Origin of the sequence: Jiangella mangrovi (genome assembly GCF_014204975.1) — a bacterium.
In the GTDB taxonomy this organism is placed as follows: Bacteria; Actinomycetota; Actinomycetes; order Jiangellales; family Jiangellaceae; genus Jiangella; species Jiangella mangrovi.
In genome coordinates this window covers 1,885,795-1,999,678 of sequence record NZ_JACHMM010000001.1, presented here as the reverse complement: position 1 = coordinate 1,999,678, position 113,884 = coordinate 1,885,795, and the positions used below count along the sequence as shown (strand labels likewise).

The following is a 113,884-nucleotide window of genomic DNA, read 5'->3' as shown; positions in this document are numbered from 1 at the left end:
CACTCCAGCGCCTCGACCACCTTCGGGTCGTCCAGCTGCGCCGTCCGGCCGTCCTCGGAGAGCAGGTCGGCGCCGTTGGCCTTCGCCCACAGCGGCAGGAACTCCGGCAGCTTGCTGTCGTAGCCGATGACGGAGACGCTGTTGCCGCTGCCCTGGAAGAGTGCCTGGTTGGCGGCGCTGACGGCGTCCCAGTCCGAGCCGTTGACGTCGTCGAGCGTGAGCCCGGCGGCCGCCAGCAGGTCGGCGTTGGCCTGGGTGATCTGCACCTGGTTGAACTCGGGGATGCCGTAGACGCTGCCGTCGAACGTCACCTGGTTCAGCGCCGGCTCGTTGTAGATCGAGGTGTCGATGCCCTCGCCGTCGATGCACGAGTCGAGCGAGATGATCGCGCCGCGCGAGGCGAACGTGCCGATCTGGTCGCGGTTGGCGTAGACCAGCTCCGGCGGCTCGCCGGTGGCGACCGCGGACAGGAACTGCTGGATGTCGAGGTCACCCTCGATGAGGCTGATCTCGGCGGGGGCGACGGCCTCGGTGGCCAGGTCGAGTCGGGTCTGCCCGATCTCGTCGGTCGCGCCGAAGCCCATGACGTCGAGCTCGCCGCTCAGCTCCGCCTCGGGGTCGAACACGGTGCCGCCGCCGGTCTCGTCGTCGGACGAGTCGTCACTGGTGCCCTGCGCACAACCGGCGAGCACCAGACCGGCCGTCAACGCCACCGCGCTCCACCTGACGGCTGCTGTCTTCATGGACCGTCCTCCACTTCAGAGGAGGGCGCCGGGGATCGCGGCGCCCGAACGTCAGGAGCGACGTCCAGGACGGAGCGCCGCGTCTGTCCATACGAGTACGGAACCGCCCATACCCCTTGCGGAGGTCGGGCAGTCCGGCTCCGACGCCGGGAACCAGGCGAGGTCACCCGATGTGGCATCGTTGCCATGTGAGAACGTACCCACACTCGGAGGAGGCGTCAACAAGTCCGGGTTAACGAAACGGATACGTGCTGTTCCGACGCTGGTCAGGAAGTCTGGGTGACCTGGACCAGCCGCCGCGCCGCGAGCTCGAGCGACGTGAGCAGGGGGGTGCCCTCGGCCGGTTCCCGGGTGTTCCGGGAGACCGCGCCCGCCATGGACGCCTGGGCCAGGACGACGACGTTCACCCGGCCGGTCCAGCGGCCGATCGCATCGGCCACGAGGGCGTCGTGGCGGGCGGTGTCGCCGGCCTCGCGGGCGCGGCCGGCCTCCTCGAGCAGCTCGACCTCGACGGTGACGGCGACGCCCGCCGCCGCGGCGCTGCGGTGCACCAGCCGCTCGGTCGGGCCGACGGTGGACGCGACGGTCGCCAGCACGCCGACCGTGCCGCCGTCGCCGGCCAGCTCGACCGCGCGGTCGGCCATGCCCTGGTCGACCCGCACGACGGGGAGGGTGCCGTCGAGCCGCGCCGCGACCTGCTCGGTGGCCTCGCCCAGCGTCGAGCACGTGACCAGGACGCCGTCGGCCCCACGGTCGCGCAGGTGAGCGACGTGCGCGGCCAGCCGGTCGACGATCTCCGGCGTGACGCCGCCCGCGGTGATCGAGGCGTGCAGCAGCCAGGGGTCGATGACGTGGAGCTGCTCGGTGTCGGGCCGGGCGGCCTGCGCGGCCTGTGCGGCCTGTGCGGCCACGAGGTCGTGGAACGTCGCCGGCAGCGCGGGGACGGTGTGGATCAGGCCGTACCGGGTCATGACGTCTCCTGCCAGGGTGTCGCGTGCTCGTCGACGATGCGGGTCAGCCGCTCGAGCCGGGGCGCCGACCGCACGGCGAGCTCGGTCAGCGGCCGTCCGACGACGTCGCTCCAGAGTGCCCGCCCGGCCAGGAACCCCGACGCACCGGCCCGGCAGGCGGCCTCGACGGCGGCCGGGAAGCGGTCCAGCGCCACGCCCTGCGAGAGCACCACCCAGGGGCCCGTGACCGCGTCGTCCAGCTCGCGGCAGGCGTCCAGCAGCGCGGCCGGCTCGCCCTCGCCGGCACTCGGGACCTGCGCCTTGTACAGGCTCTGGCCCAGGACGGACAGCTCGCGGGCGGCCTCGGTGATCGCCGTATTCAGGTCCCAGCTGCCGTCGGCCAGCTCGGCGGGCGTGGCGCGGACCACCGGCTCGAGCACCGACAGCACGCCCCTCTCGGCGGAGCGGCGCACGAACTCGCGGGCCAGCTCGACCCGTTGCTCGCGCCGCTCGTCGCGACGCCAGACGATCAGCAGCTTCACGCCGTCGACGCCGTCGAGGTCGGTGCCCTCGGCCAGGAAGTCGGGGTCGAGCGCGGTCTCCTCGACCGGCCCGCCGTCCTCCTGGGTGAGCGCGTCGACGGCGAGGATCAGCCCGCAGCCGGCGGGCAGCAGCCGCCCGTCGCGCAGTTCGTCGAAGCCGTAGCGGCGGTCGATGAGGAAGCCGGACGCGAGGTCGCCGAGGCTGCGGGCGACCTCGAGCTTGAACGCGGTGAGGACGTCGTCCGCCGGCCGGCCGGCACCGGCGTCGTCGAACATCGTGCGCAGGCTCTCGCGCTGGTCCATGGCGACCATGGCGAGGCCGCCGCCGGGCCGGGCCAGGGCGTCGAGGGTGGGGTGGCTCATGCGGACCAGTCTGTTCGAAGTCGAACAAACCGAGCAAGAAGTGTCCGATCCTTGACATTGTCGTGCGGGTCGCGGTTGGCTGGCCCCGTGCGCTACACCGACGCGTCGCGCCGGCGCGACGAGCTGCTGGGGCGGCTGCGGGCGGCCGGCTACCTGTCGGCTGCCCATGCGGCGGCCGACCTCGAGGTCTCCGAGATGACCATCCGGCGCGACCTGCGCCAACTGGCGATCGACGGGCTGGCGGTCCGCGTCACCGGCGGCGCCCGGCTCCCCGACGGCGACGGCGTCCCGTTCGAGCTGCGGTCGGACCGGTACGCGGCGCAGAAGACGGCGGTGGCGACGGCGGCCGCCCGGTTGCTGCCGCCGGGTGCGACTGTCGCGCTGGACTCCGGGACCACGCTCGCCCGGCTGGCCGAGCTGCTGCCCGCCGGCCTCACCGTCGTCACCCACTCGGTGCCCGTGGTGACGGCGTGCGCGTCGCGGCCGGACCTGCGGCTCATCGGCCTCGGCGGCGTCTACAACCCGGCGACGCGCTCGTTCGGCGGGCCGGCGGTCCGGGCGGCGCTGCAGGACATCGTCGTCGACCTCGCCGTGCTGTCGGCGACGGCGGCCGGACCGGACGGCGTCTACTGCTCGGACCCGTACGACGCCGAGACGAAGCAGGCACTCGCCGCCGCGGCGCGCTCGGTGGTCGTCGCCGCCGACGGGTCCAAGCTGGCGGCCCGCGCGCCGATCCGGTTCGCCGGCCTCGACGCGGTGTCGGTCCTGGTCACCGACCCGTCCGCGGATGAGGACGCGGTGCGGGCCATCCGGGACGCCGGCGTGCAGGTCGAGGTCGCCCGGGCGACCGTCAGCGAGCGGGCTGAGCCTGCCACCACCTGACCGTCTCGGCGACGCCGTCGTCGAGGGAGGTCGGCCGCTGCCCGAACGTGGCCTCGAAGTCCGACGAGTCGAGCACGAACGGCCGCGAGAACTGGTGCCGGGTCTCCTTCAGCTCGCGCATCATCGGCACGGCCAGACCCATGGCGTCCTGGACCCAGTACGGCACGCGGCGGATGCGGGCCGGCGCGGTGCCGGCGATCGCGGCGGCGCGGTCCGCCAGCTCGCGGGCCGAGAACGGCGCCGCCGTCGGCACGTGCCAGGCGCGGCCGTACGCCCGCTCGTCGCTCCCGGCGGTGGCCAGTGCGGCGGCGACGTCGTGGACGTAGGTCCAGCTGCGGCTGACCGTCGGGTCGCTCAGGTAGGTGGCGGGCTTGCCGGCGAGGATCGGCGGGAAGAACCGCTCGCCCACGTGGCCCTGGTCGCGCACGCCGGGGCCGTAGTAGTCCGACGCGCGCAGCTCGGTCATGCGGATGCGGCCCTCCTCGTGCGCCCGCAGCGTGTCGGCCCACATGCGGGCCCGCACCTGCCCCTTCACGCCCGGGCTGCTGAGCGGCAGGTCCTCGGTCATCGGGCCGCTGACCTCGCCGTACGGGTACAGGTTGGCGAGCGTCGTGAGCACCGCGCCGGTGGTCTGGGCGGTGCCGAGGAGCGCGGCGGCCATGGGCGGCCAGTCCTGCGTCCAGCGGTGGTACGGCGGGTTGGCGCAGTTGTAGAGGACGGCGGCGCCCTGCGTGACCTGCGTCAGCCGGGCCTCGTCGGCCCCGCTGGCGGCGACCTTCGCGACGCCGTCGGGCCCTGATCCCGACCGGCTGACCACGACGACCTCGTGCCCGTCGCCGGCCAGCCGGGTGGCCAGCAGCGTCCCGATCTGCCCGGCGCCGACGATGACGTGCTTGCTCATGACCTGCTCCTCTTGCGTGTCTGTCGCTCCGTTTCGAGAGCAATGCTCTCTCTTTGCACCGCGGATGTCAAGAGCGGTGCTCTCACTTCAGTGCGCTGCTCTGCTACAGTCGCGGCATGAACGCCGGCCGCACCGCACGCGCACGCGCCCGGGCCGAGCTGACCAGAGAGATCACTCAGATCGGCCGCCGTCAGCTCGGCACCGAGGGCGCCACCGGACTGAACCTGCGCGCCATCGCCCGCGAGCTGGGCATGGTGTCCTCGGCCGTCTACCGGTACTTCCCCAGCCGCGACGACCTCCTCACGGCGCTCATCATCGACGCCTACAACGCCGTCGGCGACGCCGTCGAGCAGGCCGACGCCGCGTGTGCCCGCGACCGCTACGCCGAGCGGTGGAGCGCGGTCGGCCACGCCGTCCGCGACTGGGCATTGGCGCACCCACACGAGTACGCGCTGCTCTATGGCTCGCCGGTGCCCGGGTACCAGGCACCCTCTGACACCGTCGCGCCCGCCGTCCGCGACACCGCCGTCTACGGGCGCATCCTCAGCGAGGCGTACGCGGCCGGTGTGCTCGACCTGCCCGGCGGGTTCCCGGTGCCGCCGCCGTCGTTCAGCGGCGACGCCGACGTGGTCCGCGAGCTCATGCCCGGCCTGCCCGACGACCTCGTCGCCCGCGCCATCGCCGCCTGGACCGGGCTGTTCGGCTTCGTCAGCTTCGAGGTCTTCGGCCAGTTCGCCAACGTCATCGAGGACCGTCGGTCGCTCTTCGACCACCAGATCCGCACGCTCGGCCGGCTGATCGGCCTTCCGGGGGTTGACCTCAACGCCGGTTGAGGTTGGAAGGTGGAGGGCATGCCTCCTCGTCCGCCGTCCCCGTCGCTGTTCAGCCGCGCCCACCTGCCGCTCGCCGTCAGCGCCGTGGCGCTGGTGACGCTCGGCGCGTTCGAGAACCGGGCCGTCGGCACCGCGCTGCCCACGCTGGTGCGCGACTTCGACGCCGTCAGCAGCTTCGGACTGGCCGCGGCCGCGCCGATCGCCGCCTTCGTCGCCTCGCTCGCGCTGGCCGGAGTGTGGGCCGACCGGGCCGGCCCGGTGCCGCCGCTGCGGGCCGGCGTGGTCACGTTCGCGGTGGCGCAGGTGCTGGTGGGGACGGCCGGCGGGATGCCGCAGGTGATCGCCGGCCGGCTGCTCAGCGGGCTGGCCGAGGGGCTGATCGACGTCGGGATCATGGTGCTGATCGCGCGGGCCCTGCCGGAAGAGCTGCGGCCGCGGATGTTCTCGCTGTTCGCGGCGTCCTGGATCCTGCCGTCCGTCGTCGGGCCGTTCCTGACCGGTCTGGTCACCGAGGCGGCTGGGTGGCGCTGGGTGTTCCTGGGCGCGCTGGCGGTGCTGGTGCCGGTCTGGCTGGTCCTTCGGCCGGTCCTGCGCACGGTGTCGTCAACGACGGCGGTGTCGTCGACGGCGTCCGCGGCCCGGCCGGGTGGGCCGAGTGGGGCGGGTGGGGCGCTGGCGGTGCTGCCGTGGGCGGTCGTGGCGGCGGCCTCGGCGTTCGGGCTCTCGCTGGCGGGCGAGCACCTGGCCGCCGACCCCGTCCCCGCCGTCGCCGTCGTGGTGGCGGGAGCGGCAGGCGTGGGGATCGCGGCGGTGCGGCTGCTCCCTCGCGGCACGTTCCGGCTCCGCCGCGGGCTGCCCGCCGTCGTGGCTCAGCGGGCGTTCACGGCGACTGCCATCGGCGCGGTCGGCGCCTGGCTGCCGTTGCTGCTCACCCTGGTGCACGGCTTCACCGCGACGACGGCGGGCATCAGCCTGACCCTCACCGGCGTCATGTGGGCGCTCGGTTCCTGGCTGCAGGCCCGCGACCACGGCTACCCGCCGGCGACGGTGCTGCGGGCCGGGCTGGCGGCGATGACGGCCGGACTCGCGGTGGCGGCGCTGCTCGCCTGGCCCGCGGTGCCGCCGGGCGTCGGACTGGCCGGCTGGGCGCTCGCGGGCGTCGGCATGGGGCTGGCGTCGCCGGTGCTGTCGTTGCTGACCCTCGCCGCGTCGGACTCGACCAACCAGGGCCGCAACGTCGGCGCCGCTCAGCTGGCCGGGTCGCTGAGCACGGCGGCCGCGCTGGCCGTCAGCGGGGCCGCGGTCGCCCTGGCCGGCCCCGGTCCGGCGACCTTCGCCGGCATCCTCGTGGCCGGCGGCGTGGCGGCGCTGGCCGGACTGCTGAGCGCCGGTCGCGTGGTCGGAGAGCGCGAACCGGCAGCTGACGCCGTCGCCGCCGATGACGAGGTGGTGCCGGCAGCCGCCCGGGCCCGGTGAGGTCGGGTTGGTCCGCGTCGCTACGCTGCCCGCGTGGCCGACGACGTGGAGAGGCACTGGCCGGGCCGGCCGGTGCACGAGCTCGAGGAACGACTGACCGACCGGGTCGAGGAGCTCGCTCTGCTGACGGCCAGCCTGGCGGAGCGGCCGGCGAACCTGGTCGCGCTGGGGACCGAGGCACTCGCCGTCGCCGGGCTGCGGTCACTGCTCGAGTCCGAGGCCGACCTGACGGCGCCGCTACGACTCGCGGGACGTGCGCTCGGTGCGGCGGGGGCCCTGCTCGGGACCGATGCGCCGCTGTCGGTCGACCTCGGTGGCGGAACCGGTCCGGTGACGCTGCCGCCGCTGACCACGCGGCCGGTCGGGCTGAGCCCCCGGCGGCTGGTCCAGGCCGCGCACGCCGCGCTCGCGAGCCGCGACACCGCCGCCCTCGAGCTGATCGCCGCCGTGCCCATCGATCGGACGACGCGGCAGCCGGATGCGGCGTCGGCCGCGGAGGCCGCGTACGGCCTGGCACACGCGCGCGGGCTGCAGCTGCTGTTCCGCGGCGACGCCGCCGGCAACGACCTGCTGCTCGAGGCCATCCGCGGCTGCACCGACGAGGGCCTGCATCCGGCGGCGCGCGACTACGCGCTGTTCGTGGTCTCGCCGGAGATCGAGCTCACCCTGCTGCACGCCCAGGCCGACGCCGAGCGGTTCGACCAGGCGCTGCGGAACGCGCTGGCCCTGCACCGCCGCTACTGGACCGAGGTCGAGGCCAACCCGGGCGAGCCGCAGGACTCCGATCCGGCCGGCTTCGTCGCGCTCGGGCCGCTGGCCTGGACGGCGCTGCGACACGACCTCGGCCTGCCGGTGGGCGTGCGGTCCGGCTACCTGCCCGCTGCTGTCGTCACGGGGACCACCGCGCCCTGAGCGTCGCCCTCGACGAGGTCCGCGTAGACGCGCGCGACGTCGGCAGCGGGCGTCCCGTTGGTGGGGTCCCAGCCGAACGCCGCGAGCGACTCGCGCACCCACCCCGGTGCGACCAGATTGAGCCTGAGGCTGCGCGGGAGCTCCGGCGCGGCCGCCTCGACGAACGCCGCCAGGCCCGCATTGACCAGGGCACCGAACGACCCGCCCGGCAGCGGCTCCGTGAACGTGCCCCCGGTCAGCGTGATCGAGCCGTTCCGGTTGAGGTGGTGCAGCGCCGTCCGGGCCAGCCGCACCTGGCCGAGCAGCTTGCCCGAGAGTCCGGCCGTGAACTCGGTATCGCTCGCGGTGACGAGGTCGGCGGTGGGCGCGTTCGCCGCACAACACACGACGGCGTCGACGTCCGTCACGGTCCGGAACAGCGCCTCGACGGATGCCGCATCCGCGACGTCGACGGCGACCGGCCCTCGCCGGGAGGCCGCGACCACCTCGTGCCCGCGTCCGGCCAGCTCCGCCGCCACCGCCGACCCCACGACCCCGCTCGCCCCGATGACCACGATCTTCACGTGGGGCTCCTCCGTATCGCCTCTGGGGTGTCTGACGGATCACTGATCCCTCAGCCACCCACGATGATCATCCAGGATCGGCGGTGCCACCACACCCCAGATCCTGGATGATCACGCACCGCCCGGGACCGACACCCTGGCCAGACACCGCGGCGACGATCAGCCCAGCCAAGGCACCAAGGTCGGCTGGAACCCCATCGGTGGAAGATCTCAGCATGATCGGTGTGGCGATGCTGTCGCCCCGTCCGACGACCCGTCGAACGATCCCTGAGGTCGGCACGCCGCCGCCGCGGTCAAGGTCGGAGCCCGCCTAAGCACTCGGTGCAGAACGTCGAAGATCCCGGCCGGGAACGAACCTGACCGGGACCTTCGGTGTGATGTGCGCGAGGGGGGAGTTGAACCCCCACGCCCTTTCGGGCACACGGACCTGAACCGTGCGCGTCTGCCTATTCCGCCACCCGCGCTAGGTGCGGCACCAAGGTTAACACGCTCCGGCGGGTGGTCGATTCCACGATCCGGGGGTGTGGATGTCAGCATGGGCGGGAAGCTTTGTCAGAGCCGCCGGAACCAGCCGCCAGCCGTCCTTCGTCACATAAGGTTGCGACGGCCGTTTCCGCACGGGCCCGATCAAGGTCGCAGCCGCACCAGCGCGCTGCGCGCCGTTACGATCAGGGTCTTGCCAGCGGCGGCACCGGGCGCGAGACGTGAAGGGAGGTACCCAGTGGGAGTGTTGCAACGCTTCGAGCGCAGGCTCGAGAGCATGGTTCAGGGTGCGTTCACCAGGGCATTCCGCTCAGAGGTGCAGCCCGTCGAGATCGCGGCGGCCATCCAGCGCGAGCTCGACAACAACGCGCAGATCGTCAGCCGCGACCGTTCGCTCGTGCCGAACGACTTCGTCGTCGAGCTGGGGCCGAGCGACTACGACCGGCTCGCTGCCTACATCGGCACCTTGGCCACGGAGCTGGTCGAGCTGGCCCGCGAGCACGCCGACCTGCAGCACTACGCGTTCACCGGTCCGGTCGGGGTCGGGTTCGAGCGGCACGAGGACCTCGGCACGGGCGCATTCCGCATCCGCAGCGCCGTCCGGGCCGGAGTCGACCGCGGGGCCTCGTTCGCGCCCACGTCCACCACCGAGCGTCACGCCGACGCCTTCCTCGTCATCAACGGCACCCAGCACCCGGTGCTTCCGCCCGGCGTCGTGCTGGGCCGCGGCAGCGAGTGCGACCTTCGCATCGACGATCCCGGCGTCTCGCGCCGGCATCTGGAGATCCGCGTGTATCAGCAGGGCCCGCAGTCCCAGCTGGTCGCCGTCGACCTCGGGTCCACCAACGGGACGGTCGTCGACGGCGCCCGCGTCGGGCAGGCGCCGCTCTCCGACGGATCCCGCATCGTGATCGGGTCCACCGTGATCGACGTCCGCCGGCGCAGCCCCGGGAGGTGAACGAGTGTCGGAACTGACACTCACGGTCATCAAGCTCGGCTTCCTCGCCGTGTTGTGGCTGCTGATCCTCTCCGTGACCTCGGCCATGCGTGCCGACCTCTTCGGCGTGCGGCCGCCGAAACAGCCGAAGCCGCAGCGCGAAGCGCGCGAGCAGGCGAAGCAGAACCGCCAGCCGCGCGGCGCCAAGGGCACCCCGACCAGTGCGTTCATCGTCGAGGGACCTGACACCGGCAAGACGGTGGCGCTCGACGGCACCCCGGTCACGTTCGGCCGCGGCGCCGACTGCACGGTGCCGCTGTCCGACGAGTACGTGTCGACGCAGCACGCCAGGTTGCGGTTCCACGAGGGCCAGTGGTTCGTCGAGGACCTCGGGTCGACCAACGGCACGTACTTCGGCAACCAGCGGCTCACGCGCAGCACGCCGGTCACCGCCCGAAGCCGGTTCCGGCTCGGGAAGACCGTCGTCGAGCTGCGGAAGTAGGGCTCGATGCCGTTGACGCTGCGCTACGTCGCGCGCTCTGACGTCGGCCTGGTCCGGGAGGGCAACGAGGACTCCGGCTACGCCGGGCCCTACCTCCTGGCCGTCGCCGACGGCATGGGCGGGCACGCAGCCGGCGAGGTCGCCAGCCAGGCCGCCATCGACGAGCTGGTCCTGGCCGAGCAGGATCCCCGCGACACCGATCCGCTCGAGACGCTGACCGCCGCCATCGAGGCGGCCAACAAGCGCATCCGGCAGCTCATCGTCGACGACTCCAGCCGCGAGGGCATGGGCACCACGGTCACGGCGCTGCTCTGGACGGGCAGCACGCTCGGCCTCGGGCACATCGGCGACTCCCGCGCCTACCTGCTGCGCGACGGCGCCATCCGGCAGCTCACGCACGACCACACCTTCGTTCAGTCGCTGGTCGACGAGGGCCGCATCACGCTCGAGGAGGCCGGCGTGCACCCGGCCCGCTCGCTGATCCTCAAGGCGCTGCAGGGGCAGGGCGACGTCGACCCCGACCTGCAGATGCTCGACGTCCGGCCGGGCGACCGCCTGCTGGTGTGCAGCGACGGCCTCACCGGCGTCGTCTCCGACGCCACCCTCGAAGAGACCATGGGCGGGCTTCCCGGGCTCGACGACGCCGCCGACGAGCTGGTCCGCCTCGCCCTCGCCGGCGGCGCGCCCGACAACGTCACGCTGGTGCTGGCCGACGTCGTCGAGACCGACCGGCCGCGCGAGCCCGACGACACCGCCGAGGCGTTCCTCGTCGGCGCGGCCGCCAGCAACGAGGAGCCGCCGCCCGAGCGGCCGCACCGCCGCCGCCCCGGAGCCGCCCTGCGCGCCCTCGTCGGCGCCGAAGAGAGCCACCCGAAGCCGACGGCCGAGGACCTCGAGGCCATGCGCTACGCCCCGCAGCCGCCCCGGCGCCGCCGCTGGCTGCGGACGCTGGTCATCGTCGCCGCCATCGCCGCGGTGGGCTGGGTGGCGCTGAACTTCGCCAGCGGCTGGGTCCGCGACCAGTACTACGTCGGCGACAGCAACGGCCAGGTGGCCATCTACCAGGGCGTCAGCCAGGAGATCGGGCCCATCCGGCTGTCCGAGCTGCACGACATCCCCGGCGGACTGCCGGTCGAGTCGCTGCCAGAGCTCTACCGCCAGCAGGTCACCGACACCATCACCGCCGACGATCTCGACGACGCCACCGACGTGGTCCAGCGGCTGCGGCTCGAGGCCTGCCGGGCGCACGAGCGGCTCGACGGCGGCGAGTCCCCCTCGCCGACCCCGACCCCCACACCCACGCCGACGGCGACCACGCCGCCCGCGACCCCGCCGGCCACCGCGGCGCCGCGCGCGGGCACCGCGACCCCCACCCCGACCCCGACGCCCACACCCACCGACGGCGCCACGCCCGGCACCGAGGACGGCTGGCTCGGCGGCGAGGTCGGCTTCCCCGGCCTGCTCTGCTCGGGGGTGTCGTCATGAGCCTCGATCGCGCCCGCGCCCGCTCCGAGGCGCCTGCTGTAGAGGCCGTCGCCCCGCGCCGCGGCCGGGGCACCGAGCTCATCCTGCTGATCTTCGCCATCGGCATCGCGACGTTCGCCTACGTGAGCGTCGACCTCGGCGCGCTCGGCCGGGTCCCGCCGAACGCGCTGGCGTACCTGGGTGGCCTGTCGGTGGCGACGGCCATCGCACACGTCGTCATCCGCATCCGCGCGCCGTACGCCGACCCCGTCATCCTGCCCATCGTCGTCACGCTGTGCGGGCTGGGCCTGGCCATGATCCACCGCATCGACCTCGCCAGGGGCACCACCCACGCCACCACGCAGCTGACCTGGATGGCGGTCGGCGTCGCCCTGTTCGTCGCCGTGCTGATCGTCGTCCGCGACCACCGGGTGCTGTCGCGGCTGCCGTACCTCGCCGGGCTCGGCGGGCTGCTGCTGCTGGTACTGCCGCTGCTGCCTGTCATCGGCCACTCCATCCGCGGCGCCCGCATCTGGATCAACGTCGGGCCCATGACGTTCCAGCCGGGCGAGGCCGCCAAGATCATCCTGATCATCGCGTTCGCCGCCTACCTGGTACAGACCCGCGACGCGCTCGCCCTGGCCGGACGCCGGTTCCTCGGCGTCGACCTGCCGCGGGCCCGCGACCTGGGGCCGATCCTGCTGGTCTGGGTCGGCGCCCTGGGCATCCTGGTGGTCCAGAACGACCTCGGCCCGTCGGTGCTGCTGTTCGGCATCTTCGTGCTGATGATCTACGTGGCCACCGAGCGGATCTCGTGGATCATCCTCGGCCTGCTCCTGATCCTGGCCGGCGGGTTCGCCGCCAACGCCGTCGTCTCGCACGTCGCCGAGCGGGTCGACTACTGGATGGACCCGTTCATCGACCCGACCGGCCAGGTGGCACAGTCGCTCTACGGGCTGGCGTACGGCGGCCTGCTCGGCACCGGCCTGGGCCAGGGCCGCCCGGATCTCACGCCGATCGCCGAGAGCGACTTCATCGGCTCGGCACTGGGCGAGGAGCTCGGCCTGACCGGGCTGATCGCGATCATCCTGCTGTACGCGCTGCTGGCCTCGCGGGGCCTGCGGGCCGGCCTGCTGCTGCGCGACCCGTTCGGCAAGCTGCTGGCCGCGGGGCTGGCCGCCGGCTTCTTCCTGCAGGTGTTCATCGTGCTCGGCGGCGTCACCCGGCTCATCCCGCTGACCGGCCTGACCACGCCGTTCCTGTCCCTCGGTGGCTCGTCGCTGGTCATGAACTGGGTGCTCGTGGCGCTGCTGATCCGGCTGTCCGACGCCGCCCGCCGGCCTACGCCCCCGTCGTCGTCACCGTCGCCGCTGACTGACACCGCCGTCACCCAGGTGGTGAGAATCCGATGAACTCGCCGATCCGGCGCATCTCCGCGGGCTGCCTGCTGCTCTGCATCGCGCTGCTCATCAACGCCACGTACGTGCAGGCGTTCTGGGCCGACGACCTCAACGCGCGGTCCGAGAACCGCCGCGTGCTGCTCGACGAGTACTCCCGCGAGCGCGGCCCGATCCTGCTCGCCGACGACACCCCCGTCGCACAGTCGGTGCCGGTGGACGACGAGTACCAGTTCCTGCGGCAGTACCCCGGCGAGGCCATCTACGCGCCGCTGACCGGCTACTACTCGTACACCTTCGGCCGGACGGCGCTCGAGCGGGCACAGAACGACATCCTGTCCGGCGACGACGACCGGCTGTTCGTCCGCCGGCTCATCGACCTCGTCACCGGCGAGGAGCCGCGCGGCGGGGCGGTCCGGCTGACCATCGACCCCGCGGCGCAGCAGGCGGCGTGGGACGGACTGACGGACGAGGGCTTCAAGGGGGCCGTGGTCGCGATCGACGTGCAGACCGGCGCCATCCTGGCCATGGTCAGCACGCCGTCGTACGACCCCAACCCGATGGCCAGCCACTCCTTCGAGGTCCAGCAGGAGACCCGCGACGCGCTGGCGGCCGACCCCGACAAGCCCGACCTCAACCGCGCCATCGCGCAACGGCTGCCACCGGGCTCGGTGTTCAAGCTGGTCACGGCCGCCGCCGCGCTCGAGTCGGGCGAGTTCGAGCCCGACACCGAGGTGCCCGGGCCGGCCGACTACGACCTCCCGCAGTCGACGCGCCCGCTGCCGAACCAGAATGGCGAGGCCTGCCTCGACGGCACGCCCACGCTCACCGAGGCGCTGCGCATCTCGTGCAACACCGCGTTCGCCTACCTTGGCAACGAGCTCGGCGACGACGCGCTGCGCGAGCAGGCCGAGAAGTTCGGCTTCGGCACCCAGCCGCTGACGAACGACGACATGAACGCGGCGACCAGCATCTTCCCGCCCGACCCCGACGAGCCGCAGACGGCGCTGTCGGCCATCGGCCAGTTCGACGTCCAGGCGACGCCGTTGCAGATGGCCATGGTGTCGGCGGCCATCGCCAACGACGGCGTCCTCATGGAGCCGTACCTGGTCCGCGAGGTCAGCGGTCCGGACCTCGTCAGCCCCATCGAGCGGACGGAGCCCGAGGAGCGCACCCGCGCCGTCTCGCCCGAGACCGCCGAGGAGCTGACGCAGATGATGGTCGACGTCGTCGAGAACGGCACCGGCGAGAACGCGCGGATCGACGGCATCGAGGTCGCCGGCAAGACCGGCACCGCGCAGAGCTCGCCGGAACGCCCGCCGTACGCGTGGTTCACGTCGTTCGCGCCGGCCGACGAGCCCAGCGTGGCGGTCGCCGTCGTCATCGAGGACGCGCCCGACACCGCACGCGACGACATCGGCGGCGGACGGCTCGCGGCCCCCATCGCCAGGGCGGTCATGCAGGCGGTGCTGGGATCGTGAGCATCTTCACTGTTCGGTCAGGAGCAGCGCGGGGGTGCCCGGAACGGGTAGCCTGCGCGGGGTTGAGTCGAGAAAGGGCCGCACAATGAACGAGTTGCGTCTCCTCGGAGACCGCTACGAGCTGGGCGAGGTGATCGGCCGCGGCGGCATGGCCGAAGTCCGCCGTGGCCGCGACTCCCGGCTGGGGCGCACCGTCGCCCTGAAGATGTTGCGCGTCGATCACGCGAGCGACGCCACCTTCCAGGCCCGGTTCCGCCGCGAGGCCCAGTCGGCCGCGTCGCTCAACCACCGCAACATCGTCGCCGTGTACGACACCGGCGAGGACTACGTCGACGGCCACCGCATCCCGTACATCGTCATGGAGTACGTCGAGGGCCAGACGCTGCGCGAGATGATCCAGGCGCACCAGCGGTTCACGCCCGAGCGCTCCATCGAGGTCCTCGTCGCCACGCTCGACGCGCTCGAGTACAGCCACCGGGCCGGCATCGTGCACCGCGACATCAAGCCGGGCAACATCATGATCACCACCGGCGGCGAGGTGAAGGTCACCGACTTCGGCATCGCCCGGTCGCTGGCCGACACCGGCATGGCGCTCACCCAGACGGCCGCCGTCGTCGGCACCGCGCAGTACATCTCGCCCGAGCAGGCCCGCGGCGAGCAGGCCGACGCCCGCAGTGACCTCTACGCCAGCGGATGCGTGCTGTACGAGCTGCTCACCGGCCGGCCGCCGTTCATCGGCGAGTCGCTGGTGTCGGTCGCCGTCTCGCACGTGCGCGAGCAGGCCACGCCGCCGTCGGCGCTGGACCCGAACATCACGCCCGAGCTCGACGCCATCGTCATGAAGTCGCTGGCCAAGGACCGGCTGCACCGGTACCAGAGCGCCTACGAGATGCGCACCGACCTCGAGCGGGCCGCCGCCGGGCTGCCGGTCGCAGCCGCCGCCGACACCTCGGCCGCGACGCAGCTCATCGCCAACGCGGCCCCGGCCACCATGGCCGCGGGCGCCGTGCCGCTCGACGACGAGACCCCGTACCCCGACGAGTACGAGGACGACGAGGACGAGCGCAAGGGCTTCAGCTGGTGGGCCGTGGTCCTCGGCGCGCTGGCGGTGCTGGCCATCGCCGGGCTCATCGGCTACCTGATCTTCAACTCCGGCGGCACCGCCCAGGCGACCGTGCCCAACCTGGTCGGCATGACGCAGGAAGAGGCCGAGACCAGGCTGGCCAGCGAGAACCTCGAGCCGGAGATCCAGTCCGAACCCACCGACGACGAGGCACAGGTGGGCTCCGTCATCCGCCAGGACCCGCGCCCCTCGACCCAGCTCGACGAGGGCTCCACCGTGACCATCGTCATCGGCGCCGAGCCGGAGTCTGTCCCGGTGCCCAATGTGGTCGGCCGCCCGCAGGCCGAGGCGGAGCAGGCCATCCGTGACGCCGGGCTGCAACCCGGCAACGTCACGCAGCAGGACGACGAGGCCGAGGCCGGCACCGTCCTCGCCACGGACCCCGAGGGCGGCACGGCGATCGCCCCGAACAGCCCGGTGAACCTGGTCATCTCCAGCGGCGAGGTCGCAGCGGTGGTGCCGAACGTCGTCGGCATGAGCGAGGACGCCGCCGTCCAAGCCCTCGAGCGGGCCAACCTCGTCGCCGACGTGCGCACCGAGGAGACCGGTGACCAGCCCGAGGGCAACGTGTTCCGGCAGGAGCCCGGCGAGGGCACCGAGCTGGAAGAGGGCGACACCGTCATCATCTACGTCGCCCAGGCGCCCGAGGAGCCCACCGAGGACCCGACCGAGACCGACACCCCGACGGACGATCCCACGGGCGACCCGGAGGGCAGCGACGAGACCGGGGCCGACGCCGGCAACGAGACCGGCGGCGACACCGGGACGGACACCGGCACGGACACCGGTGAGGAGACCGGCTCCGAGCCGGGCAACGACAACGGCGAGGGCGGGGTCCTCGGCCCGTAGGACCAGCGCTGAACGAACGTGAGCCGCGCGGCTCGGGAGTTGATCCCGGGCCGCGCGGCTCTTTCGTCGAACGGGGTCTCTCAGGCGGGCAGGTCGACCGCCGGGCCGTGCGCGACGACCGGAGCGAGCCCGGCGGAGCGCTCCACGGCGCCGTCGTCGCCGCAGACGGCGAGCCAGTTGGCCAGCATGCGGTGGCCGCCCTCGGTCAGGACCGACTCGGGGTGGAACTGGACCCCCTCGACCGGCAGCGACCGGTGCCGCATGGCCATGACCACGCCGCCGGCGGTGCGCGCCGTGACCTCGAGCTCGGCGGGCACGGTGTCGGGCTCGACGGCGAGCGAGTGGTAGCGGGTGGCGGTGAACGGGTCGGGGAGTCCGGCCAGGACGCCGTCGCCGTGGTGGTGGACCTGGCTGGTCTTGCCGTGCAGCAGCTCCGGCGCCCGGCCGACGGTGGCGCCGTACGCGACGCCGATGGCCTGCAGGCCGAGGCAGACCCCGAAGATGGGCGTGCGGCCGGCCAGCGTGTGGACGAGCTCGATGCAGCCGCCGGCCTTCTCGGGCGTGCCGGGACCGGGGGAGAGCAGGATGCCGTCGTAGCCGTCGGCGGAGCCGATCTCGTCGTTGCGGCGCACGTCGCATTGGGCACCGAGCTGCGCGAGGTACTGGACGAGGTTGAAGACGAAGCTGTCGTAGTTGTCGACCACGAGGATGCGTGGGCTCACGACGTCTGGCCTCCTTGGATGGTGCCGTTGTAGGCGGGCATCGTGACGGTCCCCTCGTCGGTGACGTCGTAGCGCAGTCCGACGCGGTCGGCCCACCGGCGGTACTCGCGGACGGCGAGCGACTCGTTCAGAGCGTCGCGCATGGCGTCGGCGTCGCCGATGGCGGTGACGGTGTAGGGCGGATAGAAGGTGCGGCCGTTGAGCAGCAGCACCGGGCCCTCGCACTGGACGGTGCTGGTCGAGACGATGCGCTGGTCCATGACGGTCATGGCCTCGGCGCCCCCGGCCCAGAGGGCGTTGATGACGCCCTCGAGGTCCTGCTGGTGGACGATGTAGTCCTCGATGTTGAACTCGGAGTCCTCGTCGAGGTTGCCCGGGATGGGGGCGTCGTCGAGCGTCACCGAGAGCGCCGGCCCCTCGACCGGGGTGAGCCCGGCCGACGGCATGAGCTCTTCGGTGTGGCTGTCGATCTCTTCGGTCTCGCTGTTGCCCTGGCTGGCGGTGAGGTCCTCGATGTCGGAGCTGAGGTCGTCGACACGTGCCTGCAGCTCCTGGACTCGCCGCTCCTCGGTGCGGACCAGGTCGGAGAACTCGACGATGTCGCTGCCGCGGAGGTCGTCGCCGTCGGCGGCCTTGGCGCTGGTGACGAGCAGGACACCACAGCCTGCGAGCACCACGGGAGCCAGGAACTTCCAGGCTCGGGTGTATTGGGGCGGCCGGCTGATGGTGTCCACCTCCGAGTGGGACGATCGAAACGTACGAACGGCGATGTAGGCGCTGCGCCTGCTGACGACTACGCTAGCCGAGCACCACCGTTACCAGCCAAGACCGAGAGGAACAGACCGTGCCCAAGTCTCGCAGCCGTCGCAAGGACGACGACTACACCCCGCCGGAGCGGAGCGAGCTCAAGGACCCGTCGGTCTCCGGTCGCTGGGTCGTCCCGACCATGATCACGCTGCTCGTCCTCGGACTGGTGTGGATCGTCGTCTACTACCTCGTCGGCGACGAGATCCCCATTGTCGACGACCTCGGCGGCTGGAACCTGTTGATCGGCATGGGCATGATCACGGGCGGGTTCATGACCGCTACCCGCTGGAAGTGACGGAAATATACGCTGACCTGCGGCGACACCGTCGTCCACAGGTTATTGCACAGCTGTGATTACACGCGTGTAATTTTCCCCAGTGGGGATAACCCCTGTGGATAACTCCGCGCGCGGTATCGGAATGTGGACAGCAGGGCGCACCTGATCGCTCCCGAGGGAACGATCAGGTGCCGGTCCGGAGGACGAGGCCCCGGCTCAGACGAGGGCGAGCACGAGGCCGAGCGCCACGACCGCGGCGGCGCTGGTGGAGCCGATGACCGCCCAGAGCCCGCGTTGCTCCTTGGGCGCGTAGGCGTAGACCGCCGCGAGCGCCGAGCCGATGGCCAGGCCGCCCAGGTGGGCCCGCCAGTCGATGCCCGAGATGGTGAAGCTGAGCACCAGGTTGAGGGCCAGCACCACGAGGATGCTGCGGGTGTCGCCGCCGAGCTTGCGGGCGACCACGAAGAGCGCGCCGAACAGGCCGTACACCGCACCCGACGCGCCGATGGAGATGGCGTACGGGTCGGAGACCATGAGCAGCGACGCCGCCGAGCCACCGAGGCCCGACAGCAGGTACAGGGTGATGAACCGGGACCGGCCCAGCACGGGCTCGAGCGACGAGCCGAGCATGTACAGCGCCAGCATGTTCAGCGCGATGTGGAAGACGTTGACGTGAGTGAACGTCGCCGTGAGCACGCGGTACCACTCGCCGTCGACGATGCCGAACCGGAACGAGTCGGAGGGGTCGCCGAGGACGAGGCCCAGCCGGGCGGCCAGCTCGTTGGTGCCGCTGGCGCGGGCGTAGTCGGCGAGGATCGAGTCGCCACGTGCGCCGATGACCAGGCCCATCACCCAGATGACGACGTTGATGCCGATGAGCGTGAGCGTGACGATGTTGCCGTTGCCCTCGCGCCGCGTCGCGCCCAGCGCCGTCCGGGCCTGACGGGTGCCCCTGCGGCCCTCGGCCACGCACTGCGGGCACTGGTAGCCGACCGGAGCGGCGATCATGCAGTCGGGGCAGATCGGCTTCTCGCACCGCGAGCAGCGGATGTAGGTCTCGCGGTCGGGATGGCGGTAACAGGTCGGCGGTGCGGCCGAGCCGCCACTGGCGGGCGGCTCGGCCGGTCCGCCGGCATTTCCGGTCATGAGGAACGCCGGCTCTCGGTCTCAGCCGCCGGTGACGGTGACCGACTCGATGACGACGGGCTCGAGCGGCCGGTCGGAACGGTCGGTGGGGGTGGTGGCGATGGCGTCGACGACGTCGCGGCTGCTCTGGTCGGCCACCTCGCCGAAGATGGTGTGCCGCCGGTTGAGGTGCGGCGTCTGACCCACGGTGATGAAGAACTGCGAGCCGTTGGTGCCCGGCCCGGCGTTGGCCATGGCCAGCAGGTACGGCTTGTTGAACGCCAGCTCGGGGTGGAACTCGTCGGCGAACTCGTAGCCCGGGCCGCCCATGCCGTTGCCCAGCGGGTCGCCGCCCTGGATCATGAAGCCGGAGATGACGCGGTGGAAGACCGTGCCGTCGTACAGCTTGTCGGTGGTCTTCTCGCCCGTCTCCGGGTTGACCCATTCGCGCTCGCCCTGCGCGAGCTCGACGAAGTTGCGCACCGTCTTGGGCGCGTGGTTCGGGAGCAGGACCACGGTGATGTCGCCGCGGTTGGTGTGCAGGGTGGCATGAAGCTCGTCGGCCACGGGTAAGCCTTTCGCTGTCGATGTCCTCTATTTGCTCCATCCTCGCACGCCGTGGCGTGTGTCGGCATACGGTCGGTGGTAAGGCAAGATCAGGGGGGACACGACGGGGACACGGGCCCTGCACGCGATCCGACAAGGGAGGCCCAACGTGAGCAGGCTATTCAGCACCCGGCGGAAGAATCGCGCCGACGAGGCGAAGGTACGCACGCAGGATGCTGCGGAACAGGCCCGCCAGGCCGCACGCGACGCCGGACGGCGTGCGCGCGAGGCCGCGACACCGGTCGTCGACTCCGCGCGCGAGCGACTGACTCCGGTGGTCGAGTCGGCGGTGGACAAGATGGGCCCGAAGGTCCAGGCGGCGCGCGAGAAGGTCGGCCCGGCCGCCAACCAGGCCAAGGAGACGCTGCTGCACGACGTCGTCCCGCGAGTCGCCGACTCGCTGGCCGTCGCGGCGGACAAGTTCTCCGAGCGCGCGCACGATCTGTCCGAGCGCTCCGCGGCTCTCGCCGAGAAGGCCGAGAAGGAGCGCAAGAAGAAGCGTCGCCGCCGGTTCGGCATGGTGCTGGGCGGGTTCGCCGCCGCGGGCGCCGCGCTGGCCGCGGTCGTGCGCCGTCGCGGGCAGTCCGACCAGTGGACCACCTACGACCCCTCCACGGGGCCTTGGGCGCCGGCGCCGTCCGGCGACCCCAAGCCCGCGTCGAACTCCGGCGGCTCCACCGCGGCGGCGAAGAAGGCCGCGGCGAGCTCCGACGGCGACGACAAGGAGTCGGCCAAGAAGGCGTCACCGGCGAAGAAGAGCGCTCCGGCCAAGAAGGCCACCGCCAAGAAGACGGCACCGGCCAAGAAGGCCGCGCCCGCCTCGGCCGCCAGCAACAGCAGCCAAGGCACCCTAGACGGCAGCCAGAACTAGAGCGTGTCTGATAAATGTCGGGTCCAGGAGATGACGGCGTTGAGGACGACGGCGGCGCGGTAGACGATGGCGAGCTTGTCGAACCGGGTAGCCAGTCCTCGCCACTGTTTGAGCTGGTTGAAGGAGCGTTCGACGACGTTGCGGCCTCGGTAGTCGTCCGGGTCGAACGCCGGTGGGCGTCCGCCGCGTGAGCCGCGTCGTTTGCGGTGCCCGGCCTGGTCGGCGGGTTCGGGGATCACGGCCTTGATGCCGCGGGCGCGCAGGTGGGCGCGGATCGCGCGAGACGAGTACGCCTTGTCCCCGCGCAGCGCGTCGGGCCGGGTCCTGGGCCGCCCGGCCGGGCGCGCCACTTGCAGGTGCCCCAGCAGCGGCAGCAATGCCGGCGAGTCGCCGGCCTGGCCGGCGCTGAGCGCGATCACCAACGGCAGTCCGTGCCCGTCGACGAGCTGGTGGACCTTGGTCGACATCCCGCCGCGGGAGCGGCCCAGACCGTGGTCAGGCGGCTCGCTGGTCGAGAACGTGTAACTCGACCCAGCCCCCCGCGAGGCGTTTCATGTTCGTGGCGTGTTGATGAGCCCGAGCGATCGTGGAATCCACCGACACCGACCAGCCCAGCTGCCCAGCCTGGTCCGCTGCCGCGGTCAACCGGGCCAGCACCGCGTCCCAGGTGCCGTCGCCGGCCAGGCGCCGATGCCATGTCCACACCGTCTGCCACGGCCCAAACACGCCCGGCAGGTCCCGCCAGGCGATCCCACACCGATACCGGTACACGATCGCCTCCACCATCGCCCGCGCGTCGGAGAACGGGCGCCACCGCCGACCCGTACGAGCCGGAAGAAGATCAGCGATCAACGCCCACTGCGCATCAGAGAGCAACTGAAACCGAGACACGACCCCGAGCATCCCCGACACGATCCCGGAACTTTGTCAGACACGCTCTAAACCACCAGCGCGAGCCCACCGACGGGAGCGTGGCCGACCTGGCCGCGCTCCCGCAGCCGTCGTCCAGAGCGCGCGCGGCATGCTTCACCGCCGCGAAGCGAACGCACCGCCGCCGACGCGTGCGTCGTGTTGCCTGCCCGCGCTGCCCACCCCCGTCACCGACGAGGCGTCGGCGCAGTCGCTGGCGGTGCTGCTGGAGGAGCGGCTCGGCGGGTTGTACACGGACCTGGTCGGCGCCGCCGACACGCCGGAGCCGCGCGAGTTCGCGGTCCGCGGAGTGGTGCCGCCGCCGTCAAGGAGCTGGCGCGGGGTGGTCGCCGGTGGCTTTCCCGGGACTGGGCGACCGCCTGCCTCCTGGTCTGTCGTCACGTCCTGGTCCCCAGTCACGCCCGGAGGCCGATCCGGAGCGTTTCGCGTGACACCAGACCACGACGTGACGGCAGACCACGACGCGCACCCAACCCAGGACCAAGCAGGCCCAGCGACCCCGCCTCCGCCGCCGGGACCACCGCCCCAGCGCGCCGGGGACTACGGCGACGCGCTCTTCGTCACGTCGGCGAGCGTCACCATGTCGGTGAGCACGCGCGCCGCCGCCTGGACCAGCGGAACCGCCAGCAGCGCGCCGGTGCCTTCGCCGAGGCGCAGCCGCAGGTCCAGCAGTGCGGATTGGCCGAGCCGATCGGGCAGTGAGCGCCCGCCGGGCTCGGCCGACGTGTGTCCGGCCACCAGGTAGCCGGCCACGTCGGGGCACAGGGCGACGGCGGCCAGCGCGGCGGAGCCGGTGATGACGCCGTCGACGACGACGGGGACGCGTGCGGCGGCGCTGGCCAGCATGACGCCCACCAGTGCCGCGTGCTCCAGTCCGCCGAGTGAGGCGAGCGTGCCGAGTGCGCCACGCGCCTCGACGCCGGTGTCGGCCCGGTGCCGGGCCAGCGCCGATCGGACGACGTCGACCTTGTGCGGCGTGCGGCCGTGGTCGAGGTTGGCGCCCTTGCCGGTCACCTCGGCCGGCTCGGCGCCGGTGAACGCCGCCAGCAGGCAGGCCGAGGCCGTCGTGTTCGCGATGCCGACCTCGCCGGTCACCAGCAGGTCGGTGCCGCCGGCGACGAGGTCCGCCGCGACCCGGGCGCCGGCCCGGATGGCCGACCGGCACTCGTCGACGGTCAGGGCCGGCTCGACGGTGAGGTCGCGCGTGCCGCTGCGCACCCGCTCGTCGCGGACGCCGTCGGGCACCGGTCCCAGCCGCAGGGTGCCGACGTCGGCCACCACCACGCGGGCGCCCACCGCGCGGGCGATCGCGTTGACCGCAGCGCCGCCGCCGGCGATGGTGGCGACCATGGCCGCGGTGACCTCCTGAGGCCAGTCCGAGACGCCCTGCGCGTGCACGCCGTGGTCGGCCGCGGCCACGACGACGGCGGGTGCGGCCGGGATCGGCGGCGGGCAGGTCCCGCTGATGGCGGCCAGCTGCGCGCCGAGATCCTCGAGCCGGCCCAGGCTGCCCGGCGGCTTGGCCAGGCCGGCGTGCCGCTCGCGCGCCTGCTCGAAGGCGGCCCCGTCGACCGCCGTGACCGATCCGATGAGCTCCTCGACCGTCGGCGTCATGCCGACCCCCCTTCCTCGATGGCGTGCAGCGCGGCGACCAGCCGCGCGTTCGTGTCGCGGTCGCGGACGGCGACCCGTGCGTAGCGATCGTCCAGACCGGGGAACGTGTCGGCACGACGCGCGGCCAGCCCGTGGCGCAGCAGCCGGTCGCGCAGGCGCGGGCGCTCGGACCGGATGAGCACGAAGTTGGCGGATGCGTCCCAGACGCGCAACCCGGGGACGGACCGCAGCGCGTCGAGCAGGCCGCTGCGCAGCTCCGCGACCGCGGCCGCCCGGGCCCGCCGCTCGTCCTCGGCGGCCGGCGTCGTCAGTGCCTCGATCGCGGTCAGGGCCAGTGTGTTGACGCTCCAGGGCTGCCGGGCGGCGGTCAGGCGCGCGAGCAGCGGGGCCGGACCGACGACGTAGCCGACCCGCAGCCCGGCCAGCCCCCAGAGCTTCGTCAGGCTGCGCACGGCGACCAGGCCGGGCAGGTCGCGGCGCCCGGCCAGGCCGCCGGCGTCGTCGAGGAACTCCGTGAACGCCTCGTCGACGACGACGGTGCGGCCCGGCCGCGCGAGCGCGGCGACCGTGTCGGCGGCGTCGAGGGTGCCGGTCGGGTTGTCCGGGCGCCCGAGCACGACCAGGTCGGCCGCCTCGGGGATCGACGACGGCGTCAGCTGCCAGTCCCGCTCGGGGTCGCGCCCGACCCGCACGACCTCGGTGCCGACGGCGCGCAGGGCGGCCTCGGGCTCGGTGAACGACGGGTGCACGCAGGCGGCCAGGCGTGGCCGGAGCACCTGGGCGAGTAGCCAGAACGCCTCCGCCGCGCCGTCGACCACGACGCACTCCTCGGGCGGGCGGCCGTGCCGGGCGGCCGCGGCGGCGCGGGCGCGGCGGTCGTCGGGATAGCCGGCGAGGTCGCGCACCGCGGCCGCGAACCGGTCGGCCAGCCAGGACGGCGGGCCCGGCTGCACGTTGACGGCGAGGTCGACGGCGCCGGGCGGCACCTGGGTGTCGCCGTGCTCACGCAGCAGGGCGGCATCCGGGGCGACGGCGTCGGGCGACGGCGTGTCCGGCTCGAGCCTGACGACACGGCCGGCCATGACCAGCAGGACCTCGTCGGCCGCGGCGGAGAGCGCCTGGACGGCCCGTCCGTGCACGTCGACGTAGAGGCGGGCGCCGGGGCCACCGGCGTGCACGCCGAGCCCCGGCTGACCGGCGATGACCAGCACGTCGACGTCCAGGGCGGCGATCGCCTCAGTGAACGCGGCCAGCGCGGCGACGACGCCGTCCTCGGCGGCGGCCCGCAGCGCGGCGTCGGGCACCTCGTCGCCGACGAAGACGCCGGCCGACTCGAGGGTCTCGGCCAGCCAGGTGTCCAGCGCGTCGACCAGCACGAACGCCCCTTCGCCGGCCGACGCCACCGCCCCGGCGAGGTCGAACGTCTCGAGCGTGCGCCAGTGCGCCGGCCGGTCGGCGCGGTGCCGCTCGACCCGCGCCTTGAACTCCTCGTCGCGGACGACCGCCGGCGCGACGACCACTACGGGCCGCCCGCTGGCCGACGCCCGGCGGGCCGCCAGCCCGGACTTGCCGGACTTCTGCCCGCCCAGCACCAGCGTCAGCCGTCCGGCCCGCGTCGACGATGTCACAGCAGGTCCTCCCGCAGCAGGGCCGCGACCGCGATCGCGACCGCGAGGTTCACCAGCGCCGCCGAGGCGCCGAGCACGTCACCGGTGACGCCGCCGATGCGCCGCCGGGCCGCCCGGCGCAGCCCGAGCACCGGGATCGCCGCGGCCGCCACCAGCACGGGCGCCCACAGGCCGCCCGCCAGCACGATCACGACCACGACCGTCACCGCGGCCACGACGGCGTCGGCCACGCCCAGCCGGCCGAGCCGCTGCCCCTGGCCGTCCGTCCGCGCCGGCGGCAGCCAGGCCGCCAGCACCAGCGGCGCCGCCCGCCCGAGGACGTGCCCGGCCAGCAGCACCCGCGCGGCGTCGGCCAACCCGCCGGCGGCCGACGCCAGCACCGCCACCCGCAGCAGCAGGTCGCCGGCCAGCGCCAGGGCGCCGTACGTGCCGAGCCGGCTGTCGCGCATGATCTCGAGCCGCCGCTCCGGTGAGCGCCCGCCCCAGAGGCCGTCGGCGGTGTCGGCCAGCCCGTCCTCGTGCAGCGCGCCGGTCACGATCACCGTCGCCAGCACCGCCACCACGGCGGCAGCCAACGACCCGAGCAGCCAGTCCGCTGCCCACCACGCCGCCAGCCCCACGCCGGCCACCAGCGCTCCGACCAGCGGGAACCAGGCGCCGGCCCGGGCCAAGCCGGCGTCGCCGACCGGCCCGGAGCCGACCGGCAGCCGGGTCAGGAAGGCCACCGCGGCCCGCAGCGCCCCGATCACGAGAGCCCCGCCAGCGAGCGCAGGACGGCGGTGTCGACGTGCTCGTCCACGACGTCGGCCAGCAGCTCGAAGGTGTCGTCGAGCGTGCGCGACGGCCGGGCGCCGAACAGCGCCTCGAGCACGACCGGACCCTCGAACAGCCCGTGCAGGTACCAGCCCGCGACGTTCCCGGCCGACACCACCAGCGGCTGCGACCCGTCGCCGTCCAGGACCGTCCGGCCCTGCCGGATCTCGTAGCCGTCGACCGCCAGCCCGGACAACCCGGCCCACGGCCCGTCCAACGACGGCAGCGTCAGCGACCGCCGTCGTACCAGCTTCTCGGGCTCGAACGTCGTCGTCAGCGGCAGGAGGCCGAGGCCCTCGCCGGCGCCGTCGACCCCGTGCGGGTCCTCCAGCCGCCGGCCGAGCAGCTGCAGCCCGCCGCACACCCCGAGCACCCGCACCCCCGGCCGCCCGGCGGCGGTCCGCACGGCCGCGAACAGGCCCGTCGACCGCAGCCACTCCAGGTCCGACGACACGTGCTTCGACCCGGGCAGGAGCACCGTCGCCGCGCCGTCCAGGTGCCACGGCGCCGTCACCCAGCGCACGTCCGCAACCTGCTCGAGCAGCGCGAACTCGTCGAGGTTGGACGCCGCGGGATAACGGACGATCGCCACCGGCGGCAGTCCGCCGCGCGCCGGCGCCCGCAGCGCCGCGCCGTCCTCGTCGGGCAGGTCGTGCCGGACCATCGGCACGACGCCGACGGTCGGGACGCCGGTCAGGTCCTGCAGCTGCTGCGGCCCGGGAGGCAGCAGCGACGCGTCGCCGCGGAACCGGTTGAGCACGAAGCCGCGGATCCGCTGCCGGTGCTCCGGTGGCAGCAGCGCCCACGTGCCGTAGAGGTGCGCGAACGCGCCCCCGCGGTCGATGTCGACGGCCAGCAGCACGGGTGCGGCGGCCCGCTCGGCGACCCGCATGTTCACGATGTCGTTGGCGGCCAGGTTGATCTCGGCCGGGCTGCCGGCGCCCTCGACGACGACCAGGTCGTACTCGTCGAGCAGTTCGGCCAGGGCGGCCTCGACAGTCGGCCAGAGCGCCTCGCTGCGGTCGCGCCACGGCCGCCGCGACAGCTCCTCGTCGACCCGGCCGAGCCGGACGACCTGACTGGTCCCGGCCTCGGGCTTGAGCAGGACGGGGTTCATGCGCACTTCGGGCTCGACCCCGGCCGCGCGCGCCTGCAGCCACTGCGCGACGCCGATCTCGCCGCCGTCGACGACCCGCGCGTTGTTCGACATGTTCTGCGCCTTGAACGGCGCGACCTTCAGCCCCTGCCGCGCGTACCAGCGGCACAGCGCGGTGGTGAGCAGGCTCTTCCCCGCCCAGCTCGTGCAGCCCTGGATCATGACGGCGGTCATCGTCGGCCTCCGCGGCGTGACCGCATTCCGGCGACGACGGCGGCAGCGGCGGCCGCCGCCCAGCCACGGGTCCGCGCCAGCCGGAGCGCGGCCCGGGCGTCCGCCGCGGTCACCGTCCGGCCCGGGTCACCCAGGATGTAGACGCTGATTTCCTCTCCCTTGCGGCACTCGTCCCCGCCTAGGACCTCGCGGTCGGCGTCGACGCGCGGCTTGGCCAGCCGCACCCCCAGCCGCAGGGCCAGCGCCGCCATGGGCCAGCCCGCGTTCGGCGACGGCGTCAGCGCGGCCTCCGTACGCAGCCGGTCCCAGGACACGCCGCGGCCGGCCAGCAGCACGCCGGTCAGCCGGGCCGGCGCCAGGTTGAGCAGGTCGTCGGCGCGCGCGGCGACCCGGCCGGCATGGTTCCAGCGCGGCGTGCGGTAGCCCCAGACGGCGTCGGCGGTGTTGGCGAACCGGTACAGCGCGGCCGCCGGCAGCCCGCCCACCGCGTACCAGAACAGCGGTGCGACGACGGAGTCGGACAGGTTCTCGCCCAGCGACTCGACCGCCGCCTGCCGGACCTCGTCCGCCGTCAGGCCCGAGACGTCGCGGCTGACGATCCGCGCCACCGCGGCCCGCCCGGCCTCGACCCCGCCGTCGGTCAGTGCCCGCTCCACCGCCGCGACCTCGTCGAGCAGCATCCGGTGCGCGAACAGCGGCCAGAGCGCCACACCGACGACCACCGGTCGCACCGATCCCGGCAGCCGGGCCGCCGCCCGCGACACCGCCCAACCCGCGCCGTACGCCGTCGCCGCCCCGAGCGCCCAGGCCAGGCCGCCCCGCAGCACCGCGGGACCCGGCGGCGACGCCGGCACCGGCCGCCCGGCCGCGGAGAGGTACCGGCCGATCCAGCGGACCGGATGCGCGGCCGGCGGCGGCTCCCGGAACGCCGCGTCCAGCGCCACCGCGACGACCACCGCCGCGGCGCTCACGCGACCCCGCCGATGTCGCGGGCCGAGCGGCCGGGCCGCAGCGGCACCACGACCACACCGCCCTGCGGGTCGGTCAGCACCCGCACCCGGGCGCCGTAGTGCGCGGAGATGAGGTCCTCGGTCAGCACCTCCTGGGCCGACCCCTGCGCCACGACCCGGCCGTCGACCAGCAGCACCAGGTGGTCGGCGAACTGCCCGGCCGTGGTGAGGTCGTGCAGGGCGCTGACCACCGTCAGCCCGCGCGAGGCCCGCAGCTCGTCGACCAGCTCGAGCACCTGCTGGGCGTGGCCGAGGTCGAGCGAGCTGGTCGGCTCGTCGAGCAGCAGCACCGGCGCCTGCTGGGCCAGCGCCCGGGCCAGCACGGTGCGCTGGAACTCGCCGCCGGAGAGCTCCGTGACCAGGCGCCCGGACAGCGCCCGCAGCTCCAGCGTGTCGAGCAGCTCGCCGGCCACCGCGAGGTCCTCGGCCGACTCCGTCCCCAGGTACGGGATGTACGGCGTACGGCCGAGCAGCACGTAGTCGAGGACGGTCATGCCCTCGGGGCGGGCCGGGTCCTGCGGGACGACGGCGACCAGGCGGGCGCGGTCGCGGGAGCGCAGCCGGGCGACCTCGACACCGTCGAACGCGATGGAGCCGTCGAACGCCACCGCGCCGGACACCGCCCGCAGCAGCGTCGACTTGCCGGCGCCGTTCGGCCCGACCAGCGTGAGCCAGGTGCCCGCGGGGACGGCGAGGCTGACGCCGTCGACCACCCGCCGCTCGAGCAGAGTGACGCCGACGGCGTCGACGGTCAGCGCGGTCACCAGGTCCTCCGGGCGCTGCGGAGCACGAGGGTGAAGAACGGGGCGCCGACGAACGCCGTCACCACGCCGACCGGCAGCTCGCCGGGCGACACGACGGTGCGGGCGACGAGGTCGGCGACCACCAGGAACGTCGCCCCCACCAGCGCCGCCAGCGGCAGCACGATGCGGTACGACGACCCGGCGAGCATGCGCACGATGTGCGGGACGACGATGCCGACGAAGCCGATGAGCCCGCTGACCGACACCGCCGCCGCCGTGCCGAGCGTCGCGGCCAGGACCACGACCAGCCGGACCCGTGCGGCCGGGACGCCCAGCGTGCCGGCCTCGTCCGGACCGACGCTGAGGACGTCGAGCAGCCGCCGGTGCGCCAGCAGCACCGCGGCCGACACCGCGACGTACGGCAGCACCGTCAGCACCTCGCCCCAGCCGGCGGTGAGCAGCCGGCCGAGGATCCAGCCGTACACCTCGCGCAGCGAGTCGGTGTTGCGCTGGTTGACGAAGGTCTGCACGGCGGTGAGGAACGCCGCGACCGCGACGCCGGCCAGGATCAGCGAGTTGGTGCTCCGCCCGCCCACCCCCCGCCCCAGTGCGTAGGTGGCGGCCACGCCCAGCACGCCGCCGGTGAACGCCGCCAGCGGGAGCAGCAGGCGCGAGCCGCCCGAGACGATGGCGAACGTCGCACCGAGCCCGGCGCCGGCGGCCACCCCCAGCAGGTACGGATCGGCCAGCGGGTTGCGGAACACGCCCTGGTAGCCGGCCCCGGCGATGGCCAGCATGGCGCCGACCAGGAGCCCCAGGACCACCCGTGGCGCGCGCAGCTGCCAGAGCACCGCCGCCTGGCGGTCGTCGAGCCCGCCGGCCAGGTCGACGCCCGGCACCAGGTCGACGATCTCGGTCAGCACGCCGCGCAGCGGCAGTCCCGCCGGGCCCACGGTGAGGCCGAGCAGGACCGCCGCCAGCAGCACGGCGAGGGACGCGAGCAGCCAGCGCCGGGGCAGCCGGACCGGCCGCAACGCCGGCGTGGCGACGCCCGGCGCTGTGGTGTCCGGCCCGGTCCCGGTGCTCACGGCGTCACTGGACGGACGCGAGCGCCGTCCGCTCCTCGATGACGAGCCGCAGGAAGTCGACGACGCGCGGACCCCAGCGGCTGGCGATGTCGGGGTCGACCTCGACGATGCGGTCCTGCTGGACCGCGGCGATCTGGTCCCAGCCCGGCCGCGCCGCGATGTCCTCGGCCACGACCCCGCCGGCGCCGCCGTCGGCGAAGAAGACGACGTCCGGGTTCGCGGTGACGAGGAACTCCGGCGACAGCTGCGGGTAGCCACCCGCGGCGTCGGGCGCCTCGTCGGCGATGTTGGTCCAGCCCGCCATGGCGTACAGCTCGCCGATGAACGTGGCGCTGGTGACGGTGAAGAGGTTCGGGTCGAGCTCGTGGTAGTACGTGGCCGGCGCGGCGTCGGCCGGCACCTGCGCCAGCAGCGCGTCGATGTCGGTCTGCATCTGCCCGACCAGCTCGGCGGCGTCGCCGACCTGCCCGGTCACAGCGCCCAGCTGCTCGAGCTGCGTGTAGGTGTCGTCGATGGTGACGGCCGGCGCCAGGATGACGGCCGGCACGCCCACCTCGGCCAGGCTACTGACCAGGTCGCCGGGGTCGGACGACGCGATGACGAGGTCGGGGGCGTAGCCGACGATCGCCTCGACGTTCGGCTCGAACCCGGAGAGGTCGGTGGTGGGCGCCTCGGCCGGGTAGTTGGAGTACGAGTCGGCCGCGACGACGGAGTCGCCGGCGCCGATGGCGAACAGCATCTCGGTGGCCGTGGCCGACAGCGAGACGATCTGCTCGGGCTGCTCGGTGATCTCGACGGGGCCGTTCGCGGTGTCGATGGTGACCGGGAAGGCCGCCTCGTCACCGCCCTCCGAGGGGTCCGACGGGTCCGACGCCGCGGACGGCGAGTCGCCGCCCGACGCGGTGGCGTCGCCGTCGTCGTCGCCGCAGGCCACGAGGACGAGCGGGAGCGCTGCCGCCAGCAGGGCGAGCAGCGCGGGACGGGTGGTACGCAACGTGCGCCTCCTTCACGACGGTAAAGGGGCGCGGATGGCGGGGCGCCATCTGCGAACCGCCCTTCTACCGAGGACGAATCCGAGCCACGAGGCTGGCGACCTGACTCGTCCGTCCGCGGTGGCGGGCGGCTTCACAGTTGCGGGACAGCGCCGGAATCGAACCGGACTTCGCAGACACTCGTCGCACCCGGGCCGCAGCCCGGGCATTCGCGATCCTATCGTCTCCGGCCGGCCGGCTCACCCGTGCAGCAGCGTGACCTCCAGCTCGGCGATGGTGGCGGGGTCGCCGACCATGTCGATGGCGGTGATGCGGTCGCCGTCGAAGGTGAACCGGAACAGCGCCCGCGGCGTTCCGTCCGGAGCCCACGCCCCCGCGTAGACGCCGTCGACCAGCACGGTCTCGGCGTGCTGGGCCCGGCCCGAGAACACACCGGCGACGGCCTCGGAGCCGCGCAGCAGGCGGACGAGCTCCGGTGCGCCCTGGTCGCGACCGGCCGCCGCGTTGTCGATGGCGACCTGGTCGGCGCGGAGCACCACGTCGGGGTCGAGCAGCGCGATCAGGTCCTCGAACCGGCCGTTGCGCGAGGCGGCGAGGAACGCGTCGACGACGAGCTTCTGCCGGGGCGGGTCCGACGACGGCCGGTCCGCACCCTGGATGCGCCGGCGCGCCCGGCTGGCCAGCTGCCGGGTGGCGGCGGGTGAGCGGTCGAGGATGTCCGCGATCTCGTCGAACGGCACCGCGAACAGGTCGTGCAGGACGAAGGCCAGCCGCTCGGCCGGCGCCAGCGAGTCGAGCACCACCAGCAGCGCCGGCCCGACGGCGTCGGCCAGGAGCGCCTCGCCCTCGGGGTCGGGGGCGGCCTCGTCGGCCGTGACCGCGGCGCTGCCGTCGTCGTCGAGCGGGTCCTCGCGCCGCGACGTCCGCGAGCGCAGCATGTCCAGCGCCACCCGCGACACCACCGTCGTGAGCCAGCCGCCCAGGTTCTGCACGTCGCTGGTGTCGGTGCGGCTGAGCCGCAACCAGGACTCCTGCACGGCGTCGTCGGCCTCAGTGGCAGAGCCGAGCATGCGGTAGGCCACCGCCCGCAGCCGCGACCGGTTCTCCTCGAACCGCTGAGCCAGCCAGTCGTCGTCGCGCATCGCGTCACATTCTCCCCGGGTCGGTCCGTCACCCACCTGACGGATCGCGGCCGGCGGATGTGACAGGACGCGTCGTGACCGCACCGCGCACCAGCAGCTCGGCGAGGTGCAGGCCGCGGACGCCGGCCAGCTGGTCGGCCTGGGTCCGGCAGGACAGCCCGTCGGCCAGCAGCAGGGTTCCCGGCTTCGCCTCGCGCAGCGCCGGGAGCAGCGCGTTCTCGGCCACCGCCACCGACACCTCGTAGTGGCCGCGCTCCATGCCGAAGTTGCCGGCCAGCCCGCAGCAGCCGGCGAGGACGGTCGTGGTCGCTCCGAGCGAGTGCAGCAGCGCCTCGTCCGGGCCGAACCCCAGCACCGAGTGGTGGTGACAGTGGGGCTGGACCACGACCTCGATGCCGGTGAGGTCCGGCCGCTCCCACTGCTCGGGTCCGGTGCCGGTCAGCAGCTCCGCCAGCGTCATGGTCCCGGCGGCGACGGCGGCAGCTCGCGGGTCCGCGGGGAGCAGCTCGGTGAGGTCGCCCCGCAGGACGGCGGTGCACGATGGCTCCAGTCCGACGATCGGGATGCCCTGCTCGGCGTACGGCGCCAGCGCGGCGACCAGCGGCGTCAGCTGCGACCGCGCGCCGTCGAGCTGCCCCGTGGTGATCCAGGTCAGCCCGCAGCACACGCCCGGCGGCGGCGTCAGCACCTCGTAGCCGGCGGACTCGAGCAGCTCGACGGCCGCGACGCCGATGGACGGCGACATGAGGTCGGTGAAGGTGTCGACCCACAGCAGCACCCGCGGCCGCTGGTCGTTGGACCCCGCCCCGTGAGGGAGGGTCCCCACCCTACGGGCGGGCGCCGACAACCTCCGCCGCTTCCACCACCGATGGAACGGCATCGGCGCGAACCGCGGGATCGACCGCCGCGGGTCCATGCCGCCGAGGCGCAGCGCCAGCCGTTCCAGCGGCCGGACCGATGCCAGCGCGTTCAGCGGCCGGGCGAACCGCGACGCCAGCCGGGCCCAGCGCGGCAGCCGGCCCAGCGTGTAGTGCGTCAGCGGCCGGCGGCGGCCCTGGTAGGCGCGGTGCAGCACCTCGGACTTGTAGGTCGCCATGTCGACGCCGGCCGGGCAGTCGGTGGAGCAGGCCTTGCACGACAGGCACAGGTCCAGCGCCTCGTGCACCTCGGGCGCCCGCCAGTCGCGCTGCACCAGCGACCCGTTCAGCATCTCTTGCAGCACCCGGGCGCGGCCGCGGGTGGACGTGGTCTCGTCGCCGACCGCCAGGAACGACGGGCACATGAAGCCGCCGGTCGAGGTGAGGTCGGCCCGGCACTTGCCCACGCCGACGCAGCGGTGCACCGCGTTGGTGACGTCGCCGCCGTCGTGGGCGAACGCGAAGCCACCGGCCGCGGGGACGGCCGGCATCGGCGCGGCGGCCGGACGGCGCAGGTCGCGGTCGAGCGGCGCCGGGCGGACCACGATCTCCGGGTTCAGCAGGTCGTCCGGGTCGAAGAGCGCCTTGAACCGTTCGAACACCCCGATCATCCGCTCGGAGTACAGGTACGGCAGCAGCTCGCCGCGGGCCCGGCCGTCGCCGTGCTCTCCGGACATCGAGCCGCCGTAGCCGCCGATCAGCTGCGCGGCGTCGGTCATCAGCGACCGCAGCGCCGCCCCGCCGGTGTGCAGCGGCACGTCGACCCGCACGTGCACGCAGCCGTCACCGAAGTGCCCGAACGGAGACCCCGCCAGCCCGTGCCGCTCGAGCAGCACGTCGAGGTCGCGCAGGTAGGCGCCCAGGTGCTCGGTGGGGACGGCGGCGTCCTCGAGCCCGGGCCAGGCCTGCTTGCCCTCGAGCGTCCGCCCGGCCAGTCCGGCGCCGTCCTCGCGGATGCGCCAGATGGCCCGCGCCTCGGGGCCGTCGGGCAGCACCCGGACGCCGGTGGCGCCGGCCTCGCGCGCGTCGGCGGCCAGCCGATCGGCCCGCTCACGCGCGTCGCCGGGGTCCGCGCCGCTGACCTCGACGAGCAGCCAGCCGCCGCCGTCGGGCAGCGCGGGCACGGCCTCGGCACCGCGGATGACCCGGACGGTCTCGAGAATGCGGCGGTCCAGTCCCTCGATGGCCAGGGGCCGGTGCGGGAGCAGGCCCAGGACGGCGTCGGCGGCCGCCGGCATGTCCGGGAAGCCGAGGACGACGAGCACCGGCTGCCGCGGCACCTCGACCAGCTTCAGGGTCGCCTTCAGCACGATGCCGCAGGTGCCCTCGGTGCCGACCAGCGCCTTGGCGAGGTCGTGGCCGTTCTCGGGCAGCAGGTGCTCGAGCGAGTAGCCGGAGATCTGTCGCCCGAACCTTCCCAGCTCGGTGCGGATGACGTCGAGGTTCGCGGTGACCAGGTCGGACAGCCCGGCGGCGGCGTCGAGGTCGCGGCGCGCGGTGAACCGGTGCCCGCGCCCGTCGAGGACGTCGAGCCCGAGCACGTTGTCGGCCGTGCGGCCGTACGCCAGGGCGCGGTGGCCGCAGGCGTTGTTGCCGATCATGCCGCCGATGGTGCAGCGCGACCACGTCGACGGGTCGGGCCCGAACCGCAGCCCGTGCGGCCCGGCCAGCTTCTGCAGCGACCCGAGCACCACGCCGGGCTCGACGACGGCGACCCGCTCCTCGGGGTCGAGCCGCTCGATCCGGTTCAGGTGGGCGGAGAGGTCCATGACGATGCCCGGCCCGACGGCGTTGCCGGCCACCGAGGTGCCGCCGCCGCGCGCCGTCACCGGGACGCCCAGGTCGCGCGCCACCTCGACCACGCCGGCCACCTCGTCGGCGTCGTGCGGGAACACGACGACCCGCGGGACCACGCGGTAGTTGGAGGCGTCGGTGGCGTACTCGGCCCGCCGCAGCGTCGACGCGTCGACCTGGCGAAGACCGCGGGCCCGGAGCGCCGAGGCGAGGTCTCCGGCGTCGTCCGGCTCCATGCTTCGCATGCTACTGCCCTCCCGGAGGGAATCTAGCATAGCGCGTCTGGCATGCTAATATCCGATATATGACGCTCCTTGGCTGTTACATCGGTGGCGAATGGGTCGTTCCCGCGGGCGCTGAACCCGTCGACGACGTGAGCCCGGCCGACCGCAGCGATGTGGTCGGCCGCTTCGTTCAGGCGCCCGCGAGTGCCGTGGACGACGCCGTCGCCGCCGCCCGGGCCGCGTTCCCCGCCTGGTCGCGCACCTCGCCCCAGCGCCGCGCCGACCTGCTCGAGGCCGTCGCCGCCCGCATCCTGGCCGAGGCGGACCAGCTGGCCGAGCTGCTCGCGCGCGAGGAGGGCAAGACGCGCGCCGAGGCGCACGCCGAGGTGCTGCGCGCCGGCCAGCTGTTCCGGTTCTTCAGCGGCGAGGCGCTGCGCCTCACCGGCGACCGGCAGGCGTCCACCCGCGAGGGCATCGCCATCAACGTGCACCACGAGCCCATCGGCGTCGTCGGCATCATCACGCCCTGGAACTTCCCCATCGCCATCCCGTCGTGGAAGGCCGCGCCGGCGCTGGCGTTCGGCAACACCGTCGTGCTCAAGCCGGCTGACCTGGTCCCCGCCACCGCGCACGCGCTCACCCGCATCATCGAGTCCGCGGGCTTCCCGCCCGGAGTGTTCAACCTGGTCACCGGGCGCGGCTCGGTGGTGGGCGAGGCGATCATCGGCCACCCCGGCGTCGACGCCCTGACGTTCACCGGCTCCGAGCAGGTCGGCCGGCACGTCGCCGCGGCCGGCGCCGCCCGCATGGTCCGCGTCCAACTCGAGATGGGCGGCAAGAACCCGCTCGTCGTCCTGGCCGACGCCGACCTCGACGCCGCCGTCGAGGTCGCGGTGAACGGCGCGTTCTTCCAGACCGGCCAGCGGTGCACGGCGTCGAGCCGGCTGCTGGTCGAGGACGCCGTGCACGACGCGTTCGTCGAACGGCTGCTGGCCCGCATGGCCGGGCTGACCGTGGGGCACTCGCTGCACCCGGACACCGTCGTCGGCCCCGTCGTCTCGCAGGCGCAGCTCGACACCGACCTCGGCTACCTGAAGCTGGCCGGCGACACCCCGGGGGCGACGGTGCACGGCGGCGAGCAGGTGGAGCTCGAGCATGACGGCTTCTACCTCTCTCCGGCGCTGATCACCGGCCTCGGCAACACCGCCCGGGTCAACCGCGAGGAGATCTTCGGTCCGGTGGCCGGCGTCATCCGGGTCGCCGACTACGACGAGGCGCTCGCCGTCGCCAACGACACGCCGTACGGCCTGGTGGCCGGCATCTGCACCACGTCGCTCCGGCACGCCGAGCACTTCCAGGCGCACAGCGAGACCGGCATGGTCATGGTCAACCTGCCCACTGCCGGCGTCGACCCGCACGTCCCGTTCGGCGGCCGCAAGGGCTCCAGCTACGGACCGCGCGAGCAGGGCAGCTACGCCCGGCACTTCTTCACCCAGACCAAGACGGCCTACGTCCAGCCCTGACCGCACGCGACCGGGATACTGGTCGCGATGGATGAGGTGCAGGTCGTCGTCGCCCACGCCGAGCGCGCGACCCTGCGCGTCGGCGACGTGTTCCTCAAGGTCGACGCCGACCAGGCCCGCACCGAGGTCGAGGTCGAGGCGATGGCCCTGGCGCCGGTCCCGACCCCGGAGATCCTCTGGCGCAGGCCGCCCGTGCTCGCGATCGCCGCGGTCCGGGGGACCGTGCTCGGCCGCCTCGGCCGGCCGTCGACCACCCCATCGTCGGCGTGGGCCGCGGCGGGTGCCGCCATCCGCATGCTGCACGACGCTCCGTCGCCGCCCTGGCCCGGCCGGGCCGGCCGGAGCATCGACGCCTGGACGGCGGAGCTCGACAGCGAGTGCGAGTGGCTCGTGACGACCGGCGTCCTGCCCGCCGAGCTGGTCACCCGCAACCGCCGGGTCGCCGAGGCCGCGCTCCGGCCGTGGACTCCGGCGTTCACCCACGGCGACCTGCAGATCGCTCACGTGTTCGTCGACGGCGACGAGGTCACCGGCATCATCGACTGGTCCGAGGCCGGCGGGGGCGATGCCGTCTACGACCTCGCGACCCTGACGCTCGGGCACGAGGAGCACCTCCACGACGTCCTCGCCGGCTACGGCGCCGACGTCGACCTCGACGTGATCCGCGCGTGGTGGTCGATGCGCAGCCTGCTGGCGATCCGCTGGCTGATCGAGCACGGCTTCGACCCGTTCATGCCGGGCTGCGAGGTCGACGTGCTGAGATCGCGGAGGTGAGGCCGTCCACCGTGCTCAGCTCTCCTGCATCGCCTCGGCCAGCTCGTCCTTGCGGGCACCACGGCGCCTGACCATCTTGAGCACCGGCGCCGCGATGACCAGGACCGCGATGACGACCCAGATGGTGATGGAGATGGGCGTCGACACGAAGTAGGTGAGATCGCCGCCGGAGATGAACATGCCCTCGCGGAAGTACTTCTCGATGAGCGGGCCGAGCACGACGCCCACCAGCAGCGAGGCGAGGTTGAAGTCGAGCTTGCGCATGATGTAGCCGACGACGCCGAAGATCGCGATCGTGTAGATGTCGATCATGTTGCTGTTGATGCTGAAGCTGCCGATGCAGGCCACCAGGATGATCAGCGGCACCAGGATGTAGCGCGGGGTCTTGAGGAAGCGCACCCACACCCCGACCATCGGCAGGTTGAGGATCAGCAGCATGACGTTCGCGACGTACATCGCGGCGATGATCGACCAGAACAGGTCCGGGTGCTGGCTGACCAGCAGCGGGCCGGGCTGCACGCCCTGCACCACCATGGCCGACAGCATGAGCGCCAGCGTCGCCGAGAACGGCAGGCCCAGCACCAGCACCGGCGCCAGGCTGCCCAGCGCGGCGGAGTTGTTGGCCGCCTCGGGGCCGGCGATGCCCTCGACCGCGCCGGTGCCCAGCTCCTTGCGGTGCTTCGACACCGACTGCTCCAGCTTGTACGACGAGAACGTCGACAGCGAGGCGGACGGGCCCGGGAGCAGGCCGAACCCGAAGCCGAGGAACGAGCCGCGCAGCCACGGCGGCACCGCGCGCCGCCACTCCTCGCGGGTGGGCAGCAGCTCGCGCAGCCGCACCTTCTTCGGCAGCTTCACCCCGGCGCGCTCCTCGAGCATGAGCATGAGCTCGGAGATGCCGTAGAGGCCGACGGCGACGGAGGCCAGCGCGAAGCCGAGGCTGAGGTCGAGGTTGCCGAACGTGAACCGGCTGTACCCCGTCGCCCCCTCGAGGCCGACCGTCGACACCGCGACGCCGACCATCATCGGGACCAGGCCGTCGCTGAGCGTGCCGCCGGAGATGCGGGCCAGCGCCAGCAGGCCGCCCGCGGTCACCGCGAAGAACTCCGCCGAGCCGAACTCGAGCGCGAACGTGGCCGCCTTGGGCGCGACGGTCATCAGCAGGACCAACGCGATGGTGCCGGCGATGAACGACCCGACCGCCATGATGGTCAGGGCCGCCCCGCCGCGTCCCTTCTGGGTCATCTTGTAGCCGTCGAACGTGGCCACGATGGCCGAGCCCTCGCCGGGGATGTTCAGCAGCACCGATGTCGTCGACCCGCCGTACTGGCCGCCCAGGTAGATGCCGGCGATCATGATGAGGCCGACCGCCGGCGAGTAGTCGAACGTGATGGGCAGGATCAGCGCGGCGCCGGCCACCGGGCCGATGCCGGGCAGGACGCCGACCAGGGTGCCGAGGATCGCTCCGAGCAGTGCCGCCAGCATCAGCTCCGGCGTGAGGGCCAGTTCGAATCCGCGCAGGATTCCGTCCAGATCCATGGGTCACCCGTTCGGCGTGAGGCCGGGGCAGCGCCGCCTCAGGCGGCGAACACGCCGCCCGGCAGGCTGATGTGCAGCAGGTTGATGAAGATCCAGGCGATCGCCGACGACAGCACGACGCCGTACACGATCGCCTTCCACCACGACCCCGAGCCGAGGAACTTCATGGTCAGCGTCATGTACAAGGCGCCGGCGACGTACTGCCCGAGCACCGGCAGCAGCAGGATGAAGCCGAGCGTGCAGCCGGCGAACGCGAGCACGAGCCGCAACTGGCGGCCCTGCGGGAGGTCGATGTCCTCGGTCTTCTCCGCGGAGAACAGCGACTCCGCGACCAGGATCAGCGCGACGATCGCCGTCGCGACGCCGACGAACCGGGGGAACATGCCGGCCCCGGGCTGGGCCGCGGTGCCGAGCGGGATCTGGAACGCCTCCCAGGTGTAGCCGGCGGCGACGAGCAGCAGCACGATGCCGAAGACCAGCCGGCCCTGCCGCTTGCCGCGCATCGCCGACCATTCGGGAGCGGCCCACCGCCCCCCGCCCGCGGTACTCGGCGGGGTGCGGTCGGCCGTGCCGTCCACTGCCATCGTCAACTCCTCGTCAGCCGAGATCAGCCGAGGTCGAGCCCGGCGTTGGTGAGCAGGTCGACGCCCTCCTGGGCGTCCTCGGCCGCCTGGCGCAGCTCGTCCTCGGCCTCGTCGGCGGTGGTGGCGTGCCCGACGTACCCGTTGGTGTCCAGCCACTCGGCGAACTCGTCGCCGGTGACGACGGCCTGGTGGGCGTCGGTCAGCGCGGTGAAGACGTCCTCGGGCAGGTCGTTCGGCGCGTAGGCGTAGTAGGTGGTCTCGCCCAGGCTGGTGAGGTCGTAGCCCTGCTCGTCGAAGGTCAGCGACTCGGCCGGCTCGTACGGCAGGTCACCGGAGTGGCCGAGGGAGATCAGGTCGCCGGACTGCAGCATGCCCAGCTGGCCCGTGAGCGTGCCGTTCATCGCGTCGATGTGGCCGCCGAGCAGCGCTGCCGCGGCCTCGCCGGCACCGCCCTCGAACGGCACCAGCTTGACGTCGATGCCGGCCACCTCCATGAGCGAGGCCATGCCCATGGCGTTGGCGCCGGTGGCGCTGGAGACGCCGACGCTGAGCTGGCCCGGCGCCGCCTTGGCCGCCGCGATGAAGTCCTCGAGCGACGCCCAGCCGGAGTCGGTGCGCACCATGAGGCCGTTCTGCTGTTCGAGGATGCCGCCGAGGGTCGTCCAGTCGTCGGGGCCGGAGTAGCTGACGGCGTCGCTGCTGAGGATCGGGGTCATGGTCAGCTGGGACGCCGGGGCGACGGCGATGGTGTAGCCGTCGGGGTCGCGGCCGAGCACCTCGGTGGTGGCGACGGCGCCGGAGCCGCCGGGACGGTTCTGGATGGTCACGTTGACGCCGAGCTCCTCGCCGAGCAGCCGGCCGTACTCGCGGGCCAGCGGGTCGGCGGAGCCGCCCGTGTCGTAGCCCAGGTAGAGCTGGATGTCCTCGGTGGGGAAGTCGTCCTCACCGGAGCCGGACGCCGTCGTGCTGCAGGCCGAGAGTGCCAGGCCCAACACGCCGACCGCCGCCGCGGCGGTGCGCCACGTCGAGAGCTTCTTGAGGTTCATGGGGTCCTCGCCATTGAGTACTCGGCCCGGATGCGCCGCCGATGCGGCGATCCCTGTGCTTGCGGTCAGACTTCATATCTTAAGTATCAGATCGCAAGATACGTCGCAGCATAGGATGGTGCCCTGCCGCCGTCAACCGTCAGACGTCAGAGCACGCGCACCGGCGCGCCGTCGAGGAACGCCCGCACGTCCTCGACGGCGTCGCCGTAGAAGACCTGGTAGTTGCGGTCGGAGACGTAGCCCATGTGCGGCGACAGCAGCGTCCGCGGCGCCGCGCGCAGCCAGTGGTCCGGCGGCAGCGGCTCGACCTCGAACACGTCCAGCCCGGCGCCGGCGATCCAGCCCTCCTCCAGCGCCGTCCGCAGCGCCGCTTGGTCGACCAGCAGCGCCCGGGCGGTGTTGACGAGGTACGCGTCCGGCCGCATGAGCCGCAGCGCCGCCTCGTCGACGATGCCGCGGGTGGAATCGGAGAGCACCAGGTGCAGCGTCACCACCCGCGCCGTCGCGAACAGCTCGTCCCTGCCGACCAGCCGCGCGCCGCCGGCCTCGGCCCGCTCCTCGGTGAGGTGCGGGCTCCACGCCACGACGTCCATGCCGAACGCGGCGCCGACGGCGGCGACGTGCGCGCCCTGCTTGCCCAGTCCGACGACGCCGAGCGTCTCGCCGACGAGGTCGCGGCCGACCTCCTGCTGCCAGCCGCCGGCCCGCACGCGGGCGTCCTCGCCCGCCACGTTGCGCATGAGCCCGAGGATGAGCGCCCAGGTCAGCTCCGCCGTGCTCCACGGATGGCCACGGGTGCCGCACACGACGACGCCGCGCTCCCGCGCCGCCGCCAGGTCGATGGAGGCGTTGCGCATGCCGGTGGTGACCAGCAGCCGCAGCGCCGGGAGCCGCTCCAGCACCGCCCGCGGCAGCGGCGTGCGCTCGCGCATCACCACGACGACGTCGAACGGCGTCAGCAGCTCGACCAGCCGGTCCGGGTCGGCCACGTGGTCGCGGACGTACTCGACCCGCGCCTCCGGCAGCCGCTCGGCCCAGTCGGCGTACGTCGCCGCCACGCCCTGGTAGTCGTCCAGCACGGCCACCCGCACGGGTCCCGTCATCAGGTCCTCCCGACCACACTCTCGATGAACTCCACAGCCTCCGCATTGAACCGCTCCGGGTACTCCAGCTGCGGGAAGTGGCCGCACTGCTCGAACACGACGAGGCGCGACCCGGCGATGCCCGCGTGGATGCCCTCGGCCTCGGACACGTCGCCCATGGGATTGAACCGGCCCCAGAAGATCTGGGTCGGCGCGCCGATGAGCGCCAGCCGCTCGGCGGTCAGCAGGTTGCGCCGCCGCACGGTCATGTCCTGCATGCACAGCAGGTGCGGCAGCACGGCCCGGAACTCCGGTGTGTGGTAGATCCGGTAGCGCGCCTCGACCAGGTCGGCCGCCAGCCGGTCCGGGTCGTGGAAGAGCCGGGCCAGCCGCTCGTGGGTGAACGCGGGGTCGTCCTCGTACACCGCCCGCTCGGTCGTGCTCCTGATGCGCGCCATGATCTCGGGGACGGCGCGGGTGCCGCCCGACGACACCAACTGCAGGCTGGCCACGCGGTCCGGGTGGACACCGGCGAACCAGGCGGCCACCCAGCCGCCCAGCGACTCGCCCACCAGGTGCACGCGGCCGGCCCCGACGGCGTCGAGGTAGCGGCGCACGTGCTCGACGTAGTGCGGCACCTCGAGGTCGTGGCCGGGCTTGCCGGTGTAGCCGTGGCCCAGCATGTCGACGGCGTGGACGGCGAACCCGGCGTCGGCGAAGGCCCGCACGTTCGGCGCGAACACCTCCAGGTGGCTGCTGGTCCCGTGCAGGAACAGGACCGGCGGCGCCGCGCTGCTCTGCGGACCGGCCCGCAGCGACCGCGTCGGCACGCCGTCCACGTCGACGAAGGCCAGCGTGAACGGGCCGGTCGACAGGTCGGTCCAGACGCTCACCCGACGCGCCGCGCGAACGGCTGGTCCGGGTCCGGCGCCGGCGCGCAGATGTTGAGGTGGACGGTCTCGGCGTCGGTCCCGTTCCAGTTGCGGTGCGGCACGCCGGCCGGGAACACGACGAGGCTGCCCGGGCCGGCGTCGAAGCGGTCGCCGTCGACCTCGATGCTCATGGTGCCGGCGACGACGTAGAAGACCTGCTCGACCTCGTGGACGTGCAGGCCCTCGGGCGAGCCGCCGCCGGCCGGGGTGCGCACGTACGAGACGCTCACGTTCTGGGCGCCGTCGGCCCGCGACAGCAGCTTCTGCGAGAGCCGCTCGTCCGGGCCGAGCGCGGCGAACCGGTCGAGGTCGACGGGGCGGTGGTACCGGAAGTCCGACGTCATGGCGTCCTCTCCGAGGTCGGGGGTTCCGCGTCCCATGGCGTGCCCGCACCGGTGGGCAGCGGGACGTCGAACGCGTTGAGCAGGAACGACGAGAGCGAGTAGTAGCCGGTCAGCGCGACGACGTCGACCAGCTTGCGCTCGCCGAGCAGCTCCACGGCCGCGGCGTAGGCGTCGTCGCCGACCTGGCCGGTGCGCAGCAGTTGATCGACGACGGCGTGAACGGCGCGGTCGGCGGGGGTGGCGAGGTCCGGCTCGGCGCCGGCGGCCAGCGCCGTCAGCACCTCGTCGGCCAGACCGGCGTCGCGGGCGTACACGGCGTGCCGCAGCCAGGCGTAGCGGCCCCGCCAGTGCGCGGCGGCCGTGACGATGACCAGTTCGGTCTCGCGCCGGTCGAGGCTGGAGCCGTAGCGCAGCCGGGCGCCCAGCTCGGCCACCGCCACACCCACCTCTGGCGAGCGCAGCAGCACGTCGAACGGGCCGGTCAGCTGGCCGCTCTCGCGGATCGCCGTCGCCGCCCGCGGGCCGCCGGCGACGACGTCCCAGAGCGTCCGCTGCTCCGCGGTGAGCTCGTCGCGGGCGGTCAGCGGCGGCATCCGGCGACTGCGTCGGGTCGCGGACACCTCAGTCCTTCGCCAGGCGCTCCGCGGCGGCCTGGGCCGCGGCCAGCTCCTCGGCGATCTCCGGCTCCGACGGCGGCCGCCCGACCTGCACGCTCTGCCCGCCGTCGACGGGCAGCGTCACGCCGGTGACGAACGACGCCTCCTCCGAGGCCAGCCAGAGCGCGGCGTTGGCGATGTCCCAGGCGGTGCCCATCTTGCGGCGCAGCGGGACCTCCTTGTCGCGCATCGCGACGACGTCCTCGTAGCTGAGGCCGAACTTGCGGATGCGGTTCTCGACGGCGGTCGGCGTGTTGATGAGCCCGGGCAGGATGACGTTGGCGCGGACGCCGTAGGCGGCGTTGCGGATCGCCACGTGCTCGGTCAGCGACACCACGGCCGCCTTCGAGGTCTTGTAGCCGACGTACGGGTAGTTGTTGAACGCCGCGGCCGACGAGATGTTGATGATCGAGCCCGACCCCTGCTGCCGCATGATCGGCAGGACGTACTTGCAGGTCAGCACCATGGACCGCAGGTTGATGGCGAACACCCGGTCGAACGCCTCGACGGTGATCTCGGTGATCGAGGCGTCGCCCGCGGCGATGCTCGCGCCGACGTTGTTGTGCAGGACGTCGATGGCGCCCCAGCCCCGGTAGCAGGCCTTCACGGCGGCGACGATGCTGTCCTCGTCGACGACGTCGGCCTGCCACGCCTCCGCGGTGCCGCCGGCCTCGCGGATCGCGGCGACGGTGTCGTCGGCGGCGGCCTTGTCGATGTCGACGCAGAACACCTTCGCGCCCTCGCGGGCGAACGTCAGCGCCGTCGCCTTGCCGTTGCCGATGGTGCGGCCCGGCTGCTGGCCGGCGCCGAAGACGATGGCGGACTTGCCCTCGAGCCTCATTGCTACTCCTTCGTGAGCGGGACGGACGGCGGTCAGCTGCGCGCCGCGGGTGCGGGCGCGGCGGCCGCCATGAGGGGCGTGCGCAGGTCGACGAACGTCTGCTCGGTGGAGACGTCGACGACGACGATCGCCGGGGCCTCGGCGCGGTCCGCGGCGGCGACGGCGTCGGCGAGCGCTCCGGGCAGCTCGTCCGGCTTGCCGGCGCGGAACGCGGCGAACCCGGCGGCCGCGGCGATGCCCGCGTAGTCGAACCGGCGCAGGTTCGAGTTGAACTCCTGCTCGCCACGCATCCGCTGGCTGTGCCGGACCCAGCCGAGCGTGCCGTTGTCGAACACCACGACCACGATGGGGGCGTTCTCCTCGGTCGCGGTCAGCAGGGCGGGCAGCGACATGCTGAAGCCGCCGTCGCCGCAGACCGCCAGGACGGTCCGCTCCGGTGCGAACACCTTCGCGCCGATGGCGGCCGGGATGCTGTAGCCCATGCCGCCCGCGCCGGCCGGCTGCAGGTACGTGCCCCCGGAGCGGGACTCGAAGTACCGGCTCATGAGCAGCCGGTTCTCGCCGGCGTCGGCGCAGACGACGGCGTCGTCGGGCAGGGCGGCCCGCAGCTCGGCGATGACGCGCCGCGGGTGGACGGGGGAACCGCCGTTCGCGGCGGCGGCGTCCTCGGCGCCCGGTGTGCTCGCCTCGGCGCGGAGGGCGGCCAGCGCGTTCTGCCGCGCGGTGACGATGCCGGTGTCGACGGGGTGCGCGGCCAGCTCGTCGGCCAGGGCGCCCAGCGTCGCGGCGACGTCGGCCACGATGACGTCCGCGGTCGGCATGGTCCACGCCGCGTTCAGCGGCTCGATGTCGACGTGCACGATCCGCTGCCGCGCCGGGTCGATGAGGCCGGGGCTCTCGGCGGCGGTGTCGCTGGGGCCGAGCTTGCTGCCCAGCACCAGGACGAGGTCGGCCCGGCCGAGCGCGTCGTTGGCGACCGGCGAGCCGAAGGTGCCGAACACGCCGCCGCTGCCCGGGTGGTCCTCGGGGAAGGTGCCCTTGCCGGCCGGGCTGGTGACGACGGCGGCGCCGGTGGCCTCGGCGACCTCACGCAGGACGGCCTCGGCCCGGGCCAGGCGCACGCCGCCGCCGGCCAGCAGGACGGGAGCCGACGCCGTCGCCAGGGCCTGAGCCAGCTCGCTGACGTCGGGCGCGGGCGCCGGCTGCCGGGTCAGGTAGGCCTGCGTGGCGTAGAGGCGCGGCAGGCTGCCCGGGCCGACAGTTCCGGCCAGCGACGCTGACGAGAAGAGGACGGCGACCGGTCCGGGCTGGCCGGCCAGCGCGTGCTTGATGCCCAGCTGGACACTCTGGACGGCCTCGGCCGGCGTGGTCGCGACGAACACCCGCTTGGTCACGGAGCGGAAGGCCGCCGGCGCGTCCCAGGTGCCGTAGTCGGCGGTGCCGGCCTGATACGGCGCGTGCTGCGAGTAGGGCCGGCCGTCGGTGAGGTCGCCGAGCAGCAGCATCGGCGTCCCGCTGGCCTGCGCCTCGAGGATGCCGACCAGGCCCTGCCCGACCAGCCACGACCCCTGTGCCATCGCGACACCGAGCCGGCCGGACACCCGGGCGTACGCCTCGGCGGCCGAGGTGGCGTGCGACTCGTTGCGCACCAGGACGGTGCGGACGCCGTCGACGTGGTGGGCGAGCCGGCTGAAGATGCGGCCGGTGTCGCCGCCGGACAGTCCGAACACCGTGTCGACGCCCGCCTCGCGCAGCACGCGGACGACCGCCTCCGTCGTCGGGACGTCGGTGTCGAGAAGAGGTGTGGCCGGCATGCTGCTGCTCCAGGTGAAGGGGGAGGGTGAGCGTCAACCCGCTGGGTCGGAGTGCTCGATCATGAGGTCGACGGCGGCCGCCGCGGTCCGCCGCATGACGAGGTCGCTGTACCCGCCGTTGTGCGGCGAGAGGACCACGGTGCGCAGGCCGAGCAGGGGTGACCCGGCGGGCGGCTCGTCGGTGAAGACGTCGAGGGCGGCCGCGGCGACGTGCCCGTCGAGCAGCCCCTGGTACAGGGCGTCCTCGTCGACCACCTCGCCGCGTGCGGTGTTGACCAGCACGACGCCGTCCATCAGCCCGATCTCGCGGGGGCCGATGAGGTGCCGCGTGTGGTCGGTCAGCGGGACGTGCAGGCTGACGAACTGCGATGCGGTGAGCAGCTCGTCCAGCCCGACGGTGCGCACGCCGGCCGCGGCGTCGGCGGCCGGGTCGGGCGTGCGACGGTGCACCAGGACGTCCATGCCGAACCCGTGCGCCATGGGGACCACGGCCCGCGCGATGGCGCCGAAGCCGACCAGTCCCAGCGTGCGCCCGCCGAGGTGCCGCCCGCCGAAGCGCTCCCACCGTCCGGCCCGCATCGACGCGTCGGCCTCCGGGATACGCCGGGCGGCGGCCAGCAGCAGGCCGAAGGCGTACTCGGCGACGGCGTCGGCGTTCAGCCCCTCGAGGTTGGCGACGGCGACGCCGCGCTCGGCCGCCGTCGCGACGTCGACGTTGTCCAGACCGGTGCCGACGCGCAGCACGTAGCGCAGCTTCGGGGCGGCGTCGAACAGCGCGCGGTCGACCGGCTGAAGGCCCACGACCAGCCCGTCGACGTCGGCGAGCACGGCGTGCCAGGAGCGGACGCCGTCGGGACCCGCCATGAGCGCGTCGTAGCCGGGGAGGTCGACGGCGATCTCGATGCCGGCCTCGTCCAGGCGGCGCCGGGCGTCCGGATCGGTGCCGATGATCCGGGAGAGCAGGGCGACCCGCGACGTCGTCGTCACATGTACCCCTCGGCACGCAGCAGGGCGTGGGTGCCGCCGGCCGCGATGGTCTCGCGCAGCATGGCCGGCATCGGCTCGCCGCTCAGCCGGACGCCGGTGCTGCGGTTCTCGAACCCGCCGGTCTCGATGTCGACGGCGACCACGTCGCCCTCCGTCACGGCGGCCAGAACGCCCGGGCACTCCAGCACCGGGAGCGCGTAGCTGACGCAGTTGCGGAAGAAGATCTCGCCCACCGACTCCGCGACCAGCGCCGCGATGCCGAGCCGGCGCAGCATGGTCGGGGCCGGGCGGCTGGACCCGGTGCCGAACGCCCGGCCCGCCACCAGCAGGTCGCCGGGACCGACCCGCGTCGCCCAGCCCGGCCGGACCGTCGCCAGCACCATGGCCTCCTGCTCCTTCGGCGGGAGGTCGTAGCCGGCGTGCGGCATGATCGCGTCGGTATTGACGTAGGAGTCGGCGATGACCCACGAGCGCCCGGCGACGGCGGTCATCCTGCTGCCTCGCGGTTCTGTAGTTCGCGCAGATAGGGCATCGGGTCCGTGATGCAACCCTCGAGGGCCGAGGCGGCCACCGTCGCCGAGGACCCCATGTAGATGCGCGCGTCGGCGCTGCCCATGCGGCCCTTGAAGTTGCGCGTGCTGGAGGTGATGCAGACCTCGCCCGGCGCCAGCACGCCGAGGTGGCCGCCTGCGCACGCGCCGCAGGTGGAGTTCGTGACCAGCGCGCCGGCCGACGCGAGCGCCTCGATGTAGCCCAGCCGCACGGCGTCGAGGTAGATCGACTGCGACCCCGGCGTGACGATCAGCCGGACGCCGTCGGCGACCCGGCGTCCGCGCACGATCTCGGCCGCGATGCGCAGGTCGGAGAGCTTGCCGTTGGCGCACGATCCGATGAACGCCTGGTCGATGCGCACGCGCTGCCCGGCCACCTCGTCGGCGGAGCGGACGTTGCCGTTCATGGCGTCGGGCAGGGCGATGCGCGGGCGGATGGCCGAGAGGTCGACGGTGTGCTCCGCGGCGTACTCGGCGTCGGGGTCGCTGACCACGGGCTCGTACGGCGCGCCGGTGACGGAGGCGACGTGCTCGCGGACGAGCCGGTCGGCCGGCATCATGACGAAGTTCGCGTTGAGCTCGGTGCACATAGTGGCCAGCGTCGCGCGGTCGTCCAGGGGCATCGCCTCGATGCCGGGCCCGGCGAACTCGACGTCGTGGCCCTCCTGGCTGCCGAACACCTCGGCCAGGTGCAGGAACACGTCCTTGCCGTAGACGCCGAAGGGCAGTGCACCGGTGAGGTGGAAGCGCACCGTCGGCGAGACCTTGTACCAGGTCTTCCCGGTGCAGACGAGCTGGATGATGTCGGCCATGCCCAGGCCGCGGGCGGCGCAGTTGAGCACGCCGGCGGCGCTGGTGTGCGAGTCGTTGGACGCGACCAGCTGGCCGGGCAGCGCCAGGCACTCCTCGAAGATCAGCTGGTGCTCGATGCCGCCCTTGCCGACGTCGGCGAGGCGGCGGAACCCGAGCCGCTCGGCGTGCTCGCGGGCCCGGCGGTGGGCGGTGGCGGCCTTGATGCTGGGCGCGGGGACGGCGTGGTCCATCAGCACGACGACCCGCTCGGGGTGGCTGACGCGGAGGAGATCGGTCGGCATGCGGTCCGCCGTCGGGTTGAAGACGGTGTCGGCCATGACGATGAGGTCGACGTCGGTGACCACCAGTTGGCCGGGGCGCACGTGGTCCCGGCCGCTGCGCGCGGCCAGGACCTTGTGCGCCATGGTCAGGCCTGCCATGGGCCCGACACTTCATATCTCATGTCTGGAATCTTATACAGAGGCGAAATTCGGGGTCAACCGGCGACCACGGGGTTGACCAGCGGCTCCAGCCCGGACACGTGGCATTCGGCCACGTCACCGGCCTTGATCACCACCGCGCCAGGGGTACCAGTGGAGATGATGTCGCCCGGGTAGAGCGGCATGACCTTGCTGTGGAAGCTCACGAGGAACTGCGGCGAGAACCGCATCCGCTCGACGACGTTGTTGCGGTGCGGCGTGCCGTTGACGACCGTGGTCACCTCGATGCCGGCGACGTCCGGGCCGTTCGGCTGTGCCTCGAGCGCCTCGGCCAGCGGCACGATGTGCGGGCCGAACGAGAAGAACCCGGGGAAGTTCTTCGACCGGGTGAGGAAGCGCGGGTTGCGCTGCAGGATGTCCTCGGCGGTCTGGTCGAGGATCGCGCACAGCCCGAAGACGTGGTCGAGCGCGTCGGCCTCCTCGACGTTGCGGCAGTACCGGCCGATCACCAGGCCCACCTCGGCCTCGGCCGTGACCCGCTCACTCTGCTCCGGCAGCGGGATCGGCTCGCCCGGGCCGATGATCGTGTGGTCGCCCTTGATGAACGACGCCGGCTCGTCCGGCACCACCTCGGCCAGGTCGGTCGCGTGGTCGACGTAGTTGAGGCCGATGCCCCAGATCTTCGGCGGGTTCCGGTACGGCGCCGTGTACGTGACGGCGCCGGCCGGCCGGAAGGCGCCGGCGTGGGCCGCCTCGGCCGCCGCCTCGACCTCGCCGGTGCGCTGGTGCGCGATCAGCGACATGAGGTCGCCGTCGAGCCCCGGCAGCAGGTCCGTGACCACTGCCACGCCCTTCGTGGGGTGGACGACGGCGGCCCGCGGCGCACCGTCGACGAGGATGGACGCGAAGCGCATGGGTCTCCTTCAGGTGGGGTGCGGGCGGGTTCAGTGGGCGGGTTCAGGGGGCGCGGACGAGGCCGCCGTCGCAGCGCAGCTGCTCGCCCGTGACGTACGAGGCGGCGTCACTGGCCAGGAACGCGACCACGGCGGCGAACTCGTCGGGCCGTCCGTACCGGCCGACGGGGATGGTCGCGGCCGACGCCCGCCGCACCTCGTCGACGCCCCGGCCGGTGCGGGCCGCGACCGCCTCGTCGAGCTGGGCGGTGCGGTCGGTGGCGATGCGGCCGGGGATGACGGTGTTGACCGTGACGCCGTCGGGCGCGACCTCGGCGGCGAGCGTCTTCAGGTAGCCGGCCAGCGCGGCCCGGGCCAGGTTCGACGCGGCCAGCCCGGCGATGGGCTGCTGCACGCCGCTGGACCCGACGGCGACCACACGCCCCCAGCCGCGCTCGCGCATGCCCGGCACGACGGCGCCGACGAGGCGGACGGCGGGCAGCACGATCTGCGCGAACGCCGCCTGCGCCGCGTCGGCGTCGAGGTCGAGCGCCGTGCCGGGAGGCGGGCCGCCGCCGTTGAGGACCAGCAGGTCGACCGCGCCGAACCGCTCGGCAGCGGCCTCGACGGCGCGTGAGGTGCCGGCCGGATCGGTGAGGTCGGCCGGGACGGCGAGCGCCGACGGCAGCGCGGCCGCCTGCTCCTCGAGCTCCGCCGCGCGCCGGCCCACGAGGACGACGGCAAACCCGTCGGCCGCGAGGGCCCGGGCCGAGGCCAGCCCCAGTCCCGACGTCGCGCCACACACCAGAGCGGTTCGCATCCACGCCTCCATTGCCTGGGGGTTCGGCAGCGGTAGCATCTCATATACGAGATTCGCTACGGGGCCGGGAGGGGCGTGGATGGACGGGATCTACGTTGGGTCGCTCCACCCGGTGCCCAGGGCGGAGATGTTCATATATCGTATGTCTCTTGGAGGACGGTCTCGATGAGACCGTTGCAGCCGCACGAACGGGAAGTGTCCAACGTGGCCGTACTCGAGCCCCTCGCCAGTCGTCCGACGAGCCTCACCGAGATCGTCCAAGAGGCGATCCGGGACGCCATCGTGTCGCGGCGGCTGTCGCCCGGCGACCGCGTCACCGAGGCCGCCCTGGCCAAGCAGCTCAACGTCAGCAAGACGCCGGTCCGCGAGGCCCTGCTGAAGCTCGAGTACATCGGGCTCATCGAGTCCGACGGCGGGCGCGGCGGGCGCATCATCAGGCCGACGCGCGAGTCCATCCGGGCCGCCTACGAGGTGCGCATGGGCCTCGAGACGCAGGCCGCCCGCCAGCTGGCACAGCGGGGCGACGCCGAGCTGCTCACCCAGCCGCGCCTCACCGCCGAGGCCTGCCTGAACGCCGCCGAGGCCGACGACCACGCCGGCTTCCGCGACTACGACCGCCAGTTCCACCTGGCCATGGCCGAGGCCACCGGCAACCCGCTGCTGTCGCGGTTCATCCGCGACTCCTTCGACCTCACCTGGACGCTGCGCGACCGCGACGTCCCCGTCACCGACGACTCCGTCGACTGCGCACGCCAGCACCTCGACATCATGGAGGCCATGGAGTCCGGCGGCGCCCAGGCGGCCGAGGACGGCATGCGCCGGCACCTCGAGTACGTGCTCGACCTCGTCATCTCCACGTTCGAGCGCCAGCTCGCCCAGGCCGCCGGCTTCTCGCTGGACGTTCAGGCGAGCAGCTCGAATCCCTGAGCCACGTCGTCCTGCTCCGCCAGCGACCACCAGAAGTCCAGCGCCGCCCCGGCCCGCTCCGCCGTCACCAGCTGGCGGAACTTCGCGCTCGTCTCGTCGCGTGACATCCGGTTGAGTGCGTGGCCGCGGGCCTTCTCCGACCGCAGCTCGACGGTGCTGCCGTCCGTCAGCCGCGCCGTCACCCGCATGGCGATGACCTCGGGGAACAGCGCATCCATCTCCTCGTCCTGGCCCACCGTCACGCGGTCCATGACGGTGCGGATGCCGGGGTCGAGGTACTGCTCCGGCGCGAACGTCGCGATGGTGATCTCGCCGTCGACCAGGGCCTTCGAGAAGATGTACGGCAGGCTGTGGTCGGCCGTCTCGCGGGTGGTCGGGTTCCACTTGTCCTTCTCGCTGCCGGTCTCGTGCCAGGCCGACCAGTAGGTGCCCAGGTGCACGCCGGCGATGTCGTCGAGCGCGACCTTCTCGCGCAGCTCGCGTGCCGCCCACACCGCGACCTGTGTGTTGAACTCGACCGGCCAGTACTTGAGGTGGGCGTTGGTCTCGAACAGGTACGGGCCGCCCTCGGCGGGGAAGTCCGTGAACGTGAACTCGCGGTCGGTGACGATCTCCCAGACGCCGTGGCGGCCCTCGAACGGCTTGTCGGGGCCGGTGAGCCCGCGCTCGGCCAGCGCCGCGAGGAAGACCGTCTCGCGCACGGCCTCGGCCGTCGCGGCGCCCTTCCACATCGAGATGGTGCCGGCCCGTGTGGCCCGCAGCGAGACGGTGGTGACGGTGGTCAGCGAGACGGCGTGGGCGATCTGCTCGACGCTCATGCCGAGCAGGTTGCCCAGGCCGGCGGCGAGCGAGATGCCCACCGTCAGGCCCTGGTCGAACCCGCGCTTGCGGATGTACGCCGACGCTCCGAACCGCGCGAACACCTCGTACGCCACCACCAGCGCGGTGACCAGTTCCTTGCCGCTGCTGCCACGGGTGGCCGCGACGGCGAGCAGCCCGCCCAGGCAGTCGCTCGGGTGGCCGCCGGGGACCATGGTGTCGCTGTAGTCCAGGTAGCGGATCATGGCCGCGTTCACGAACCCGGCGAGGTCGGCGGCGACGAGGTCCGGGGAGCCGATGACGCGGCCGGTGAAGTCGTTCCCGCCCGGGGCGGTCGGGGCGACGGGGTGGGCGAGGGCGGTCGCGATGCGGGCGGCGTCGCAGTCGCGCGCCGCGTAGGCGCAGGCCAGGGAGTCGACGATGTGCTGGACGGCGAGATCGCGGACGGCCGGCGGGATGTCCTCGTAGCGCAGCGCCTGAGCGAACCTGCTGATCTGTGCGGTGGTGGAGTCCACGGAGCCCCTCGCCTCGTCAAGACATCGTATCTGATGTCTGGAATCTAGAGTCCGTTGCAGATCCTGGTCAAGCCGATGTACATCCCGCCGAGACGCCGTGACATGGAACCCGGCTCCGCCGACCGTCGTCACCGGTAGATCTGCCGGTTCGCATCCGATTCCTCCGCCTCGGGTCAGGAGCGTCCATGTCCAGGTCATCGAGAACCGTTGCCGTCGCGACCGCCGTCGTCGTGGCCGGAGCCGTCGTCGCGAGCGCCGTGCAGGCACCCAGTCCGGGTCAGGCCCATGTGCGCCTCCCCGCGGGCCAGACCTTCCACTCCGTTTCGTCCGGCTACGCCGCGTTCCCGGCCGCCTTCAACGCCGGGGTGACGAACGCGGACGGCACTCACGACCCGCACCTGTTCGTCTCCTACGGGAAGGGTCCGGACTCCGAGGGCGACAACACGACCGTGATGCTGGAGTCGGGGGACGAGGGCACGACCTGGACGCCCGTGGAGGACTCGCCCACGTACGGCATCGTCAACGCCGTCCGGCTCGCCGATGCGGCCGGCACCATCGTGGCGCTGGACTACGAGCCGCTCGCCATCTCCGATCCGGCGGGCCACGCCGGCGACCCCGTGCCGTCGACGCCGCACAACGAGAACCTCTCCCGGTTCATCCGCTGGACACTCGGCCCCACGGGCTGGGACGAGGCGGGCACGGTGACGACGGCGTTCCCCGGCTATCCGGCCCCGGCCGTGGTCCGGTTCCAGAAGGGCATCCTGCTGCAGCCCGACGGCGAGACCCTGCTCGCCACGGTGTACGGCTCGGACGTCGGCGGAACCTACTTCACCGGCGTGATGCGCAGCACCGACGACGGGCTGACCTGGACGCAGATCGCCCGCATCGGCACGGGCGCCATCTTCAGCGAGGCGAATCTCGCGCCGACCTCCGACGGCCGGGTGATGGCGTGGATGCGACGCGACATCGACGACGGGACGTACCTGCCCGACCTCTACTACACGTACTCGGCGAACGAGAACGGCGACGGGCCGTGGTCGACGCCGGTGCGGATGTCGCAGGACACCGGCAACTCGCCCGGCGCGGTGCTGCTGGGCAACGGCGCCGCGGTCCAGGGCTCCGGCCGGCCGGGCAACGTGATCCGCTACAAGTACACCGGCACGTCGGGGTACGCCGACTGGACCGGGCGCACGAACATCTACGACAACACGCCTACCACCTCCGTCGGGACGCCGCCGCGGCCGCTCGCCGCCCTCGGGTCCAGCGCCACCGTCGCGCTCACCCCGCTGACCGGCAACACCGTGCTGGCCATCGGCGACAACTGCGCCGGCAACTGGGGCTGCCCGACCTCCAACGTCAGCGGGTATCCGCGCGGCACCGGGCAGTCGCTGTGGAAGTCCGTACTCGAGGTCAACACGAGCCAGTGGGGCACGATCGACCTGCGGTCGAAGTTCGAGCGCGGTGAGATCTCCTACGTCGCCCCGTCGTTCACCACCTACGGCCGCGGCCGCACCTCACTCGGCGCCTACGCGTTCGACGGCGACGTCCGCGCCGACTCGTCGGTCGTCACCACGAACCGCAGCGTGACGCTGCAGCTGGACCGCGAGTACCTGCTCACCGGGTTCGCCATCGCGGCTCACCTGGGCGGCTCGGACGACGTGACCATCCAGACCTCGACCAACGGCTCGAACTGGTCGACGCCGGCCCGTGGCACCCGGGTCGGCAGCCTGCGGCCGCTGACCACACCGACGGCCGCTCGCTATGTCCGGATCAGCGACCCGAACCTCACGACGTCGGACGGGTCGTCGTTCCTCAACGAGCTGCAGATCTACAGCATGCTCGACGGCTACGAGGCGTCGGCACCGGGCGTGGAGCCGGTCGGGAACGGCGTCATCGCGTCGACCACCACCGGGGCGACGGTGGTGCCGGCGACCTCCGTGCCCGCCGTCGACGACATCTCCTCGCGGTTCCTGCGCCTCGTCGACCCGGGCGCGGACGGGTACGCCCGCATCCAGTGGAACCACGGCACGTCGACGGCGGCGACCTTCGAGTTCCGGGCCCGCGCCACCGGCACCGCGACGAGGACGCTGGTCTTCGGCATCCTCGGCACCGCCACCGGCGGGGCAGCGGTGACGCCGTACCACTTCATGCTCGACGCGGTGAGCGGCCGGTTCCACCGGTACGACGCGGCGACGGGGACCTGGGGCGCACCGCTCGGGACGGCCGGCGTCGGCGGATCGTGGAACTGGAACACCATCACCGTCGAGGCGACCGCGACCGGTGCCACCCTCCGCGCGAACGGGACGACCATCGCCACCGTCGCGCCGTCGCAGCCGTTCACCGCGATGACCGGCAGCCAGCTCGGCTCCGGCGGCACCGAGCCGACCGGCGACAACTGGCTGTTCGACGACGTGGGCTACACGCGGCCCTGATCGTCCTGCCGATGCGCGCGCTGTAGGCGCTGCGTTCGTTCGTGGTCGTCGACACCCCAGGCGACCAGCGGCTGCAGCGCACGCATCAGGCTCCGGCCCCGCTCGGTGGGCCGGTACTGCACGAGGACCGGTGTGGTGGGGACGACCGTACGCTCGATCAGGCCCTCGGCCTCGAGCTCCTTGAGCCGCTGGTTGAGCAGGCGGTCGGAGATGCCGTGGACGTGGGCGCGGTACTCGACGAAGCGGGTGGCACCGCGCATCGCGGCCAGCATGATGCCGGCGCTCCACTTCTTGCCGATGATCTCGATGTACCCCGTGAACAGCCGGCACTTCTCGTCGTCGATGTGCTCGAACCCGGTCTCCGGGAGCCGGCCCTGGGGGAGTCTAGTCTCGATAGCCACTCATCAATAGTAAGTCACTAACGGGCGGTTGGCCAAGCGCTGTGGTGGGCCGGAGACTGAAGTCGTGAACTACGGCCACCGTCTCGAGTTCGGCACCTTCATCACCCCCACCCACCAGTCGCCCCAGCAGCCCGTGGCGCTCGCCCAGCTGAGCGAGCAGCTCGGCTTCGACGTCGTGACCTTCCAGGACCACCCGTACCAGCCGGCGTTCCTCGACACCTGGACGCTGCTCACCTGGGTCGCCGCCCAGACGTCGCGCGTGCGGCTGTCGGCCAACGTGCACAGCATCCCGCTGCGCACGCCGGCCGTCCTCGCGCGGGCAGCGGCCAGCCTCGACCTGCTCTCCGGCGGACGGGCCGAGCTCGGCCTCGGCGCCGGCGGCTTCTGGGACGCCATCGAGGCCATGGGCGGGCGGCGGCTCGCGCCGGGCGAGTCCGTCACCGCGCTGAGCGAGGCCATCGACGTCATCCGCGCCCTGTGGGACGTCGACGCCCGCGGTGGCGCTCGGGTCGACGGGCAGTTCTACCGGCTGGACGGCGCCAAGCGCGGCCCCGCGCCGCAGCACCCGATCCCGCTCTGGATCGGCGCGCTGAAGCCGCGGATGCTGCGGCTGATCGGTGAGAAGGGCGACGGCTGGCTGCCGAGCCTGCCGTACCTGCAGCCCGGCGACCTGAAGCGCGGCAACGCGATCATCGATTCGGCGGCCGAGGCGGCGGGCCGGGATCCGCGCGAGATCCGGAGGCTGGTGAACATCAGCGGGCGCTTCTCTGCGTCACGTGGTGGATTCCTGCAGGGCACCAGCCAGGACTGGGTCGACGACCTGCTCCCGCTGGTCGTCGAGGACGGTGTCGGCACCTTCATCGTCATGGGCGACGACCCGCGGACCCTGCAGCAGTTCGCCGAGGAGGTCATGCCGGCGCTGCGTTCCGCCGTCGATGACGCGGTGCCGGGCGGCTCGGCCGGTTCGCGGGTACGACCGTCGGTGGCGTTGGCTGCGCGTCGTCCCGGGATCGACTACGACGGCGTGCCGGCTGCTCTGGTGGCGGGAGCGGTGGAGCCGGGCGACCCGGAGTACCGGACGGCGCGCGGCGGCTACCTGCGCGGAGGGTCGCCCGGCCTGGTGCTCCGCCCCACGTCGACGTCGGAGGTGGTGGAGGCGATGCGGTTCGCCCGCCGGCACCCCGACCTGCCGCTCGGCGTGCGCAGCGGTGGCCACGGCCTGAGCGGACGGTCGACCAACGACGGCGGCCTCGTCATCGACGTCGGCCGGCTGGACTCGGTGACGGTGCTCGACGCCTCGCGCCGGCTGGTCCGCGTGGGCGCCGGCGCGCGCTGGGGCGACGTGGCGGCGGCGCTGGAACCGCACGGCTGGGCGCTGTCGTCCGGCGACTACGGTGGCGTGGGGGTGGGTGGGCTGGCGACGGCCGGGGGTATCGGGTACCTCTCGCGGTCGCACGGACTGACCATCGACCACCTGGTGGCGGCCGAGATCGTGCTGGCCGACGGCTCCGTGGTCCGGGCCGACGAGTCGTCGCAGCCGGACCTGTTCTGGGCACTCCGGGGCGCCGGGGGCAACTTCGGCATCGTCACCTCCTTCGACTTCGTGGTCGACGAGGTCGGCGACGTCGGCTGGGGCTTCCTCACCCAGGTCGCCGAGGATCCCGCGGACTATCTGGTCCGCTGGGGCGCGGCCGTCGAGGAGGCGCCCCGCGACCTGTCCAGCTTCCTCGTCATGGGTCCGCCCCGGAACGGGCAGCCCGCGGTCGCGCAGTCCCGCTCCGTCGTCGAGTCGTCCGACCCCGAGGTCGTGGTGGCCCGGCTCCAGGAGATCGCGTCGATCGCGCCCCTCTACGACCAGGAGGTGACGATCACGTCGTACGCCTCGATCATGCAGAACGCCGGCGGCACCCCGCACGTGGCGACCGGCGAACCTCTCGCTCACAGCGGCCTGCTCGAGCACATCACGCCCGAGTTCGCGGCGGCGGCCGCGGCGGCGCTGGCGAGCGGCGCGATCTACTTCTTCCAGATCCGCTCCGTCGGCGGCGCCGTCTCCGACGTCCCCGCTGACGCGACCGCCTACGCCTACCGGTCGGCCAACTTCCAAGTGACGGCCATGGGCGCCAGCCCCTCGCGGATGGCCGAGGTCTGGGCCACCCTCTACCCCTTCTTCGACGGCCTCTACCTCAGCTTCGAAACCGACCAGAGTCCCGACCGCCTCGCCGACGCCTTCCCGCCCGCCACCCTCGCGCGGTTGCAGGAGCTCAAGCACCGCTACGATCCCGACAACGTCTTCCGGCACAACTTCAACCTCGCCCCGGACGACGCCCCCGCCGAGGTCGCAAGCTGACGCCGTCCCCTCGTCAGTTCACGTTCGGCGCCGACCGGCACTCAGGGCAGAGTGCGGGCTTCCGTCCACGAACCCGCACTCGCTCGAACGACGACGCACATCGGGAGCACACGAGGATCTCAACCCGCGCGTCGATGCCGGCCGGCGCCGTGACCTCGAGCTTGGCGAGGGCTCGGTTCCGGCGCCTCAGGAGATCCTCCACCGCCTCCTCACGTGCGGCGTCGTTCCGGTAGAGCTGCAGGCCGCGCTCGGTCCAGCGCACGCAGGCGGCCCAGTCTTTCTTCTTCTGCTGCCGGATGGCCATCTGACGATAGGTCTCGAGGAGCGGAACCTTGTCCCACTTGGTCATGAAGGCTGCGCGGATCGTCTCCATCTCGGCGTCGTGGCGCTCGCAGGCGTCATCGAACTCCGTCAGGGCCGATCCGCCAGAGCGCGTCCTGATACGAGACCTCGCCCACGACCTCGAGGTCGTCACTGCCGCCCAGGATCTGCGCAGAGATCGCACTGGTGGGCGTACGGGCGGAACGGAATCTGTCCAGCAACCCCACGGTGGCCCCCTCGCCGGTCAGGGGCCGACAGTGCCAGAGAGGCCGGACAGAACTCCGACCGGCCGTGGCCGGTCACCTCGCACGAGAGAGCAGTAGTGCTTACGCAAGTCAGATGCATTGTCGACAGCTACGCTCGAACCATGACAGCGGGGCACGGTCAGTACCGCTACCGGGCGAAATGCGTTGACTGCCCCTGGGAGGGACGGCAGTTCATCCGCTACGGCATGGCCGAGGGTTCGGCGCGCGACCACGCCAACGCCTACGCGCACATCACCTTCGTCGTCGACCAGTACGACCTGCGCATCGCCGGGTCGACCATCAGGCCCGCCGAGACCCGGCGGGCCTAGCGCGTCCGTAAGAGGGCGCCATGATCATCCAGGATCGGTGGTGCCATCACCCCACCGATCCTGGATCGTCAGCGGGCAGGCGGTCATCTCCTCGCCGACGAGCACCTTGGTGAAGCGACTAGAGCCAGCCCTTCTTCTGCGCGTCAGCGCACACCGGAGTCGCTTCGTTGCCGTAGCAGCTCGCCCGCAACTCGAGTCGTCCGATCTCTGCCTGATCCGAGAGACCCATGGCCGCCGGATGTGCGCGCAGCGCATCGAGCCATGCGGCCGCTGTCGAGCACGCGCTGAGCGTGGCGACGATCAGCGGGTCGGCCGCGGCCGGGTCCGGCTCGGCTGCGGCCGCCTGCATGGCATCCAGGCACACGGGTTCGGCGGTCACGCTTTCGGGTGTCGTGGTCGGCGCAGCAGGGGAGGTCGTCTGCGGCGCTGTTGCCGACCGTCTGGCTGACGGCGGGTCTCCCGAGTCCGCAGAGCAACCGGTCAGACCCATGACCAGGCCAACGAGGCCGATCATCGAGGCTGTCCTGTGCTCCCAGATGCGGTCGACGCCATTCGTCACACCGAGGAGTATGGCGGGATCGATGGGGTTGTCGACCTCTCTGGCCCACCGAGGTTCAACGGCTGACGCGGTATCGCACGTGCGTGGCCTCTGGGCTGTCGTCGTAGGGGACCGGGACGATGTGGGAGCTGGATCTCGTCCAGCAGTCCCGACTCCAGTGCTCGCCGTGCGGTGTAGGCGCCGGGGTGAGCGCCCACTCGTGCAGCGTGAAGCCTCGCCGCCCAGGTCGTCGTCGTTCGGGCCAGAGACCGCCTTCAGCTGTGCTTCACGAGCCAGGTGGCGATGAGGGCGACATCCGCCGCGGTCAGCCCCACGGCGGGCTCGACCCGGTGCAGCAGCGCCTCGCCCGGATGCTCGAGCTCGACCCACCACCGGTCGGCCGGCCCGATGTCGTCGTCGACCCAGACGAACGGTCGACCGGCGGCGATCCGGATCAGCGCCTTCGTCTTCCACTGCAGCCGGTCGGCACCATCGTCGCCGTCCTGACCGGGCAGATCGGCCACCGGCAACTGGGGCAGACCGAGCAGCGGCGCGATCACCTCGTTGGCGTCGTCCATCCAAGCGGTCGCCCACACGAGGTCGCACTCCAGAGCCGCCAGCAGCGGGCCGAGCGTCCGGTCGATCCGCGCCAGGTACGGGTTCGACGACGCCGTCACACCAGGGGCCGGCGGGGTTCCCGGGCCACCGAACGGCAACAGCGTCCCGTCGACATCGAGGAACAGGATGGCGCGAGAAGCGATGGTGTGGAGACGAGGGGAATCGAACCCCTAACCCCCGCCTTGCAAAGGCGGTGCTCTGCCAATTGAGCTACGTCCCCTGGTGCGGAGCGGCACCCACGCTGTGCGCGGGGCCGAACCGCGCCGACAACCATAGCGCGTGACCGCGCTGGACAGCGAATTCTTCACCCACACCGGCCGGAGGGCCGGGAGATCTGCAGCTCTTCCGAACCCGTGACCATACCCACGCCTACGCGAGCCGCTCGCGTGCGTAGACCTTCATCGCGTCGCGGACGTACTCGACCAGTGCGTCGTCGCCCTGGCCGATGTTCTGCCGGAAGCGCTCGTCGTCGACGTAGAGGTCGGCCAAGCCTTCGTAGGCCGAACGGTTCGGCGTCCAGAACAGGCAGATCCACCGGTAGTGCTCGTCGATGGCCTCCTGCACCCGCGGGTCGCCGACGGGTACGCCGTCGGCGCGCAGGGCGGTCAGGGCGGACAGCACCGTCCTGAAGCCGCTGCGTGCCTGCTCGGCCTGGTCCTTCGACCAGCCGCGCATCCGCACGGTCGCGTCGTCGATCGCCTGGTCGCCGAAGCGCGAGCGCGCCTCGTCCTCGTAGGGGTTCTGCTCGAATCCCGCGAACATCGAGTTCGCCGTCATGGTCCCTCCCTTCTCCAGGGTGGTCATGGTGTCTTCCACGGTCGCCACCAGCCGGTCGATCCGGTCGCGCTCGGCCAGCAGCCAGGAGCGGTGCCGCCGCAGCACGTCGACCGTGCCGGCGCCGCCCTGGGTCTCGAGGATCTCGCCGATCGCGTCGAGGCCGAGCCCGAGCTCGCGCAGCAGCAGGATCCGCTGCAACCGCAGCAACTGCTCCTGCTCGTAGTGGCGCCGGCCACCGTCGGCCGTCCACGCCGGGTCGAGCAGGCCGATCGCGTGGTAGTGCCGCAGCGTCCGCGACGTCACGCCGGACGCCCGCGCCACCTCGTTGATCGACCAGCTCATGGTGGGTGCCGTGTCGTTCACCGGACCGGACTCTCCGATCCGTCCACGACGATATTCGTTGACGCTACGTCAACTTCAACTCGAAAGACACGCCCCGGAACACAGAACGGCCACGCGGGCCCTCGCACAGCGGCGAGGGGCGCACGTGGCCGTCGGAACGGGTGGTTCAGCGCGGGTCGGCGGGCGGGATCGGATCCGTGGCCTCGGCCCACAGGTCCTGCTCGGCCCGTCCGGACTGGTAACGGCGGTAGCCGAGGTAGCCCACCACGGCCAGCACCGCTCCGAACAGGATCTTCTTGTTGAACACGATGGTCCGCCTCCAGACGGTGGTTCGACATCTCGTGTGAGGTTAACGCAGAGATCGGGGTCACATCACAGTGACGTCCGAATCACCCGAGCATCCGCTCCATCCGCGCGATCTCGTCCTCCTGCACCTCGACGATCTCCTCCGCCAGCTCGCGGGCCTCCGCGTCGGATCCGCCGGCCAGCTGGTCCTCGGCCATGTCGACGGCGCCCTCGTGGTGCTCGATCATCATCGTGAGCCACATCCGCTCGAACTCCGCGCCGGTCGCGGCGCCCAGTGCGGCGAGGTCGTCCTCGGTCAGCATGCCGGCCATCTCGTGCGAATGGCCGCCCGTCAGCGGCGGCGGGACGAAACCCCAGCGCTCCAGCATGGCCGTCATCCGGTCGATCTCGGGTTGCTGGGCACCGGCGATGCCGGCCGCGAGCTCGACCAGCTCGGGGCTGACGCCGTCGGCCGGCAGCATGTCCGCCATCTCGACCGCCTGGGCGTGGTGCGGGATCATCTGCCGCGCGAACTGGACGTCCGCGGGGCTGTAGGCGGCGCCGTCGGACCCCTCATCGGACGACCCACAGCCAGCGAGCGCGGGGGCGGCGGCGAGGACGGCGGACAGCGTCAGCAACCGGGGCACCGTCCTCACGGGGATCGAGCCTAACTCAGGGCCCGCGTCGGCAGGGTCCCCGATCGGCGACGTGCTGGAACCTCCCACGAGCGAGGGAGCGGGATCGCCCGCACGGGGGGCTCGGCGGCTGGCACTGCTCGGCAAGGTGGTGCCATGTCCCAGTGGCCGCGATGGTCCGCCACCTTCGTCCTGGTCGTCGTCGCCGGCTACGTTCTCGCTGCGCTGGCCTGGACCGTCGGGGCGCCGTACGCCTTCGCCCGGCCGTCGAATCCGGAGAGCACGTTCGACCAGCACTGGCTGGCCGACCTGCCTCCCGATGTGGTGCAGACCGCCACGATCGTGGGTGGGAGCATCCTGGCCCTTGCCGTGACCCTGATGCGCATGAGGCTCGGCGGCGCGTTGCGGCCGGTGCTCCTGACGCTCGGCTGGGTCTCGGCGCTGTTCCTGTCCCTCGTCCTCCCCGGGCCGCAGTCGCTCGACGCCATACCGGTGCTCAACCTGCTGAACGTCAAACGACTCTCGTGGGTGACGGTCCATCTGGTCCTGCTGGCCTACGCCGGCATGGCGCTGGCCGCGGCGACGACGGCGTACGCCCGGGCCACCCGAGGTGCGTGCGTGAGCTGCGGACGCAGCGACCGGCCTGGCTGGAACCGGGACAGGTGGGCGAAGCTCGGCCTCATCACCGCGCTCGCCGCCTTCGTCGCGCCGCTCGGCTACGCGGTCGTCCGGATCCTCTGGGCGTTCGGCATACCGGTCGGCACCACCGAGGCGTTTCTGGACCGGCTCGCTGCGGCCAACCCCGGACACGCGACGACCTACATGGAGCTCGCCCTGGCCGCGATGGCGATGGGCGGCGGTCTGCTGTGCTTCGGTCTGACACGGCCCTGGAGCCAGGTCTGGCCGCGCTCGGTCCTTGGCCTCGCCGGCAGGCCGGTTCCGCACTGGTTCCCCATCGCGATGGCGACAGTGTGCGGGGTCGGCCTCAGCGGCATCGGGACACTGCTGATCCCGGGTCTGATCCGGTTCGCCGCTGGAGAACCCGGCTACTACGCCGGAACCGACGTCCCGATGACTTGGGTGTCGCACATCCCGGCGATGTCCCTCGTCCTGTGGGGACCGCTCGTGCTCCTGTCCGCCGTCGCTTTCCACTTCCGCACCCGCCGGCCGTGCCGGCGTTGCGGGCGCGGCACCACGCCGACCGCTGTGAGGGCATGAAAGAGCCCTGCCGACCACGTCGACAGGGCATCAGGAGGGGTGGGCCTAACAGGACTTGAACCTGTGACCTCTTCCTTATCAGGGAAGCGCTCTAACCGTCTGAGCTATAGGCCCGGGATGTCGCACAACCAGTGCGCCGCAGCAGCGTACCTCACCCGCGGCGGCCAACCCAAACCGGCTGACCGCCGCTCAGCACAAGCGGCTCAGTCGTCCTCGGCGAGCGTGAGCTCGAGGCCGCCGAGCAGGCTCGCGGACAGGTTGTACAGGAACGCGCCCAGCGTCGCGAGCGCCGTCAGGAGCACGACGTCGACCACCGCGATGAGGGTGGTGAAGCCGAGCACCCGGGACAGCTCGATGTACTGGTTGATGTCGATGCCGGAGTTGGCGTCCGACGCCGTCATGTCGGTGATGATGTCGTCGATCGAGCTGAACACGCCGGCGGCGTCGAGCACCGACCAGAGCACCGCGACCGCGACGAAGAGCGTGATGCCCAGCGCCACCGACAGCAGGAACGCCGTCTTCATGACCGACCACGGGTCGACGCGCAGCAGCCGCAGGCGCGCCTTGCGGACCCGGCCGGGACGGCGCGAGCTACTGGAGCGCGACGGCGTGGGCTTCTGCTTGGGCGGGGTGGACGGACGGGGTGCCGCCGCCGGGACCGCCTCGAGGCTGGCCTGGGTGTCGACGGCGGTGGCGGACGGCGGCAGCGGCGCGGCCGGAACCGGGCCGGGCGGCGCCGGGAAGACCGTGGGAGCCGCACCACCCTGCTGGGCGACGAGCGACGGCGGCGGCACGGGGCCCTGCGGCGCGGGCTGGGCGGCGGGAGCGTGCCCCGCCCCGGCCGGCGAGCCGTTGGGCGACGACGGCGCGGGCTGCGCCGGACGCTGCGCGTTGCCGTTGGACGCCGGTGCGCCGTTCTGCCCGCCGGGCTGGCCCTGCTGGTCGCCGGGCCGGGCCCACGGGTTCTGCGTGGAGTCCTGCGCCGAGCGCGGCGTGGTGTCCTCGCGGCTGCGGCTACGCGTGGCGGTGCGAGCGGCCGCCGCACCGCGCGGGCCGGACTCGGCCTGCTGGCGTCGGTTGTCGACCGCAGGGTCGGGGGCGTTGTGCTGCCCGTTGGGCGATCCGTTGCCACTGGGGTCGCCGGGCTGGGCACCGTTGGACTGCTGGTTCTGTCCTCGGTCGGCCGGAGGCGCGCTCTTGTTGCGCGCGTCCTGGTCGGTCCCCGGACGCCCGGTCGCGCCGCTGCTCGTCACGAGCCATCACCTTCCGCGTCGATCTCGGAGTCCGTCACGTCCTCGACGGCCTCCTCCACCGAGTCCTCCTCGGCACTGTGCGCAATGGCGACGACGACATCGTCACCGCCCAGCGCGACGTACTTGACCCCCATGGTGTCACGACCCTTGGCGGGAACGTCCGCCACAGGGCTGCGCGTCACCCCTCCGGATGCCCGGATGGCGAGTACCTCGTCGCCGTCGCCGACGACCAGAGCACCCACGAGTGAGCCTCGGTCTTCGTTGATCTTCATGGCCTTGATACCCAAACCCCCGCGTCCCTGAACACGATATTCCTCGACAACGGTTCGTTTGGCGAATCCACCATCTGTGACGGTAAAGACGTACGAGTCGGTTCCATCGCGCACAACGGACATCGAGAGGAGTTCGTCGCCGTCGCGGAACTTCATGCCCACGACGCCGCCGGTGGCCCGGCCCATGGGCCGCAGCTGCTCGTCCGTGGCCGTGAACCGGATGGCCTGTGCCTTGCGCGACACCAGCAGGATGTCGTCGTCGGCGCTCACCAGCTCGGCGCCGATGAGCTCGTCGTCCTCTTCGCGGAACAGCACCGCGATGACGCCGCCGGAGCGGTTGGAGTCGTACTCGGTCAGCTTGGTCTTCTTGGTCATGCCGTGCTTCGTGGCGAGCACGAGGTACGGCGACTGCTCGTAGTCCTTGAGCGTGAGGACCCGGGCGATCTTCTCGTCGGGCTGGAACGCCAGCAGGTTGGCCACGTGCTGGCCCTTGGCGTCGCGCGCCAGCTCGGGCAGCTCGTAGGCCTTGGCGCGGTAGACCCGGCCGCGGTTGGTGAAGAACAGGATCCAGTGGTGCGTCGTGGTGACGAAGAACTGGTCGACGACGTCGTCCTCGCGCAGCTGGGCACCGCGGACGCCCTTGCCGCCGCGCTTCTGCGAGCGGTACAGGTCGGCCTTCGTGCGCTTGGCGTAGCCGCCGCGGGTGATGGTGACGACCACCGGCTCCTCGGGAATGAGGTCCTCGGCGGTGAGGTCGCCCTCGGCCGGGATGATGCGGCTGCGCCGTTCGTCGCCGTACTTCTCGACGATCTCGGCGAGCTCCTCGCGGATGATGGTCCGCTTGCGCTCGTCGGACTCGAGGATGGCCTGCAGCTCGGCGATGTCGGCGACCAGGGTGTCGTGCTCGTTCTGCAGCTCGTCGCGCGACAGGGCCGTCAGGCGGCGCAGCTGCATGTCGAGGATGGCCGTGGCCTGGATCTCGTCGATGTCGAGCAGTTGCATGAGGCCGGTGCGGGCCTCTTCGACGTCCTGCGAGCGGCGGATGAGCGCGATGACCTCGTCGATGGCGTCGATGGCCTTGAGCAGGCCCAGCACGATGTGCAGGCGCTCGCGCTTCTTGCGCAGCCGGAACTCGGTGCGCCGGCGGATGACCTCGACCTGGTGCGTGACCCAGTGCCGGACGAAGGCGTCGAGCGACAGCGTGCGCGGCACGCCGTCGACCAGTGCCACCATGTTGCAGCCGAAGGTGTCCTGCAGCTGGGTGTGCTTGTAGAGGTTGTTGCGCACCACGGTGGCGACGGCGTCGCGCTTGAGCACGACGACGATGCGCATACCGGTGCGCGACGAGGAATCGTCCTTGAGGTCGGCGATGCCCGGCACCCGGCCGGTGTCGGCGAGCTCGGCGATCTTGCGGATCAGCGCGTCGGGGTTGACCTGGTACGGCAGCTCGGTGATGACCAGGCACGTGCGGCCGCGGCTGTCCTCTTCGACGTCGACGACGGCACGCATGATGACCGAGCCGCGGCCGGTGCGGTAGGCCTGCTCGATGGCGGTGGTGCCGACGATGAGCGCGCTGGTCGGGAAGTCGGGGCCCTTGATGCGCTCGAGCAGCGCGGTGAGCAGCTCCTCGTTCGAGGCCTCGGGGTTGTCCAGGTACCAGTCGACACCGCTGGCGACCTCGCGCAGGTTGTGCGGCGGGATGTTGGTGGCCATGCCGACCGCGATGCCGCCGGAGCCGTTGACCAGCAGGTTCGGGAACCGCGCCGGCAGGACGTCGGGCTCGGCGCCGCGGCTGTCGTAGTTGGGGGAGAAGTCGACGGTCTCTTCTTCGATGTCGCGGACCATCTCCATGGCCAGCGGCGCCATGCGGCACTCGGTGTAGCGCATGGCCGCCTGGCGGTCGTCGCCGCGCGAGCCGAAGTTGCCCTGCCCCTGCACCAGCGGGTACCGCATGGACCACCACTGGCCCAGCCGGACCAGGGTGTCGTAGATGGCGGTGTCGCCGTGCGGGTGGTAGTTGCCCATGACGTCGCCGACGACGCGCGAGCACTTGGAGAAACCGCGGTCGGGCCGGTAGCCGCCGTCGAACATCGCGTAGAGGACGCGGCGGTGTACCGGCTTGAGACCGTCACGGACGTCGGGCAGCGCCCGGGAGACGATGACGGTCATCGCGTAGTCGAGATAGCTGCGCTGCATCTCGACCTGCAGATCGACCGGCTCGATCCGTCCCCCGGGTCCGAACGCGTCGCCGGCCGTGGTGGTGTCGTTGGTCACGAGTGGTTCCTCCAGGTGCGACCTGCCGGCCGCACGTCAGTTAAGACGCGCGAGACAGGCCCACGGTTGTCTTCGTCCCCGTTGTGTTTCATGTCGCGGCGTTTCAGGTGGTCGCCGGCGTGGGCGTCGGCTAGATGTCCAGGAAGCGGACGTCGCGCGCGTTGCGCTGGATGAACTTGCGGCGGCTCTCGACGTCCTCACCCATGAGCGTGCTGAAGACCTCGTCGGCCTGAGCGGCGTCGTCGAGCGTGACCTGCAGCAGCAGCCGCTGCTCGGGGTCCATGGTGGTCTCCCACAGCTCGTCGTCGTTCATCTCGCCGAGACCCTTGTAGCGCTGGATGCCCTCGTCCTTCGGCAGCCGCTTGCCCGCCTCTTGGCCGGCCTGGATCAGCGCGTTCCGCTCGCGGTCGGAGTACGCGTACTCGGGCTGGGCGTCGCGGCCGCCCCACTTGATCTTGTACAGCGGCGGGCAGGCCAGGAACACGTGGCCGTGCTCGACGACCGGCTTCATGAACCGGAAGAGCAGCGTGAGCAGCAGCGTCCGGATGTGCTGGCCGTCGACGTCGGCGTCGGCCATGAGCACGATCTTGTGATAGCGCAGGCGGTTGAGGTCGAACTCCTCGTGCACCCCGGTGCCCAGGGCGTTGATGATCGCCTGGACCTCCTGGTTCTGCAGGATCTTGTCGATGCGGGCCTTCTCGACGTTGAGGATCTTGCCGCGGATCGGGAGGATCGCCTGCACCTTCGGGTCGCGGCCCTGCTTGGCCGGGCCGCCGGCGGAGTCGCCCTCGACGATGAAGAGCTCGCATTCCTCCGGGTCGGTCGACTGGCAGTCGGCCAGCTTGCCCGGCAGACCGCCACCGCCCATGAGGCCCTTGCGGCTGCGGGCGGCGTCGCGCGCCTTGCGGGCGGCGACCCGCGCGATGGCCGCGCTCTGCGCCTTGCGGGCGATGAGCTTGCCCTCGGTGGGGTTCTGCTCGAACCAGGCGCCGAGCTGCTCGTTGACGATGCGCTGGACGAACCCCTTGGCCTCGGTGTTGCCGAGCTTGGTCTTCGTCTGGCCCTCGAACTGCGGCTCGGCGATCTTGATGCTGATGATGGCGGTGAGACCCTCGCGGACGTCGTCGCCGGTGAGGTTGGCGTCCTTCTCCTTCAGCACGCCCCACTCGCGGGCGAACCGGTTGACCAGCGTGGTCAGCGCGGCGCGGAAGCCCTCTTCGTGGGTGCCGCCCTCGTGGGTGTTGATGGTGTTGGCGAAGGTGTGCACCGACTCGCTGAACTGGTCGTTCCACTGCAGCGCCATCTCGAGGCTCATGGGCTGGCCGTCGCCGTCGGTGGACTCGGCCTCGTAGTCGATGACGCTGGGGTGGATGGCCGTCTTCGTGTTGTTCAGGTGGTTGACGTAGTCGACCAGGCCGTTGTCGTAGCGGTAGCGGACCTCACGCGGGCCGTCGGGCAGCTCGGAGTCGACGTCGTCCTCGGCTCCGGCGTCGGGCTCGTGCGGACGCTCGTCGCGCAGCACGATGGTGAGGCCCTTGTTGAGGAACGCCATCTCGCGCAGGCGTGTGGAGAGCGTCTCGAAGTCGTACGTGGTGGTCTCGAAGATGTCCGAGCTCGCGTAGAACGTGGTGGACGTGCCCGTGCGGTCGGACGCCTCGTGCTGCTCGAGCGGGCCGTCGGGGACGCCGAGGGAGTACGACTGGGTCCAGCGGTAGCCGTCGCGGTGGATCTCGAGGTCGATCTTGGTCGAGAGCGCGTTGACGACGGAGACGCCCACGCCGTGCAGACCACCGGAGACCTTGTAGCCACCGCCGCCGAACTTGCCGCCCGCGTGCAGGACGGTCATGACGACCTCGACCGCCGGCCGCTTCTCGACCGGGTGCATGTCGACGGGGATGCCGCGGCCGTTGTCGACCACGCGGACGCCGTCGCCCGGGAGCAGGGTGATGTCGATGTGGTCGCAGACGCCGGCCAGGGCCTCGTCGACGGAGTTGTCGACGACCTCGTAGACCAGGTGGTGAAGACCTCGCTCGCCGGTGGAGCCGATGTACATGCCAGGGCGTTTGCGGACCGCTTCGAGACCTTCGAGTACGGTGATGGCGCTGGCGTCGTAGGACGTGGTGTCCGTCACGAGCGGGGGACCTCCTGCCAGGGATCAGGCCGCACCGCGCCACCTGCAGGCCGCTGAGAGGGCCCAGGAGACCGCGCGGCCTGGATGGACACCCTCATTCTACCTTGTGCCGACACCAGAATGCGCGTTCTGCGGGCCTGAAAGCCCCGTGGAGCCGCGTAGATCGGCTCGCCTGTGTCCCCATACCCGCACCGGGAGGCTCGGCGACGCTGGGGGCCGTCTGGCGCCGCGGAGCGGATCGGCGGATTTCGGTCAGCCGTAGGTGTCGCGCGGACCGCGGCCGGGTACGCTGCGCGGTCCGCGACGCCAGCTCGGCGCCTGCGGCCCGCGGACGTCGACCCTGGTGACGGAGCCGTCGCCGATCTCCTCGTTGAACCGCCGGACCAGCTCGGCCGCGAACAGCCGCACCTGGGTGGCCCAGGCGGTGGAGTCGGCCCGCACGCTCAGCACGCCGTCCTCGTAGTGCTCGGGCTGGACGTGCGCCGCGACCTCGGGCCCGACCAGCTGGTCCCAGCGGGCCACCGCGCCGTGCACCGCGAGGTCCTCGCCCCACCCGTGCTCGCCGATGAGCTTGTCCACGGCGGAACCCACAGCCTGGGGATCGCGGTCGTCGGAGCCGGGACCGCTCCAGCCGGCGCCCGGGGCGCGTCGCCGCCGCCAGCCGCCCGGACCTCCGGAGCCGCCGGTGCCGGAGCCGCCGGTCCGGCGGGCCGGGGCGCGACCACCGGACTGGCCGGCCGCCTTCGCCCGCGCGACCAGCGCCTTCGCCAACTCCTCGCCGTCGGGGTTCCACGTGAAACCGTCCGGGGGCCCGACGGGGTCGACGGCCGGCCGGGGGAGCTCGACCTCGGGGGCCGGGACGGTGACATCGTCGTCGTCACTCATGGGTCACCGTCACCACCTCGTCCTCACGCCCGCCGGACCTCGCCGCCGAGCACGTCGACCCGGGCCCCGCTGAGCCCGGCCGGGACGTCGCCCGCCACCGCTGCCGTGACCAGCACCTGCTCGGCCCCGGCCGTGAGCTCGGCCAGCCGGTCGCGCCGGCCGGAGTCGAGCTCGGCGAAGACGTCGTCCAGGACCAGTACAGGGTCGCTGCCCGTGGAACGCAACAACTCGTAGGACGCGAGTCGCAGCGCGAGCGCGAACGACCACGACTCGCCGTGGCTCGCGTACCCCTTGGCCGGCATGGGGCCCAGCGACAGCACGAGGTCGTCGCGGTGCGGGCCGATCAGTGACACGCCGCGGTCGAGCTCGTCGCGCCGGACCCCGGCCAGCGCCTCGAGCAGCGCGGCGGCCAGCGTCTCGCGCGACGGCACCAGCTCGGCGTCGGGACCGAGCGAGCACCTGTACAGGAGCTGCGCCTCGCGGTCGCCGGACGTCCCCGATCCGCCGGCCACCGCGTCGTACGCCTTGGCGACCAGCGGGCGGAGCGCCTCGACCAGCTCGATGCGGGCGGCGAGCAACTCGGCGCCGGCCTGCGCCAGGTGGGTGTCCCAGACGTCGAGCGTGCTGAGGTCGGGCCCCCGCCCGCCGCCCCCGCCCCGGCTGGCCCGCATGGCCGCGCCCGCGGACTTGAGCAGGGCGTTGCGCTGCTTGAGGACCCGCTCGTAGTCGGACCGGACGCCGGCGAAGCGCGGCGCCCGCGCCACCAGCAGCTCGTCGAGGAACCGGCGCCGCTCGGACGGGTCGCCCTTGACCAGGGCGAGGTCCTCGGGCGCGAACAGCACGGTGGTCAGGACGCCGAGGAGCTCGCGCGGACGCGGGACCGGGGACCGGTTCAGCCGGGCGCGGTTGGCCCGGCCCGGCGTGATCTCGATCTCGAGCAGCGTGCTGCGGTCCTCGCCGCCGACGGTCTCGACGACGCTGCCGCGCACGACGGCCCGCTCGGCACCGAGCCGCACGAGCGGGGCGTCCTGCGCGACCCGGTGGCTGCCGAGGGTCGCCAGGTAGTTCAGCGCCTCGACGAGGTTGGTCTTGCCCTGGCCGTTCGGCCCGACGAACGCCGTGACGCCCGGATCGAGCGGCAGCTCGACCTGGGCGTACGAGCGGAAGTCGGCCAGCGACAGATGGGCGACGTGCATGGGTGGCCGCTCCCGGGGCTCAGGAGCGGGTGTCGCCCGCCCCGGACGTGGGCCCTGCGGCCTTGACCGCGTGGCCGCCGAACTGGTTGCGCAGCGCGGCGACGGCCTTCATGGCGGGGGAGTCGTCCTGGCGGGACTCGAACCGCGCGAACAGCGCCGCGGTGATGACCGGCGCCGGCACGGAGTTGCGGATGGCCTCCTCGACCGTCCAGCGCCCCTCGCCGGAGTCCTCGACGTAGCCCTCGATCTCGGCCAGCGAGGGGTCCTGCTCGAGCGCCCGGACGAGCAGGTCGAGCAGCCAGGACCGGACGACGGTGCCACGCGACCACGCCTTGAGCGTGCCGTGGATGTCGTCGACGATGCCGGACGCGGCCAGCAGCTCGTAGCCCTCGCCGTACGCCTGCATGAGGCCGTACTCGATGCCGTTGTGGACCATCTTGGCGTAGTGACCTGCGCCGACGCCGCCAGCGTGGACGAAGCCCTCTTCGCGCGGACCCTCGGGCCGCAGCGTGTCGAAGATCGGCATCAGCCGCTCGACGTCCTGCTTCGAGCCGCCGGCCATGAGGCCGTAGCCGACCTCGAGACCCCAGATGCCGCCGGACACACCGCAGTCGACGTACCCGACGCCCTGAGCGGCCAGGATGTCGGCGTGCTTCTGGTCGTCGGTGAACCGGGAGTTGCCGCCGTCGACGACGACGTCGCCCTCGTCGAGGAGGTCGGCGAGCTCCTGCACGGTAGCGCGGGTGGGGTCGCCGACCGGGACCATGACCCAGACCGCCCGCGGCGCGGACAAGCGCTCGACCAGCTCTTTCAGGCTGCCGACGTCGCTGACGTCGGGGTTGCGGTCGTAGCCGACCACCGTGTGACCGGCGCGACGCAGCCGCTCGCGCATGTTGCCGCCCATGCGGCCGAGGCCGATCAGGCCCAGCTCCATGACGTTCCCTTCCGTGGCCACCAGAGTTCCTCCCCCTCGAGATCGCGCCGAGGCGCGGCGCGCGCCGATGTCACCATCCTTGCGCGCCGGTGCCGCCGCGTGCGACCGGGTCCGCCGTCGAGGGTGGTCAGCCCGAGAGCCGGATGGGCATGGCCAGGTAGCGGTAGCCGCCGGTCGGCTCGGCCTCGAGGCTGGCGACACCCTGGATGACCACGGGCTTCAGCGGCGTGTCGGTGAAGGACAGGTGCACGAACGGTGTGCCCAGCGCCTGCAGGCCGTCGAGGAGGTAGGTGGGGTTGAAGCCGGTGGCGATGGCCGGGCCCTGCACCTCGGCGGGCAGCGCCTCGGAGGCCTGCGCGTCCTCGCCGCTGCCGGCCTCGAGCACGACCTGGCCCTCGTCGAAGGCGAGCCGGACCGGGGTGTTGCGCTCGGCCACCAGGGCGACGCGCTTCACCGACTCGACCAGCGCGGAGATCTCGACCCGCGCGACCGTGGCGGTCTCGGCCGGGAACAGCCGGCGGTAGTTGGGCACCCACTCGCCGTCGATGAGCCGGCTGGTGGTGTGGCGGCCGCCGGCGGCCAGGCCCAGCAGGCTGTCCTGGGTGCCCGTGCCGAGCGCCAGGGTGACCTCGCCGGCCGGGCCCAGCGTCTTGGCGGCGTCGACCAGCGTGCGGGCCGGCACCAGCGCGACCGCGGAGAGGTCGGGCGTGCCGGGGTTCCAGGTGAACTCCTTGACCGCCAGCCGGTACCGGTCGGTGGCACCCAGGGTGACGGTCTCGCCCTCGATCTCGATGCGGATGCCGGTGAGCGTCGGCAGCATGTCGTCGCGGCCGGCGGCGACTGCCACCTGGGTGACGGCCTCGGCCAGGACAGCGCCGTCGACGGTGCCGGACGCGTCGGGCATGGAGGGGAGGTCGGGGTACTCCTCGACCGGCAGCGTCAGCAGGGTGAACCGTGCGCTGCCGCAGGTGATGGTGACCTTGGAGCCGTCGGCATTGAGGTCGACCGGCTTGTTCGGCAGCGACCGGGCGATGTCGGCGAGCAGCCGGCCGGAGACCAGGACGGTGCCACCGTCGGCGACGTCGCCGTCGACGGACACGCGCCCGGACACCTCGTAGTCGAACGACGAGAACGTCACTTGGGTGTCGGACGCGTCGATGCGCAGGCCGGCCAGGACCGGCACCGTGGGCCGGTTGGGCAGGGTGCGGGCCGTCCAGGCCACCGCCTCTGCCAATACATCGCGATCGAGCCGGAACTTCACCGGTCCGTCCTCCCCTCGGGCGCGAGCCCGGGTCGTTGTGGTTCGACGTCATCCTTCCACGCACCGCTGACAGTGGCGGCCAGAGGCGCCAAACGACGGCCGTGAATCACACGATCCACAGGGAGCGGCCCGCCAAGCTTGTGCGCTGCCCATTGATCCATGTGTAGGTCAGTCATGGTCATAGCGTTGGTGGAAAGTGTGGAAAACCATGAACGTCGCAGGTGAGCGGCGTTACCGTTGTCCACGAGGGCTGTGGGTGCGAGCAGTGGGTGACGTGGACCGTCCGAGGTTGTCCACCGGTCGGTGACACTTTCCCCCGTCTGGTCCACGGCCGTGGCACTCATGTCCACAAACTTGTCCACAGCCTGTGAGAAGTCGATCACTCTGCGTGTTCGTGCTTCCCCGGCCGGTGCGGCGCCGGCGATCGTCACGACTGCCGGGCCTGCTGCTTGATGCGGTTGGTCAGTTCGGTGACCTGATTGAAGACACTGCGCCGCTCGGCCATCAGCTGGCGGATCTTGCGTTCCGCGTGCATGACGGTGGTGTGGTCGCGGCCGCCGAAGTGCTGGCCGATCTTCGGCAGCGACAGCTCGGTGAGCTCGCGGCACAGGTACATGGCGATCTGCCGCGCGGTGACGAGCACCCGGCTGCGGCTGGTGCCCTGCAGGTCCTCGATGGTCAGGCCGAAGTACGCCGACGTCTGCGCCATGATGGTGGCCGCCGTGATCTCGGGGCCGGAGTCGGTGGGCACGAGATCGCGGAGCACGATCTCGGCCAGCGACAGGTCGACCGGCTGCCGGTTGAGGCTGGCGAACGCCGTGACCCGGATCAGCGCGCCCTCGAGCTCGCGGATGTTCGTCGCGATGCGGCTGGCGATGTACTCCAGCACGTCCGGCGGGACGTTGAGGTGGTCCTGGGTGGCCTTCTTCGACAGGATCGCGATGCGGGTCTCGAGGTCGGGCGGCTGCACGTCGCACGTCAGGCCCCACTCGAACCGGTTGCGCAGCCGGTCCTCCAGCGCCGAGAGCTGCTTCGGCGGCCGGTCGGAGGTGATGACGATCTGCTTGTTGGCGTTGTGCAGGGTGTTGAACGTGTGGAAGAACTCCTCCTGCGTCTGGATCTTGCCCTCGAGGAACTGGATGTCATCGATGAGCAGGACGTCGACGTCGCGGTAGCGGCGCTGGAACGCCGAGGCCTTGTCGTCGCGGATGGAGTTGATGAAGTCGTTGGTGAACTCTTCGGAGCTCACGTAGCGCACCCGGGTGCCGGGGTACATCGTCCGCGTGTAGTGGCCGATGGCGTGCAGCAGGTGCGTCTTGCCCAGGCCCGACTCGCCGTAGACGTGCAGCGGGTTGTACGCCTTGCCCGGGGCCTCGGCGACGGCGACGGTGGCGGCGTGCGCGAACCGGTTGCTCGAGCCGATGACGAAGGTGTCGAACGTGTACCGCGGGTTCAGGTGCGGCTCGACGTCGTTGCGACGTGCGGTGTCGGACGACGGGCGCTGCGGCAGGAACGCGGGAGGCTCGGCGGCCGCCGAGACCAGCGGGATCTCCTCGGTGTCGACCGACGCCGACGGCGGCGCGTCGAGGTAGCCCCCGCTCATGGGGGGTGGCGGCGGGACGGGGTCGAGCTGGCCGGTGTCGGCCGGCGGGCTGACGCTGACGGCGAGCCCGACCGGGTGGCCCAGCACCGCGGAGAGCGCGTCGACGATGTGCGAGCGCAGCCGCTGCTCGACCTGGGCGCGGGCGAAGTCGCTGGGCACCGAGATGACGGCGGTTCCCTCGACGAGAGTGACGGGACGCGCCTGCGAGAGGAAGGCGCGCTGCTGCGGGCCGATCTCGATGGACTCGAGATCGGTCAGCGCCTTGGCCCAGGCGGTCGGGAAGTCGATACCGGCCTCGTCTGCCACGGTGGTTTCCTCCAAGCTCGGCGATGTCCCGCCGGCCGACGGCACATCCAGAAAGCAGTGGCGACTGGCTCGGCCACCCCCGTTCGCCGTTGTCCACACGCTCGTCCACAGGATGTGGAGGGTGTCGACACGTGGCGCTTTGTCTCCATCCGCTCCATTGTGACCTGCGCGAACGTGATACCGACGATGTGGGGTCGGTTCGTGCGGACAGCGTGCTGGAGCACGTGACGCTAACAACATGCGGCCTGGGCTTCAACTGATGTCCACAGGTTCGCCTGTGGATACCGGCGTGTCGCTGCCGTGCAAGGGTCCTATCCTGGTGCCACGATGAGCGGTTGCCGCGATCGTGGCGACTCGCAGACCGTCGAGTTTGACCTGAGGCGCGCCGAACGCGTACCGTAAATCGGTCCGACGAGGGCTCCTGTTGTCATGCCCGGGCTTCGATTCCCGGGGATGCGTGGATCCCGCACGGCACCCGAAAGCACGCACATCTCATCGATCGACACAGGAGCCCGGACGTGGTCAAGCGCACCTTCCAGCCGAACACCCGCCGTCGTGCGAAGACTCACGGCTTCCGGCTGCGCATGCGTACGCGTGCCGGCCGAGCCATCCTCGCCGCCCGCCGCAGCAAGGGCCGTGCCAAGCTGTCCGCCTGATCCGGCCGGCACGCTTGCGCTCGCTCGACGATCCGAGGTGCTGAAGGCCGAGCACCGGCTCCGGCGCTCGGCTGATTTCCGGGTGATCGTGCGCCGTGGCGTCCGCGTCGGGCGGCCGACCATGGTCGTGCATCTGCTGCCCGCCGGCGACACCGCCGCACCGGACACCGCGGACGCCGGGCCGGCGTCGGTGGGACTGGTCGTCGGACGCACGGTTGGGGGTGCAGTGGTGCGCAACACCGTGCGACGCCGCCTGCGTCACCTCCTCGCCGATCGGATCGACCTGCTCCCCGCCGGTTCCAAGCTCGTGGTCCGGGCGCTCCCGGGCATCGCCGGCGCCCCCAGCTCCGCCCTGGCGCGTGAGCTCGACGCCGCCATCGACCGCGCCGTCTCTCGAGCGGAGCGGCGCCGATGAAGATCATCCTGGTGGCCCTCCTCAAGGGCTACCGCGCAGTCATCAGCCCGCTGTACGGGCAGACCTGCCGCTACTACCCGTCCTGCTCGGCCTACGCCTTGAGCTCGGTGGAGCGGCACGGTGCCCTACGCGGAAGCTGGCTGGCCCTCCGTCGGCTCGGCCGGTGCCACCCCTGGTGCGCCGGCGGCGTCGACCTCGTCCCCACCCGGCAGAACTACCGCTGGTGGGGACGGGCAGCCGGGACGGACGGCGACGAGGAGCCGCACGCGGCGCCGTCGCATGGAGCTTCCGCGTCGCGGGCGGACCTGCCGCCGGGCGCACCGACCTCTCTCCGAGGAGTCTGATACACCCGTGGATACCATCCTCGCGCCGTTGTACTACCTGGTCAGCTGGATCATGATCGGCTGGCACTGGGTCTTCGAGCAGTTGATCGGCATCAGTCACGACGGCGTGAACTGGGCGCTGGCCATCATCGGCCTCGTCGTGGTCATCCGCATCCTGCTGATCCCGCTGTTCGTGCGGCAGATCAAGTCGCAGCGGAAGATGCAGATCCTCCAGCCGCAGCTGCGCGAGCTGCAGAAGAAGTACAAGGGCGACCGCGAGCGTCTCCAGCAGGAGATGATGAAGCTCTACAAGGACACCGGGACCAACCCGTTCTCGTCCTGCCTGCCCATCCTCCTCCAGGCGCCGTTCCTGTTCGCGCTGTTCCGGGTGCTCGACGGCGTGGCCAAGGGCCACGAGCGCGGTGCGTTCACCAGCCAGCCCGAGCTGTTCGAGTCCGCCGGCCACGCGCAGATCTTCGGTGCCCGGCTGGCCGACACCTTCCTCGGGGCCGACAGCATCAACACGCGGATCATCGCCGCGGTCATGGTCGTGCTGATGTGCGCGACGCAGTTCATCACGCAGCGCCAGATCATGCGGAAGAACATGCCGAAGGAGGCGCTCGAGGGCCCGTTCGCGCAGCAGCAGAAGATCCTCCTGTACGTGCTGCCGCTGGTCTTCGCGTTCTCCGGCGTCTACTTCCCGCTCGGCACGGTGCTGTACTGGCTCACGTCGAACCTCTGGACCATGGGCCAGCAGCTCTACGTCATCCGGCGCATGCCCGCGCCCGGCACCGAGGCCGAGAAGGCACACCAGCGCCGCCTCGAGGAGAAGGCCCGCAAGAAGGGCGACCCGCTGCCGACTCCCGACATCGCTCAGCCGGTGGCCGAGGAGCCGACCGAGGTCGTCCGGCGGCAGCCGAAGAAGACCACGCGCTCGCAGCGCAAGAAGAAGTAGCCGGACCGCACCGGCAGCAGGCCTCGACGGGCAGCGGACCCGTCCCACGCACGAACGTAGAAGGAGTCGATGGTGAGCGACGCTGGCACGGAACTCGATGCGACGCAGGAGCGCGAGAGCGAGACCGGGGTGAGCCTGGCGAAGCGACTCGAGCGCGAGGGTGACATCGCGGCGGACTACCTGGAGGAACTGCTCGACATCGCCGACCTCGACGGCGACATCGACATGGACGTCGAGGGCGATCGGGCGGTCGTCTCGATCATCGGCGACGGCCTCGACACGCTGGTCGGCGAGAACGGCAAGGTGCTCGAGGCGCTGCAGGAGCTCACCCGACTGGCGGTGGTCCGCGAGACGGGCGAGCGCAGCCGGCTCATGCTCGACGTCGGTGGCTTCCGGGCGAACCGGCGGGCCGAGGTGCTCGAGCTCGCGAAGCGGGTCATCGAGGCGGTGCGTTCCTCGGGCGAGCCGGAGTCGCTGGGCGCGATGTCGCCGTTCGAGCGCAAGGTCGTCCACGACGCCGTCGCGGACGCGGGCTTGCGCAGCGAGTCCGAGGGCGAAGAGCCGCGCCGCTACGTCGTGGTGATGCCCGCCTAGCGTGGAACGGTGGCGACGGCGTCCCGGCGCCGTTGTTTCACGTGAAACCACACCGTTGAAGTTCACTGGAGGCCGAGTCTTGGACGACGTCATCGCCGTGCCGGGCTCGGCCTCCGTGCTGTTCGGGGACCGGTTGCCGCTGGCGATCGCGTACGCCGACCAGCTGGCCGGCGCCGGCATCGAGCGTGGCCTGATCGGCCCGCGCGAGGTCCCGCGGCTGTGGGACCGGCACATCCTCAACTCCGCGGTGCTCGGCTCGCTGGTCGAGCCAGGGCTGACGGTGGCCGATGTGGGTTCCGGTGCGGGTCTGCCGGGTATACCTCTGGCGATCGCCAGGCCCGATCTCGAGGTCGTGCTGATCGAGCCGCTGTTACGGCGGAGCGAGTTCCTGGCGGAGACGGTGACGGCACTCGGACTCGACGGGGTGACCGTGCTGCGGTCGCGGGCCGAGGACGTGCAGCCGCGGGGACGGTTCGACGTCGTGACGGCCCGGGCGGTCGCACCCATGGACCGGTTGGCGGGGTGGACCCTGCCGCTGTTGCGTCCCGGCGGCGTCCTGCTGGCGCTCAAGGGACAGTCGGTTTCCGAAGAGTTGCGGGATTCAGCCGCGTCATTGGCGAGAATGGGCGCGACGTCGTGGAGAGTTGAGGAAGCCGGCGCAGGCATGGTCGACCCGGTGGCGCGCGTCGCCGTCGTGGTGGCCGGCCGTACGGGAACGCCGGAAGGACGTGCACGACAACGGAGGACGAAGAGATGACCGATGCCACCGTCGTGGCGGGCCTGGGTTGGCCCGCGACCGGTGGGGTCGTCGCCATCGACAGCGCTACGGGGGAACGGCGGTCGGCCAACGGCTGGCCGCGCATCAGTGGGACCATTGATCCGACGGGCGGACCGTCGAACCTGGAGCGTGAGATTTCGGTGAATGCGGGCGACCGACCGGCCGAACCGGCTGCGAGCACCCACGGACGTTCGGCGGCCGATCTGGCCGGCTTCGCGATGGCGGGCTCGCTGGCCGACATGGACACCCCCATCGCGCGCGAGGCCGCCGTCGCGCTGATGGCCGTGGGCCGCCGCACCGCGCCCATGCCGAAGCCGGACCAGACCCGGATCATGGTCGTGGCGAACCAGAAGGGCGGCGTGGGCAAGACCACGACGACGGTGAACCTCGCGGCGGCGCTGGCCGTGAGCGGGCTGCGCGTCCTGGTCATCGACCTCGACCCGCAGGGCAACGCGTCGACGGCCCTGGGCATCGACCACCACGCCGAGATCCCGAGCATCTACGACGTCATGGTCGAAGAGACGCCCATCGGTGACGTCGTGCAGAAGGTCGAAGAGATCGAGGGCCTCTGGTGCGTGCCCGCGACCATCGACCTGGCCGGCGCCGAGATCGAGCTGGTCTCCATGGTCGCCCGCGAGTCGCGCATGCGGAAGGCGCTCGACCAGCACCTGCAGTCGCCGGGCGTCGACTACGACTACGTGTTCATCGACTGCCCGCCGTCGCTGGGCCTGCTGACGGTCAACGCCCTGGTGGGCGGCGACGAGGTGCTGATCCCCATCCAGTGCGAGTACTACGCGCTCGAGGGCCTGAGCCAGCTGCTGAAGAACATCGACATGGTGCGGGCCCACCTCAACCGCGATCTCGCCGTCTCGACGATCCTCCTGACGATGTACGACGGTCGCACGCGCCTGGCCGCGCAGGTGGCCGAGGAGGTGCGCCGGCACTTCGGCGACACCGTTCTGAAGACGGCCATCCCGCGCTCGGTCCGCATCAGCGAGGCACCGAGCTACGGGCAGACCGTGATGACGTACGACGCCGCCTCCAGTGGCGCGCTGTCGTATCTGGAAGCCGCGCGCGAGATCGCGGAGCGGGGAGCATCGGGCAGCACACACGGGGAGACCATTCATGGCTGAGAAGAGGCGAGGGTTGGGGCGCGGTCTCGGTGCCCTGATCCCGACGGCGGACCCAGCGAGCAGCGAGGCGCTGCGCACGTCGCCGGTCGACGTCTTCTTCCCAGGCACGACCGAGGGCACCAACGGCTCCGCGGCGCATGTTTCACGTGAAACGGCGTCCGGCGACGACGATCTGCTGCCCGTCGACGGCGCGACGTTCGCCGAGATCCCGGTCGACTCGATCGTTCCGAACCTCCGCCAGCCGCGTCAGGTCTTCGACGAGGACGCGCTCGCCGAGCTGGTCTCGTCCATCCAAGAGGTCGGGCTGCTGCAGCCCATCGTCGTCCGGCAGCTCGAGAGTGGGCGCTACGAGCTGGTCATGGGTGAGCGGCGGTGGCGGGCCACCAAAGAGGCCGGCTTCCCGACCATCCCGGCCATCGTCCGCACCACGCGCGACGACGACATGCTGCGCGACGCGCTACTCGAGAACCTGCACCGCAGCCAGCTGAACCCGCTGGAAGAGGCGGCGGCCTACCAGCAGCTGCTCGACGACTTCGGCTGTACGCACGACGAGCTCGCCGTGCGCATCAAGCGCAGCCGGCCGCAGATCTCCAACACGCTCCGCCTGCTCAAGCTGCCGCCGCTGGTGCAGCGCCGCGTGGCCGCCGGCATCCTGTCCGCCGGGCATGCTCGCGCCCTCCTGGGGCTCTCTGACGGCGCCGGACAGGAGCGACTGGCCCAGCGGATCGTCGCCGAGGGCCTCAGCGTGCGAACAGTCGAGGAGATCGTGGCGCTGGACGACTCCAACGAGGCACCCAAGGCCCGTGCGCGCCGTGCGGCTCGTCCAGTAGCGCCGCGTTTGTCCGACATCGCGTCCGCGCTCTCCGAGCGGCTCGACACCCGCGTCAAGGTCGACCTCGGCCGCAGCAAGGGCAAGGTCACCATCGAGTTCGCCAGCATCGACGACCTCGAGCGCATCGTCGGCACCATCGACCCCCGCATGGTGAAGGCCGTCCGCGACGCGACCGACCCCACCGACTGACAGCGAGGTCAGTCGGCGTTCTGTCGTCGCCTCACGGCGGCTGCGAGCAGTTCGTGCGCGAGGACGCCGAGGTCGAGCCCGGCTGCCTGGACCGACTGGGGCAGCAGCGACGTTTCCGTCATTCCTGGTGCGACGTTGACGTCCAGCAACCACGGGATGCCGTCGCGGTCGACGATGACGTCGGTGCGCGACAGGTCGCTGAGGCCCAGCGTGCGGTGTGCCGCGACGCCGACCTCGGCGACCGCGGCGGCCGTCTCGGCCGACAGTCGTGCGGGCACGAAGAACTCCGTCACGCCGGCGGTGTATCGGGCGTGATAGTCGTACATGCCGGACTCGGGCACGATCTCGACCGCCGGGAGTGCTCGCGGGCCGTCGCCGGTGTCGAGCACGGACACGGCCACCTCGGTGCCGTCGATCCACTGCTCGATGAGCGCCGGCTCGCCGTACGCGAAGCACTCGACCATGGCCGCGGGCAGCTCGTCGGCCGAGCGGACCACCGTCGTGCCCAGGGCGGAGCCGCCGCGGGCCGGCTTCACGACCAGCGGCAACCCGAGCCGGGCGACCAGCGCGTCGAGCAGCACGCCGGCCCCCAGCTCGCGGAACGTCGACTGCGACAGCACCGCGGACTTCGGCGTCGCGATGCCGGCGCGCCGGACGATGGCCTTGGCCACCGGCTTGTCGAACGCCATGCGGCAGGCTGCCGGTGCCGAGCCCACGTAGGGCAGCCCGGCCAGCGACAGCACCTCCTGGATGGCGCCGTCCTCGCCCTGCACGCCGTGCAGCAGCGGGAAGACGACGTCAGGGGCGTCCTGGCGCAGCGATGTCAGCAGGTCGGCGTCGGCGTCGCGCTGTTCGACGTCGAGACCCACCTCGCGCAGTGCCTCGGCGACCCGTCGCCCTGAGCGCAGCGAGACGTCGCGCTCGTGCGAGAGGCCGCCGGCGAGGACGAGAACGCGGCCGAGATCACTCATGCTGGAAGGGAACCCCTCAACTCTGGTCGGGCCCCGGCGCGTCGAGGCCGGGCCGCTGTGCGGCTCCCCAGGCCCCGAACGTGGCTCGCAGCTCCATCTCTTGCTCGATGACCTGAGCCAGCCGGCGCACGCCCTCGCGGATGCGTTCGGGCGTCGGGTAACAGTACGACAGCCGCATGGATCGCGAGCCGAAACCGTCGGCGAAGAAGGCCGTGCCGGGCACGTAGGCGACCCGGTTGGTGACAGCGCGCGGCAGCATGGCCTTGGCATCGATGCCGTCGGGCAGCGTGAGCCACACGTAGAACCCGCCCGAGGGCTTGGTCCAGTGCGCGCCCTCGGGCATGAGGTCGTCCAAGGCCTCGAGCATGGCGTCGCGGCGCTCGCGGTAGGTTTCGCGGAAGTCCTTGACCTGTGCCATCCAGTCGTGGCCGGCGAGGTACTCGGACACCGTGAGCTGGCTGAACGCCGGCGGGCAGAGCACGCTGTTCTCTGCGGCGAGGACCAGTTTCTCGCGGACCGCGTGCGGCGCGAGGGCCCAGCCGACGCGCAGCCCGGGCGCGAACGTCTTGGAGAACGAGCCCAGGTAGATGACCTGCTCGCCGTCGTCGGCGCGGATGGCCCGCGGCACCTCGCCGTCGAAGCCCAGCAGACCGTAGGGGTCGTCCTCGATGATGAGCACGTCCGCCTGGCGGCAGATCTCGAGCACCTCGGCCCGCCGCGCCGCCGTCAGGGTGACGCCGGCCGGGTTGTGGTAGCTCGGGATGGTGTACAGGAACTTGATGGTCTTACCGGCGGCACGCACGGCGGCGATGGCCGCGCTCAGCTGCTCGGGCACCAGGCCGTGGTCGTCCATCTCGACGTGCACGACCGACGCCTGGTACGACCGGAAGGTCCCGAGCGCGCCGACGTAGGACGGCGCCTCGGCCAGGATGACGTCGCCCGGATCGATGAAGATGCGGGTCACCAGGTCGAGCGCCTGCTGCGAGCCGACGGTGACGGTGACGTCGTCGGGGTGCGCCACGATGCCGACGGGGCGCATGACGTCGCAGATCTGCTCACGCAGCGCGGGGTCGCCCTGACCGGAGCCGTACTGCAGCGCCGTCATGCCGCGCTTGGCCACGAGGTCGTTGACCAGCGATCCGACGACGTCGAGGGGCAGCCCGGAGATGTTCGGCATGCCGCCGGCCAGCGACACGACCTCGGGCCGGGAGGCGACGGCGAACAGCGAACGCACCTCCGATGCCGTCATGCCGTGCGTGCGCTTGGCATAGCGGTCGACGTAGGAGTCGAGGCGTGAGCCGGTGGCTGCTGCTGCGTCGGTCGACTTCCGGTGCGGGCTGGGCTGCTGGCTCACGTACACCTCCCGGAACGGACCGACACAGACAATGGGGCCGGAAACACCGGTACCCCAGGGTCAACTGTGCCTCATCAGGGCAGGTGGAGGCGAATCCATTGCCCGCGATTCGGGCACTCCGGTCTCAGCCCGTGGCGGGGCGACTCAGCCCGTGGCGAGGTCGTGGAAGCGCAGGGCGCCCGTGGCGGCGTCCTCGCCCGACGGCAGGTAGACACGCTGGATGGCGACGACAATGGCCTCGGCCACCACGTCGCGGAAGTCGGGGTCGGCCAGCCGGGCGGCGTCGCCGTCGTTGGTGATGTAGCCGAGCTCGACCCTGACGGCGGCCATCTTGGTGTGCCGCAGCAGGTCCCACGTCTTCGGGTGGGCCCGGCAGTCGACGAGGTCGGTGCGGGCGACGATCTCGCGCTGGACCAGGCCGGCGAACTGCTCGCCGATGGCGCTGGCCGTGCCCGGCTCGCGGCTGCCGTAGAAGTACGTGGCCACGCCGGACGCGTCGGCGTTGGGGTGGGAGTCGACGTGCAGCGAGATGAGCAGGTTGGCGCCGGAGTCGTTGGCGAACGTGGCCCGCTCGGACTCGGTGGGCGACGCTTCGGAACCCGGACCGCGGGTGAGGTACGTCTGTACGCCGGTGGCGGTGAGCCGGCCCTCGATGCGGGCCGCGAGGTCCTCGACGACGGAGGCCTCGTCGAGCCCGTGTGCGCGGTGGCCGCGGTCGGAACCGCCGTGACCCGGGTCGATGACGACCACCTTGCCGGGTAGCCGCTTGCCGGCCTGCCGCAGCGCCTCGACGGCGCGCAGGCTCTCGGGCCGCCCGCCGGTGACGATGGGCGCCAGCCGGCCGAGCGACTTGAACGTGCTGGGCCCGCACGTGCCGTCCGCGGGGAGACCGACGTTGCGCTGGAACTCGCGCAGCGCGTCGCCGGTGCGTGGACCGAACACGCCGTCGACCCGGCCGACGTCGAACCCGAGCTCGGAGAGCCGCCGCTGCAGCGCGATGACGTCGTCGCCGGCCTGCGGGTTGCCCACCACGTAGGACAGCAGGCGGTCGCCGAGGCGCCAGCGGGCCTCGTCGAGCACGCGGTAGGTGGTGTCGTCGACGACGCCGGTCGCGGTGAGGCCGCGCTCCTGCTGGAACTGCCGGACCGCCTGGTCGACGTCCTCGTCGAACGTGTGGGGGCCGGGCGCGGTGTCGTCGAGGAATCCGAGCTGTGTGAGCTTGGAACGGATCTCAGCGATGGCCGGACCGGTGTCGCCCAACTGGTAACGAAGCGAGGTCATCCGGGGGTGGGTCCTTCCTGGGGCGTGTCGCGCCGATTCTACCCACAGCGGACGCCCCCAACCGCCTCGCGGGCCGGGCGGATTTCGCGGCCCGGCCAGGGCGAATGACATCGGCAGTTCACGACGTTCGTGTTGCCGGTGTCACGGCTTGATCGCTATTGTCCCAGCATGAGCGGCTCGTTTCCCCGGGCGAGCCGGCGCTTCACTGTCGGCTTGGCATGCCTCATGGTCGTCACCGCGTGCAGTGGTGACGGCGACTCCGGCGATCCCTCGTCCCCGCAGGCCTCCGCCACGGACGCTGGGGTGTCTTCTTCGCAGGCCGAGGACGAGGTTCGATCACTGTTCGACCAGTTCATGGCGGCCGTCGTCGAGGCCCAGAGCGGCAACTCCGACGACCCCGCCGCTCTGTTCGAGGGCCTCGCCACCGACGAGACCATCGAGTTCAACGTCGACGTGGTTCGGCGCTACGAGCGCCAGGGTCTGGTCCGAGTCGGCGAGCCAGTCATCAGCGATGTCAACGTCCAGATCGTGTCCTCGTCAGGCGTCGTCAGTGCCTGCATGGACGAGTCGGACTGGCCGGCCGAGGTCGCCGGCGAACTGGTGCCGTTGCCCGAGGAGCAGCTCGAGCCGCACCCGGTCGTGTACGAGGTCGTCAACTCCGATGACTCCTGGCTCATCGGCGACGCGATCGAACCAGGAGGGACCATCACATGCTGAAGACCCCGACCGTCCTGCGCGCGGCCGTCTCGGCGATCGCCCTCGTCGTCGCGTTCCTGGGTGCGACGGCGCCGTCGTCGGCAGCCCCTGCGGCGGAGGTGCAGCCGCGCGACCAGTGCCACATCTGGGTCGAGGTCGTGCCCGGGGTCTTCGAGTACCTCAACATCTGCGACGACCCCGGCGACGACGGCGGAGGTGGCGGTGGCGGGGGCAGCGGCCCCATCTGCGACCTCGGCAACGAGCCGTACATCGAGTTCTGCCTCACCGACGACATGCCGTGCTTCGCCGACATCCCGTCGCCCATCCCGGTCGAGAGCTGGCCCATGGAAGACCGCCCGAGCAGCAGCCACATCTTCACCTGGGTCCATTGCGACGATCCCGACTCCGACGTGGAGTACAACGACGCCGACTGGATCAGGCCGTACCGAGACGCGCTACCCGACCTGTACGAGGCGGTCTACGGCCAACTGCAGACGCCCGCGTTCACACTGAGCTTCACCCCCGAGGGCATGAGCTACGTCGGTGCCAGGACGCGGTTCCTGCTCGATGGCCTGGGCGACGGCGAGATCATCGGCGCCGAGGCGGGCCCACTGCAGGCCACTGGCACCCTCAGCCACGTCGAGATCGACCCCGGTGACGGCACGCCGATCATCGAGTGCGACCCCGACCTGCGCAGCACCGCGTGCGAGCACGTCTATCTGACCATGTCGTACGACCAGAACGCCCTCGACCTCGAGGGCCGGCCGTCCTTCACAGCTCAGGCCCGCCTGATCTACGACATCACCTTCACCGTCGACGGTGAGGAGGCACCTGAGGTGCCCGGTGTCCCGAACACGCTCGAGAGCCCGTGGAACGGAACGCTGGTGCCGGTCGGCGAGATCCAGGCGCTGGTCCGCACCCGCTGACCCGGCCCGGCCCAGAACGCACGAAGGGCGCCGTCCCCACTGGTGGATCGGCGCCCTTCGTCACTGCGGCTGCAGGACCCCGGCTACAGGCGTTCCGGCACGCCGGAGCGCTGCGGCGCCGGGCTGGTGAGCTCGGCGATCAGCCGGACCGTGGCGTCCTCGAGGTCGTCGCCGAGGTCGGCGCTGATCGCCGTCATGCGGGCGATGGCGTCGTCGATGCCGGCGCGGTTGCCGGCCAGGTGCTCGGCCCGGATGCGGTCGCGCCACAGCAGCTCCATGCCGGGCTCGACCTGCAGGCCGATGGTCGACGCCTTGCGGGCGAGGTGCGCGTCGCCGCCACGGGTGGCCCGCTGGGCGAGCTCGTGCGCCGCGTCGACGATGGCCGAGATCATCTCTTGCTTGAGGTGCTCGGCCCAGCCGTAGCGGCGCGGGTTGACCCCGGTGAACGGCTGCCCGCGGACCAGCTCGAGCGCCGCGACCAGCTGCGGTGTGCCGGCCAGCGTGGGGTCGTCGCCCACGAGCGCCCGCCACTGGTCCCAGTCGGTGGTGACGCCGGCGTGGAACCGGTAGCCGGAGTCGACGCGGGGCAGGTAGTCGTCGCCGTGGGCGTCGCGGCCGAACCAGCGGCGCAGCTTCGAGATGGCCGTGTTGCGGGTGTTCTGGGTGACCCGGCTGCCCGGCCACATGGCGTCGTCGAGCGCCGAGTGGCCGCGTCCGGGGTTCAGCGCGATGAACGCGGCGATCTCGGTGAGCTGCCGGTACTTGGACTGTTCGACCGGCCCTTCGGCGTCCTCGACCTCGACCGGGCCGAGCAGCAGCACGGTGGGGCCGTCGCCGGGCACCGCGTCGTGCTCGGGCGTCCGGTCCTCGGGCGTCCGGTCCTCGGGTACGACGGCGACCGGCTCGTCGGCGACGGGGTCGGGTGCGGACGGGCGGTCGAAGTCGGCCTCGAGGCTGTCGAGGGTGTCGAGCAGGCCCGGCCCGACCTCGCCGGGGTCGGGCTCGCCGACCGCGTGGCCGGAGGCGTCGACCCACGGCCGCGCCGGCTGCGACGTGATGCCGAGCAGTTCGAGGATGCGCGTGTACTGGTGCCGGTCGAGCCGCTGCGGGTGCACTTCGACGCCCACCGGCTGCAGGACGGCGGCGTCGGCCTGGCCGTCGACGAGGTCGAGCGACCACTGGCCGACCGCGCCGTGTCCGCTGGTCAACGCGGCGACGGCGACCCGCGGGAGCGACTGCACCAGCTCGGCCAGCTGCTCCTCCTGGTCCGGGCCGAGCGGCTGGCCCAGCAGGACGATCTCAGGGGTCCAGGCGGCGACGGCGACGCCGCGCGCCCGGGCGTCGTCGAGGGAGTAGGCGCCGGACTCGGCGAGCGCCGCACGGTCGTTGCGGGCCCGCGTGGACAGCTCGCCGAGCAGGCTCCCCACCGACGGCAGGTAGCGGATGCGGCCGGTGTCGAGGCCGTCGGCCAGCTCCGGGCACGTGCCCACCAGCGTGACCTGCAGGTCGTCGGCCCACGGACTGGTGGCCAGCTCGACCGCCAGCGCCGCCATGACCTCGCGGGACCGGTCGTGGTCGCCGACGACGGCCAGGGTGCCGAGACGTTCGAGGTCGAGCAGCAGGTGGCCGTCCTCGGGTCCGTGCCCGACGGTGACCAGACTGGGGTAGGGGGCCGGCACCTCGCGCAGCTCGGCGGCGTCGAGGGTGCGCACCGCGGCCGCCGGCAGCAGCCACACGTGGCCCTGCTCGGTCGCGACGAATGGCGCCGGCAGCTGGGCCTCGTCGGCGAGGTACAGCTCGAACTGCTCGGACGTCAGCCGGCCGATGCGCAACGGCGGCAGCGCGATGCCGCGGTGGGCGCAGTCGGCGGCCAGCCCGCGCAGCGCGAGGTCGACCAGTTCGACGCTCATGGGGTCGGCGACGCCGCGCAGCTCCTGCTCGGTGTCGGCCAGGGCGCCGGCCGGCATGGCGATGCGCTCGCCCGGCTCGCGATGCCGCTGCTGCGAGCGCCGCCGGACGGCGAGGAAGGCCAGGACGCCCGCGGCCAGCAGCGCGCCGACGCCGGCGGCCGTGCGCACGGGCAGGACGGTGTCGTCGCCGACGGCCTGGGTGGCGGTGTCGCCGATCTGGGAGCCGTCGGGCTCCTCGGCGGCAGGCGGCTGCGCGGGCACCTCTTCAGCGGGCGGTTCCGCCGGCTGCTCCGCGGCGGGCGGCTGCACCGGCTCGTCGGCCGGCGGCTCAGGGGCGGGCGGCTCGGGGGCGGGCGGCGCCACCGGCTCGCGCGCGATCGGGTCGGCCACGACCGGCGGCGTGCCCGCCGTGCCCGGGACGGTGATAGTCCAGCCCGGCCGGATGACGTCGGGGTCGGTGAGCCGTCCGCCGTCGGGCTGGACGGTGTCGCGGGAGGCCTCGACCAGCTCGGGGAAGCGGGCGCCGTCGCCGAGGCGCTGCTCGGCGATGTCCCAGAGGGTGTCGCCTTGCGCCACGACGTGCGTGGTGGCGCCGGCGTCGGCGACGGGGACGGCGGTCTCGGCCGGCTGGGGCGGGAGCAGCAGCTGCCAGCCGGGCGCGATCCAGTGGGTGTTGTCGAGCGTGCGGCCGCCCGGCTGTGGGGCGCCGTAGTTGAGCTCGGCGATCTCGGGCCAGCGCATGCCGTCGCCCAGTTCGTGCTCGGCGATGCGCCAGAGCGACTCGCCGCGCTGGACGGTGTGCGTGCGCTGGACCATGGCCGGTGCGGCCGCCTCGGGAGTCGCGGCCGGCGCCGTCTGCGCCGTCGCGACCTCGGGTGCGGCCTGTGCGGCCTGTGCGGGCGCCTGCGTGGTCACGACGGGGGCCCGCTGCGGTGCCGGCGGCTGGACGGGTTCGGCGGCGCTGGCCATGCCGACCGGCCCGACGACGAACGCGGCGGCCACGGCGGCCAGCAGCCCGGCGGCGGCCCGCTGCTGGAACCGCAGCGCCGGCAGCCGGGGCGCCTGGCGTCCGCTGAGCGCGGCCGGGATCTCGACCAGCAGGCCGACCGCGAAGCTGATCCAGCCCAGCCAGGCGATCCAGACCAGGGCCTGCAGGAACAGCGAGCCGTCGTCGGGCTCGGTGAGCGCGGACGTGATGTCGCCCCAGCTGGGCACGGAGCCGGGCAGCGGGTTGCCACCCAGCGCGACCAGCGCGACGGGGATGCCCACCAGTACCGCGATGATGACGACCAGTGCGCCCAGGCCGCGCAGGACGGATCCGAACCGCGATCGCCGACCGCGGGGTCTGACGTCAGTCCCCGATGACATCGTGCGCCGGGGACGGGTGCTGCGATGGGTTCGAGGCACGGGGGTGCTCCTCACTGTTCCTCACCGACTCCTCGCGCGAGGCGGGCCTGCGCGCTGCCGGTGGCCTGTGACGTCGGCTGCCCGATCAGGGACAGGAAGACGTTGTCGTAGGTGATCGCGGTGTCGACCTGGACGGTGGTGTCGTTGACCCGGCGGCAGTCGGTGGGCTCGCCGCCGGCCGCCGTGACGTAGCCCGTGGCGGCCTGGCAGGCCTGCGCGAAGTCGATGGTCGGGTGGCCGGCGCCGGCGCCGTCGATGATGACCGCCTGGGCCCCGGTGCGGGCGGCCTCGGCGGCCATGGCGTTGGCCCTCTGCATGGCGCGGATCTTGCCGCCGCCGTCGACGACGAGGCCGATGGCCAGGAACAACGCCATGACGATGACCACGGCGAAGATCGCGACGGCCCCCCGTTCGCCGTCGAGCCGGACGCGCCGGAACCGCCGGGCCGTCATTGCCGCATCCTGTAGGTGTCGAGCGGGCTCTCGACCGTCTCGGTGATCTCGCGCGAGCCGGGCAGCCCGGGGATGGCGACGTCGGAGAGCTGGACGCGGCACGTGACCGTCGCCGAGACGGTGGCGGGCTCGCCCGGCGGACGGCTGAACTGGCTGGTGTCGATCTGGATGCTCGGGCCGCCGACACACAGGAGGTCCTGCCGTTCCAGCGACTCCTCGGCGGCGTCGCGGCCCTGGGACAGCGCCTCGGTCTCGGTGCGGGCGATGGACGCCGTCCGGGCCGCCTCGGCCGCCGCGTGCTCGACCGAGCCGCCGGCGATGGTGACCCGGCCGCCCAGCACCAGCAGCGCGATGATCATCAGGAGCCCGGGAGCGACCACCGCGAGCTCCACGGTGGCCGAGCCGCGCTCCGTGCGCCCTGCACGCGCGGCCATGTCAGTCCGGCCCCGTGAAGCGTTCGACCGGGCCACTGGCCGACTGGGAGACCAGGTGCCCCGACCAGCCGGGGAACAGGCTCTGCGACGATCCCTCGACGGTGATGGTGACCTGGGTGTCGCCACCACTGGACGTGACCGCGATGGCGGTGAGCACGCCGTCGGCGCCGGCCTCTTGTGCGAACGACCGGGCCTCGGCGACGCCGTCGGCGAGACTGGCGCCGTTGCTCGTGGCCGCACGCACGCCTTCCTCGGCGGCCGCGAGCGCGACGTTGCGGGCGTGGTACCACAACGCGCCCTCGATGACGCCGAAGGTGATGAGCAGGACGACCGGGAACAGGACCACGAGCTCCAGCGTCGCCGCGCCTCGTTCGGGACGTCCGGGGAGGCGGCGTCCTGGAAGACGCCGCTGCCCGTCACGTGGCCGGCGGCTCATGGCCTACTGGATCTTCGCTTGTTCGCGGTTGATGACGCCGATGATGATGCCCACCAGGGCGACGGCGGCGACGAACACCGCGGCGGCGATCACGACGTACTCGAGGGTCGTGGCGCCCTGCTCGCGGCGGCGTTCGGTCAGCTCGGCGTAGCGGTCGCGCAGCTCTGCGGACAGGACCGTCATCCATGTCTGGAGTTGCAGCATTGTCGTGTTCCTCTCGGGGGTGCGGGCTTTTCCCGACCCGTCACAGCTGTAGGCATGTCCGGGGAGACTTCTGTGACGTGCCGGAACCGGGGAATTCCTAGCTGAGGAAATAACGGACAAAGGTCATTCGAGCATACGCATCACCGTCGGAGCCGCCAGGAGAGCCATGAAAACGACGCCCAGAAGGGCGACGGGCATGACCATTCGTTCGCTGTCGGCATTGGCGCGGGCGTGCTCGGCCGACAGGGTGGCGTCGCGCAGGCCGCTGGCACGGGCGCGCAGGCTCTCGTAGACGGTGGCACCCTCCTCTCCGGACAGCCGCATGATGTCGGCGAGATCGTCCAGGTCGCTGAGTCCGAGCTGCACCGACAGCGCGTGCAGCCCCTCCCAGGGCGTCGTGCCGGACCACCGGGCCCGTGCCAGCTCCTCGCGCAGTCGCTGGAACACCCAGGAGTCGCCGACCTCGGCGGCGTTCTCGAGCGCCTGCGTGGAGCCGGCGCCGCCGGCCCGCTCGAGCGCGACGAGGTCGATGTACGCGCCCAGCGCGCGGGTGAACTCCTCGCGGGCGTTGTTCGCCTTCTGCCGGGTCTCGATGTCGGGCAGGAACCACATGACGACGGCGAGGATCAGCCCGACGAACGCCGGCACAGTGAACGGCAGCGACACCCCGGTGATCATCAGGGTGAGCGTCAGGATGGCGGGGAACGCCAGTCCGAGCAGCGCCCACAGCGCCTTCTCGCCGTAGTAGCGGTAGGCCGGGATGCGCAGCAGGTCGAGCTCCTGCCGGGGGAGCCGGAAGCCGACCAGCGTGGGCAGCCGCTGCTCGAGGAACCGGCCGAGGCGGTCCTGGAACAGCGAGCCCGACTGGGTGGCCTGCGGCTCCATGGACCGGGTGGTCTCGGTGCCGGTGTCGTGCAGCCGGCCCAGCGTGGCCCTCAGGTGCGGCTGTGCCGGCACCAGTTCGCGCACCACGAGCGCCAGCCCGAGGCCGGCCAGCGCGCCGGCCAGGATGCCCAGTTCCCAGATCATCGCGCCTCCGCCCGGTTCGGCCCGGTCGTGGAGCGCAGGTCCCAGCCCATGATCCGCGGCAGCGCCCGGGGCTTGGTGATCTGGCGCATCCACAGCAGGCAGAGGACGTAGCAGCTGAGCAGCACGATGAGGATGATCTGGCCGATGGCCGTGCCGTACGGCTCGATGTAGGAGCTGTTGAACGTCATGAAGCCGAGCACGACCAGCGTGATGATGGTGACCATGCGCGCCGTCGTGCGGGGCTTGGACCGGTCGGCCTCGATCTTGCGCCGCACCTGGACGTCCTGCGCCACCGTCGCCGCCAGTCCCTCGAGGACCGCCGCCAGGCCGGCGCCACGCCGGGTCGCGCCGAGGATCAGCGACGACGCGATGAGATCGCCCGTGGCGTCGTCGAGGTCGTCGGCGAACGCCCGCAGCGCGGCCACCGTCGGCCACCGGGCCCGCAGCCTCGCGACCAGCGTGGTCACGTCGGCCCGCAGCGCGTCCGGGGTCGACTTCATGGTGGCGGTGATGGCCTGCTCGAGCCCGACGCCGACGGTGAGCACGCCGGCCAGCGACCGCGTCCACTCCTCCATGGCCTCGAGCTTGGCGACGGGGGTGGCCGATGGCGGCGGAGCCAGCAGCGCGGGCAGGCCGATGAGGGCGGCCGGCACCAGCACGACGAGGATCAGCCAGCCGGTCAGCAGCCAGGCGGCCATGCCGCCGGCCAGGCCGATGGCGAGCAGGACGCGCAGCTGCCGCGCGGCGGGGTTCCGGCCGCCGGTCATGCTGATGTAGCGGGCCTTGAGGCGTTGGCCGGCGGTGGCCGGACGGGCCTGCACCGGCTGCGGGATCAGCCCGGCGACGACCACCATGAGCCCGCCGAGCACCAGGACCGCCGCGAGCGCCGCGGCGAAGGGCATCACGGCACACCGCCGTGGTCGAGCAGCCGCGGGTCGAAGCCGACCCGCTCGAGGTCGGACAGCCAGATGGGCGGCGTGCCGGGGACGGCGTGGCCGTCGGAGCCGGGCTGGAACACGTCGGTGATGGCGGGCAGGCCGTGCTCGCCGGGCTCGACGGCGATGATCTCGCTGATGTAGCGCGAGCGCTTGCCGCCGGCGTGGCTGTTGTCGATCAGCTCGATCTGCACGATGAGGTCGATGTGCTCGGCGATCTGCCGGTACGCGAACGACTCCGTGACGTGCTGTCCGGCCTCCATGGCGCAGGTGACGAGGCGCTCGATGGCGGCCCGCGCCGAGTGCGCGTGCGTCGTCGAAAGCGACCCGGCGCCGGACTGCATGGCCTTGAACATGGGCAGCACCTCGCGGCCGCGGACCTCGCCGACGATGAGCCGGGAGAGGTTCATGCGCAGTGAGTCGAAGACGAGGTCGTCGAGGGTGATCTCGCCGACGGCGCGGCCGTCGGGGCCCCGCTCGCCGCTGCCCGGCCGGGCCTCCCACGCCACGATGCGCTTGTGCCGCTCGGGCATGTCGTGCAGGTGCAGCTCGTACTCGGTCTCGATGGTGCCGATGCGCTCCATGGGGTCGAGCTCGTTCGTGAGCGCCCGGACCAGCGTGGTCTTGCCGGCGCCCTGCGGGCCGGACACGACCAGGCTCTTGCGGGCCCGGACGGCGGTGGCCAGGAACGCCGCCGCGGCCGGGCTGAGCATGTCGAGGTCGACGAGCTCCTTGATGCCGATGTCGGTGAGCCGGTGCTTGCGGATGACGGCGACCGGCCGCGGCGTGATCCACGCGGTGGCCGCCAGCCGCGACCCGTCGCGCAGCCGAAGGTGCAGCCGCGGGTTCGACGGCGAGAACGGCCGCTCGTTGGTGCCGGTGCGGGTGGCCAGGAACGACAGGGTCTCGATGAGTTCCTCGTCGCTGTCGGCCACCGCCGGGCCGTCGACGATGCGGCCGTCGTCGTAGATGAGGTGGACGTTGTCGTGGCCGTTGATCTCGATGTTCTCGATGCCGGGGTCGTCGACCAGCGGCTGCAGCCGGCCCAGCCCGAACAGCGCGGCCATGATGGCCTCGGCCAGCTGGATCTGCTCGTCCGGCGTGATGATGGGCAGGCCCTTGGTGAGCGCCCGCTCGGCGTGGTCGGCCAGCAGTTCCACGACGATGCTGCGGCCCAGCTCGCGCCGTCCGGCGTCGTCGAGCCCTTCGCGGCTGCGCAGCGCGTGCGCCAGCTGGTCGGCGGCCTGCTCGCGGTAGGCGCGGACGAGGCCCCAGTCGACCTCGCCGCCCGGCCCTGTCATGGGCCGCAGCATGCCGTCGCGGTCGAGCCGGGCGAACCCGCCGTCGTCGTCGGAGCGGCGTGCGTGCTGCCCCGACGCCGGCCCGCGGCCGCGCTGCGCCGTCGCGGAGGCCAGCCTGGCCTGCAGCGACCTGCGCAGGTCGCTCTGGCCGGCCGGGCCGCGCAGCGCGTGCTGGTCGACCCACTCGTCGCCGCCGTTGCCGCCGTTGCCCTGGTGCTCCGGCTCGGCGAACAGCGGCAGGTTCTCGAGGCTGGCCGCCGCGTTCGTGGGGTCAGCCATAGGTGTGCTCCTCCATCAGGGACTCCGCGGCCGGGGCCAGCCGGGTGCGATGGCGCTCGATCAGCTCGTGCACGGCGCCGATGACGACCCGGGTGCTGCGGAACAGTGGCGCCGCCGCGAACCGCCGTCCGTACGGCGCCCCGACGCTCAGGGAGTCCGACGCGGCCTGGTCCCAGGCCATGGACGCCAGCACGGGCACGCCGAGCGCGGAGTGGATCTCGCGCGCGCGGTACGGCTGGCCCTCGCCGACCAGCAGCATGGCGAGGGTGTCGTCGCCCTGGCCGAGTTCGACGAGGTCCTCGCGCAGCACGTTCACGCGGGCCCGCGCTCCGCTGACGGCCGGCAGCGTGGTGCGGGTGACGAGCAGGACGGCGTCGGCGGAGCGCAGCAGCGGCATCGGGCCGTGCCGCATGCCGAGCCGGCCGGCGTCGACGATGACGTCGGTGCCGGTGCGCTCGAGGTGGGCCAGCACGATGCCCAGCGGCGACCAGAGCTTGTCCATGCTGGGCGCCTGCTGGGCGTTGACCAGGCCCGGGACCAGCCGGACGCGGTTCTCGATGAGAGCGATGGTCTGGTCGTAGAACTTCTCGTCGAGCACGCCGCGCCGGTGCGCCACGGCCAGGCTGACCAGGCCGCGGTCGGGCGGGACGGTGCCGCGCAGGTAGCCCGCGAGGATGCTGCTGCTGCCGGCGACGTCGGCCTCGACCAGCACGACCGGTCGCGGCCACAGCATGGCCATGGCGAGCGCCGTCGTCGTGACGCCGGGAGCGCCACGGGCCGAGGTGAGAGCGACGACCGCCATCACTCGCCTCCCGCGCGCGACAACAGGATGACGACGACGCGCCCGGTCGCGACCCGGGCGGCGAGGTCGGCGGCGCGCACCTCGGGCAGGACGACGTCGACGACGCGCAGCCCGGTCTCCTCTTCGACCGTCGACGAGACGACGGTGGCCTCGATGGAGTCGGGCGTCGACCCGGGCGGGTCGTCCTGCGGGTTCGGCGTGTCGACGACGCGGACGATGTCGCCCGGGCGCAGCGGCTCCCTGGGCAGCTGGGCGCTGGTGACGGCGACGCCGACCATGGCCTCGCCCTCGCCGGGCTGGACGGTGCCGCTGAACGAGTTCTGCGTGATGAGCGAGCCGGCGGGGAGGTCGAAGGCCGCGTAGTGGTCGACCACCTCGTCCTGCCGTGTCGCACGGACGGGGTCGAGCGCGGGGTCGGCGTTGATGTTCGCCGTCGTGAGGTCGTCGGCGGTGATCAGCTCGCCGCGGGCGATGTCCTCGCGCACCGCGATGACCTCGACCGTGTCGCTCATGCTCGTGGCCAGCCAGGCCGCGCCCAGGCCGCCGAGAGCGACGAGGGCCACGCCGAGGCCGATCAACGCCGGCCGGCGTCGCTGCTTCGGGGGTGCGGCGACCGCCGGTTCCAGCTTGGCCTCGGCGATGTCGAACTGGTCGTCGAGGTGATCGGAAGCCGGCTGATGGGTGGGGGGCGAACTCATCGTTGCCGTCCTGCTTGTCCGGGGAAGGGGGGTGGAGCTAGGTGGTGCCGTCGAGGTAGTACGCGAGTGCCAGGGTCGCCAGCCGGCTGCGGGAGCCTGCGCCGAGCTCGGTGACGAGCCTGTCGAGTACCTCGAAGTCCTGTTCGTACAGACGGATGTTGAGCGGTGAGAGGGGCTGGGCCACGGGAAGCTGGGGCTTCGCCGTGCGGGCGGTGAAGAGGCGTCCTCCGATGCTGCTGGACTCGTGGTGCAACTTGGTCAGGTGCTCGTGCCCGGCCTCGATGGCGTCGATGAGGATCTGCCCGTTGGACCTGCCGGACCGCTGGCGCTCCGCCGCCACCAGCGAGAGCAGGGACGACGGGACGTGCACGACGCTCGGCCTGATGACGGGCGCACCGACCGCGGGGCTCATGCCCTGCTGCAGGAACTCAGCGGTCGGGGTGCTCTCGGTCAACGCCGGCCTCCCTCGAGACGGTGCGAGGCCGCGCCCTGCACGGGCGGCCTCGTGGCTCGAGGGTATGTGACTGGGGCCACAACCGCATAGGGCACGGATTGTGAAGTCTTGGCGAGCGTCTGGCGAATGTATGACCCATGTATGGGCTCCGTCCGGGGCCGCGTGAGCCGCCCTGCCGGCTCACCCGTTCAGACGATCCTGAGCCCAGACCCCGGAGCGCGCAACCCGAACGAGCCACTTCGATGATCATGGAAGTGGCCCGTGTGACGTGCGTGAACGGTGTGGCCGTGGGTGATTGGCGACGGTGTCAGCGGTGCGGTCGGGCGGGTCCCCGGCCGGGTCCGCGGTCAGGCGGCCGCGGGGACGTCGGCGCGGACGTGCGCGGCGACCTTGCGGACGGCACGGCTGGCGCGCTGCCGGGCGGCCGGCCAGCTGAGCCCGTGCCGCTCCGCGGCCGCAGAGCCGCCGTCGGTCCCGGGCGCCGGCGTGTAGATGTCGAGGATCAGCGTCGCGTCGGCCGCCGTGATGGTGCCCTCGTCGACGGCCCACGTGAGCAGGTTCAGCAGCTCGTGGTCGGCGGTGGTGCGGCTCGACGGCGGCAGCGGCGCGAGGTCGGCGGCCAGGACGTCGGGACTCGTGGGCGTCTCGCTGAGCTGATGGGTCAGCTCGGTGGTCACGGCGCGCAGGGTCTCCATCGCGATGTTCGCGGCGACCCTGGCCGGCCGGCGCTCGATCGGGTAGGTCGCGATGGTCGTCCACAGGGCGGCGACGGCGGTGTGCTCGAGGCTGGGCCGGGTGTCGCGGCCGGCTCGCGCCATGGCGATGCGCACGGCCTTGCCGAGCATCAGCTGCAGGACGGTCCGGCCGGCCAGCGAGTCGCCGGCGCGGGTGAGGCGCAGCAGCGCCAGCAGGATCCGGTCGGCCTGCTCGCCATCGGCTCCCGCGACCGCGAGCTCGACGTCGCCGAGCGCCAGGCAGCCGGTCAGCTCGGGGTGCCGCGCGGCCCAGCCGGCGACCACGGACTCGGTGCGCGGGTCGGCGCCCAGCCGGCTCCATTCGGCGTTGAGCTGTCCCACGAGGCTGGCGTCGCTGCGGCGGCGGGCGCCGGTACGGGTGACGTCGGGGGTGGCCTCGTGGGCGCTGGCGAGGGTGGTCGGCATCGGGTGGCTCCTCCGGGGTGGATCGACGCGTCCACCGTCCTCCGCGGGGCTTGCCGAGCCTCTTGCCCGCGGTAGCCCGGACCCGGTTGTCCTTCTTGCCCGCTCGAGGAGTTCGCAGGTCAGCGACTTGCCCGATGACCGTCATGATCCGAATGCCCGATCCTCGCCGCCAACCCGAAGCGATCACCCCGTCACAAGACGGCATCCCCCGGTACCTACGCAGACGACCGACCCGCCGACCGAGGAGCCCGCGATGACAGAGCGCTTCAGCAACCGGCAGTCCCTCATGGACGCGGCTACGGTGCTGGCGGCGCGACGGGCCATCGACCGCGAGCTGGCGCACCTCATCGCCGACCCCTTCGACCGCGACGCCGCCAAGCGGCTGAACGACGTCGTGGGGGCCAACGCCGACCGCGCGCAAGAGGCGCTCGAGCGCCTGGTGCACGTCACCGAGCTGCGCGAGCCCTGGGAACCCGGCACGGCGGGCACCGACTCCGGTGCGGGCTCGGACGTCGAGGTGGCTCCGCCGTCCTCGAGCCCGCATCGGCACGACGCGTTCGAGGAACCGGCGCCATGAAGATCAACTGGGGTTTCGGTCCGCCCAAAGAGGCCGACGGCGGCGACTCCGGGTCGCGCGAGAAGCCCGCGTCCTCCGAGCAGCACACGTGGACAGGCGGCTCGCAGCTCGCCACCCGTGTGGTCGTCGGGCTGCTGTGGGCCGCGCTCATCGCCGGTCCGCTCGCGCTCGCCCTGCAGATGCTGATGCCCGACTCCCGTCCGGTGGTCCGTCAGGACGGCTACGTCGACCGCATCGGCGAGGCGGCCGCCGTCAGCGAGTTCGCCGAGCGCGCCGTCGTCGCCTGGCTCGAGACGCCGGGCGAGGAGTCCGACGCCCTGCGTGCCTACTTCGGCGACATCGGCCTGGCCCGCCCCGACATCCCGTGGACCACCGGTGGCACGGCCGTCGCCGAGATCGTCAAGGACGACAACGGCCTCTGGGCGGTGACCGTCGGCGTCGACGCCACCGAGGGCGAGCTCCCGGCCGACGTCGCTCCCGCGCAGGAGCCCCCCGAGGAACCAGCAGACGGCGAGACCCCGGCACCGGACGACGCCGAGGCGGAGCCGGTCCAGCGGGTCACGTCCGGCCGCCTCTACTTCCAGCTGCCGGTCCTCTACGTCGACGGGCAGATGATCGCCCAGGCACTGCCCGCGCCGGTGCCGGCGCCGGGCGAGTTCGACCAGCTCGCCTCCGCCTACGACCACGGCCTGGCCGCCGGGCACCCCGCCTTCGCCCGGGTGGCCAACTTCCTCAACGCCATGCTCGTCAGCGGCGACCAGGCCTCACTCGAGGCCTACAGCAGCCCGGGCACGTCGTTCCGGGCGCTGAACCCGGTGCCCTACGCCGGCGTCAGCGTCGACACCCTGGTGGCCACCGGCGGCGAGGCCCCTGCCGAAGAGCCGGCCGACGGCGAGACCGCCGAGGTCCAGGCCAACGTCACGCTCAGCGGCTCCAACGGCGAGCAGCTCGGCGCGCAGTACTCCCTGGTGCTCCAGGCGCGCGAAGGACGGTGGGAGGTGGCCCGGCTGCGCACGTCGCCCGCGCTGGCCGAGCCCGTCCCCATCCCCGCTCCGTCGCCGGTCACCCCGCCAGCTCCTGGGACGAGCACCTCTGAGGGGACCTCGTCCCAGGGCCCAACCGGAACACCGTCCGACACACCGACGAGGGAGGGCGGATCAGACCCAGAAGCCACGGGGTCGGCCACCGAGTCGCCCTGACCGTTCACCGACCTGACCACGCACCGCAGCCCGCACACAAGGAGTAGGAGCCATGAGCCACATCACCGGACTCACGGCGACGGCACCCGACCTCGCCACCTCGTCCATCACCATCCAGGCCGGACTGCTCGACTGGACCACCGACACCGCCTCGAACCTGCAGGGGGTGCTCCGGGTGGTGGCCATCACCGTGGCCATCCTGTTCGTAGTGTTCAAGGCGGTGCAGTCGAAGTTCGCCATCGGCACGATCATCGTCTCCGCGCTCGCGGCCGGCGTCTTCATCTGGATCGTCTACAACGTCACCTCCCTGCGCGACACCGTCGGCGAAGACCTCCCCGGGTCGGCGCCGGTGTCGCACCAGGTCGATCTCACCTAGCCCGGCCACAGCAGTCCCGACGCAGGCCACGAGACCCCAGGGCGGAGGTGACGATCGATGGCCGAGGACCCCGACGACCTCGAGACCGTCAAGTACTACACACGGGCGCGCAAGTTCCCGCAGCTGCTCGGGCGCATGCCCGACGGCACGAAGATCCCCGGCGGGCCGTACACGGTCCAGCAACTCATCGCGGCCATCGTCATCATCGTGGTCGGCGGCCTGACCATCGACACCTGGGGCGTCTTCGGCGTGTTCGGCAACGTCGCCCTGCTGTTCGGGACGGCGTTCGGGGCGGTCTTCCTCATCGGCCGGCTGCCGATGAACGGCCGCAACCCGCTGTTCGCCCTGCTCGGCCTGTACCGGGTGCTCAACGCGCCCTCGTCCGGGAAGTACCAGGGCCGGGCGGTGAAGTTCCGCCGGCCGCGGCGCATCCGCCACCGCACCAACGTCTTCCTCGGGTCGCTGCCCGGCACCGATCCGTGGGCCGGACTCGAACCCGGCATCGCGGCGGCCGCCGGCACCGAGCTGCCCGCCGGCCTGACCGACGGGCTGCGGCGCCGACTCGAGCGGACCCCGCCGCCGCTCCCCGAGGCGCCCGGCGAGCCCGCCGCGCCGGAACCGGTGGCGGCACCGGCCACCGGGCCGCTCAGCGGGGTCCAGGCGCTGCTGGCCCTGCTCCCGCCCGACCAGCAGGACCCCGCGCCCGACGGGCGTGGGCAGGCGCCGCGCGTGCCGCGCACCCGCGGTCCTCAGCGCACCGCCGTCCGGCAGGGGAACGGCCGGTACCACGACACTTGGGGTGAGGACGATGCGTAGTCCGGCGCGAGCCATGGCCGGCCACCTGATCTGGTCGCGCGGGGGGACCGTGTGGGCGACCTGGCGGCTGCAGGCGCTGCCCTACGGGTTCCGTCCCGACAAGGACAAGCACGGCGTGCGGGCGGCACACCAGGCACTGCTGCGGGCGCTGCCCGGCGAGGCGCTGCTGGTGGGCGCCTGCGCCGCGCTCGACCCCGCCGCCATCGTCGAGCGCATGATCACCGGCATCCCGCTCGAGCACTGCCCCGAGTGGGCGGCCGAGTGCGAGGCCACGCTCGACACCCTCGACGACCTCGCGCTCGGCCAGCGGACGTTCTGGCTCAGCGTGCCGCTGCGCAACCGCGGCCGGTTCGGCAACCTCGGCGAGTCCTTCCACGCCGCCGTCGACGACTTCCGCGACCAGCTGGCCCTGCCGCGCGCCGGCATCTCGCCGGCCGAGCTCAAGGTGCGCACCGAGCAGGCCCGCAAGATCGAGCTCGGCATCCCGGCGGTGTTCCGCCCGCGGCCGGCCTCCGTCGCGCAGCTGGTCTGGCTCTACCAGCACACGCTGCAGCGCGGCCTCTTCGCCGACATGGACCTCCCCGAGACCCGCGCCGACCACGAGGCCGCCGTCGTGCCCCGTCACGGCGTGCTGTGGCCCGACGCCCTCATCGACGAGGGCGGCCAGTCCGAGCTCGACCGCCGTCAGCTCAAGAACTGGAACCCGCTGCGGCGCAAGTACGTCAAGATCACCCAGCCGGACCAGCCCGACGCCGTCTCCTACCAGGGCCTGCTCGCGCTGGCCGACACCCCGGCGGACGGCATGGTGTTCCCCGGCGGCGAGTACCTCGGCCGGGTCGACGACGCCGGCCTCGACGTCGACTGGGCGGTGCGGCTGCACACCCGCACCCGCGAAGAGGTCATCGCGCGCAACCGGCGCGCCGTCGCCAACCTCAACGACCAGTTCCTCCAGCAGGAGGGCCAGCTCACCACGGGCATGCACGCCATCGAGCGGTCCGCCCGCGACCTCGCCGAGTACGAGGCGCTGCTCTCCGCCGACGATCTCGAGGTCGAGGTCGAGGCCACCGTCATCTTCTGCGTGGCCGGTCGCACCGGCGAGCAGGTCATGGAGCAGGCCAAGGAGCTGCAGGCCTTCTACGGCGCCTCCGGGTTCAAGCTCACGCACCCGCTGGGCAACCAGGAGGACCTCTGGTGGGCCATGCTGCCCGGCACGCCGCTGGCCAAGTCGGTCCGCGAGTTCGCCCAGATCACCACGTCGCACTCCTTCTCGGCGTCGGTCCCGGTGGTCACCTGCGACGTCGGCGACAACAAGGGCACTCTGCTGGGCCTGAACATCTCCACCGGCCAGACCGGCGTCGTCCACCACGATCCCGCGGGCGCGACCACGCGGCTCGACGTGTCCGGCTCGCTGGCCATCGCGGGCGAGCTGGGCGCCGGCAAGTCGGTCGCGCTGAAGAAGATCGCCGCCGACACCGTCGACCGCGGCGGCCGGTTCATCGCGCTCGACCGCACCGAGTCCGGCGAGTGGGTCACCATGGCCCGGGCGCTGACCACCCCCACCGTCGTGTCCGTGGTCGACCCCACCATGAGCATGGACCCGCTCCGCGTCTTCGACCGGCACACCGGCTCGCGGGTCGCGCAGTCGTTCCTGACGCCGCTGCTCAACGTGTCGCCGACGTCGGAACGCGGCGTGCTGCTGTCCGAGGTGCTCGAGGTCGGCTACCTCGCGCGGCACGGCATCCGCGGCCTGGGCGACCTCACCAAGCACCTGCTCGAGAGCTGCACGCTCGACGGCGCCTACGAGCTGGGCCGGCTCATGAACGTGTTCGCGCGCAAGGAGTTCGGCCGGGTCATCTTCGACACCTCGCTGCCGCCGGTCGAGCTGAGCGACCGCGCCATCGTCTTCTGGACCCGCACGCTCGAGCTGCCCGACCGCGACGAGCTGCAGCACGCGCACCTGTTCGAGCAGATGAAGCTCGAGAAGATCTTCGGCCGGGCCATGTACGCGCTCATGGCGTCGATGGGACGGCAGGTGTGTTTCGGCGACCGCTCCGAGCTGGCCCTGTTCATCGTCGACGAGGCGCACCACGTCACGGCGTCGCCGGAGGGCGAGCGCGAGATCACCGTCTTCGTCCGTGACGGCCGCAAGCACCAGGCTGCCGTCGCGCTGGGCAGCCACGACCCCGAGAGCGACTTCGGCGACGCCACCCTGCGCGGGCTCATCCCCACCCGCATCCTCATGCGCCACCGCGACAAGACCCTGGCCAGGCGTGGTCTCAAGTGGCTCGACCTCGACCCCGACGACGAGTCGCTGGTCGCGCTGATCACCGAGCACACCAGCCCGGTCGGCCCCGACGGCGTCCCCGAGATGCGCCGCGGCGAGGCGCTCATGCGCGACGCCCTGGGCAACGTCGCCCGCATCAAGGTCATGCCGCCGTCGCGGCCCGAGCGGTTCGAGGCCATGAAGACCTCGCCTCCCGAGGTCGTCATCGGGCAGCGCCATCCCGGCGCCGGCATGCTCGGCCGGGCGACGGCACCCTCCGGCGCCGGTGAGCTCGCGGGCGGCGACGGCGACAGCGGCGGCCGCCGGCCCGAGCTCGAGGCCGGTCGGTCCGACCACGCCGTCGGATCGAGGCCCGCATGAGCGTCGTCGCCGGAGCCGTCAACGTCGCCGCCCGGGCCTGCGAGGCCTCGGACGGCAACGGCCTGGGCGACCAGCACCTCACCGCCGTCGGCGCCTGCGAGGTGTCGGCGTTTCACGTGCAACTGGCGCTGGCCGGTGGCATCACCGACCCGTTCCACCTGATCTTCAAGGTGCTCATGACGATCACCTGGGCGATCTACCAGTTCCAGGTCATCGCGCTCGCGTGGGTCACCGACTTCGTGCTCGGCATGACGTGGCTCGACTGGTTCACCGGCATCGCGGGCGACTTCCAGGACTCCGTCGCCGGCATGCTGTCGAACCTCAACGTGTACGTGGCCATGCTGACGATCACGGCGTTCGTCTGCATGTTGTGGATGGCCAGAGGCATGTGGGGCAAGGGCATCCTCCAGCTGTTCCTGTCGCTGGTCATCGCCAACTACGCCGTCGCGGCCATCGCCTACAGCGAGAACCGCCCCGACAACAACCTCGCGCCCATCAACCCGATCACCTGGCTCATCGGCGACAACGACAGTCAGGACGGTCTGCTCTACGACGCCCGCGACACCTCCAGAGAGCTGGTCGGGCGCATCGTCTCGGACGACTCCTACTACTACGAGGGCGACGATCCGGGGCCCGACCAGGTCACGCCGGGACAGAGCATCCTCGACACCTTCCTGTACCACCCCGCCATGCTGGTCAACTTCGGCTTCATCCTCGAAGGACAGTGCGAAGAGGCCTACGCCATCGCGTTGTCCCACGCGGGCAACGGCTCCTCCAAGGACGATCTGAGAGAGGCGCTGGGCGATCGCCGCGGCGCCGGCTCGGCCGCCGACGGCGTCGACACCGGCTCCGAGCTCACCGATCCCGGCACCTGGTGGGGCGGCACCGGCGACGAACCCGTCGACTACGACCCCGAGGTCTGGAAGGTCGTCGGGTCCTGCACCACCGACAACGTCGACGCGTTCGCCAAGATGGCCCGGCCGGACAGCTGGATGGCGCAGTTCGCCATCCAACCTGCGGTGACCATTCTGGCGGTCCTCATCCTCATCATCGCCGGCGTCGTGTTCATCGCCGGTCTGTCCGCCCTGGTCCAGTGCATCAAGCTGCTGGTGACGCTGCTGATCGCGATCCTCCCGGGCGGCGCCAGAGGCCTGCTCTGGCGCAACATCGGCCAGCTGTTCGCGACCGTGCTCATGATGATGTTCTGCATCCTCTTCCTCGGCGTGTTCCTACACGTCGTGACCGACATCATGGCGTCCGGCAGCGCCCCCATCGGCAACCCCGACGATCGCTCCGTGCGCTGGGCCGAGATCGGCAAGTTCATCCTCGTCGACCTCTTGCTGGTCGCCGGCATCGTCCTCTTCTGGCGCGGCCGCGGCGCCGTCCACGAGACCAAGGACCGCGTCGCGGCCGCCATGGCGGGCTTCGGCGGCGGTGGTGGTGGCGGAGGCGGTGGTGGCGGCGGCTTCGGCGGCAACTCCCTCGTCCCCGCCGGCGGCGGGCCCGGCGGCGGCATGCAGCGGGCCGCGGGCCGACTCAACGCCATGAGCGACGCCGCCCGCAACGTCAAGGGGATCGCGCGCTCGGCCGGCCTCGCCTGGGCCACCGGCGGTGGCTCCATCATCGCCAAGGGAGGCGCGCTTGCGGCCAAGAACACCGTTCTGCGCCGGGCCGCCCGCGGAGCCGGCGGACTCGCCCGCCAAGGCGCGTCTGCCATCGGCGAGACCAGCCGGAGCGCGGCCCACACCGGCATCGCGGCGGCCCGCCGCAGCCGCGTGGGAGTCGAGCTGTCGAGGACCAACACGCGCGCACGCGGCCGGATGCACCAGCTCGGAACGGTGCCGGGCCGGCTCGGCGCGGCCGCGCGGAACAAGTATCGCGAGCGGGTCTATCAGGCAGGACAAGCAGGTCACCTGCCGGTCGACGGTTTGCGGTCCATGGCGCACCGAGCGCGTAGCGGCATGACCGACGGTATGGCGCGCATGGCCGGCGGCCGGTTCGGAACGGCGGGAATGGCCAATCGTGCCTACCACGCCGTCGAGGACAACAAGGCCGGGCAGGTCCAACGCAACTACGAGCGGCGCATGCGGGCCGAGGCCGCCGACCGGGCGAAGCAGGATGCCGACGGCCGGTACAGGTCGGCCAAGGCGCGAGCGGACCTTACCAAGAGGCGCTACCAGGCGCAGGCCGCGGCCGAGGCCGAGGATCGGTGGAGCGCGCGGCAACGTCGCCGGATGAACCGCGACTTCGCCCGGCAGGAGTGGGAGAGCCGCCACCGTGGCCGTTCGTGATTGCCAGGCCGCTATTCCGGCGGCTCGATTGCGCGCGATCATCGCTGGTGCCTACGCTGACCTGGAGCGATGTTCCTGGAGGTGGCCGGTGCCGCACGCACTGCCTGGTGCGCGTGCCCGCCTGATGCTGGGCGGCCGGCATGGCTGACGTCGACTACTACGACATCCTGGACGTCCGCCCTACCGCGACAGCGGCGGAGATCAAGGCCGCCTACCACCGCGCCGTCCGGACGACGCATCCCGATGCCGGCGGAACGGCGGGCATGTTCCGCCTCGTCACCGACGCCTACCGAACTTTGTCCGATCCACAGGCTCGCGCGGCTTACGACGCCGGTGCGGGGCGGGAGCCATCCGCCGGATCGGCCACTGGCACCGCCGCTCCGGAGGCCGACTGGGGTGACGAGGTGAGCTGGCAGGCGGGTGCCGCGGAGCCGCCGCCTCGTGCGCGTCGAACGCCCGCGTCCCCGACTGACGAAGAGCTCGTGGACCCAGGCCCGTCGCGCCTCGACCTGTGGGTGGTGGGTCCGCACGGCCGGGCGGTCACGCGGTGGGGCGGCTGGGCGATCTTACTGCTGTTCTGCCTCTTCACCGCCGTCCTCGTCTGGTTCCCTGGGTGGATCCGGCCTGCCGCTGCTGGCTCCGACATCTTCGGCGGCCTCCTCGACCATTCGCTGGTGCTCTGGATCGTCGTGGTGATGTACGGCGTCGCCGCCTACTTCGCCTACCTGGGCGCACTGTGGGGACCGATGGCGGTGGTCCACCTGGCGGTGTTCGTGCTGGTGGTGGTGGGCTGGCCGTTTGCCTACTGGAGCCTCGCCAGCACTGGGGAGCGGGTGGCCTTCCTGGGCATCGGCGCGTTGTGGATCGTCTATGCCGTGGCGATCACGATCCTCCCTGCCTGGCAGGGTGATCAGATCCACGACGACCGTGAGGCGTGATCGACTCGGCAGCGAGTGCCGCCGCGAAGCATGATGGTCGGGTGGGTTCGCGCCGGCTGAAATCGACCACGGAGCCGGCCTGATGCAGCCGATGACTGACCGGCTCGGGCGGCGGTGCGCGGACCAGGCGGATAACGTGGCTCAGATCGACTACTACGACATCCTCGACATCCGCCCGTCCGCGGGTCCGGAAGAGATCAGGGCCGCGTACCACCGAGCCGCCCGGTCGGTGCACCCGGATGCCGGCGGCACCGCCGACATGTTCCGCCTCGTCGCCGAGGCCTACCGGACCCTGTCCGATCCGCATCTCCGCGCCGCCTACGATGCTCGCGCCGATCTCGACTCGACCATGGCGAGTCGGGGCGGCTTCGGCGCGACGTCGGCGGAGCGGGATGAGGCGCCAGCAGGGTCGACGCCGCCCGAGGAGTTCGCCGACCCGGGGTTCTCGAGGCTGGACCGGTGGATGGTGGGCGGTGCCGGCCGGACCGTTGTGCGATGGGCGACTGTGGTCGCGGTAGCCATCTTCGCCGCCATCACCTACATCCTGGTCGAGCACCACACGCTGGTTCGACCAGAGGCTGCTGGCGAGGATGCCTGGGGCGATCTTCTCGCCAATACCTCGGTACTCCGGATCGTCCTGATCGCCTATGCCGTCGTGGCACTCGGCGCGTACGTCGGTCTTCTGCGGATCCCACTGGCGATCATCCATGGGACGACGTTCCTCGGTGTCGTGGTGTGGTTCGTCGTGTACTGGGGCCTGGCCAGCAGGACGGAGCGGCTCGGTTTCATCGCGGTCATAGGGCTGTGGAGCATCTATGCGGCGGTGATGGCTGTCGTTCCGTTGCTACGCGAGTCGCGACTGGCGGCAGACTCCGGGGCCGAGTGAGTATCAGGTGAGTTCGTGGCGAGTCGCGCCGCCGGAGAGTTCCGGCGGGATGTTGGCGGCGATGGCGCGGTCCTGCTCGTAGCTGGCCAGCTCCGTCACTTCTACCGGGCCGAGGCGCGCCGTCAGTGTCTGGACGTGCCAGGGGGCCGCCGCGAGCGCCACTTCGGCCTCGGCCTGGGTCATCCTGCGCGGCACCCGGATCGACCGCAGCGCCAATACAGCGATCATCGTCTCGGTGGTCGCCCGCAGCAGGCCCGCCTCGTGCAGCCGGGGGATGTCGTTGCGAACGCCCTGGTAGAGGTAGTCCTCCGCGACCAGCGGCTCCGCGACCGTGGTCAGGACCTGGCGGCGGACCGGGGCGGGCAGCACGTCGATGATCTCGGGCGCGTCGTCGTCGAGCGAGCCGGCAGCGGAGTCCGCGGCCGCAGCGACCTCGACCGCCACCATGCCGGAGCGCTGCCGCACCTCGCCGACGAACGGGTGGGAGCTGACGCCCAGGCGCCAGGGCGTGTGCGGGCGGAACCGGTGGCCCGGCCCGTCCACCGGCTCCAGCCCGCGGACCGCCTCGACGATGACCAGCCGCGTCCGATCGACCGCCCAGGCGCCGGCGCGCTGGAAGACCTCGTCGCCGCGGCGGCGGGTCCGCGGCGCCGTCGCCCCGGCGACGAACGGCTCCTTGGGGACGCAGCCGTGGTGGTCGAGCACCACTGTGACCTCGGCGGGGATGCGTTCCCAGCTGTGCCAGGGTCGCTCCGCCGAACCGTCGAACGAGCCGTCCAGGGTCGAGGCGGACGGGCCCGCGTCGACGTCGACCTCGCCACGCGAGCGGGGGGAGAGGTCGCGGGAGGCGGAAGAGTGGTCGTCGGGCATCGCGTCCTCTGCGGGCGGTCGTCGGCAGCACCACTCTAGCCAGCGACAGCCCCCGGCCCGCCTGTCACAGCCGGACTCCCCACCGCACCTACATCAGCAGAACCGGACGCGGAGAGGACCTCGCGCGATGAACGACAGCAACGGGCACGGGCCACGCAGCCAGCTCGATCGACTCCGAGCCATGCCCGGCCCGCAGAAGACGCTCGGCGGCCCCGGCACGCCCGCACGCAGCGACAATGCCCCGGCGAAGCGGGTCCCGGCGACGCTCGACCCCGCAACGCTCGCCCCGTCCTCACCGGATCCGCTGGTCCCGCTCACACTCTCGGCGGTCACCGCGATCCTCGACGGCATGGAGGCGAAGTACTTCGTCGACGGCGACGATGCGGTCGGCGGGGTGTGGGAGAACGGCTACTTCTACTTCTTCCTGCTGTCCGAGGACGGCTCCGATCCGGTCTTCCAGGTCTATGGCCAGTGGGAACGCGCCCTGCCCGCCGAGCTCTACGCCCAGGTCGCCATCTTCGCGAACGAGTGGAACGCCGAGCGGGCCTGGCCCAAGGCCTTCGCCCGCACCCTCGAGGACGACTCGGTCGGCCTCTACGGCGAGCTCACGGTCGACTTCGGCCCGGCGGTCGGCCTCGACCAGCTCGAGCGCACCGTCAACGCCGGCCTGGCCAGCTCGCTCGCCCTGTTCGACGAGGCCGCACTCACGTTCCCCGAGGCCGTCGCCATCGAGTTCTGAGCACCGCCCGGCCTGTCACAGAACGGAGCCCGCGCCGACCTACGTAGGTGTCCGCCCCACGCCGCCGCGGCGGACGCCCGGATGGAGGGCGGGGTATGGCACAGGGCTCGGTCGTCGCCGGAGGGGCAGCCGCGAGGCGCACCCGGACGAAGCCTGCGCGCACCCCTGGCAGCAAGGACGGCAAGGGGGGCAAGGGCAGCAAGAACGGCGCTAACAAATGGCTGCTGGGCATCGCGCTGCTCACCGTCTTCGGTGTGGTGGGCGCCGCGTCCATCGCGTTCATCCCGGTCGCCACGGTCATGGCTCTGTGGTGCGAGATCACCGACCGCGCCCCGCTCGCCGAGTGCACCATGCAGCCCGGCGGCCAGGTCTGCACAGGCGACGCCACCATGGCCAACGTGCCGGCGCCGTGGGCCGAGATCTTCACCGCCGCCGGCGACGAGTTCAGCATCGACCCCGCGTACCTCGCCGCCATCTACATGACCGAGAACGGCAACGCCTGGAAGGACCTCGACACCGACTGGCCCAGTTCGCCGTGCTGTCACGGGCCCATGCAGTTCAATCTGGGCGCGGGCACCTGGGACGCCTACAAGTTCAGCGCCGACGGCGGTCCACCCGACTACATGGACCCGGCCGACTCCATGTTCACCGCGGCCAACCTCTTCACCCACGCCGACGGCCTGTACGGCAGCGTGACGCCCGAGACTCCACTCGGCGACGTCGCGCGCTGGGATCCGGGCACCTTCGTCTACTCAGCGGCCAGCTACAACGCCGGCCCGGCCGGCAACTGGAACAACCCAGAGACACTCCGCTACGTCGAGAACGTCCACGCGCTCATCACGTCCAACTTCACCCAAGGCGGCACCGGCAGCTACGGCGAACTCGCCACCTACCCGCCGCCTCATGGCATGGGCATCGGCGAGGGCGAGGGCGGCGAGGACGGCGCCGGCGGCGGCTGGACCGGCTGCGGCGGCGGGGTCAGCGGCGGCGGCCTCGACGGCGTCGTGCGCATCGCCGAGCAGGAGTACGCCAAGGGCATCGTCGAGCAGCCGTTCGGCAGCAACTGCGGCCCCGTCATCTCCGACACGTACATCGCCAACGGCTGCGAGGAGTGGTGCGCCGACTTCGTCAGTTGGGTCTTCCAAGAGGCCGGCATCGCGTTCGAGGCCGAACCCGGCACGCAGATGTACTTCTGGCGACATCCCTGGCAGATCCCCGCCGTCATCGGCATGAAGGCCTGGTTCCAGTCCGGCGGCCACGGGCAGGAGTTCATCCCCGTCGGCAGCGGCGGACCCACCAAACCGCCCCGCCCCGGTGACGTCATGATCTACTCCGGGCACGTCAGCATCGTCGTCGAGGTCGACGAGGCCAGCCGCACGCTGGTCACCGTCGGCGGCAACGAGAGCAACCGCATCACCCGCGCCAACGGCACGTTCAGCATGGGCCCGAGCGGCCCCGTCGTCGGCTATGGCCGGATGAACCCATGATCCGCTCGCGCTCCTCGCTGCTGCTCGTCGGCGCCGCCGTGGTGCTGGCCGTCGTCGGGTTGCTGCTGGTCCTCGGCGGTGGGGGCGACGACGGCGACAGCCCCGGGTCCGTGGGTGGTGCCGCCGGAGGCCGGCCTGGCGAGCGTCCGTCCGAGGCGGCCCCGCCCGCCGACGACCCATCGCCCGGCCCCGGCGCCGACCAGGAGACGGTGGCTCCCGACGCCGGCACCGGGGAACCGCAGCGGACCCCGTCGACGGCCGGCGAGGACGAGCCGCTCGAGCCGTCCGACACCCCCACCGCGCAGCCGACCCCGGGCCCCCGCCAGACCCCCACGCTTCCACCGGGCATGCGCCAGCCCGAACCCGTCGAGGTCCCCGACCCCGGCACGGTCGACGGCGACGACCCCACCGCCGTCGCCGTCGCGGCCCTGACCGCCGCCTACAGCTTCGACACCGCCACCGACACGTCGTCGGCAGACGCCATGGACCGCGCGCAGGTCTGGCTGGCCGCGCCGTACGACTCCTCCGCCTACGACCTCGACGGCCTGCGCCAGGACGTCGAGCGCGACTGGGAGCGCTGGTCCGGGCACCAGGCGTTCGCCTCGATCAACGGCATCGACCCGCACACCACCGACGTCGACACCCCCGACACCGCCACCCGGGCCGAGCGCCGCTTCTACGTCCGCATGACGCCCATCGGCCGCGACGCGTGGAACGGCCCGCTCGTCGAGCACCAGTGGTTCGCGTTCCTCGAGCGCGCGTCGGCCGACGACCAGTGGCGCATCGTCGAGCTGCAGACGCCCCTGGCCCATCGCTGAACCACCCCCTTGTCACAACACCCCCTCCCGGCGCACCTTCGAAGACGAGGACCGAGAACGGACCGAACGAGAGGCAGTCGGCGTGACGCGACACGACCCGGTGGAGTCCTTCACCACCGCCTCCGGACCACCGGAGCCGGAGGCCAAGGACGACAGGTTCGCGTCGGCACGCCCGGCCGAGCCGACCATCAAGGGCTTCACGCCGGCGCAGCTGACGGCCGCCGCCCTCGGCACGGTCTTCCTGGCCGTCAGCCTCTGGGCCATCCTCGCCAGCCTCGACCAGGCGCTCATCGGCGTGCTGTTCCTGCTGCCGACGCTGGCCGGCGCCGGTGCCTTCTACGCCGTCGGCATGCGGCGGCGTCAGCGCCAGGGCGTCATCGACGAGCTGGCCGAGGCGCTGGCCCGGCACATCGGCGTGCCCGACGCGTCCTACCTCGACGTCGACGCGCGGCAGTGGCAGGGCGGGTGGGTCGGCGTCCCGCACGTGCTGAACATCCAGTACCCCACCGAGGTCGACGACTCCGCGCCCGACTGGGCCGCCGGTGTGGCCGAGGCCGTGCACGCGCAGCTGGAAGAGCAGTACACCGTCGGCCGCCACAACATCCGCGGACACCGGCTCACCCTGCGCGACCCCACCCGCACCGGCGGGTCGCTGACGCCGGAGCCGTCCGCCCGGTCCGTGCGTGCCCGCGACGCCGTCCGCCGGGCCCTTCCCGAGAAGGTGGCGCGGCCGGTGCCCACGCAGGCCGACCTCACGTCGTGGCTGGTCCCGCTGGGCGTCGACAGCGCGGGCACGCGGGTCGGCTGGAACCTCGCCGCGCCGCAGGGTCACCTCCTGGTGCTCGGCCGGTCCGGCGCCGGCAAGCGGGTACTGCTCACCGGCATCGTCGTCGAGGCTGCGGCGCGCGGCTGGCCGGTGTGGATCATCGACCACCGCCGGGTCGACCTGCTGGGCGTGCGCGACTGGCCGAACGTGCAGATCGTCGCGTCCACCCTCGACGACCAGATCGTCGTGCTCAACCAGGCCTGGCGCGAGATGGAGGGGCGGGTCGCGCTCATCGAGTCCGGCTCCAGCCGCACCGAGCTCGAGCCGCTGGTCGTGGTCGTCCACCACTTCCGCGAGTTCGCGTCCGCGGTCGCCGACGCCGCCAACCGGGCCGGGCAGGGCGCGGCCGCGGCGTCGCTCGCCCTCGACCGCGTCACCGACCTGCTGCGCCACGGCAGGCAGGTCAACGTCTACGTCGTCCTGAGCATCCAGCGCGCCGACGACCCCCTGCTGCGCGAGGAGAACCGCGACGAGGTCGGCACCGTCGTCGCCCTCGGCCGCCTCGACAGCCGCGCCGCGTCGGCGCTGTGGGGCGGCGACGGTCCCGCCGAGCAGTCCGAGCCCGTCCCCGGCCGCGCGACCGTGCAGTCCGGCGACGGCAAGCCGGCGCTCATCCAGTGCTACTGGACCCCCGACCCGCGCGAGGCCCGCCGCGTCAATGACGAGCAGGACCTCCTCCTGCTCGACGCGCTGCGGCCCACCTCGGTCACGCACCCGGTCCTGCACGTGCAGCGCTCGCGGGCGCTGACCGACAGCCCCGAGGCGTCGTGGCGGGTCAACCTCAACGCCGACCTCGCCGAGGGCTACGGCGCCGGCCCGTCCGGCCTCGCCGACTGGAGCCGTGCCCGCACCGGCGGTTCGTCCAGCGGCACGGCGGCCGTGGCGCAGACCGAGGCGGCCGGGTGGTCCGAGATGGTCATGGTGTCGCAGCTGCAGGTGGGCAACCTCGCCCGGCTCGACGACGAGACCGGCTGGGTCATCATCGAACAGGTCGAGCCGGTCCAGAACGACGGCACCAAGCTGCAGATCCGCTGGCGCGGCAACGACGGCGCCGGCTCCCAGGTGGTGTCGCGGACGCGCGCGGTGCGCATCCGGCATCTCAACGACGGCATCTACTAGGGGGCAGGGACGCCATGGCCGACACCGTCTCCGACAACGACCTCTTCTTCATGTTCCTGGCCGCGCCGCTGGCCCTGCCCATCGCCGCGCCGCTCGTGTTCAGCTCGTGGGAAGAGGGCCGCGAGTGGATGATCGAGCGCGGCTTCATCGCCTCGCCCGAGGAGGCGATGTGGGAGGT

At 72.3% G+C, this 113,884-nt stretch carries 108 protein-coding genes, 3 tRNA genes, 1 pseudogene and 1 riboswitch (2 of these 113 running past the window's edge); of the genes and pseudogenes, 43 read left to right on the top strand and 69 right to left on the bottom strand.

All coding sequences use genetic code 11. The features are described 5' to 3' along the window. The 3 genes from HD601_RS09285 to HD601_RS09275 form a co-directional block, all read right to left on the bottom strand. Positions 1-743: the 5' portion of an extracellular solute-binding protein gene (locus HD601_RS09285; protein ID WP_184821249.1), read on the bottom strand. The gene continues 664 nt to the left of window position 1, outside the view; 743 of the gene's 1,407 nt are visible here — the first part of the coding sequence; its start codon is at positions 741-743; its stop codon lies beyond the left edge, outside the window. Positions 744-1,009: 266 nt separating this feature from the next. Beyond that, the gene (locus tag HD601_RS09280) at positions 1,010-1,714 is read right to left on the bottom strand and encodes an aspartate/glutamate racemase family protein (protein WP_184821247.1); all 705 of its coding nucleotides are present in this window, start codon (positions 1,712-1,714) and stop codon (positions 1,010-1,012) included. Further along, the gene (locus HD601_RS09275; RefSeq protein ID WP_184821245.1) at positions 1,711-2,598 is read right to left on the bottom strand and encodes a hypothetical protein; all 888 of its coding nucleotides are present in this window, start codon (positions 2,596-2,598) and stop codon (positions 1,711-1,713) included. Before HD601_RS09275 ends, HD601_RS09280 begins: the two co-directional genes overlap by 4 nt. Positions 2,599-2,685: 87 nt before the next feature. On the opposite strand from HD601_RS09275, the gene HD601_RS09270 reads away from it, so the two are divergent. Next, positions 2,686-3,480, top strand: coding sequence for a DeoR family transcriptional regulator (locus HD601_RS09270; RefSeq protein ID WP_184821243.1), 795 nt, complete (start codon positions 2,686-2,688; stop codon positions 3,478-3,480). On the opposite strand, the gene HD601_RS09265 is transcribed toward HD601_RS09270, so the two are convergent. Next, complete coding sequence (locus HD601_RS09265) at positions 3,449-4,381, bottom strand: NAD-dependent epimerase/dehydratase family protein (protein WP_184821241.1); 933 nt, start codon at positions 4,379-4,381, stop codon at positions 3,449-3,451. The genes HD601_RS09270 and HD601_RS09265 overlap by 32 nt on opposite strands. Before the next feature lie 116 nt (positions 4,382-4,497). On the opposite strand from HD601_RS09265, the gene HD601_RS09260 reads away from it, so the two are divergent. Genes HD601_RS09260 through HD601_RS35580 form a run of 3 tightly spaced genes read left to right on the top strand, consistent with a single transcriptional unit; the run spans position 4,498 to position 7,602 of the window. After that, the gene (locus HD601_RS09260) at positions 4,498-5,214 is read left to right on the top strand and encodes a TetR/AcrR family transcriptional regulator (protein WP_184821239.1); all 717 of its coding nucleotides are present in this window, start codon (positions 4,498-4,500) and stop codon (positions 5,212-5,214) included. Positions 5,215-5,232: 18 nt separating this feature from the next. Continuing rightward, complete coding sequence (locus HD601_RS09255; protein WP_184821237.1) at positions 5,233-6,690, top strand: MFS transporter; 1,458 nt, start codon at positions 5,233-5,235, stop codon at positions 6,688-6,690. Between the two features lie 33 nt (positions 6,691-6,723). Continuing rightward, entirely contained in the window at positions 6,724-7,602 is an 879-nt protein-coding gene (locus tag HD601_RS35580; RefSeq protein WP_184821235.1) for an Imm49 family immunity protein, read from the top strand. Here the strand turns inward: HD601_RS35580 and HD601_RS09245 are convergent. Then, a complete protein-coding gene (locus HD601_RS09245) occupies positions 7,560-8,165 on the bottom strand; it encodes a short chain dehydrogenase (RefSeq protein WP_184821233.1) in 606 nt (201 codons plus the stop codon). The two genes, HD601_RS35580 and HD601_RS09245, sit on opposite strands and share 43 nt — an antisense overlap. A 380-nt stretch (positions 8,166-8,545) precedes the next feature. After that, positions 8,546-8,629 (bottom strand) — tRNA-Leu (locus HD601_RS09240). Between the two features lie 71 nt (positions 8,630-8,700). Between HD601_RS09240 and HD601_RS09235 the strand changes: the two genes are divergently transcribed. From HD601_RS09235 to pknB, 6 genes are all read left to right on the top strand, one after another. Next, the gene (locus HD601_RS09235) at positions 8,701-9,606 is read left to right on the top strand and encodes an FHA domain-containing protein (RefSeq protein ID WP_281386595.1); all 906 of its coding nucleotides are present in this window, start codon (positions 8,701-8,703) and stop codon (positions 9,604-9,606) included. A gap of 4 nt (positions 9,607-9,610) precedes the next feature. Next, positions 9,611-10,087: an FHA domain-containing protein FhaB/FipA gene (locus HD601_RS09230; RefSeq protein ID WP_184821229.1), complete on the top strand. Its 477-nt coding sequence runs from the start codon at positions 9,611-9,613 to the stop codon at positions 10,085-10,087. A 6-nt stretch (positions 10,088-10,093) separates the two neighbouring features. Beyond that, positions 10,094-11,572: a PP2C family protein-serine/threonine phosphatase gene (locus HD601_RS09225; RefSeq protein WP_184821227.1), complete on the top strand. Its 1,479-nt coding sequence runs from the start codon at positions 10,094-10,096 to the stop codon at positions 11,570-11,572. After that, positions 11,569-12,963, top strand: a complete 1,395-nt coding sequence (locus HD601_RS09220; protein ID WP_184821225.1) for an FtsW/RodA/SpoVE family cell cycle protein — start codon at positions 11,569-11,571, stop codon at positions 12,961-12,963. The genes HD601_RS09225 and HD601_RS09220 overlap by 4 nt, the downstream gene beginning before the upstream one ends. Next, entirely contained in the window at positions 12,960-14,429 is a 1,470-nt protein-coding gene (locus HD601_RS09215) for a peptidoglycan D,D-transpeptidase FtsI family protein (RefSeq protein WP_184821223.1), read from the top strand. The genes HD601_RS09220 and HD601_RS09215 overlap by 4 nt, the downstream gene beginning before the upstream one ends. An 85-nt stretch (positions 14,430-14,514) precedes the next feature. After that, entirely contained in the window at positions 14,515-16,401 is a 1,887-nt protein-coding gene (pknB, locus tag HD601_RS09210) for a Stk1 family PASTA domain-containing Ser/Thr kinase (protein WP_184821221.1), read from the top strand. An 80-nt stretch (positions 16,402-16,481) separates the two neighbouring features. On the opposite strand, the gene HD601_RS09205 is transcribed toward pknB, so the two are convergent. Then, positions 16,482-17,123 (bottom strand): aminodeoxychorismate/anthranilate synthase component II, encoded by a 642-nt coding sequence (locus tag HD601_RS09205; protein WP_184821219.1) that lies wholly within the window; start codon positions 17,121-17,123, stop codon positions 16,482-16,484. Beyond that, positions 17,120-17,857 carry a DUF881 domain-containing protein gene (locus HD601_RS35575; protein ID WP_184821217.1) on the bottom strand — a complete coding sequence of 246 codons (738 nt, stop codon included), beginning with the start codon at positions 17,855-17,857 and terminating at the stop codon, positions 17,120-17,122. The genes HD601_RS09205 and HD601_RS35575 overlap by 4 nt, the downstream gene beginning before the upstream one ends. A gap of 110 nt (positions 17,858-17,967) precedes the next feature. Here HD601_RS35575 and HD601_RS09195 point away from each other — a divergent pair, with 110 nt between their 5' ends. Continuing rightward, positions 17,968-18,225, top strand: coding sequence for a cell division protein CrgA (locus HD601_RS09195; RefSeq protein ID WP_184821215.1), 258 nt, complete (start codon positions 17,968-17,970; stop codon positions 18,223-18,225). Between the two features lie 198 nt (positions 18,226-18,423). On the opposite strand, the gene HD601_RS09190 is transcribed toward HD601_RS09195, so the two are convergent. Together HD601_RS09190 and HD601_RS09185 are read right to left on the bottom strand one after the other, a co-directional pair. Further along, positions 18,424-19,353: a rhomboid family intramembrane serine protease gene (locus HD601_RS09190; protein WP_184821213.1), complete on the bottom strand. Its 930-nt coding sequence runs from the start codon at positions 19,351-19,353 to the stop codon at positions 18,424-18,426. Positions 19,354-19,374: 21 nt separating this feature from the next. Beyond that, positions 19,375-19,899: a peptidylprolyl isomerase gene (locus HD601_RS09185; protein ID WP_184821211.1), complete on the bottom strand. Its 525-nt coding sequence runs from the start codon at positions 19,897-19,899 to the stop codon at positions 19,375-19,377. Between the two features lie 148 nt (positions 19,900-20,047). Here HD601_RS09185 and HD601_RS09180 point away from each other — a divergent pair, with 148 nt between their 5' ends. Next, on the top strand, positions 20,048-20,809 hold the full coding sequence (locus HD601_RS09180) for a hypothetical protein (protein WP_184821209.1): 762 nt from the start codon (positions 20,048-20,050) through the stop codon (positions 20,807-20,809). On the opposite strand, the gene HD601_RS35570 is transcribed toward HD601_RS09180, so the two are convergent. Beyond that, positions 20,806-21,712 (bottom strand): IS5 family transposase gene (locus HD601_RS35570; RefSeq protein WP_425503383.1). Its coding sequence is split into 2 segments (ribosomal slippage): positions 20,806-21,348 and positions 21,350-21,712, totalling 906 coding nucleotides; the frame shifts between segments, so codons are not numbered across the junction. The genes HD601_RS09180 and HD601_RS35570 overlap by 4 nt on opposite strands. A 118-nt stretch (positions 21,713-21,830) precedes the next feature. Between HD601_RS35570 and HD601_RS35565 the strand changes: the two are divergent. Next, positions 21,831-22,076 (top strand): annotated as a pseudogene (locus HD601_RS35565) (DUF4439 domain-containing protein); the annotation flags it as partial. 203 nt (positions 22,077-22,279) lie between these two features. Here HD601_RS35565 and cobT read toward each other — a convergent pair. The 10 genes from cobT to HD601_RS09120 form a co-directional block, all read right to left on the bottom strand. Next, on the bottom strand, positions 22,280-23,353 hold the full coding sequence (gene cobT / locus HD601_RS09165) for a nicotinate-nucleotide--dimethylbenzimidazole phosphoribosyltransferase (protein ID WP_184821207.1): 1,074 nt from the start codon (positions 23,351-23,353) through the stop codon (positions 22,280-22,282). Then, positions 23,350-24,981, bottom strand: coding sequence for an Rv2231c family histidinol phosphate aminotransferase CobC (gene cobC / locus HD601_RS09160; RefSeq protein WP_184821205.1), 1,632 nt, complete (start codon positions 24,979-24,981; stop codon positions 23,350-23,352). Before cobC ends, cobT begins: the two co-directional genes overlap by 4 nt. After that, entirely contained in the window at positions 24,978-25,730 is a 753-nt protein-coding gene (cobS, locus tag HD601_RS09155; protein WP_184821203.1) for an adenosylcobinamide-GDP ribazoletransferase, read from the bottom strand. Before cobS ends, cobC begins: the two co-directional genes overlap by 4 nt. Beyond that, positions 25,727-27,124: a cobyric acid synthase gene (locus HD601_RS09150; protein WP_184821201.1), complete on the bottom strand. Its 1,398-nt coding sequence runs from the start codon at positions 27,122-27,124 to the stop codon at positions 25,727-25,729. The genes cobS and HD601_RS09150 overlap by 4 nt, the downstream gene beginning before the upstream one ends. After that, a complete protein-coding gene (locus HD601_RS09145) occupies positions 27,121-28,095 on the bottom strand; it encodes a cobalamin biosynthesis protein (protein WP_184821199.1) in 975 nt (324 codons plus the stop codon). Before HD601_RS09145 ends, HD601_RS09150 begins: the two co-directional genes overlap by 4 nt. Beyond that, complete coding sequence (locus HD601_RS09140; RefSeq protein WP_184829638.1) at positions 28,092-28,889, bottom strand: ABC transporter ATP-binding protein; 798 nt, start codon at positions 28,887-28,889, stop codon at positions 28,092-28,094. The genes HD601_RS09145 and HD601_RS09140 overlap by 4 nt, the downstream gene beginning before the upstream one ends. Before the next feature lie 5 nt (positions 28,890-28,894). Next, positions 28,895-29,911, bottom strand: coding sequence for a FecCD family ABC transporter permease (locus tag HD601_RS09135; RefSeq protein ID WP_184829636.1), 1,017 nt, complete (start codon positions 29,909-29,911; stop codon positions 28,895-28,897). A 58-nt stretch (positions 29,912-29,969) separates the two neighbouring features. Next, a complete protein-coding gene (locus HD601_RS09130) occupies positions 29,970-30,899 on the bottom strand; it encodes an ABC transporter substrate-binding protein (protein ID WP_484496890.1) in 930 nt (309 codons plus the stop codon). Between the two features lie 133 nt (positions 30,900-31,032). Then, positions 31,033-31,177, bottom strand: a riboswitch (cobalamin riboswitch). A gap of 19 nt (positions 31,178-31,196) precedes the next feature. Continuing rightward, entirely contained in the window at positions 31,197-32,099 is a 903-nt protein-coding gene (locus tag HD601_RS09125) for a sigma-70 family RNA polymerase sigma factor (protein WP_184821195.1), read from the bottom strand. A gap of 28 nt (positions 32,100-32,127) precedes the next feature. Continuing rightward, positions 32,128-35,055: an FAD-binding and (Fe-S)-binding domain-containing protein gene (locus tag HD601_RS09120; protein WP_184821193.1), complete on the bottom strand. Its 2,928-nt coding sequence runs from the start codon at positions 35,053-35,055 to the stop codon at positions 32,128-32,130. Positions 35,056-35,114: 59 nt separating this feature from the next. Between HD601_RS09120 and HD601_RS09115 the strand changes: the two genes are divergently transcribed. Together HD601_RS09115 and HD601_RS09110 are read left to right on the top strand one after the other, a co-directional pair. Further along, positions 35,115-36,557 (top strand): aldehyde dehydrogenase family protein, encoded by a 1,443-nt coding sequence (locus HD601_RS09115; protein ID WP_184821191.1) that lies wholly within the window; start codon positions 35,115-35,117, stop codon positions 36,555-36,557. A gap of 27 nt (positions 36,558-36,584) precedes the next feature. Beyond that, on the top strand, positions 36,585-37,331 hold the full coding sequence (locus tag HD601_RS09110) for a phosphotransferase family protein (RefSeq protein WP_184821190.1): 747 nt from the start codon (positions 36,585-36,587) through the stop codon (positions 37,329-37,331). Between the two features lie 15 nt (positions 37,332-37,346). Here the strand turns inward: HD601_RS09110 and HD601_RS09105 are convergent, their stop codons facing one another. The 14 genes from HD601_RS09105 to HD601_RS09040 form a co-directional block, all read right to left on the bottom strand. After that, positions 37,347-38,870 carry a tripartite tricarboxylate transporter permease gene (locus HD601_RS09105; RefSeq protein WP_184821189.1) on the bottom strand — a complete coding sequence of 508 codons (1,524 nt, stop codon included), beginning with the start codon at positions 38,868-38,870 and terminating at the stop codon, positions 37,347-37,349. Between the two features lie 38 nt (positions 38,871-38,908). Then, entirely contained in the window at positions 38,909-39,454 is a 546-nt protein-coding gene (locus HD601_RS09100; RefSeq protein WP_184821188.1) for a tripartite tricarboxylate transporter TctB family protein, read from the bottom strand. Positions 39,455-39,477: 23 nt separating this feature from the next. Continuing rightward, positions 39,478-40,500, bottom strand: a complete 1,023-nt coding sequence (locus HD601_RS09095) for a Bug family tripartite tricarboxylate transporter substrate binding protein (RefSeq protein WP_184821187.1) — start codon at positions 40,498-40,500, stop codon at positions 39,478-39,480. A 146-nt stretch (positions 40,501-40,646) separates the two neighbouring features. Continuing rightward, entirely contained in the window at positions 40,647-41,603 is a 957-nt protein-coding gene (locus HD601_RS09090) for a D-2-hydroxyacid dehydrogenase family protein (RefSeq protein ID WP_184821186.1), read from the bottom strand. Continuing rightward, positions 41,603-42,475, bottom strand: a complete 873-nt coding sequence (locus HD601_RS09085; protein WP_184821184.1) for an alpha/beta fold hydrolase — start codon at positions 42,473-42,475, stop codon at positions 41,603-41,605. Before HD601_RS09085 ends, HD601_RS09090 begins: the two co-directional genes overlap by 1 nt. Next, the gene (locus tag HD601_RS09080; protein WP_184821182.1) at positions 42,472-42,858 is read right to left on the bottom strand and encodes a cupin domain-containing protein; all 387 of its coding nucleotides are present in this window, start codon (positions 42,856-42,858) and stop codon (positions 42,472-42,474) included. The genes HD601_RS09085 and HD601_RS09080 overlap by 4 nt, the downstream gene beginning before the upstream one ends. Then, positions 42,855-43,451 (bottom strand): carboxymuconolactone decarboxylase family protein, encoded by a 597-nt coding sequence (locus tag HD601_RS09075; RefSeq protein WP_184821180.1) that lies wholly within the window; start codon positions 43,449-43,451, stop codon positions 42,855-42,857. The genes HD601_RS09080 and HD601_RS09075 overlap by 4 nt, the downstream gene beginning before the upstream one ends. A 28-nt stretch (positions 43,452-43,479) precedes the next feature. Then, the gene (locus tag HD601_RS09070; RefSeq protein WP_184821178.1) at positions 43,480-44,355 is read right to left on the bottom strand and encodes an SDR family NAD(P)-dependent oxidoreductase; all 876 of its coding nucleotides are present in this window, start codon (positions 44,353-44,355) and stop codon (positions 43,480-43,482) included. 32 nt (positions 44,356-44,387) lie between these two features. Continuing rightward, positions 44,388-46,169 (bottom strand): thiamine pyrophosphate-binding protein, encoded by a 1,782-nt coding sequence (locus tag HD601_RS09065; protein ID WP_184821176.1) that lies wholly within the window; start codon positions 46,167-46,169, stop codon positions 44,388-44,390. 33 nt (positions 46,170-46,202) lie between these two features. Continuing rightward, positions 46,203-47,156 (bottom strand): NAD(P)-dependent oxidoreductase, encoded by a 954-nt coding sequence (locus HD601_RS09060; RefSeq protein ID WP_184821174.1) that lies wholly within the window; start codon positions 47,154-47,156, stop codon positions 46,203-46,205. Further along, on the bottom strand, positions 47,153-47,647 hold the full coding sequence (locus HD601_RS09055; RefSeq protein ID WP_184821172.1) for a 3-isopropylmalate dehydratase small subunit: 495 nt from the start codon (positions 47,645-47,647) through the stop codon (positions 47,153-47,155). The genes HD601_RS09060 and HD601_RS09055 overlap by 4 nt, the downstream gene beginning before the upstream one ends. Next, positions 47,644-48,939, bottom strand: coding sequence for an aconitase/3-isopropylmalate dehydratase large subunit family protein (locus HD601_RS09050; RefSeq protein ID WP_184821170.1), 1,296 nt, complete (start codon positions 48,937-48,939; stop codon positions 47,644-47,646). The genes HD601_RS09055 and HD601_RS09050 overlap by 4 nt, the downstream gene beginning before the upstream one ends. A 56-nt stretch (positions 48,940-48,995) precedes the next feature. Then, a complete protein-coding gene (locus tag HD601_RS09045; RefSeq protein ID WP_184821168.1) occupies positions 48,996-49,853 on the bottom strand; it encodes a fumarylacetoacetate hydrolase family protein in 858 nt (285 codons plus the stop codon). A gap of 43 nt (positions 49,854-49,896) precedes the next feature. Continuing rightward, on the bottom strand, positions 49,897-50,652 hold the full coding sequence (locus HD601_RS09040) for an SDR family oxidoreductase (RefSeq protein ID WP_221440726.1): 756 nt from the start codon (positions 50,650-50,652) through the stop codon (positions 49,897-49,899). Positions 50,653-50,856: 204 nt separating this feature from the next. On the opposite strand from HD601_RS09040, the gene HD601_RS09035 reads away from it, so the two are divergent. Continuing rightward, positions 50,857-51,579: an FCD domain-containing protein gene (locus HD601_RS09035; RefSeq protein WP_184821166.1), complete on the top strand. Its 723-nt coding sequence runs from the start codon at positions 50,857-50,859 to the stop codon at positions 51,577-51,579. On the opposite strand, the gene HD601_RS09030 is transcribed toward HD601_RS09035, so the two are convergent. Beyond that, on the bottom strand, positions 51,555-52,913 hold the full coding sequence (locus HD601_RS09030) for an MmgE/PrpD family protein (protein ID WP_184821164.1): 1,359 nt from the start codon (positions 52,911-52,913) through the stop codon (positions 51,555-51,557). The genes HD601_RS09035 and HD601_RS09030 overlap by 25 nt on opposite strands. A gap of 185 nt (positions 52,914-53,098) precedes the next feature. On the opposite strand from HD601_RS09030, the gene HD601_RS09025 reads away from it, so the two are divergent. Further along, complete coding sequence (locus HD601_RS09025; RefSeq protein ID WP_184821162.1) at positions 53,099-55,345, top strand: hypothetical protein; 2,247 nt, start codon at positions 53,099-53,101, stop codon at positions 55,343-55,345. Here HD601_RS09025 and HD601_RS09020 read toward each other — a convergent pair. Beyond that, a complete protein-coding gene (locus HD601_RS09020) occupies positions 55,330-55,746 on the bottom strand; it encodes a winged helix-turn-helix transcriptional regulator (protein ID WP_184821160.1) in 417 nt (138 codons plus the stop codon). The two genes, HD601_RS09025 and HD601_RS09020, sit on opposite strands and share 16 nt — an antisense overlap. A gap of 64 nt (positions 55,747-55,810) precedes the next feature. On the opposite strand from HD601_RS09020, the gene HD601_RS09015 reads away from it, so the two are divergent. Then, positions 55,811-58,093: an LLM class flavin-dependent oxidoreductase gene (locus tag HD601_RS09015; protein ID WP_184821159.1), complete on the top strand. Its 2,283-nt coding sequence runs from the start codon at positions 55,811-55,813 to the stop codon at positions 58,091-58,093. A 13-nt stretch (positions 58,094-58,106) separates the two neighbouring features. Here the strand turns inward: HD601_RS09015 and HD601_RS09010 are convergent, their stop codons facing one another. Next, positions 58,107-58,466, bottom strand: coding sequence for a zinc finger domain-containing protein (locus HD601_RS09010; protein ID WP_184821158.1), 360 nt, complete (start codon positions 58,464-58,466; stop codon positions 58,107-58,109). Between the two features lie 315 nt (positions 58,467-58,781). On the opposite strand from HD601_RS09010, the gene HD601_RS35560 reads away from it, so the two are divergent. Further along, a complete protein-coding gene (locus HD601_RS35560) occupies positions 58,782-58,988 on the top strand; it encodes a hypothetical protein (RefSeq protein ID WP_184821157.1) in 207 nt (68 codons plus the stop codon). A 118-nt stretch (positions 58,989-59,106) separates the two neighbouring features. Here HD601_RS35560 and HD601_RS09000 read toward each other — a convergent pair whose 3' ends face one another. The 6 genes from HD601_RS09000 to HD601_RS33040 form a co-directional block, all read right to left on the bottom strand. Beyond that, positions 59,107-59,547, bottom strand: coding sequence for a hypothetical protein (locus HD601_RS09000; RefSeq protein ID WP_184821155.1), 441 nt, complete (start codon positions 59,545-59,547; stop codon positions 59,107-59,109). A 254-nt stretch (positions 59,548-59,801) separates the two neighbouring features. Beyond that, positions 59,802-60,287, bottom strand: coding sequence for an HAD domain-containing protein (locus HD601_RS08995; protein ID WP_184829632.1), 486 nt, complete (start codon positions 60,285-60,287; stop codon positions 59,802-59,804). A 4-nt stretch (positions 60,288-60,291) separates the two neighbouring features. Continuing rightward, positions 60,292-60,364, bottom strand: a tRNA-Ala gene (locus tag HD601_RS08990). Between the two features lie 149 nt (positions 60,365-60,513). Then, positions 60,514-61,284, bottom strand: coding sequence for a TipAS antibiotic-recognition domain-containing protein (locus HD601_RS08985; protein ID WP_221440722.1), 771 nt, complete (start codon positions 61,282-61,284; stop codon positions 60,514-60,516). Positions 61,285-61,429: 145 nt separating this feature from the next. Beyond that, entirely contained in the window at positions 61,430-61,570 is a 141-nt protein-coding gene (locus HD601_RS08980) for a DLW-39 family protein (RefSeq protein ID WP_184821153.1), read from the bottom strand. Positions 61,571-61,652: 82 nt separating this feature from the next. Further along, positions 61,653-62,204 carry a DUF305 domain-containing protein gene (locus HD601_RS33040; RefSeq protein ID WP_221440721.1) on the bottom strand — a complete coding sequence of 184 codons (552 nt, stop codon included), beginning with the start codon at positions 62,202-62,204 and terminating at the stop codon, positions 61,653-61,655. A gap of 135 nt (positions 62,205-62,339) precedes the next feature. Between HD601_RS33040 and HD601_RS33035 the strand changes: the two genes are divergently transcribed. After that, positions 62,340-63,401, top strand: a complete 1,062-nt coding sequence (locus HD601_RS33035; RefSeq protein ID WP_221440720.1) for a hypothetical protein — start codon at positions 62,340-62,342, stop codon at positions 63,399-63,401. 40 nt (positions 63,402-63,441) lie between these two features. Here HD601_RS33035 and HD601_RS08965 read toward each other — a convergent pair. The 9 genes from HD601_RS08965 to dnaA form a co-directional block, all read right to left on the bottom strand. Next, a tRNA-Ile gene (locus HD601_RS08965) sits at positions 63,442-63,515 on the bottom strand. 89 nt (positions 63,516-63,604) lie between these two features. Beyond that, positions 63,605-64,654 carry a DUF3566 domain-containing protein gene (locus HD601_RS35555; RefSeq protein WP_221440719.1) on the bottom strand — a complete coding sequence of 350 codons (1,050 nt, stop codon included), beginning with the start codon at positions 64,652-64,654 and terminating at the stop codon, positions 63,605-63,607. Then, positions 64,651-67,200 (bottom strand): DNA gyrase subunit A, encoded by a 2,550-nt coding sequence (gene gyrA / locus HD601_RS08955; RefSeq protein WP_343076394.1) that lies wholly within the window; start codon positions 67,198-67,200, stop codon positions 64,651-64,653. Before gyrA ends, HD601_RS35555 begins: the two co-directional genes overlap by 4 nt. Positions 67,201-67,330: 130 nt before the next feature. After that, a complete protein-coding gene (gene gyrB, locus HD601_RS08950) occupies positions 67,331-69,331 on the bottom strand; it encodes a DNA topoisomerase (ATP-hydrolyzing) subunit B (protein ID WP_343076393.1) in 2,001 nt (666 codons plus the stop codon). 252 nt (positions 69,332-69,583) lie between these two features. Next, entirely contained in the window at positions 69,584-70,216 is a 633-nt protein-coding gene (locus HD601_RS08945; RefSeq protein ID WP_184821147.1) for a DciA family protein, read from the bottom strand. A 23-nt stretch (positions 70,217-70,239) separates the two neighbouring features. Continuing rightward, a complete protein-coding gene (gene recF, locus HD601_RS08940) occupies positions 70,240-71,412 on the bottom strand; it encodes a DNA replication/repair protein RecF (RefSeq protein WP_184821145.1) in 1,173 nt (390 codons plus the stop codon). 19 nt (positions 71,413-71,431) lie between these two features. Then, on the bottom strand, positions 71,432-72,367 hold the full coding sequence (gene gnd, locus HD601_RS08935; protein ID WP_343076392.1) for a phosphogluconate dehydrogenase (NAD(+)-dependent, decarboxylating): 936 nt from the start codon (positions 72,365-72,367) through the stop codon (positions 71,432-71,434). Positions 72,368-72,473: 106 nt separating this feature from the next. Continuing rightward, the gene (dnaN, locus tag HD601_RS08930) at positions 72,474-73,607 is read right to left on the bottom strand and encodes a DNA polymerase III subunit beta (protein ID WP_184821143.1); all 1,134 of its coding nucleotides are present in this window, start codon (positions 73,605-73,607) and stop codon (positions 72,474-72,476) included. Positions 73,608-74,034: 427 nt separating this feature from the next. Then, positions 74,035-75,516, bottom strand: coding sequence for a chromosomal replication initiator protein DnaA (gene dnaA / locus HD601_RS08925; RefSeq protein ID WP_425503382.1), 1,482 nt, complete (start codon positions 75,514-75,516; stop codon positions 74,035-74,037). A gap of 518 nt (positions 75,517-76,034) precedes the next feature. Here dnaA and rpmH point away from each other — a divergent pair. The 8 genes from rpmH to HD601_RS08885 all read left to right on the top strand — a co-directional run bounded on the left by rpmH (position 76,035) and on the right by HD601_RS08885 (position 81,391). Next, positions 76,035-76,172, top strand: coding sequence for a 50S ribosomal protein L34 (rpmH, locus tag HD601_RS08920; RefSeq protein ID WP_053203721.1), 138 nt, complete (start codon positions 76,035-76,037; stop codon positions 76,170-76,172). A 37-nt stretch (positions 76,173-76,209) separates the two neighbouring features. Next, positions 76,210-76,587 carry a ribonuclease P protein component gene (gene rnpA, locus HD601_RS08915; protein ID WP_184821140.1) on the top strand — a complete coding sequence of 126 codons (378 nt, stop codon included), beginning with the start codon at positions 76,210-76,212 and terminating at the stop codon, positions 76,585-76,587. Continuing rightward, positions 76,584-76,931 (top strand): membrane protein insertion efficiency factor YidD, encoded by a 348-nt coding sequence (yidD, locus tag HD601_RS08910; protein ID WP_184821138.1) that lies wholly within the window; start codon positions 76,584-76,586, stop codon positions 76,929-76,931. Before rnpA ends, yidD begins: the two co-directional genes overlap by 4 nt. A gap of 7 nt (positions 76,932-76,938) precedes the next feature. After that, positions 76,939-77,865, top strand: a complete 927-nt coding sequence (yidC, locus tag HD601_RS08905) for a membrane protein insertase YidC (RefSeq protein WP_221440718.1) — start codon at positions 76,939-76,941, stop codon at positions 77,863-77,865. Positions 77,866-77,934: 69 nt separating this feature from the next. Then, positions 77,935-78,459 (top strand): Jag family protein, encoded by a 525-nt coding sequence (locus HD601_RS08900; RefSeq protein ID WP_184821134.1) that lies wholly within the window; start codon positions 77,935-77,937, stop codon positions 78,457-78,459. 79 nt (positions 78,460-78,538) lie between these two features. Further along, positions 78,539-79,216, top strand: coding sequence for a 16S rRNA (guanine(527)-N(7))-methyltransferase RsmG (gene rsmG / locus HD601_RS08895; RefSeq protein ID WP_221440717.1), 678 nt, complete (start codon positions 78,539-78,541; stop codon positions 79,214-79,216). Positions 79,217-79,476: 260 nt separating this feature from the next. Beyond that, entirely contained in the window at positions 79,477-80,370 is an 894-nt protein-coding gene (locus tag HD601_RS08890; protein ID WP_343076490.1) for a ParA family protein, read from the top strand. Next, on the top strand, positions 80,363-81,391 hold the full coding sequence (locus HD601_RS08885) for a ParB/RepB/Spo0J family partition protein (protein WP_184821132.1): 1,029 nt from the start codon (positions 80,363-80,365) through the stop codon (positions 81,389-81,391). Before HD601_RS08890 ends, HD601_RS08885 begins: the two co-directional genes overlap by 8 nt. Before the next feature lie 8 nt (positions 81,392-81,399). On the opposite strand, the gene HD601_RS08880 is transcribed toward HD601_RS08885, so the two are convergent. From HD601_RS08880 to HD601_RS08870, 3 genes are all read right to left on the bottom strand, one after another. Continuing rightward, complete coding sequence (locus tag HD601_RS08880; protein WP_184821130.1) at positions 81,400-82,362, bottom strand: D-alanine--D-alanine ligase family protein; 963 nt, start codon at positions 82,360-82,362, stop codon at positions 81,400-81,402. Between the two features lie 16 nt (positions 82,363-82,378). Next, positions 82,379-83,716, bottom strand: a complete 1,338-nt coding sequence (locus HD601_RS08875) for an aminotransferase-like domain-containing protein (protein WP_343076391.1) — start codon at positions 83,714-83,716, stop codon at positions 82,379-82,381. A gap of 144 nt (positions 83,717-83,860) precedes the next feature. Further along, entirely contained in the window at positions 83,861-84,997 is a 1,137-nt protein-coding gene (locus tag HD601_RS08870; protein ID WP_184821128.1) for an N-acetylmuramoyl-L-alanine amidase, read from the bottom strand. A gap of 303 nt (positions 84,998-85,300) precedes the next feature. Here HD601_RS08870 and HD601_RS08865 point away from each other — a divergent pair, with 303 nt between their 5' ends. Together HD601_RS08865 and HD601_RS08860 are read left to right on the top strand one after the other, a co-directional pair. Next, positions 85,301-85,714: a hypothetical protein gene (locus HD601_RS08865; RefSeq protein WP_184821126.1), complete on the top strand. Its 414-nt coding sequence runs from the start codon at positions 85,301-85,303 to the stop codon at positions 85,712-85,714. Then, positions 85,708-86,619 carry a hypothetical protein gene (locus HD601_RS08860; RefSeq protein ID WP_184821124.1) on the top strand — a complete coding sequence of 304 codons (912 nt, stop codon included), beginning with the start codon at positions 85,708-85,710 and terminating at the stop codon, positions 86,617-86,619. The genes HD601_RS08865 and HD601_RS08860 overlap by 7 nt, the downstream gene beginning before the upstream one ends. Before the next feature lie 83 nt (positions 86,620-86,702). Here HD601_RS08860 and HD601_RS08855 read toward each other — a convergent pair whose 3' ends face one another. The 12 genes from HD601_RS08855 to HD601_RS08800 form a co-directional block, all read right to left on the bottom strand. After that, positions 86,703-89,798: a LysM peptidoglycan-binding domain-containing protein gene (locus tag HD601_RS08855; RefSeq protein ID WP_184821122.1), complete on the bottom strand. Its 3,096-nt coding sequence runs from the start codon at positions 89,796-89,798 to the stop codon at positions 86,703-86,705. A 149-nt stretch (positions 89,799-89,947) separates the two neighbouring features. Then, the gene (locus HD601_RS08850) at positions 89,948-90,388 is read right to left on the bottom strand and encodes a hypothetical protein (RefSeq protein WP_184821120.1); all 441 of its coding nucleotides are present in this window, start codon (positions 90,386-90,388) and stop codon (positions 89,948-89,950) included. Beyond that, the gene (locus HD601_RS08845) at positions 90,385-90,822 is read right to left on the bottom strand and encodes a TadE family protein (RefSeq protein ID WP_184821118.1); all 438 of its coding nucleotides are present in this window, start codon (positions 90,820-90,822) and stop codon (positions 90,385-90,387) included. The genes HD601_RS08850 and HD601_RS08845 overlap by 4 nt, the downstream gene beginning before the upstream one ends. Position 90,823: 1 nt before the next feature. Next, a complete protein-coding gene (locus HD601_RS08840) occupies positions 90,824-91,258 on the bottom strand; it encodes a TadE family protein (RefSeq protein WP_184821116.1) in 435 nt (144 codons plus the stop codon). A gap of 3 nt (positions 91,259-91,261) precedes the next feature. Next, positions 91,262-91,462, bottom strand: coding sequence for a hypothetical protein (locus HD601_RS08835; protein WP_184821114.1), 201 nt, complete (start codon positions 91,460-91,462; stop codon positions 91,262-91,264). 123 nt (positions 91,463-91,585) lie between these two features. Continuing rightward, entirely contained in the window at positions 91,586-92,491 is a 906-nt protein-coding gene (locus tag HD601_RS08830) for a type II secretion system F family protein (protein WP_184821112.1), read from the bottom strand. After that, entirely contained in the window at positions 92,488-93,393 is a 906-nt protein-coding gene (locus HD601_RS08825) for a type II secretion system F family protein (RefSeq protein ID WP_184821110.1), read from the bottom strand. The genes HD601_RS08830 and HD601_RS08825 overlap by 4 nt, the downstream gene beginning before the upstream one ends. After that, the gene (locus HD601_RS08820) at positions 93,393-95,006 is read right to left on the bottom strand and encodes a TadA family conjugal transfer-associated ATPase (protein ID WP_184821108.1); all 1,614 of its coding nucleotides are present in this window, start codon (positions 95,004-95,006) and stop codon (positions 93,393-93,395) included. Before HD601_RS08820 ends, HD601_RS08825 begins: the two co-directional genes overlap by 1 nt. Then, positions 94,999-95,808, bottom strand: a complete 810-nt coding sequence (locus HD601_RS08815; RefSeq protein ID WP_184821106.1) for a CpaE/TadZ family protein — start codon at positions 95,806-95,808, stop codon at positions 94,999-95,001. The genes HD601_RS08820 and HD601_RS08815 overlap by 8 nt, the downstream gene beginning before the upstream one ends. Further along, the gene (locus tag HD601_RS08810; protein ID WP_184821104.1) at positions 95,808-96,506 is read right to left on the bottom strand and encodes an SAF domain-containing protein; all 699 of its coding nucleotides are present in this window, start codon (positions 96,504-96,506) and stop codon (positions 95,808-95,810) included. The genes HD601_RS08815 and HD601_RS08810 overlap by 1 nt, the downstream gene beginning before the upstream one ends. 37 nt (positions 96,507-96,543) lie before the next feature. Then, positions 96,544-96,960 carry a hypothetical protein gene (locus tag HD601_RS08805; protein WP_184821102.1) on the bottom strand — a complete coding sequence of 139 codons (417 nt, stop codon included), beginning with the start codon at positions 96,958-96,960 and terminating at the stop codon, positions 96,544-96,546. A gap of 347 nt (positions 96,961-97,307) precedes the next feature. Further along, entirely contained in the window at positions 97,308-98,120 is an 813-nt protein-coding gene (locus tag HD601_RS08800) for a hypothetical protein (protein ID WP_184821100.1), read from the bottom strand. Positions 98,121-98,373: 253 nt separating this feature from the next. On the opposite strand from HD601_RS08800, the gene HD601_RS08795 reads away from it, so the two are divergent. The 8 genes from HD601_RS08795 (at position 98,374) to HD601_RS08760 (ending at position 107,847) form a co-directional block, all read left to right on the top strand. Beyond that, positions 98,374-98,697 carry a hypothetical protein gene (locus HD601_RS08795; protein WP_184821098.1) on the top strand — a complete coding sequence of 108 codons (324 nt, stop codon included), beginning with the start codon at positions 98,374-98,376 and terminating at the stop codon, positions 98,695-98,697. After that, positions 98,694-99,896, top strand: a complete 1,203-nt coding sequence (locus HD601_RS08790; protein WP_184821096.1) for a conjugal transfer protein — start codon at positions 98,694-98,696, stop codon at positions 99,894-99,896. The genes HD601_RS08795 and HD601_RS08790 overlap by 4 nt, the downstream gene beginning before the upstream one ends. A 52-nt stretch (positions 99,897-99,948) precedes the next feature. Then, positions 99,949-100,272: a hypothetical protein gene (locus HD601_RS08785; RefSeq protein WP_184821094.1), complete on the top strand. Its 324-nt coding sequence runs from the start codon at positions 99,949-99,951 to the stop codon at positions 100,270-100,272. A gap of 57 nt (positions 100,273-100,329) precedes the next feature. Continuing rightward, on the top strand, positions 100,330-101,088 hold the full coding sequence (locus HD601_RS08780) for a hypothetical protein (RefSeq protein WP_184821092.1): 759 nt from the start codon (positions 100,330-100,332) through the stop codon (positions 101,086-101,088). After that, positions 101,081-103,732 (top strand): ATP-binding protein, encoded by a 2,652-nt coding sequence (locus tag HD601_RS08775; RefSeq protein ID WP_184821090.1) that lies wholly within the window; start codon positions 101,081-101,083, stop codon positions 103,730-103,732. The genes HD601_RS08780 and HD601_RS08775 overlap by 8 nt, the downstream gene beginning before the upstream one ends. Next, complete coding sequence (locus HD601_RS08770) at positions 103,729-106,023, top strand: hypothetical protein (RefSeq protein WP_184821088.1); 2,295 nt, start codon at positions 103,729-103,731, stop codon at positions 106,021-106,023. The genes HD601_RS08775 and HD601_RS08770 overlap by 4 nt, the downstream gene beginning before the upstream one ends. Positions 106,024-106,163: 140 nt before the next feature. Next, the gene (locus tag HD601_RS08765) at positions 106,164-106,961 is read left to right on the top strand and encodes a J domain-containing protein (protein ID WP_184821086.1); all 798 of its coding nucleotides are present in this window, start codon (positions 106,164-106,166) and stop codon (positions 106,959-106,961) included. Between the two features lie 82 nt (positions 106,962-107,043). Continuing rightward, positions 107,044-107,847 carry a J domain-containing protein gene (locus tag HD601_RS08760; RefSeq protein ID WP_184821084.1) on the top strand — a complete coding sequence of 268 codons (804 nt, stop codon included), beginning with the start codon at positions 107,044-107,046 and terminating at the stop codon, positions 107,845-107,847. A gap of 3 nt (positions 107,848-107,850) precedes the next feature. Here the strand turns inward: HD601_RS08760 and HD601_RS08755 are convergent, their stop codons facing one another. Further along, entirely contained in the window at positions 107,851-108,717 is an 867-nt protein-coding gene (locus tag HD601_RS08755) for a hypothetical protein (RefSeq protein ID WP_184821082.1), read from the bottom strand. Positions 108,718-108,844: 127 nt separating this feature from the next. Between HD601_RS08755 and HD601_RS08750 the strand changes: the two genes are divergently transcribed. The 5 genes from HD601_RS08750 to HD601_RS08730 all read left to right on the top strand — a co-directional run. After that, positions 108,845-109,456 (top strand): YbjN domain-containing protein, encoded by a 612-nt coding sequence (locus HD601_RS08750; protein WP_184821080.1) that lies wholly within the window; start codon positions 108,845-108,847, stop codon positions 109,454-109,456. A 95-nt stretch (positions 109,457-109,551) separates the two neighbouring features. Continuing rightward, a complete protein-coding gene (locus HD601_RS08745) occupies positions 109,552-110,943 on the top strand; it encodes a CHAP domain-containing protein (RefSeq protein WP_184821078.1) in 1,392 nt (463 codons plus the stop codon). Then, positions 110,940-111,761 carry a hypothetical protein gene (locus tag HD601_RS08740; protein WP_184821076.1) on the top strand — a complete coding sequence of 274 codons (822 nt, stop codon included), beginning with the start codon at positions 110,940-110,942 and terminating at the stop codon, positions 111,759-111,761. The genes HD601_RS08745 and HD601_RS08740 overlap by 4 nt, the downstream gene beginning before the upstream one ends. Positions 111,762-111,843: 82 nt before the next feature. Continuing rightward, complete coding sequence (locus HD601_RS08735; protein ID WP_184821074.1) at positions 111,844-113,706, top strand: FtsK/SpoIIIE domain-containing protein; 1,863 nt, start codon at positions 111,844-111,846, stop codon at positions 113,704-113,706. 14 nt (positions 113,707-113,720) lie between these two features. Continuing rightward, positions 113,721-113,884 carry the 5' portion of a hypothetical protein gene (locus HD601_RS08730; protein WP_184821072.1) on the top strand. The gene runs 145 nt beyond the window's last position, so the window shows 164 of its 309 coding nt (coding positions 1-164); the start codon lies at positions 113,721-113,723; the stop codon falls past the right edge of the window.

Coding starts and splice junctions, on each gene's coding strand:
- HD601_RS08800 (WP_184821100.1), bottom strand. CDS start 98,120: ATGCCGACCACCCTCGCCAGCGCCCACGAGGCCACCCCCGACGTCACC.
- HD601_RS09075 (WP_184821180.1), bottom strand. CDS start 43,451: ATGCCGCCGCTGACCGCCCGCGACGAGCTCACCGCGGAGCAGCGGACG.
- HD601_RS09150 (WP_184821201.1), bottom strand. CDS start 27,124: ATGACCGCCGTCATGATCCAGGGCTGCACGAGCTGGGCGGGGAAGAGC.
- HD601_RS09120 (WP_184821193.1), bottom strand. CDS start 35,055: ATGCGAAGCATGGAGCCGGACGACGCCGGAGACCTCGCCTCGGCGCTC.
- HD601_RS09220 (WP_184821225.1), top strand. CDS start 11,569: ATGAGCCTCGATCGCGCCCGCGCCCGCTCCGAGGCGCCTGCTGTAGAG.
- HD601_RS09215 (WP_184821223.1), top strand. CDS start 12,960: ATGAACTCGCCGATCCGGCGCATCTCCGCGGGCTGCCTGCTGCTCTGC.
- HD601_RS09055 (WP_184821172.1), bottom strand. CDS start 47,647: ATGACCGCCGTCGCCGGGCGCTCGTGGGTCATCGCCGACTCCTACGTC.
- cobT (WP_184821207.1), bottom strand. CDS start 23,353: ATGACGCCGACGGTCGAGGAGCTCATCGGATCGGTCACGGCGGTCGAC.
- HD601_RS09095 (WP_184821187.1), bottom strand. CDS start 40,500: ATGAACCTCAAGAAGCTCTCGACGTGGCGCACCGCCGCGGCGGCGGTC.
- HD601_RS08760 (WP_184821084.1), top strand. CDS start 107,044: ATGCAGCCGATGACTGACCGGCTCGGGCGGCGGTGCGCGGACCAGGCG.
- HD601_RS09115 (WP_184821191.1), top strand. CDS start 35,115: ATGACGCTCCTTGGCTGTTACATCGGTGGCGAATGGGTCGTTCCCGCG.
- HD601_RS08945 (WP_184821147.1), bottom strand. CDS start 70,216: ATGAGTGACGACGACGATGTCACCGTCCCGGCCCCCGAGGTCGAGCTC.
- HD601_RS08870 (WP_184821128.1), bottom strand. CDS start 84,997: ATGACCTCGCTTCGTTACCAGTTGGGCGACACCGGTCCGGCCATCGCT.
- HD601_RS09050 (WP_184821170.1), bottom strand. CDS start 48,939: ATGGCAGGCCTGACCATGGCGCACAAGGTCCTGGCCGCGCGCAGCGGC.
- HD601_RS08840 (WP_184821116.1), bottom strand. CDS start 91,258: ATGAGCCGCCGGCCACGTGACGGGCAGCGGCGTCTTCCAGGACGCCGC.
- HD601_RS08860 (WP_184821124.1), top strand. CDS start 85,708: ATGCTGAAGACCCCGACCGTCCTGCGCGCGGCCGTCTCGGCGATCGCC.
- HD601_RS08885 (WP_184821132.1), top strand. CDS start 80,363: ATGGCTGAGAAGAGGCGAGGGTTGGGGCGCGGTCTCGGTGCCCTGATC.
- HD601_RS09110 (WP_184821190.1), top strand. CDS start 36,585: ATGGATGAGGTGCAGGTCGTCGTCGCCCACGCCGAGCGCGCGACCCTG.
- HD601_RS08900 (WP_184821134.1), top strand. CDS start 77,935: ATGGTGAGCGACGCTGGCACGGAACTCGATGCGACGCAGGAGCGCGAG.
- HD601_RS08845 (WP_184821118.1), bottom strand. CDS start 90,822: ATGGCCGCGCGTGCAGGGCGCACGGAGCGCGGCTCGGCCACCGTGGAG.
- HD601_RS08790 (WP_184821096.1), top strand. CDS start 98,694: ATGAAGATCAACTGGGGTTTCGGTCCGCCCAAAGAGGCCGACGGCGGC.
- HD601_RS09100 (WP_184821188.1), bottom strand. CDS start 39,454: ATGGCAGTGGACGGCACGGCCGACCGCACCCCGCCGAGTACCGCGGGC.
- HD601_RS09080 (WP_184821182.1), bottom strand. CDS start 42,858: ATGACGTCGGACTTCCGGTACCACCGCCCCGTCGACCTCGACCGGTTC.
- HD601_RS09090 (WP_184821186.1), bottom strand. CDS start 41,603: ATGACGGGACCCGTGCGGGTGGCCGTGCTGGACGACTACCAGGGCGTG.
- HD601_RS09260 (WP_184821239.1), top strand. CDS start 4,498: ATGAACGCCGGCCGCACCGCACGCGCACGCGCCCGGGCCGAGCTGACC.
- HD601_RS08755 (WP_184821082.1), bottom strand. CDS start 108,717: ATGCCCGACGACCACTCTTCCGCCTCCCGCGACCTCTCCCCCCGCTCG.
- HD601_RS09105 (WP_184821189.1), bottom strand. CDS start 38,870: ATGGATCTGGACGGAATCCTGCGCGGATTCGAACTGGCCCTCACGCCG.
- HD601_RS08750 (WP_184821080.1), top strand. CDS start 108,845: ATGAACGACAGCAACGGGCACGGGCCACGCAGCCAGCTCGATCGACTC.
- HD601_RS09025 (WP_184821162.1), top strand. CDS start 53,099: ATGTCCAGGTCATCGAGAACCGTTGCCGTCGCGACCGCCGTCGTCGTG.
- HD601_RS08830 (WP_184821112.1), bottom strand. CDS start 92,491: ATGATCTGGGAACTGGGCATCCTGGCCGGCGCGCTGGCCGGCCTCGGG.
- HD601_RS08890 (WP_343076490.1), top strand. CDS start 79,477: ATGGACACCCCCATCGCGCGCGAGGCCGCCGTCGCGCTGATGGCCGTG.
- HD601_RS09225 (WP_184821227.1), top strand. CDS start 10,094: ATGCCGTTGACGCTGCGCTACGTCGCGCGCTCTGACGTCGGCCTGGTC.
- HD601_RS08825 (WP_184821110.1), bottom strand. CDS start 93,393: ATGCCCTTCGCCGCGGCGCTCGCGGCGGTCCTGGTGCTCGGCGGGCTC.
- pknB (WP_184821221.1), top strand. CDS start 14,515: ATGAACGAGTTGCGTCTCCTCGGAGACCGCTACGAGCTGGGCGAGGTG.
- HD601_RS09125 (WP_184821195.1), bottom strand. CDS start 32,099: ATGCGCGACGACGACTGGCTGGCTCAGCGGTTCGAGGAGAACCGGTCG.
- HD601_RS09190 (WP_184821213.1), bottom strand. CDS start 19,353: ATGACCGGAAATGCCGGCGGACCGGCCGAGCCGCCCGCCAGTGGCGGC.
- HD601_RS09255 (WP_184821237.1), top strand. CDS start 5,233: ATGCCTCCTCGTCCGCCGTCCCCGTCGCTGTTCAGCCGCGCCCACCTG.
- HD601_RS08815 (WP_184821106.1), bottom strand. CDS start 95,808: ATGGCGGTCGTCGCTCTCACCTCGGCCCGTGGCGCTCCCGGCGTCACG.
- yidD (WP_184821138.1), top strand. CDS start 76,584: ATGAAGATCATCCTGGTGGCCCTCCTCAAGGGCTACCGCGCAGTCATC.
- HD601_RS09010 (WP_184821158.1), bottom strand. CDS start 58,466: ATGGAGACGATCCGCGCAGCCTTCATGACCAAGTGGGACAAGGTTCCG.
- HD601_RS09065 (WP_184821176.1), bottom strand. CDS start 46,169: ATGCCGGCCACACCTCTTCTCGACACCGACGTCCCGACGACGGAGGCG.
- HD601_RS08880 (WP_184821130.1), bottom strand. CDS start 82,362: ATGAGTGATCTCGGCCGCGTTCTCGTCCTCGCCGGCGGCCTCTCGCAC.
- HD601_RS08850 (WP_184821120.1), bottom strand. CDS start 90,388: ATGACGGCCCGGCGGTTCCGGCGCGTCCGGCTCGACGGCGAACGGGGG.
- HD601_RS09280 (WP_184821247.1), bottom strand. CDS start 1,714: ATGACCCGGTACGGCCTGATCCACACCGTCCCCGCGCTGCCGGCGACG.
- HD601_RS08810 (WP_184821104.1), bottom strand. CDS start 96,506: ATGAGTTCGCCCCCCACCCATCAGCCGGCTTCCGATCACCTCGACGAC.
- HD601_RS09045 (WP_184821168.1), bottom strand. CDS start 49,853: ATGCGCTTCGCGTCCATCCTCGTCGACGGTGCGCCGCGGGCCGCCGTC.
- HD601_RS08785 (WP_184821094.1), top strand. CDS start 99,949: ATGAGCCACATCACCGGACTCACGGCGACGGCACCCGACCTCGCCACC.
- HD601_RS08765 (WP_184821086.1), top strand. CDS start 106,164: ATGGCTGACGTCGACTACTACGACATCCTGGACGTCCGCCCTACCGCG.
- HD601_RS35560 (WP_184821157.1), top strand. CDS start 58,782: ATGACAGCGGGGCACGGTCAGTACCGCTACCGGGCGAAATGCGTTGAC.
- HD601_RS08745 (WP_184821078.1), top strand. CDS start 109,552: ATGGCACAGGGCTCGGTCGTCGCCGGAGGGGCAGCCGCGAGGCGCACC.
- HD601_RS09235 (WP_281386595.1), top strand. CDS start 8,701: ATGGGCGGGAAGCTTTGTCAGAGCCGCCGGAACCAGCCGCCAGCCGTC.
- HD601_RS08770 (WP_184821088.1), top strand. CDS start 103,729: ATGAGCGTCGTCGCCGGAGCCGTCAACGTCGCCGCCCGGGCCTGCGAG.
- HD601_RS09265 (WP_184821241.1), bottom strand. CDS start 4,381: ATGAGCAAGCACGTCATCGTCGGCGCCGGGCAGATCGGGACGCTGCTG.
- HD601_RS08795 (WP_184821098.1), top strand. CDS start 98,374: ATGACAGAGCGCTTCAGCAACCGGCAGTCCCTCATGGACGCGGCTACG.
- HD601_RS09275 (WP_184821245.1), bottom strand. CDS start 2,598: ATGAGCCACCCCACCCTCGACGCCCTGGCCCGGCCCGGCGGCGGCCTC.
- recF (WP_184821145.1), bottom strand. CDS start 71,412: ATGCACGTCGCCCATCTGTCGCTGGCCGACTTCCGCTCGTACGCCCAG.
- HD601_RS08775 (WP_184821090.1), top strand. CDS start 101,081: ATGCGTAGTCCGGCGCGAGCCATGGCCGGCCACCTGATCTGGTCGCGC.
- HD601_RS08820 (WP_184821108.1), bottom strand. CDS start 95,006: ATGGCTGACCCCACGAACGCGGCGGCCAGCCTCGAGAACCTGCCGCTG.
- HD601_RS33035 (WP_221440720.1), top strand. CDS start 62,340: ATGTCCCAGTGGCCGCGATGGTCCGCCACCTTCGTCCTGGTCGTCGTC.
- HD601_RS08780 (WP_184821092.1), top strand. CDS start 100,330: ATGGCCGAGGACCCCGACGACCTCGAGACCGTCAAGTACTACACACGG.
- HD601_RS09040 (WP_221440726.1), bottom strand. CDS start 50,652: ATGCGAACCGCTCTGGTGTGTGGCGCGACGTCGGGACTGGGGCTGGCC.
- HD601_RS08835 (WP_184821114.1), bottom strand. CDS start 91,462: ATGCTGCAACTCCAGACATGGATGACGGTCCTGTCCGCAGAGCTGCGC.
- HD601_RS09070 (WP_184821178.1), bottom strand. CDS start 44,355: ATGAGGCTCGAGGGCAAGTCCGCCATCGTCTTCGGCGCCGGCCAGCAG.
- HD601_RS08740 (WP_184821076.1), top strand. CDS start 110,940: ATGATCCGCTCGCGCTCCTCGCTGCTGCTCGTCGGCGCCGCCGTGGTG.